This is a genomic window from Pseudomonas sp. lyk4-R2A-8, assembly GCF_030209095.1.
GTDB lineage: Bacteria > Pseudomonadota > Gammaproteobacteria > Pseudomonadales > Pseudomonadaceae > Aquipseudomonas > Aquipseudomonas quebecensis.
Map to the genome: position 1 here is coordinate 112,125 of NZ_JARVSS010000011.1, position 115,343 is coordinate 227,467.

Below are 115,343 nucleotides of genomic sequence, written 5' to 3' on the forward strand. Positions count from 1 at the left end.
CCACCCATGCGTGTCGCAATACTGGATGACGAACCCGCGGAATTACGCCGGGTGGAACAGACACTGCGACAAATCCCAGGTACTGCGGAACAGCCTTGGGCCCTGCATTGTTTCGAGCGTGGGGAAGACCTGCTGCGTCAACTGCGACGGGAAACCTTCGATCTGTTGATCCTGGACTGGCAACTGCCGGACATCACTGGTATCGCATTGCTGCGCTGGACGCGCGAACACATGGAATCGCCGCCTGCTGTGATCATGCTGACCAGCCGCGATGCCGAAAGCGATATCGTCACCGCGTTGAACAGCGGCGCTGACGACTATCTCAGCAAACCCTTTCGCCCTAATGAACTGAAAGCCCGCGTCAACGCAGTGCTCCGCCGTCACGGCCTGCAGAAATCCGCCACACAGGAAGTACAGAGTTTCAACGATCTGACCTTCGACGATGCAGAACTGACGGTTACACGCGCAGGTAAGCCGATCAACCTCACCGAACGAGAGTACCGCCTGGCCAGCTGTCTGTTCGCCAACCTGGCGAGGCCGTTGTCCCGCGAATACCTGTACGAACGCTTCTGGACCCATGAAGAAATGGTCTCATCCCGCCCGCTGGATACCCATATCTACCGGTTAAGAAACAAGCTCGGTCTGACGGCGGATCGGGGTTGGCAACTGCTGACCATCTACGGATATGGCTATCGTTTGGAGAGTGTGCCGGCCCCTTCCTCCAGCTAGGAATGACGATGTTCCACGTGGAGCAATTGAAAAACCAGATTCAGCTGGTGAAAAAAAAAGGCCAACGCTAAGAAGCGCTGGCCTTTTTACTTCGACGAAGGGTAAACCGGAATTAGAAGTCCAGGTTCGATACCGCCAAAGCGTTGCTTTCGATGAAGTCACGACGAGGTTCAACCGCATCACCCATCAGGGTGTTGAAGATCTGATCCGCGCCAATGGCGTCCTCGATGGTCACGCGCAGCATGCGACGCTGGCTTGGGTCCATGGTGGTTTCCCACAACTGGTCAGGGTTCATTTCGCCCAGACCTTTGTATCGTTGGATGGTGTGGCGCTTGGTGCTTTCTGCCATCAGCCAATCAAGGGCTTCCTTGAATTCCTTGACCTGCTTCTTGCGTTCGCCACGCTGAATGTAGGCGCCGTCGTCGAGCAGGGTGCTGAGTTGCGCACCCAACGTCACCACAGTCTTGTAATCATTGCTGCCGAAGAAGTCGCGGTTGAAGGTGACGTAGTTCGACAAGCCGTGGGAAATCAGCTCGACCTCTGGCAGCCACACGTTACGTTCACGGTCCTCACGCAGGCTGGCTTTGTAGACCAGCCCGGATTTCTCTACCGTGCGCAGACGCACTTCGTACTGGGCCAGCCAATCCTGCATCGCTGCGTGATCGCTCAGTTGCTCCAGGCTGACGGCCGGCAGATAGATGAAGTGCTCGGTCAGCTCCTGAGGGTACAGGCGCGACAGTCGCTTGAGGGTCTTCATCACCATGCGGAAATCGTTAACCAGACGCTCCAGCGCCTCGCCGGAGATCCCCGGGGCCTCGTCGTTCAAGTGCAGGCTTGCATCTTCCAGGGCCGACTGCGTCATGTACTCTTCCATGGCGTCGTCGTCTTTGATGTATTGCTCTTGCTTGCCCTTTTTGACTTTGTACAGCGGTGGCTGGGCGATATAGATGTAGCCGCGCTCGATCAGCTCCGGCAACTGACGGAAGAAGAAGGTCAGCAGCAGCGTACGAATGTGCGAACCGTCGACGTCAGCATCGGTCATGATGATGATGTTGTGGTAGCGCAGTTTTTCGATGTTGTACTCGTCGCGACCGATACCGCAGCCCAGGGCCGTGATCAAGGTGCCGACTTCCTGAGAGGAAATCATCTTGTCGAAACGCGCCTTCTCAACGTTGAGGATCTTACCCTTCAACGGCAGGATGGCCTGGGTGCGACGGTTACGACCCTGCTTGGCGGAACCGCCAGCAGAGTCACCTTCCACCAGGTACAGTTCGGAGAGGGCAGGGTCCTTCTCCTGGCAGTCAGCCAACTTGCCCGGCAGGCCGGCGATATCCAGCGCGCCTTTGCGTCGGGTCATTTCACGGGCTTTACGCGCCGCTTCACGGGCACGCGCGGCGTCGATCATCTTGCCGACAACCAGCTTGGCCTCGTTCGGGTTCTCCAGCAGGAAGTCGGAGAAGTATTTGCCCATCTCCTGTTCAACTGCGGTCTTCACTTCGGAGGACACCAGCTTGTCTTTGGTCTGCGAGCTGAACTTAGGATCCGGCACCTTCACCGAAATGATCGCTGTCAGGCCTTCGCGCGCATCGTCACCGGTGGTGGCGACCTTATGCTTCTTCGCCAGACCTTCAGCTTCAATGTAGGTGTTGAGGTTACGTGTCAGTGCGGAACGGAAACCCACGAGGTGAGTACCGCCGTCGCGTTGTGGAATGTTGTTGGTGAAACACAACAGGTTCTCGTTGAAGCTGTCGTTCCACTGCAGGGCAATTTCCACGCCGATGCCGTCTTCACGCTGGATGTTGAAGTGGAACACCTGGTTGACCGCAGTCTTATTGGTGTTCAGATATTCAACGAATGCACGCAAGCCGCCTTCATACTTGAACAGTTCTTCCTTGCCGCTGCGTTCGTCCTTGAGGACGATACCCACACCGGAGTTGAGGAATGACAGTTCACGAATTCGCTTGGCCAGAATGTCCCAGCTGAAGTGAATATTCTTGAAGGTTTCAGCCGAGGGCTTGAAATGGATCTGGGTGCCGGTGGTTTCACTGTCGCCAACAATCTTCATTGGCTCTTGTGGTACACCATGGACGTAAGTCTGTTCCCAGATTTTGCCGCTGCGGCGAACGGTCAGGATAAGCTCTTCAGACAGAGCGTTCACCACCGACACACCCACTCCGTGCAAACCACCGGAAACTTTATAGGAGTTGTCGTCGAACTTACCGCCGGCGTGGAGCACAGTCATGATGACCTCTGCCGCCGAAACGCCTTCTTCTTTATGCACATCTACCGGGATGCCGCGACCGTTGTCGCGCACGGTGATGGATTCGTCCGGGTGAATGATGATACTGATGTCGTCGCAGTGACCGGCCAAAGCTTCGTCGATGGAGTTGTCGACCACCTCGAACACCATGTGGTGCAGACCGCTACCGTCATCAGTGTCGCCAATGTACATACCGGGACGTTTGCGTACGGCATCCAAACCTTTCAGCACTTTAATGCTGGTCGAGTCGTACGTGTTTTCTTCGCTCATGCCTTCACTCCCGATGGTCGTGGGTCTGGGTGATACGGCCTTGTTCCACGTGGAACAAAGCGACTGGCGTTTCCGTCTGCCAGCCTTCCCTCAATAATTCGTGGTCTACACAGGTGATAAACACCTGGCAGCGTAAGTCTTCCAACAAGCGGCACAACGAGCGACGATGTTGCTCGTCCAGTTCGGACGGCAAATCATCCACCAGATAAATACATTGGCCTCGCCGAGCCTGGCTAACCAAGTGGCCCTGTGCGATACGCAATGCGCACACCACCAATTTCTGCTGGCCGCGAGACAAGATATCCGCAGCGTTATGAGTGCCTAATCTAAGGCGCAAATCAGCACGTTGGGGTCCAGCCTGCGTATGGCCCATTTGCTGATCCCGCAGCAAGGAGGTCGCGAGCACTGCGCTCAGCTCACGCTCTTTGTCCCAACCACGGTAATAACTCAGCGTCAGCCCTTCGAGATCCAGCAACTCACTCAAAGTCTGCTCAAAAACTGGTTTTAATGCCTTGATGTAGGCGCGGCGGTATTCATCTATTTCGTCGCTGGCCAGGCACAGTTCACGGTCCCAGGCCGCTTGCGAAGCGGCGTCAAGTGTACCATGCCGCAGCCATGAGTTCCGCTGCCGCAGGGCCTTCTGCAGGCGCTGCCAGGTCGCCATAAACCGTGGTTCCACGTGGAACACTCCCCAATCGAGGAACTGCCTGCGGATCTTTGGCGCGCCTTCCAACAGCCGAAAACTGTCGGGGTTAATCAATTGCAGCGGCAGGATCTCAGCCAACTGCGCGGCACTCCGAGCATTTTGCCCGTCTATGCGAATTTGAAACTCCCCACCACGATCACGAGATATGCCCAGGCTGCTATGACCGCCTTCTGCGAGCTCAACCTGCCCAAACACTGTGCACGCCAGCTGTTCGTATTGGATAACCGGCAACAAGCGAGCGCTGCGAAACGAACGCGCAAGGCCCAACAAGTGAATGGCTTCCAGCACACTGGTTTTACCACTGCCGTTGGCGCCGTGGAGAATATTGATTCGGGGGGAAGGGGAGAAGGTCACCGGGTGCAAATTGCGCACCGCGGTGACCGAGACGCGACTGAGGGACATCTAGCTTCTGCTGGGCATGGTTACAGGCGCATCGGCATGACAACGTAAGCCGAGTCGTCGTTGTCGGATTCCTGTACCAACGCGCTGCTGTTGGAGTCCGAAAGGATCAAGCGAACTTGTTCGGTGGTCATTACGCCCAGGACATCGAGCAGGTAGCTGACGTTAAAGCCGATTTCCAGCGAGCCACCGTTGTAGTCAACGCCCACTTCTTCTTCCGCTTCTTCCTGCTCCGGGTTATTGGCCTGGATTTTCAGCTGACCATTGGCCAGTTGCAGGCGGATACCACGGTACTTTTCGTTGGAGAGAATAGCCGTACGACTGAATGCTTCACGCAGTGCCTGACGATCGCCCACCACCAACTTGTCACCACCTTTGGGCAGCACGCGCTCGTAGTCCGGGAACTTGCCGTCAACCAGCTTGGAGGTAAAGGTGAATTCGCCGGTGGTGGCGCGAATGTGGTGCTGGCCCAGCACGATGCTGACGTTGCCGTCCGGCTCGGTGAGCAAACGCGCCAGCTCGAGAATACCTTTGCGGGGCACGATAACCTGGTGACGATCAGGCTGGCCGATGTCGGCGCGCATCGAGCACATCGCCAGGCGATGACCGTCGGTTGCGACAGCGCGGATAACGCCTTCGGAGACTTCAAGCAGCATGCCGTTGAGGTAGTAACGCACGTCCTGCTGAGCCATGGCGAAGCTGGTACGCTCGATCAAACGGCGCAGCTTGCTTTGCTCCAGGCTGCAGGTCAGCGAGCCCGGGCCTTCTTCAACAGTCGGGAAATCATTGGCTGGCAGCGTGGACAGGGTAAAGCGGCTACGACCGGCCTTGACCACCAACTTCTGCTCATCGACTTTGATGTCGATCAGCGCATCGTTCGGCAGGCTTTTGCAGATGTCCATCAGCTTGCGCGCCGGAACGGTGATTTCACCGGGTTCGGCAGGTTCTTCCAGCTGCACACGGCCCACCAGCTCGACTTCAAGGTCAGTACCGGTCAGGGACAATTGCTGGCCTTCGACCACCAGCAATACGTTAGAGAGCACCGGCAAGGTCTGGCGGCGCTCGACGACGCCTGCGACCAGTTGCAGGGGTTTCAACAGGGCTTCGCGTTGAATGGTGAAATGCATGGTCTAGTCCCTTGCCTTAATAAGCTGCGCTGGTGTCATCACGTAGTCAGTGTACGCAGCAGGTTCTTGTAGTCCTCGCGAATATCCGCGTCGGATTCCTTAAGTTCATTGATCTTGCGGCATGCGTGCAAAACCGTGGTGTGGTCGCGACCGCCAAATACATCCCCGATTTCCGGCAGACTGTGGTTGGTCAATTCCTTGGAAAGGGCCATTGCCACCTGGCGCGGACGCGCCACAGAGCGCGAGCGGCGCTTGGACAACAGATCGGATATCTTGATCTTGTAGTACTCGGCCACCGTGCGCTGGATGTTATCCACACTCACCAGTTTGTCCTGCAGGGCCAACAGGTCCTTCAAGGATTCGCGAATCAACTCGATGGTAATGTCGCGCCCCATGAAGTGCGAGTGGGCGATCACCCGCTTGAGCGCGCCTTCGAGTTCACGCACGTTGGAGCGAATGCGTTGAGCGATAAAGAACGCAGCGTCGTGAGGAAGATCCACCTTAGCCTGGTCGGCCTTTTTCATCAGGATCGCCACGCGGGTTTCCAGCTCCGGCGGCTCCACCGCAACGGTGAGCCCCCAGCCGAAGCGCGACTTCAAGCGTTCTTCCAGACCTTCGATTTCCTTCGGGTAACGATCACTGGTCAGAATGACCTGCTGGCCACCTTCGAGCAGGGCGTTGAAGGTATGGAAAAACTCCTCCTGCGAACGTTCTTTGCGTGCGAAAAATTGGATGTCATCGATCAGCAAGGCGTCAACGGAGCGATAGAAACGCTTGAACTCGTTGATCGCGTTGAGCTGCAAGGCCTTGACCATGTCGGCCACGAAGCGCTCCGAGTGCAGGTATACAACCTTGGCATTCGGGTTCTTCTTTAATAGATGATTGCCCACTGCATGCATCAAGTGGGTCTTACCCAAGCCAACGCCGCCATAAAGGAAGAGTGGGTTGTAGCCATGCTTGGGGTTATCGGCGACCTGCCAGGCAGCGGCTCGCGCCAACTGGTTGGATTTACCCTCGACGAAATTTTCGAAGGTGAACGTTCGGTTCAGGTAGCTGGTGTGCTTGAGTGCGCCTTCGACCTGCACGGTACGCTGTTCGGCGCGAACCGGAGCCTGCTGGGAACTGGCGCCCGCCATCGGGTCGAAGCTGTCACGCGAAGGCTCTTCTTGCTCTGGCGCATTTTTCTGCGCCGACGATCTGGAGGTTGCCGGCGCTGCTGCAGGAGCCGAGGTCACCGGGGCGGAGGCCGCCTGAGCCTGGGACGCGGCAGCGGCCAAAGGTGCATTGGGTGCCGCGCGAGGCGCAGAGCTGCGTTTGCTGCCTATTAATAAGGAGAGCGCGGGAGCGAGCCCGTTGCCGTGCTCGTCGAGCAATTCAAGAACGCGGCTCAAGTACTTCTCGTTGACCCAGTCCAGAACAAACCGGTTGGGCGCATAGACGCGCAACTCGTCGCCTTCGGCTTCGACCTGTAGCGGACGGATCCAGGTGTTGAATTGCTGGGCAGGCAGCTCATCGCGCAAAAGCTCTACGCACTGCTGCCAAAGTTCCACTGACACGGATATCCCCTAAGTTGAAAGCCGGTGAGGCAAAAACAGCCGCCATTGTAGCGGCCAGCCGCCCACTTATCCACATGTAGGTTGCCCACACACCGGCCAAAATCAATGCCTTAACCTTGAAAAAGCCGACCGGCGGTCTGTGCATAAGCTCTGTGGATAAGCGGCCCTGAGCTCGTTGCACAAGTGGGGTCGAAAGTCTGTGGGTAACCGCGCTGTGGATAACACCCGCTTTCACACACAGCTTATCCGACAGCGCAGCACAGGCAGAGCACCGTTTCTCCCCCGTGTTGTCATTCTCTGTACAGCACGTGAAATATGGGCTGCATCCAGTTATCCACAGATGATCGCCTACCTAGCTTTTATAAGCTTTACAGAAAAGCTTTAAATAACTTCCTTCTTTATTTTTATATCTAGGTCGGCACTGATGGAGGCGCGGGCCAAGCAAAGCACGCTCGCGCTCCTGAAGATCTAATTGAAGGAAAAGCTGGTTGGAAATTGACCTAGAGGCTTGCTTTCTCTAGAATCGCCGGTCTCTTAAAACGGGGGCCATTCCGGCCCGTTGTGGACGAACCAGGTAACAACGCCATGAAACGTACTTTCCAACCCAGCACCATCAAACGCGCCCGTACCCACGGCTTCCGTGCCCGCATGGCCACCAAGAACGGTCGTGCCGTCCTGTCGCGTCGTCGCGCCAAAGGTCGTGCGCGTCTGGCAGTTTGATAATCCGGCACTGGTGGTGAGTCAGGACTTCAGTCGGGAAAAGCGTCTGCTAACCCCCCGGCACTTCAAGGCAGTCTTTGACTCCCCCACCGGCAAGGTTCCGGGGAAAAATCTCCTGCTCCTTGCGCGTAACAACGATCTGGATCACCCCCGTCTCGGGTTGGTGATCGGCAAAAAGAGCGTAAAGCTCTCCGTTGAGCGCAATCGCCTCAAGCGTCTGATGCGCGAATCGTTTCGCCTCCACCAGGACACTCTGGTTGGTTGGGATATTGTTATCGTCGCGCGCAAAGGCTTGGGGGATGTAGAAAACCCCGAATTGATTCAGCATTTCGGCAAGCTCTGGAAACGTCTGGCGCGTACCCACAAGCCAGCACCTCCAGGTAGCCCCGAAACTGTAGGGGTAGACAGCAACGATGCGTAAACTGGCACTCGTTCCGATCCAGTTTTATCGCTATGCCATTAGTCCTCTGATGGCAAACCACTGTCGTTTCTACCCCAGTTGTTCCTGCTACGCGTTAGAAGCCATAGAAAATCATGGTCTTCTGCGCGGTGGCTGGCTGACCTTTCGTCGTTTAGGTCGCTGTCATCCGTGGAATCCCGGTGGTTATGACCCGGTTCCACCTGTCCCTACCTCCCGTTCTTCTTCGATGGCCGAGTAATCATGGATATTAAACGCACGATCCTGATCGTCGCCCTGGCAATCGTGTCCTACGTCATGGTTCTTAAGTGGAACCAGGACTATGGCCAGGCTGCCCTGCCGACTCAGAATGTTGCCGTCAACACTGCACCTGCGGGTCTTCCCGACGCTGCAAGTGGCACAAATGCTGCCGCCAGTGATGACATTCCACGCGCAGCAGGCGAAGCCAAAGCGCCCGCCGAAGTTCCAGTTGCAGCAAGCACCGACCTCATCCAGATCAAAACGGATGTGCTGGACCTGGCGGTCGACCCGCAAGGTGGTGACGTTGCCAAGTTGACGCTGCCGCTTTACCCACGCCGTCAAGACCATCCGGAAATTCCATTCCAGCTGTTCGATAACGGTGGCGAGCGTGTTTATCAGGCCCAAAGCGGTCTGATCGGCGCAAATGGACCTGATGCCAGCCAGTCCGGCCGCCCAGTGTTCTCCTCGGAGAAGAAAAGTTATCAACTGGCTGATGGTCAGGACCAATTGGTCGTAGACCTCAAGTTCAGCAAGGACGGCGTCAATTACATCAAGCGGTTCACGCTCAAGCGTGGCCTGTACGATATCGTCGTTACCTACCTGATCGACAACCAAAGCGCCCAGCCTTGGAATGGCGCGATGTTTGCGCAACTCAAGCGCGACGCCAGCTCCGATCCTTCGTCAAGCACCGCGACGGGTACTGCGACTTACCTGGGCGCCGCCCTGTGGACAAGTTCGGAACCCTACAAAAAAGTGTCCATGAAAGACATGGACAAGGTGAACGAAGACAAGACCAAGCCAGCCATCACGTATAACGTGAACGGCGGCTGGGTTGCCTGGTTGCAGCACTATTTCGTTACCGCGTGGATTCCACAACCAGGCCAGAACAACGTGGTTCTGGCCCGCAAGGACACCAAGGGTAACTACATTATTGGCTACACCGGCCCGTCGTTGACCGTCGCGCCAGGTGCCAAGGCTGAAACCAGCGCTACGTTGTATGCCGGTCCAAAAAGCCAAGCGGTGCTCAAAGAGTTGTCCCCAGGTCTGGAGCTGACTGTGGACTACGGCATTCTGTGGTTCATTGCCCAGCCGATTTTCTGGTTGCTGCAACATATCCACAGCATCGTCGGTAACTGGGGCTGGTCGATCATCTTCCTGACCATGCTGATCAAAGGGATCTTCTTCCCTCTGTCGGCCGCCAGCTACAAGTCGATGGCGCGCATGCGTGCGGTGGCGCCGAAGCTGGCTGCGCTGAAAGAGCAACATGGCGATGACCGGCAGAAAATGTCCCAGGCCATGATGGAGCTGTACAAGAAAGAGAAGATCAACCCGCTGGGTGGATGCTTGCCGATTCTGGTGCAGATGCCGGTGTTCCTGTCGCTGTACTGGGTACTCCTGGAAAGCGTGGAAATGCGTCAGGCACCGTTCATGCTGTGGATAACTGACCTGTCGATCAAAGACCCGTTCTTTATCCTGCCGATCATCATGGGCGCGACCATGTTTATCCAGCAGCGCCTGAACCCGACACCTCCGGATCCGATGCAGGCCAAGGTGATGAAAATGATGCCGATCATCTTCACCTTCTTCTTCCTGTGGTTCCCGGCTGGTCTGGTCCTGTACTGGGTGGTCAACAACGTGTTGTCGATTACTCAACAGTGGTACATCACACGTAAAATCGAAGCGGCTACCCAAAAAGCCGCGGCGTAATTACTCTGTGGATAACCACTCAAGACGCCCCCTAGTGGGGCGTTTTGCTTTCCGTCCCTTTTGTTCTGGAACCTGTTGATGAGCGCTCCTCGTGAAACCATCGCTGCTGTCGCTACCGCTCAAGGTCGCGGCGGCGTCGGTATCGTTCGAATTTCCGGGCCGCTTGCCGGCGTGGCTGCCAGCGCCATCAGCGGGCGAGATCTTAAGCCGCGATATGCCCATTACGGTCCATTCCTGGACGCCGATAACGAAGTATTGGACGAAGGGCTGGCGCTGTATTTTCCAGGCCCGAATTCGTTTACCGGTGAGGATGTGCTTGAACTGCAAGGCCATGGCGGCCCGGTGGTGCTCGATATGCTGTTGCAGCGTTGCCTGCAGTTGGGTTGCCGCCTTGCTCGACCGGGGGAATTCAGCGAGCGCGCGTTCTTGAATGACAAGCTCGACCTGGCCCAGGCCGAAGCCATTGCGGATTTGATCGAGGCCAGTTCCGCACAGGCGGCACGCAATGCGTTGCGTTCATTACAGGGCGCTTTTTCACAGCGTGTGCACAACCTCACAGAGCAACTTATCGGCTTGCGTATCTACGTCGAAGCGGCGATTGATTTCCCGGAAGAGGAAATCGATTTTCTTGCCGATGGGCACGTTTTGGCGATGCTGGACAAAGTTCGAGACGAGTTATCCACAGTCCTGCGTGAAGCGGGACAGGGCGCTTTGCTGCGTGATGGTATGACTGTGGTAATCGCAGGACGTCCCAATGCCGGCAAGTCCAGCCTATTGAACGCCCTCGCGGGGCGTGAAGCCGCCATCGTGACTGAAATCGCAGGGACCACGCGGGATATCCTGCGCGAACATATCCACATCGATGGCATGCCATTGCATGTGGTCGATACCGCTGGCTTGCGCGACACCGATGACCACGTTGAAAAAATTGGCGTTGAGCGAGCACTCAAGGCCATCGGTGAAGCGGACCGGGTGTTGTTGGTGGTGGATGCCACGGCGCCCGAGGCTGCCGATCCTTTCGCTTTATGGCCGGAGTTCCTCGAGCAAAGGCCAGATCCGGCCAATGTCACGTTGATCCGCAACAAGGCCGACCTCACAGGGGAGGCCGTAGCGTTGGAAACCAGTGAGGATGGCCATGTCACCATCAGTCTTAGCGCCAGGTCGGCGGGTGAGGGGCTGGAACTGCTGCGTGATCATCTCAAAGCTTGCATGGGCTACGAGCAGACCTCCGAAAGCAGCTTCAGCGCTCGCCGGCGGCACCTTGAGGCGTTGCGCCATGCCAGCGCGGCTCTTGAGCACGGGCGTGCGCAACTGACCCTGGCGGGGGCGGGAGAGCTGCTGGCCGAGGATCTGCGCCAGGCTCAGCAGCTGCTGGGAGAAATCACGGGCGCCTTCAGCTCGGATGATTTGCTGGGGCGGATTTTTTCAAGCTTCTGTATCGGTAAGTGAAATGTTATCCACAATTGCTCTACCAGTTGTAGGAGAGGGTACCAAGCAAGGTGCGACTTTCCCCCCAGTAGCAACGGCCCGCATCGTTGCAACCCGACACGTATTCTTTATCGAAGAGGTTCTTGGCGTTTAAATCCACGGACCAGTTCTTGTCGATCTGGTAACCGATGGCGGCATCCACCAACGTGACACTCCCTGCGTCCAGCTTGCCGTACAGCGTCGGTGCGGTGTAGGAAAAAGTACTGTCGAAATAGCGCACGCCACCGCCCAGGGATAAGCCTTTGAGACCTCCTTCAAGGAAGCGATATTTGCTCCAAACGGAAGCCTGGTTGCGCGGCACACCGGTCATCTGATGGCCTTCGACCAGTGATGCAGCCGAGTCTTTGGTAATACGCGCATCCGTATAGGTATAAGCCGCCGTCAGATTCAGATTTGGCGTGAGGTTGCTGTTGACCTCCACCTCCACACCCTTTGCACGGCTTTCGCCCACCTGCCGATAACTATTGGTGGTGGCGTCGAGGTAGGTGTCGTCCTGTTTACGCAGGTCATACACCGACAGTGTCATTGCCGTGTCCCAGCCGATCGGTTCGTATTTAACGCCCACTTCGTATTGGCTGCTGGTGATCGGCTTCAATGGCGAGCCGGCATTCGAGATCTGCTGGACCGGTACAAACGCGGTGGAGTAGCTGACATACGGCGTCAAACCGTTGTCGAACTGGTACATCACCCCGCCCTGATAGGTGAATTTTCGATCTTCTGAGCGAGTATCGCTGGCGGTATTCACCTTGTCGCGAAATTCGCTGTCGACCCAGTCCTGACGACCGCCGAGTAAGAACAGCCAATGGTCGTATTTGCTCTGGACCTGTGCATAAACCCCTTTCATCTGTTGTTCAAGCAAGGTGTTTTGTACGGCGACGGGTGTCAGCGGATCGCGCAGGTACACAGGGTTTAACACATTGATGGTTCCCGCGAAACCCGCATCCCAGTCCTGATTGAACGAGGTGCGGTCATAGCTGGCGCCCAACAGCACGGTATTTTCCAAGTTGCCCATCTGGAATTTGCCTTCCAGCTGGTTATCCAGGGAGTACACCATCGACTTGTTGTAACGGTCGTAGGCCGTCATGTTCAACTGAGTGCCGAAGCCGCGATTATTCAGGGCGCTGGGCCAGGTTTCATGGCGGTCGATGCGCGATTGCATATAGCGTGAGTTCTGGCGGAACTGCCAGTCATCATTAAAGCTGTGGCTGAACTCGTAGCCGGTGCTCCAGCTTTCACGCTCGAAGGTATTCCAGTCCGGATTACCGAGCATTGTGTGCTTGGAGAGCTTGCCGTTGGGGTTTGTGAGCAAGGTGCCTGCAGCCGGCAGGCCGAGTTCCAGGTTGGTGTGGTCCTTCTGGTAATTGGCCAACAGCGTCAGGCTGTTGTAATCGTCGAAGTTAAGCGTCAAGGAAGGCGCGATATAGAGGCGGTCGTCCGGTACATGGTCGGTTTGCGTATCGGACTTGCGGCCCAGCATCACCAGTCTGCCGAGGACGTTGTCGTTATCGCTGAGCGGACCCGAGATATCCACACCCAGTTGGCGACGATTATTGGAACCATACCCCAGTTGCACCTCGCCCTGGGGCGTGGCCGTTGGATGTTTGCTCACCAGGTTTACCAGGCCACCAGGAGCGTTCTCGCCATACAGCAGGGAGGAGGGGCCACGGAAAACCTCGACCCGCTCCAAGCCATAGGGTTCGCTGGTGGTGTCGTACCGGTTGCCCTGCACACGCAGGCCATCTCGCAGCAGACCGTAGCCATAATCAGTGGCATTGAAACCGCGGATAAAGAACAGATCGCCTGCCAGACTGTCGCCGGCGGCAAAGGGGGGCGCGAAGATGCCGGGAACATATCCCAGCACTTGCGTCAGACTTTGCGCCTTTTGGTCCTTAATGCGTTGGCCGGTGACCACCGACACCGAGCGCGGTGTTTCCGACAACGGGGTACTGGTCTTGGTGCCGATCCGACTGTTTTGCGCCTTATAGCCTACATCTGCAGCGATATCCTGGTTGAAACCAGTTTGTTGATAAGTACTCACCGTCGTCGCCGCAAGGGTGAGTTGGCCCGCAGGAGCTGCCTGCAATACGTAGCTGCCGGGGGCTTGAACGGAAGCCGTCAACCCTGAGTTTTGCAGCAACAATGCGAATCCCTGATCGATCGAGTAATCGCCTTCAATACCAGGGGTGGTTAGCCGTGCGGTTTGCTCCGGGGAGAAAGATAGGATCACGTTCGCGCTGGCGGCAAACTGGCTCAAAGCCCTGTCCAGCGGACCGGCCGCAATGGAGAAATGCCGCACCGCACTGGCGGCCAAGGCGCCGGTGGCAAATACGGTGCCGGCTGTGGCGGCGGTAGCAATCAGCAGACCGTAGGTCAAGCCGTGGCAGGAAAGTCGCTGGCGTAGCTGGGTGGGAAGGCGCATTGGTGGATAGACCCTGAAGGTATCGTCGTAATTACCTGTAGGGCCGTTCCAGCTAGGAAAAAGATAACCCCCCGTGTGATTTTTTAATCAAACCATCGGTGTTATCGAAACCCAGTAGCGTGTGAAGTATTTCACATGGATAGGCAAGGTTGCCTGCAGGTTGGCCAACACTGCATCAGTGGCGTCCAGGCGGAACGTACCGGAGACGCGCAGGCGCGCCGAGACCGTGTCGCACTGCAGGACACCGGACCTATAGCGCGCCAATTCGTCGATTACATCCCCAAGCGGTGCATCCAGCACGATTAATTGCCCGTCGACCCAGGCGGCCTGAACGGCAGCATAAGGACGGATCGGACTCACCTTGAGCCGATCAAAGTCGGCGCTTTGGCCCGCATTGAGCAGCAGGCCGGAGTCGGGTTTGTCGGCCGGGGACACCTGTACTCGATCTTCCAATACGCCTACCCGAGTGGAATCGGCCAGCTGGCGCACAGTAAACCGAGTGCCCAACGCCTGGACCCGCCCCTGGCGAGTCTCAACATAAAACGGTGCCTGTGCGCCCAACCTGCCGGTGTGGATAAGCACCTCACCCTCGCGTAGGCGAATCAAGCGTTGCCGTTCGTCGACTATCACGTCAATCGCCGAGCGGGTATTGAGTTCGATTCGGGTGCCGTCGGCCAATTGGATATGTTGCCGCCCTCCAACCGGTGTGCAGTAGTCGGCCCACACTGTTCCAACGCGGCTATGTTGTTGGATGTTCCAGCCGAGATAGCCACTACCGCCCAGAACCAGCAGCCATTTGAGTACTTGCCGACGTTGCTGGGTGGTTGATAGCGCACGGCGAGTGACGTCCTGGGGCAGCGCACCCAGGCTGCGTTGCAGCTGTTCCAGCTGATTCCATGCAGCCAGATGGGAAGGATCGCGGTTCAGCCATTGCTGCCAGGCATGACGTTCGGCGGGGGTGGGAGCCTGGGACTGAAATTGCACATACCAAGTGGCGGCGGCTTCAAAGGTTTCGCGATCGGGAGCGGCCATCAGCTGCTGGCCAGGATCAATGAACATTCGGTAAACGCCCGGATCATGTGTTTCTTCACCGTGGTCAGCGAAACCTGTAATTGATCGGCGATCTGTTGATAAGTCAGCCCCTCGAACTGAGACAGCATGAAGATCCTTCGCGCGCGCGCCCCGAGTCCATGCAGGGCTTTATCCACAGCCGTCAGGGTTTCGATGATGATCGCCCTGTCTTCTTCACTGACAACGGTGGGATCTGGGCGCTCGGCCAAAGCCTCCTTATAGGCCTGTTCGATGGTATGGCGGCGATAACGATCAATCACCAGACCCCTGGCGATCGTGGCCAGGTAATCCCGCGGTTCGAGGATCTGGGAGGCATGTCGCCCACCTAAAATACGCACGAACGTATCGTGGGCAACATCGGCTGCATCGCAGGCGTTATGCAATTTACCTTTGAGCCACCCCTGTAACCACGTGTGGTGTTCCTCGTAGATGTTCTGAACAGCTGCCGTATGAGTAGGAGGGGACATAGGGGCGCAGTGGGCAGGTTAATGATAATCGCTATTATTAACTGCGGCGAGGTTGTCCCACAATAGGTCTTTCATTGAAGTGGTCTGCGCCGGATCCGAAGGCAACGGAGGCTTTCTCGTGGGCTGAATTCAGGATGAATGAAGAAAAAAGCCGGGTTAAGCCCTGTGGGTAAGCTGCTCTGTACCCGGTTGATAACAGGGCTTAAAAAGTCATGACAAACCCATCTGTGGATAAGTGATGGTTTAATCCACAGGCTTAAAGCAGTTACCCACCGCGCTCATCGGCACATGACCACAGACTTTTGAAACGCTGTACACAACGTATTTAGAGGGTTTTAGCAATCTATCCACAGAAATGATGCTCAGTAAAAATAAACATAAAAACAAAGATTTAATAAATTTCTCTCTTTTAATTTCTATTGTCTGTGATTCATCCACAGCTGGTTAAATTTTGTGCAAAGGGTTCTTTAGGAAGGGCTAAGTCCCTATACTTGCCGCCAAAGCTGCAAAACTCTTTCAACAGACAATTCCTGATTACCTACATAAGCAGGCACGAGGTGCGTGGTGGATTTCCCTTCCCGTTTTGAAGTGATCGTCATCGGCGGCGGTCATGCCGGTACCGAGGCAGCACTGGCGTCAGCACGCATGGGCGTCAAAACCCTGTTGCTCACGCATAACGTGGAAACCCTCGGTGCGATGAGTTGCAACCCTGCCATCGGTGGCATCGGCAAAAGCCACCTGGTCAAGGAAATTGACGCCCTCGGCGGCGCGATGGCCATGGCCACCGATAAAGGGGGTATTCAATTTCGCGTGCTCAACAGCCGCAAAGGCCCGGCCGTGCGTGCGACTCGCGCACAGGCCGACCGCATCCTGTACAAGGCCGCAGTACGCGAAACCTTGGAAAACCAGCCGAACCTGTGGATATTTCAGCAGGCCGCAGATGACCTGATTGTCGAGCAGGACCAGGTTCGCGGTGTCGTCACCCAGATGGGGCTGCGTTTCTTCGCGCAATCCGTCGTGTTGACCACCGGTACGTTCCTCGGTGGACTTATCCACATCGGCATGCAGAACTATTCGGGGGGCCGCGCGGGTGATCCACCCTCGATTGCTCTGGCCAAACGCCTGCGTGAATTGCCGCTGCGTGTCGGCCGCTTGAAAACCGGAACGCCACCGCGTATCGACGGACGTTCCGTGGATTTCTCGGTGATGACCGAACAAGCGGGCGACACGCCGATTCCAGTGATGTCGTTCATGGGTTCCAAGGAGCAGCACCCGAAACAGGTCAGCTGCTGGATTACCCACACCAATGCCCGTACTCACGAGATCATCGCGGCGAATCTCGACCGTTCACCGATGTATTCCGGCGTGATCGAAGGCATTGGCCCACGCTACTGTCCGTCGATCGAAGACAAGATCCACCGTTTTGCCGACAAGGAAAGCCATCAGGTCTTTATCGAGCCCGAAGGCCTGACGACCCATGAGTTGTACCCGAACGGGATTTCCACCTCGCTGCCGTTCGATGTGCAAATTCAGATCGTGCAATCGATTCGCGGCATGGAAAACGCGCACATCGTGCGGCCGGGTTACGCCATCGAATATGACTACTTCGACCCGCGTGACTTGAAATACAGCCTCGAAACCAAAGTAATCGGCGGTTTGTTTTTCGCCGGGCAAATCAACGGCACCACCGGTTACGAAGAAGCCGGCGCCCAAGGTTTGCTGGCCGGGGCGAACGCGGCACTGCGTGCACAAGGCAAAGACAGCTGGTGCCCGCGTCGCGATGAGGCTTACATCGGTGTATTGGTCGACGACCTGATTACCCTGGGCACCCAGGAACCGTACCGGATGTTTACCTCCCGAGCGGAATACCGTTTGATCCTGCGCGAAGACAATGCCGATCTGCGCCTGACCGAAAAAGGTCGCGAGCTCGGCCTGGTCGATGATGCGCGCTGGGCCGCCTTCTGCAAAAAACGCGAAAGCATCGCGCTGGAAGAGCAGCGCCTGAAAAGTACCTGGGTTCGTCCGGGCACCGAGCAGGGCGACGCGATTGCGGAAAAATTCGGTACGCCGTTGACCCACGAGTACAACCTGCTGAACCTGCTGTCCCGCCCGGAAATCGACTACGCTGGCCTGGTCGAAGTGACAGGCCATGGTGCAGAAGATCCACAGGTCGCCGAGCAGGTCGAAATCAAGACCAAGTACGCCGGCTACATTGATCGCCAGCAGGACGAAATCGCTCGCCTGCGCGCCAGTGAAGACACCAGGCTGCCTGTGGATATCGATTACACCGGCATCTCCGGGCTGTCGAAAGAAATTCAAAGCAAGCTGGGGATAACTCGCCCCGAGACCCTGGGCCAGGCTTCACGCATCCCCGGTGTCACCCCGGCAGCGATCTCGCTGTTGATGATTCATTTGAAAAAACGCGGCGCGGGCCGTCAGTTGGAGCAAAGCGCTTGAGTTCGTTGGTTACCTTGCAACACGCCGAAGAGTTATCCACAGGAGCGCGCCAATTGGGCGTGGACTTGACCGAAGCCCAGCACGAGTTGCTGCTGGGTTATCTGGCCCTGTTGATCAAATGGAACAAGGCTTACAACCTCACCGCAGTCCGCGATCCCGACGAAATGGTCTCGCGTCATTTGCTCGACAGCTTGAGTGTCATGCCGTTTATAAAAAACGGTCGCTGGCTCGACGTGGGCAGTGGCGGCGGCATGCCGGGCATTCCCTTGGCCATCCTGTTTCCGGATTCACAGGTCACGTGCCTGGACAGTAACGGCAAGAAGACGCGCTTTCTGACCCAGGTCAAACTCGAACTCAAGCTGGAAAACCTGCAGGTTATCCACAGCCGCGTTGAAGCCTTCACGCCAGAGCTGCCCTTCAACGGAATTGTCTCCCGGGCGTTCAGTAGCATGGAGAACTTCAGTAACTGGACCCGCCACCTGGGCGACCACGACACCCGCTGGCTGGCAATGAAGGGCGTCCATCCAAGCGATGAGCTGTTAGCATTGCCGGCAGACTTCCACCTCGATAGCGAACACGCCTTGGCCGTACCCGGTTGCCAAGGCCAACGCCATCTGCTGATACTGCGCCGCACGGCATGATTGGGAACACAAGCAAGAATGGCTAAGGTATTCGCGATAGCGAACCAGAAAGGTGGCGTGGGCAAAACCACCACCTGCATCAACCTCGCAGCATCCCTGGTGGCCACCAAGCGCCGGGTGCTGTTGATCGATCTTGATCCACAGGGCAACGCCACCATGGGCAGCGGTGTGGATAAACACGGCCTGGAAAACTCGGTCTATGACTTGCTGATCGGTGAGTGCGACCTGGCCCAGGCCATGCACTACTCCGAACACGGCGGTTATCAACTGCTGCCGGCCAACCGCGACCTGACCGCGGCGGAAGTGGTGCTGCTGGAAATGCAGATGAAAGAAAGCCGTCTGCGCAGCGCCCTGGCACCGATCCGCGAGAATTACGATTACATTCTGATCGACTGCCCGCCCTCGCTGTCGATGCTGACGCTCAACGCCCTGGTCGCCGCCGACGGGGTCATTATTCCCATGCAGTGCGAATATTTTGCATTGGAAGGTTTGAGCGATCTTGTGGATAACATCAAGCGGATTGCCGAGTTGCTCAACCCGAACCTGCAAGTCGAGGGTCTGCTGCGAACCATGTACGATCCGCGCCTGAGCCTGATGAACGATGTTTCGGCCCAGCTCAAGGAACATTTCGGCGATCAGCTTTACGACACGGTGATCCCGCGCAACATCCGCTTGGCCGAAGCACCGAGCTACGGCATGCCGGCCCTGGCTTACGACAAATCGTCGCGTGGTGCCATTGCTTACCTGGCACTGGCCGGCGAGATGGTCCGTCGCCAACGCCGCAATTCACGCACCGCTGCTGCCCAGCCAACTTAAGGAATCCCCATGGCCGTCAAGAAACGAGGTCTAGGACGTGGACTGGATGCACTGTTGAGTGGTCCGACCGTCACGTCGCTTGAAGAACAGGCGGTGCAGGCCGACGAGCGCGAGTTGCAGCACCTGCCCCTGGACCTGATCCAGCGCGGTAAATACCAGCCGCGCCGGGACATGGATCCCCAGGCGCTGGAAGAACTGGCCAATTCGATCAAGGCCCAGGGCGTGATGCAGCCCATCGTGGTCCGCCCGATCGGTGGTGGGCGCTTTGAAATCATCGCCGGCGAGCGCCGCTGGCGTGCAAGCCAACAGGCGGGCAAGGAAACCATCCCGGCAATGGTCCGCGATGTGCCCGACGAAACCGCGATCGCCATGGCCTTGATCGAGAATATCCAGCGTGAAGACCTCAACCCCATCGAAGAAGCGATTGCGTTGCAGCGTTTGCAGCAGGAATTCCAGCTGACCCAGCAACAGGTGGCCGAGGCGGTAGGTAAATCCCGCGTAACCGTGTCCAACCTGCTGCGCCTGATCGCGCTGCCGGAAGTCATCAAGACCATGTTGTCCCATGGCGACCTGGAAATGGGCCATGCCCGTGCATTGCTAGGTTTGCCGGAAAATCAACAGGTTGAAGGGGCGCGACACGTTGTCGCACGGGGGCTCACCGTTCGTCAGACCGAGGCCTTGGTTCGGCAGTGGCTCAGCGGTAAACCTGCACCGGTTGAAACGGCCAAACCTGATCCGGATATCGCGCGTCTCGAGCAGCGCCTGGCCGAGCGCCTGGGCTCTGCGGTGCAAATTCGCCACGGTAAGAAGGGCAAAGGCCAACTGGTCATCGGATATAACTCCCTCGATGAGCTTCAAGGCGTCCTTGCCCACATTCGCTGAAACATTTGCTTATGTAGCGCGTGATCGGAAATCACTACCCGACAGTTGAATAGGGGCTGAACCGCCCCTATACTCTGCGCGCATTTTGTCGGCACAAATTATGCCAAGTTATTGATTTCCGGCAGCCGACCATTGAGGAGCAAGAGTGATGGAAACCCGCACGCCAAACACGTTGCCGTTCCATCGCTTGGCCGTTTTCCCGGTTTTATTGGCTCAATTTGTCATCCTGCTGATCGCCGCATTGGCGCTTTGGTATTGGCATGGAGTCGTAGCCGGATATTCAGGACTCTGCGGAGGCCTGATAGCCTTGCTGCCCAATATGTATTTTGCTCACAGGGCCTTTCGGTTTTCCGGCGCCCGAGCAGCCCAGGCCATCGTCCGGTCTTTTTATGCCGGCGAGGCGGGGAAACTGATTTTGACGGCAGTGCTGTTTGCACTGACCTTTGCAGGTGTGAAGCCATTGGCGCCGCTGGCTGTATTCGGTGTCTTCGTGTTGACCCAACTGGTCAGCTGGTTCGCTCCCCTGCTAATGAAAACAAGACTTTCGAAACCTTAGGGCGTTTGAGGCAACCATGGCAGAAACAACCGCTTCGGGCTATATCCAGCACCACTTGCAGAACCTGACCTTCGGTCAGCTTCCCAACGGCGGCTGGGGCTTCGCCCACACCGCAGCAGAAGCCAAAGAAATGGGCTTCTGGGCTTTCCACCTGGATACTCTGGGCTGGTCGGTCGCATTGGGTCTGATCTTCGTCCTCATTTTCCGCATGGCGGCGAAGAAGGCGACTTCCGGTCAACCGGGTGCTCTGCAGAACTTCGTTGAAGTATTGGTCGAATTCGTCGATGGCAGCGTGAAAGACAGCTTCCATGGCCGTAGCCCGGTGATCGCACCGCTGGCGCTGACCATCTTCGTCTGGGTGTTCCTGATGAACGCCGTCGACCTGATCCCGGTCGACTGGATTCCTCAACTGGCCATCCTGATCTCCGGCGATCACCACATTCCATTCCGTGCGGTCTCCACCACGGACCCTAACGCCACCCTGGGCATGGCCCTGTCGGTGTTCGCGTTGATCATTTTCTACAGCATCAAGGTCAAGGGCATCGGCGGTTTCATCGGCGAACTGACCCTGCACCCATTCGGCAGCAAGAACATTTTCGTTCAGGCCCTGCTGATTCCGGTGAACTTCCTGCTGGAATTCGTCACCCTGGTCGCCAAGCCTATTTCCCTGGCCCTGCGACTGTTCGGCAACATGTATGCCGGCGAACTGGTGTTCATCCTGATCGCTGTGATGTTCGGCAGCGGCCTGCTCTGGCTTAGCGGCCTGGGCGTTGTTCTGCAGTGGGCGTGGGCTGTGTTCCACATCCTGATCATTACCCTGCAGGCCTTCATCTTCATGATGCTGACCATCGTCTACCTGTCGATGGCGCACGAAGAGAACCATTAAGACCGGTCTCGACCAGTCTGATGTCCTTCCCGGTGAAACGGGAAGGTGGCCCACCAGGGCTGATGAAACGATTTGTTTTACCGCTTTAAAATCTAAAAAACCTAAACCATACGACGTAAAAGTCGGGAGGAAAGATGGAAACTGTAGTTGGTCTAACCGCTATCGCTGTTGCACTGTTGATCGGCCTGGGCGCCCTGGGTACTGCCATTGGTTTCGGCCTGCTGGGCGGCAAGTTCCTGGAAGGCGCAGCGCGTCAGCCAGAAATGGTTCCAATGCTGCAAGTTAAAATGTTCATCGTCGCCGGCCTGCTCGACGCCGTGACCATGATCGGCGTTGGTATCGCTCTGTTCTTCACCTTCGCGAACCCCTTCGTTGGTCAACTCGCTGGCTGATCACTCGATTTCGAGTGATTGGGGTGTTGGACAACGAATGAGCGAGGTGTTGGCGTGAACATTAATGCAACCCTGATTGGCCAATCCGTTGCGTTCTTCATTTTTGTAGTGTTTTGCATGAAGTTCGTGTGGCCTCCGGTCATCGCGGCTTTGCACGAACGTCAGAAGAAGATCGCGGACGGCTTGGACGCTGCCAGCCGTGCAGCTCGCGACCTGGAGTTGGCCCAAGAGAAAGTGGGTCATCAACTGCGCGAAGCTAAAGCACAGGCAGCTGAGATCATTGAGCAAGCCAAGAAACGCGGTAACCAGATCGTCGAAGAGGCTGTTGAAAAAGCCCGCGTCGAAGCTGACCGTGTGAAGGCTTCGGCTCATGCCGAGATCGAACAGGAACTGAACGGCGTCAAAGACGCGCTGCGTGCCCAACTGGGTGCTCTGGCGGTCGGCGGTGCTGAGAAGATCCTTGGTGCCACAATCGATCAAAACGCGCACGCGGAGCTGGTTAACAAACTGGCTGCTGAAATTTAAGCGAGGGCGATCATGGCAGAACTGACCACGTTGGCCCGACCTTACGCTAAGGCAGCCTTCGAGCACGCCCAGGCCCACCAGCAGCTGGCCTCTTGGTCAGCCATGCTCGGCCTGGCTGCAGCCGTGTCGCAGGACGACACCATGCAGCGCGTGCTCAAGGCCCCGCGCCTGACGAGCGCAGACAAGGCCGCCACTTTTATTGAAGTGTGCGGCGACAAGTTCGATGTGAAAGTGCAGAACTTCATCAATGTCGTTGCCGAAAACGACCGACTCCCGCTTCTGCCGGAGATCGCCGCACTGTTCGACCTGTACAAGGCCGACGCAGAGAAATCGGTAGACGTTGAAGTGACCAGTGCTTTCGCATTGAACCAAGAACAGCAAGACAAACTCGCCAAGGTTCTCAGTGCACGACTCAATCGGGAAGTGCGCCTGCAAGCTTCGGAGGACGCATCCCTGATTGGTGGTGTTGTTATCCGTGCCGGCGACCTGGTTATCGATGGCTCGATTCGCGGCAAAATCGCGAAACTTGCCGAAGCATTGAAATCTTGAGTTTGAAGGGGCAGCAGAGCAATGCAGCAACTCAATCCTTCCGAAATAAGTGAAATTATCAAGGGCCGCATCGACAAGCTCGATGTGACCTCCCAAGCCCGTAACGAAGGCACTGTCGTCAGCGTATCTGACGGCATCGTGCGGATTCACGGTCTGGCCGACGTTATGTACGGCGAGATGATCGAGTTTCCGGGCGGCGTCTACGGTATGGCCCTCAACCTGGAGCAAGACTCCGTAGGTGCCGTTGTATTGGGCGCGTACACCAGTCTGGCTGAAGGCATGAGCGCCAAGTGCACTGGCCGCATCCTGGAGGTTCCGGTTGGTAAGGAACTGCTGGGCCGCGTAGTCGACGCACTGGGTAACCCTGTTGACGGCAAAGGTCCACTGGGCAACACCGAGACCGACGCGGTCGAGAAAGTTGCTCCGGGCGTGATCTGGCGTAAGTCGGTAGACCAGCCTGTACAGACTGGCTACAAGGCTGTCGATGCCATGATTCCTGTCGGCCGTGGCCAGCGTGAGCTGATCATCGGTGACCGTCAGATCGGTAAAACCGCTCTGGCCATCGACGCAATCATCAACCAGAAGAACAGCGGAATTTTCTGCGTCTACGTAGCCATCGGTCAGAAGCAATCGACCATCGCCAACGTGGTTCGCAAGCTGGAAGAAAACGGCGCCCTGGCCAACACGATCATCGTGGCTGCCAGTGCTTCGGAATCTCCTGCGCTGCAATTCCTGGCACCGTACTCCGGTTGCACCATGGGTGAATTCTTCCGCGACCGCGGTGAAGACGCGCTGATCGTTTACGACGATCTGTCCAAGCAGGCCGTGGCTTACCGCCAGATCTCCCTGCTGCTGCGCCGTCCACCAGGCCGTGAAGCTTACCCAGGCGACGTGTTCTATCTTCACTCCCGTCTGCTGGAGCGCGCATCCCGCGTTTCGGAAGAGTACGTAGAGAAGTTCACCAACGGCGCAGTGACCGGCAAAACCGGTTCCCTGACCGCACTGCCGATCATCGAAACCCAGGCTGGCGACGTTTCCGCGTTCGTTCCGACCAACGTGATTTCCATCACCGACGGTCAGATCTTCCTGGAATCGGCCATGTTCAACTCAGGCATCCGCCCTGCAGTGAACGCCGGTGTTTCGGTATCCCGTGTGGGTGGTGCCGCTCAGACCAAGATCATCAAGAAGCTCTCCGGCGGTATCCGTACCGCTCTGGCTCAGTACCGTGAACTGGCGGCATTCGCCCAGTTCGCTTCTGACCTGGACGAAGCGACCCGTAAGCAACTTGAGCATGGTCAGCGCGTTACCGAGCTGATGAAGCAGAAGCAATACGCCCCAATGTCGATCGCTGACATGGCGTTGTCGCTGTATGCCGCTGAGCGTGGGTTCCTGACCGACGTTGAAATCGCCAAGGTCGGCAGCTTTGAACAAGCGCTGATTGCTTACTTCAACCGCGATCACGCCGATTTGATGGCGAAGATCAACGTGAAGGGTGACTTCAATGACGATATCGACGCTGGCATGAAAGCCGGTATCGAGAAGTTCAAGGCCACCCAAACCTGGTAAGCCGCAGCGGGAGCCGCAAGGCTCCCGCTTGCTAACCTGATAGGTGTTACATGGCAGGCGCAAAAGAGATTCGCAGTAAGATTGCGAGCATCAAAAGCACGCAAAAAATTACCAGCGCCATGGAAAAAGTGGCGGTCAGCAAAATGCGCAAGGCACAAATGCGCATGGCTGCTAGCCGTCCTTATGCGGAGCGTATCCGCCAGGTAATTGGGCATCTGGCCAACGCCAACCCGGAATACCGCCACCCCTTCATGATCGAACGCGCCGTTAAGCGTGTGGGTTATGTGGTTGTGAGCAGTGACCGTGGTTTGTGCGGTGGTTTGAATACCAACCTGTTCAAGGCCCTGGTCAAGGACATGGCGGTAAACCGCGAAAACGGCGTCGAGATCGATCTGTGTGTTGTTGGTAGCAAGGGTGCGGCCTTTTTCCGCAACTTCGGCGGTAACGTCGTTGCAGCTATCAGCCACCTGGGTGAAGAGCCGTCGATCAATGATTTGATCGGCAGTGTGAAGGTGATGCTGGATGCGTACCTGGAAGGCCGGATTGACCGCCTGTCCGTGGTATCCAACAAGTTCATCAACACCATGACCCAGCAGCCGACCGTGGAGCAATTGATTCCACTGGTGGCGACCCCGGATCAGGAACTCAAGCACCACTGGGACTACCTCTACGAACCAGACGCCAAAGAGTTGCTTGATGGCTTGATGGTGCGCTACGTGGAGTCGCAGGTGTACCAGGCGGTGGTCGAGAACAACGCAGCTGAACAAGCGGCGCGGATGATCGCGATGAAAAACGCTACCGATAACGCCGGTGATCTGATCAGCGATTTGCAGCTGATCTACAACAAGGCGCGTCAGGCTGCGATCACCCAAGAGATCTCGGAAATCGTCGGCGGCGCTGCCGCGGTTTAACGGTTCAAATATTCAGAGGATCCAGCTATGAGTAGCGGACGTATCGTTCAAATCATCGGCGCCGTTATCGACGTGGAATTCCCACGCGACAGCGTACCGAGCATCTACAACGCGCTGAAAGTACAAGGCGCGGACACTACCCTGGAAGTTCAGCAGCAGCTGGGCGACGGCGTGGTTCGTACCATTGCGATGGGTTCCACCGAAGGCTTGAAGCGCGGTCTGGACGTTATCGACTCCGGCGCTGCCATCTCCGTACCGGTCGGTAAAGCGACCCTGGGCCGGATCATGGACGTGCTGGGCAACCCGATCGACGAAGCTGGCCCGATCGACACCGAAGAGCGTTGGGGTATCCACCGCGCTGCGCCGTCGTTCGCAGAGCAGGCAGGCGGCAACGACCTGCTGGAAACCGGCATCAAGGTTATCGACCTGGTTTGCCCGTTCGCCAAAGGCGGTAAAGTCGGTCTGTTCGGTGGTGCCGGTGTAGGCAAGACCGTAAACATGATGGAACTGATCCGTAACATCGCCATCGAGCACAGCGGTTATTCCGTGTTCGCCGGTGTGGGTGAGCGTACTCGTGAGGGTAACGACTTCTACCACGAGATGAAGGACTCCAACGTTCTGGACAAAGTGGCGCTGGTTTACGGTCAGATGAACGAGCCGCCGGGAAACCGTCTGCGCGTGGCACTGACCGGCCTGACCATGGCCGAGAAGTTCCGTGACGAAGGTAACGACGTTCTGCTGTTCGTCGACAACATCTACCGTTACACCCTCGCCGGTACTGAAGTATCCGCACTGCTGGGCCGTATGCCTTCGGCAGTAGGTTACCAGCCGACCCTGGCTGAAGAGATGGGCGTTCTGCAGGAACGTATCACTTCGACCAAGGAAGGTTCGATCACTTCGATCCAAGCGGTATACGTACCTGCGGACGACTTGACCGACCCGTCGCCAGCGACCACCTTCGCCCACTTGGACGCCACCGTCGTACTGTCCCGTGACATCGCTTCCCTGGGTATCTACCCAGCGGTCGATCCACTGGACTCGACTTCGCGCCAGCTGGACCCGAACGTGATCGGCCAGGAGCACTACGACACCGCTCGCGGCGTTCAGTACGTGCTGCAGCGTTACAAAGAACTGAAGGACATCATTGCGATCCTGGGTATGGACGAGCTGTCGGAAGCCGACAAGCAGTTGGTAAACCGTGCTCGTAAGATCCAGCGCTTCTTGTCGCAGCCGTTCTTCGTGGCTGAAGTCTTCACCGGTGCTTCGGGTAAATACGTTTCCCTGAAAGACACCATTGCTGGCTTCAAAGGCATCCTCAACGGTGACTACGACCACCTGCCAGAACAAGCGTTCTACATGGTCGGCGGCATCGAAGAAGCGATCGAGAAAGCCAAGAAACTGTAATCCAGGCGCCCGGAAACGGGCGCTCATCAGGTTGAGGCAATCAGATGGCTATGACAGTCCATTGCGATATCGTCAGTGCGGAAGGGGAAATCTTCTCCGGTCTGGTAGAAATGGTGATTGCACACGGCGAACTCGGTGACCTGGGTATTGCCATGGGTCACGCGCCATTGATCACCAGCTTGAAGCCAGGTCCGATCACTCTGACCAAGCAAGGCGGGGAAAAGGAGGTGTTTTACATCTCCGGTGGTTTCCTTGAGGTTCAGCCGAACATGGTCAAGGTACTTGCCGACACCGTGCAACGTGCTGGCGACCTGGATGAAGCCTCCGCTCAGGAAGCCGTCAAGGCTGCCGAGAAGGCCCTGAACGAAAAAGGCGCAGACTTCGACTACAGCGCTGCTGCAGTCCGTCTGGCCGAGGCCGCAGCTCAGCTGCGTACTCTCCAGCAGATCCGCAAAAAGTAAGCGGCCACGCCGTCATGCTTCATGCGCGATTGATTAAAAAGGGTAGCCTCGGCTACCCTTTTTCTTTTTTGCAAAACACTTCTTTGGTCTGAACCCGGACCGCCCAGGATTGGTAGCCATTCATGTCTCTTGAAATCGTCATTCTCGCCGCAGGCCAGGGCACCCGTATGCGTTCGGCCCTGCCTAAGGTGCTGCACCCGGTCGCGGGTAATTCCATGCTTGGGCATGTTATCCACAGCGCTCGTCAGTTGGACCCGCAACGTATCCACGTGGTGATCGGCCACGGTGCTGATGTGGTGCGCGAGCGCCTGGCGGCGGATGACCTGAATTTCGTCTTGCAGGACAAACAACTGGGCACCGGCCACGCCACCGCGCAGGCTGTGCCGTTCATCACCGCCGACACGGTGCTGATCCTCTACGGCGACGTGCCGCTGATCGAAGTGCAAACCCTGCAACGCCTGCTAAAACATGTGGTACCCGGCCAGATGGGCCTGCTCACCGTTGAGCTGGATGACCCTACCGGCTACGGGCGTATCGTGCGCAACGCCGATGGCAAGGTTGCCGCCATCGTTGAACACAAGGACGCCAGCGAAGCCCAGCGCGCGATCACCGAAGGCAATACCGGTATCCTCGCCGTTCCGGCCAACAAGCTTGCCGACTGGATGAGCCGCCTGTCCAACAACAACGCCCAGGGCGAGTACTACCTCACCGACGTCATCGAGATGGCCGTGAATGATGGCCTGGTAGTCGCCACCGAACAGCCACACGACCCGATGGAAGTGCAGGGCGCCAACGACCGCAAGCAACTCGCCGAGCTGGAGCGTCACTACCAACTGCGCGAAGGCCGTCGCCTGATGGCCCAGGGCGTAACCCTGCGCGACCCTGCGCGTTTTGATGTGCGCGGTGAGGTCACCGTGGGCCGTGACGTGCTGATCGATATCAACGTGATCCTCGAAGGCCGCGTGATCATTGAAGACGACGTGGTGATTGGCCCGAACTGCGTGATCAAGGACAGCACCCTGCGCAAAGGCGTGGTGGTAAAAGCCAACAGCCATATCGACGGTGCCGTGATGGGCGAGGGCAGCGATGCCGGGCCGTTTGCGCGGTTGCGTCCTGGCACTGTGATGGATGCCAAGGCCCATGTGGGTAACTTCGTTGAATTGAAGAATGCCCATTTGGGAGAAGGCGCCAAGGCCGGTCACCTGACTTACCTGGGTGACGCGGTAATCGGTGCGCGCACCAATATCGGCGCTGGCACCATCACTTGCAATTATGATGGCGCCAACAAGCACCAGACCGTATTGGGCGAAGACGTGTTTATCGGCTCCAACAACTCGCTGGTCGCCCCGGTCAGGCTGGGTGATGGCGCCACGACCGCCGCCGGCTCCACCATCAATCAGGATGTGGATAACTTGCAGCTGGCCGTCGCCCGAGCCCGCCAGCGCAACATCGACGGCTGGAAACGCCCGGTCAAAATCAAAAAGACCTGAGTTATTCACAATATATAAGCAGCATAGCCTCAAAGTGGGAGGGGGCTTGCCCCCGATGGCGGTGGGTCAGTGGCAGATGAGCTGACTGACCCAGCGCTACCGGGGGCAAGCCCCCTCTCACATGTTCATATGTGTCGTTTAAAAAATCTGTTCCCGACGCTTGACGATACCCTCCCAATAGGTTTTGATTGCCTTCGTTATCTTTCGAAACGAAACTTATCACTACCATGTCGAAACGTAATACACCTCAACGACGCCACAACATCCTCGCCCTGCTCAACGAACAGGGCGAAGTCAGTGTGGATGAATTGGCCAAGCGTTTCGAAACTTCCGAAGTCACCATCCGCAAGGACCTGGCTGCCTTGGAAAGCAACGGTTTATTGCTGCGGCGCTACGGTGGCGCAATCACCATGCCTCAGGAATTGGTCGGCGATCCTGCCCAACCCGTTTCTGCGTACAAGCGCGCCATTGCTCGTGCTGCAGTCAAGCGCCTGCGCGAACACGCCCGCATCATCATCGACAGCGGCAGCACCACCGCCGCCATGATCCCCGAGCTGGGCCACCAGCCTGGTCTGGTGGTGATGACCAACTCCCTGCATGTGGCCAGCGCTCTGAGCGAATTGGAACACGAGCCGGTGCTGTTGATGACCGGCGGCACCTGGGACCCGCATTCGGACTCGTTCCAAGGCCAGGTCGCTGAGCAAGTGCTGCGGTCCTACGATTTTGATCAACTGTTCATCGGTGCCGATGGCATCGATCTGGAGCGTGGCACCACCACTTTCAACGAATTGCTGGGCCTGAGCCGCGTGATGGCCGAAGTCGCCCGTGAAGTGGTGGTGATGGTCGAATCCGACAAGATCGGCCGCAAGATTCCCAACCTGGAACTGCCTTGGGGCAGCGTCCATACCCTGATCACCGATGATCGCCTGCCGCTTGAGGCCCGCGACCAGATCCAAGCCCGCGGCATCACGTTGATATGCGCGGCAATCATCTAGGAGAAACACCATGTGTGGCATTGTTGGCGCAGTCGCTGAACGTAACATTACGCCCATCCTGATCGAAGGCCTCAAGCGCCTGGAATACCGTGGCTATGACAGCGCCGGTGTGGCCGTTTTCACCAACGGCGGCAAGCTTGAGCGCATGCGTCGCCCGGGCAAAGTCAGCGAACTGGACCAGGCCCTGGCCGGCGAGCCGCTGGTCGGTCGCCTGGGCATTGCCCACACCCGCTGGGCCACCCACGGTGCACCGTGCGAGCGCAATGCCCACCCTCATTTCTCCGGTGACTTGGCGGTGGTGCACAACGGCATCATCGAAAACCACGAAGTGCTGCGCGAACAGCTCAAGGGCCTGGGCTACGTGTTCACCTCGGACACCGACACCGAAGTCATCGCCCACCTGCTTAACCATAAGCTCAAGGACCACAACGACCTCACCAACGCCCTCAAGGCCACGGTCAAGGAACTGCACGGTGCCTACGGCCTGGCGGTGATCAGTGCCAGCCAGCCCGACCGCGTCGTGGCCGCCCGCAGTGGCAGCCCGCTGGTGATCGGCCTGGGCCTGGGTGAGAACTTCCTGGCCTCCGACCAACTGGCCCTGCGCCAGGTGACTGACCGCTTCATGTACCTGGAAGAAGGCGATATTGCCGACATCCGTCGCGAAAGCGTGGCGATCTGGGACATTAACGGCAATTCCGTCGAGCGCGAAGCCGTGCAATACCGCGACGGCGCCGAAGCCGCCGACAAGGGCGAGTTCCGGCACTTCATGCTCAAGGAAATCCATGAGCAACCGTCCGTGGTGCAACGCACGCTGGAAGGTCGCTTGAGCCAGAACCAAGTACTGGTCAACGCCTTCGGCCCACAGGCCGCCGAGCTGTTCGCCAAGGTCCGCAATGTGCAGATCGTCGCCTGCGGCACCAGCTATCACGCCGGCATGGTCGCGCGTTATTGGTTGGAAGAATTGGCTGGCATCCCGTGCCAGGTCGAAGTGGCCAGCGAGTTCCGCTACCGCAAGGTGGTGGTACAGCCCGATACGCTGTTCGTAACCATCTCCCAGTCCGGTGAAACCGCCGACACCCTGGCCGCCCTGCGCAACGCCAAGGAGCTGGGTTTCCTGGCCAGCCTGGCGATCTGCAACGTCAGCATCAGCTCCCTGGTGCGTGAGTCCGACCTGACCTTGCTCACCCAGGCCGGTCGCGAAATCGGCGTGGCCTCCACCAAGGCATTCACCACCCAGTTGGTCGGCCTGTTGCTGCTGACCCTGTCCCTGGGCCAAGTGCGTGGCACTCTCGCCGCTGGCGTGGAAGCCACCCTGGTCGAAGAACTGCGTCGCCTGCCGACCCGCCTGGGCGAAGCCCTGGCCATGGACAGCACCGTGGAAAAAGTCGCCGAACTGTTCGCCGACAAGAACCACACCCTGTTCCTCGGCCGTGGCGCGCAATACCCCGTGGCGATGGAAGGCTCGCTCAAACTCAAGGAAATCTCGTACATCCACGCCGAAGCCTACCCGGCGGGCGAACTCAAACACGGCCCGCTGGCCCTGGTGGATGACGACATGCCAGTGGTCACCGTGGCGCCGAACAATGAACTGTTGGAAAAGCTCAAGTCCAACCTGCAGGAAGTGCGTGCCCGAGGCGGCCAGCTGATCGTGTTCGCCGACGAAAAGGCCGGCATGACCAATGGCGAAGGCACCCACGTCATCAACATGCCGCACATCCACGACACCTTGTCGCCGATCCTCTACACCATCCCGCTGCAACTGCTGTCGTACTACGTGGCCGTGCTCAAGGGCACAGACGTTGACCAGCCGCGTAACTTGGCGAAGTCGGTGACGGTGGAGTAATCCGCCGCTTCCCGGAGACCCGCCCGTTCGGGTCTCCACTGCCAACCCTCCCTAAGGCACAAACTCCACCCGCAACCCCCGACTCGCACTGCGCCCCTGATCGTCGCTGACCCGCAACCGGTACTCCCCCGACTTCCCCGGTCGCCAATTCAGCGTGGCCTGTGGCGAGCCCTGGCCGATCAAGGTTTGGTCAGCAAACCAGTACAGGGTCACCGCATCGCTGGCCGCGTTCGCGTTCAGCGGGATGCTTTCCTGGGGCTGGGACAGGCGCAGTTGGTAGCTTACTTGGGTCAACGGCGAACGAATCTGCGGCGCTTCGCTCTGGTCGCTGATGCGGTTGGGCTGGCAGTTTTTCATCACATTGGGCGGTGTACGGCGCGGCAGGCCGGCGGCGCGGTACAGGCGTTGTACGTCGCTGGGCCAGAACTCGAAGACTTCCTCGCGGGTGTATTGCGGATCGAACGGTGGGCAGGCCGCTTTGCCGGTGCGGGTGTCGATCAGCACCGGGCGGTGCAGGTTGGACACGCGAATCGGTGAGACGCCAGGGATGTACCAGGTCCTGCGGGTTTGCGGGCACCAGCGGTTGGGCAGGTCGCCGGAGGCGGCGCAGACGTCGATGCGCACCAGTCCGGCAGGTGGCTTGTCGGCCTTGATGACGACGTTCGGCAAAGCCAATGGCAGGGCGTCGGCGATACGGAAGAACAGCGGCGCGGCGGTCTTGGCACCGATAAATGCAGGGTTGGGGCGCCCGTCGAAGTTACCCACCCACACCACCAGCACATACGGGCCCACCAGGCCGGCGCTCCATGCATCATGAAAGCCCCAGGACGTGCCGGTTTTCCACGCGGTGCGCCAATGGTGCGCGGGCAGGCCATCCGGACGCGGGTTGCGGCGCAGCATGTCGCGCACCATGAAAGCGGCCTGAGGGGTGAGCAATTGCACGCCTATGGATGGCGGTTGTTCCTGCACATAGCGCAACGGTCGCAGATGCCCGTCGCCCGCCAGCATTACGTATAGCCGCGCCAGCTCCTCCGGGGTCATCTCACCGCCGCCAAGGGCCAGGGCCAGGCCATAGTGGCTCTCATCGCGCAGGCCCTTGATGCCGGCGCGTTGCAACAAACCATACAACGACGGCGACTTGACCTGGCTGGCCAGCCACACCGCCGGGATATTGCGACTACGGATCAAAGCGTCCCGCGCCGTCAGCGGGCCGACAAAACTGCCGTCGAAATTTTCCGGCTGGAAGTAGCCGAAGTTACTGGGCAAATCCTTGAGGATACTCATGGGATGGATAATCCCCTGGTCCAGCGCCAGCCCGTACAGAAAGGGCTTGAGCGTCGACCCCGGCGAGCGTCGGGACAACACGCCATTGACCTGGCCGTGGATGCCTGTGGATAAGTAATCCGCCGAGCCCACCAACGCCTTGACGCTCTGGTCGCGGCTGTCGATCAGGATGGCCGTTGCGTTTTCCACACCCGTGCTGCGGCGCTCGGCGATAAAACCGCTGATCAAACGTTCAAGCAATTGCTGAAGCGGCAGGTTGAGAGTGCTGTTGATTTGCGTGCCGGTCTGGGAGGCCAGCAGCTGTTCGCTCAGGTGCGGCGCCAGAAACGGGATCTGCTGGCGGTTGCGTGCTTCAAGGGGCAGGTCGAGCAGACTGTCATTGCGCGGGTCTTGTGGATAAGTGTTGCGCCAGTCGGCCATCAAGCGCAGCCGGGCGTTCTGCAGCGACGGCCCGAAACGCGCCCGTCGCCCGGGTTGCTGGGGGATGACCGCCAGGGCCAGTGCTTCTGACAATGACAGCGTTGCCGCAGCCTTGCCGAAGTAGATGCGGCTCGCCGCTTCGGCGCCTTCGATATTGCCGCCCATGGGCGCCAGGTTGAGGTAAGCCTCAAGAATCTCGTGCTTGCTGTAGCGCGCCTCCAGCCAAAGCGCCAAGGCTATTTGCTGCACTTTGCCCGGCACCTGGCGGGTGTTCAGATCCCACAGGCGCCGCGCCAGTTGCATGCTCAAGGTCGATCCGCCCTGACGCTGGCCGCCGCTGTAGGTGGCCATGGCCGCACGCAGCAATGCCGCCGGATTGACCCCCGGATGCCAGTAGAAATTGCGGTCTTCCTTGAGCAACAAGGCGTCGATCAGTGACGGCGACATGCGCTCCAGCGGCAGCCACAGGCGATATTGGCCGTCATCCGCCAGGGTCATGCGCAGCAACGAGCCGTCATCGGCCAGCACCACCCGTGATGAGGTGACGGCCTGTTCCAACGAAGCATGGGGCCACAGCCGCAGCCCCGCCAGGAGCGCCGCCGCTGCCAGCAGCGGCGCCAGGCGTTTAAGGCTGGGTGATTTCAAGCTGGCCTACTTTGCCGCGTCCTTGCAGGGTGGTTTCGTACATGCCTTCGGCGTAGGCCGGTGGCGTGTTGAAGGTGCCCGCGTTGGTGGCGCGCACGCGGTACACGAAGGTGCCTGCGTCACGCAGCGCAGTGCCGTACAACACCACCCGATCATCACGCACATCCACGTAATCCGGCTGCCAGTTGCTCAGCTCGGTTTCACCGATGGGCGCCTGCCAGGTGTCGGCCTCTTGGCTGTCTTCACTGGACTCCACGTACTCGGCGTCGTCGCCTTCGCTTTCACTGTCCTCGGTGCTCGCCGCTTCCGGCTCCGGCGCCACGTTATACACAGGCTCGACACCGCCGGGCAGCAGGTCGACCACCGCCACCTGCTGCACCTGGTCGCGGTCGGTGGCGCGCAGACGCAGGCGCACCAGGAACTCTTCGCCCACCGCCACTGTGCTCAGCGGCTCGCCTTTGAGGTCGAGGTACTCGTGGATGATTTCCAGGCCATTGTTGATTGGCTTGAGCTTGGCACCCTCGTCGAAACCGGCTTCGCTGAGCATATAGAACGCCGCCGGGCCGTCGGACTTCTCCATCACCAGCTTCTTAGTGGCGGCCGGTACGGCAGCACGCGGCGGCTGGCCGGCCATGTCCAGCAGTTGTTGCTGCTTGTCGCTCAGCCACGCGGTGGCCTTGAGAGTCATGTCGCTTTGGGCGCGCTGGCCGTAGTTGTCCAAGGCGCGCAGCAGCAGGGCCGCCGACAGCGAGTTATAGCGCTGCTCATTGAGCCGCTTGCCGAGCTTATCCAGCAGTGCCGTGGGCACATCGTCCATCAGTTCAGGGAAGTGGCGCGCCAGCAGGTGCAAGTGTTCGGCATCGTGCACCAGCGGGTCGTAGTACAGGCCGTCGCTGTCCCACTTATCCACAAGGGTGCGCCATGGGATCTTGCGGAACAAGGCATCGGCCTGCCGATCCTGTTTGAGCAACTTGTAGCTGGCGGCCAGGTAAGCTGCGCCCAGGTCGTTCTGCCAGGTGTCCTTGAAGTAGCTTTCGTAACGTTCGCGGATATCGCTCAAGGCGCCGCTGACCAGAATCCCCTGACGGCTCAACAGGTAACTGGCGTAGGCGCGATTGCGCAATTCCGAAAGGCCTTCGCTAGGACCGTTGGCCAGGTCTGTCAGATAAGCATTCGAGCGTACCAACAGGTCTTCCGGTACCGGCAGCCCGTGCTCTTTGGCTTCGATCAGGAAGTCGGTGGCGTATAGGCTGGCGTACGGCGCCACGTCGGGGTTGGCAGCCCACAAGCCGAAGCCTCCGGCCTGGTTCTGGCGCTGGCGCAGCATGCGTACCGCACTGCCGAAGGCTTGCTCGGCCTCCGGTGCCGTGCCCCCCCAAATCAACGCCGGCATGGCCTTGGACACCAATTGTTCGGTGCAGGCATAGCCGTAGTCATCCAAGTAATGCTTGAGGCCGTTGGCCCATACCAGCGGCGAAGCAGCCACGCCCAGTTGCACGTCGCGCAGTTGGCCGAACAGTTCGCGGGTCGGTTTCAGTTCTTTGCTGGCGCTGTCGAAACGGCCCAGGCTCAGGGCCACGCGATGCTCGCTCAGAGGACGGATCGACGTGGTCTCGGCCACTTGAATACGTTTGCCGTCCGGCAGCACCGCGACAAAGCGCAGGTCTGCCGAACCCAGGGTTTCGCCCACTTTGATCCTGAACTGCGCAGTGCCTTCTTTGCGCGGTTGCAGGGCCAGCGTGCTGGCCTTGTCGCCCTGTACCACCAGACCGGTGCTGGTCTGCAGTTCAAACTTCACGTCCGCCGCCGCCTCCAGGTTACTGAAGACCCCGGCACTCACGTTGAACACATCGCCCGGTGCCACAAAGGCCGGTACGTTCGGTGTGATGACCAGCGGCCCGCGCACGTCGGTGTTGGTCTCGCTCACGCCGACGCTGTCGCTGTCCACCGACACCGCAAACAGGTGCAGTTTGCCGTTGAAGCTGTCCGGCACTTGATAGTGCAGCACGGTTTCGCCGGCAGGCAGGTCCACCAGACCCGACCACCAGGCCACCGGTGGCTGATGTTTGCGCTTGAACGGGTTGAGATGGTTCGCCAGGGCGCCTTCGGTATCGCCGCCGGGCGCGGCCCCACTGAGCAGACGGCTGAATTCCGGCAGGATCAGGTCAAGGATCTGACTGGTGCCGACCTCCAACGCGCGCTTCTGGAAGAAGAAACCCAATGGGTCCGGCGTCTGATAACGCGCCACCTGCAGGATGCCTTCGTCCACCGCGTACACCACCGCACGGCCCGGACGGTCGGCGGTGACCTTGATATCCAGGGTCTGCCCCGGCTCGATCTTCGCCGGGCCTTCCACCTTCAGCGCCATGCGTCGTGCATCCAAGTTGATGCTGAACGGCACCACACCGTAGGACAGCGGGCTCATGTACACCTCCGGCGAGCCCATATCGCGTACGAATTGCACGTTAACGTAGGCATTGCCCTCAAGCCCTGCCGGTACGCGGATATGTTGCACGCTGGTGGTGCTGTCGGCCTTGAACCACTGCTGGGTGTAGACCTTGTCGCGTTCGATGGTGATCAGGCCCGCGCCGGTATACGGCGCCCGCAGGCTGATGGCGATCTCGTCACCGGTGGCGTAGCTGGATTTATCCAGGCGCAATTGCAGCTCGGCGTTGCGCTCCAGGGAGCGCGAGGTATTGCCGTGCCCGGCCACGCTGTAGTCGATCTGGTTGAGCAGGTTACCGTTGGCATCCTTGACCTGCAGGGTGAAATCTCCCGGCGTCGCGGTGTTCAGTGTCTGCCTGGCGCCGTCCTTGGTCATCGCCAGCGGTGAGGCCGGTTGGCTGATGTTCTTGATGCGCGACTCGTACTTGTAGGTGCCGTTGGACTGTTTCACCAGCACCGAGACATAGCGGTGTTCCACCACTTCACTGGTCAGGCCATCTACCGCCAGCGGCGTGAGGTCCGGTGCCACGGCCAGCCATTGCACCTGGCGTGGCGCATCCTTGGCGACGTACGACAGCGAATCCTGACTTTTCACACCCACCAGGTAGGGCGCGGACGACACCAGCAAAGCACTTTGCGCGGCCACGTTACGGCCGCCCTCGGCTTCATACACCTGGGTCATCACTTGCAGGCGGTAAGTGCTGTTGGCGAAGCGTTGCAGGTTAAGGTCGAGCACGGCCTGGCCGTTATCGTCGAGGGTGCTTTCGGCCAGGTCTTCGGTGCTCGCATCTTGCAGGGCATCGTTGAGGCGGAAGCGATAATCGGGGTAGCGGTCGAAGGCCGCAAGGGTCGGGCTCAGGGACATCTTGCCGGTGACGCGACGGTCCGCCGCCGGCGCGCCGAACAGGTGCATGGCGGTGACCTTGGCCACCACTTGGTCAGGCGCGATCCAACCCGCCACCGGGGTGTCGTGCAGGCTCAGGCTGACCTTCATGCGGTCCGGTTCGAAGTCACGCACCTTGAAGCTGACACTGCCCAGGTCGGTGCGCGTCTGTTTCTGGCCGATCAGCTGCAAGGTCGCGGTGTAATCCCCGGCGGGCGCGACTTCGCTGCTGGGGAAATCAAAACTCTCAAAACCGCTGGCGGACAGTTTCAGCGGCTGGCGAATCACTTCCAGGCCGCGTGGGTCGGTGATTTGCAGTTCCACCGGCAGGCCTTGCAGTGCGCCCTTCCAGTTGCCGCTGCGCACGATCATGCCCAAATGCGCGGTTTCGCCGGGCCGGTACAGGCCACGGTCAGTGAACAGGTAGGCGCTGAGACGATCAATCGCGCCGTCTTCCTCCAAACCGCCTACGTCGAAGCGCGACAAATCCAGTTGCTGGGACTGACGGGCAATGGGCAGAAACGACTGGTCATTACCGCGAGTGACCACATACATGAGCGGCGTTTTCTCACGGCGCAGTTCATCGAGCTTGGCGAAATGCGCGTGGCCTTCGGCATCCGAGTGGCCACTGGCGACCGGCAGACCGTTGCGGCCGATGATGTCGACCTGCGCGTCAGCCACCGGTGAACCGTTGCCGATGGACTGCACATAGACATCATGGCTGCCATCGCTGGAACGCTTGGCGATGATGCCCAGGTCGGTCACCACGATAAACCGCAGGTCGCTGGTGCCGCTGCGGTCGTAGTCGAAGGTGCGTTCGGCCTGTTCGTCCTGGGGGCTGAGCTTGAGCACAAAAATACCGCGGCGGCCGCCATTGGCGGTGAGGTAGTGGCTCAGGTCCACATTGTCGTAGACGGTTTTCGCCGGGTCGTTGGACGACAGCGCAATGTCCAGTGACTGACGCTCGACCATACGATCGAAGTATTCGTTACCAAAGTTGGGGCGGGCGAAGCTGCCGCTGCTCTGGTCCACCAGATGCTGCAACTGATTAGGCAGCAGGCGCGCAATTTCCACATGCGCGCCAGGCACGCCACGGGCCATGAAGCCCAGGCGTTTTTCGCCATTGAGGCTGAGCAATGCGCCATCAGACAAGAACTGCAATGTGCGTGGATACGCCGGCATGCTCACCAGCGACGCCGTAGGATTCTTCGCCAGATAGCCGCCGATGGCTTCCAGGTTGGCGGGTACGCGCACATACAGCGCGCGGCCGGCCGGGGCCTTGAACTTGAAGGCGTGCAGGGTATTCAGCGGTTCGACGCTGGGCACGTGGGTCAGCGTGACCTTGGTGCTGCGGGCCAACAAGGCGTCATCGATCTCGTTAGTGTTATAGGGACGGGTGTCGTCCTCGGCTTTTTCGGGCAACAGCCAGGCCTGCACCTTACCGGCGATGGTGTCATCGGCTACGGCGCTGGAGCTGCTGAACATCAGCACCGGCTCGGGCTCGCCGCGTGCGTTATCCACAAAGCTCACTTCGGCGCCGGTGAACGTCAGGCGATAACGCCCGGGCACGGTCACTTCCGCTACCAGCGTTGCAGTGCTGGCGTTGCCACCGTCGCGGGCCTTGATGCCTTCATCCAACTTGGCGCTGACGGGCGTACTTTCCAGCGGCGTGGCCAGGGCGGCGGAGCGCACGTAGGCGTTGAGTTTATGCTCGTCGAAGGTGATTTCCGGGCGGTTGGGCAACTGCGCATCACGGTACGTCAGGCCTTTGCCGAGAATGACCGACACACGCTTGCGCAGGCTGTCTTCATCCACTGGGTGGGAAAAGTGGAAGGTGGCTACCAGCTGTTTCAGCGTCGGGTTGGACGGGTCTTGATACAACTCGTTTTGTCCCAGGGTGACGCGCAATGGCTGGGTGGAAAATTGCGCGCTGTATTGGTCGAGCAATACACCGTCGGCCAGCAGGTTTTTCTTTGCCAGGTCCAGGGTGTAATGGGCGTCGATGGGCCAGTCTTTTTCCGGTACGAATACCAGGGTGCGGTCATCCGCCCAGCGCCAGCTGCCGGCAACCTCGGGTTTAAGAGTAATGCCCTCGGTCACCGGTTTGCCGATCGCCGACAGCGGCGCCACGGATTCGCCGAAACGCACCTGCAAGTTATCCACAACCGGTGTTTGCTGGGTGTAGTCGGTCAGGTTCGGTTTGTGCAGCGAATAACTCGCGGTGTGCGGCTGCGGCAGGTGGGAATACCAGTGCCAGCCGTAGAACCCGGCAGCGGCGAGCAGCACAAGGCCGAGCACACCGGCAGCGGTCTGGCGTGGGTACGCGCGCGCTTTGCCCCCCAGGTTCGTCACGCCACGGCCGACGGCATGCAGCCACAGCGGCGGCTGCCAGCGACCGAAAACGGCCCCCACCACGGTCAGAAACACACCGACAACACGACGGCTGATGGCTTTGAGCGAATCGAACATGATGGGCATCCCTGGCTAAGTGCGGCGTATCTTACACGCGTCTTTGATACAAAAGATGTCGCCGATACGCCGCACGCGAGGATGTTTACGGGGTTAGTGAACGCTTATGCATTCCAGCGAGCGGTCGACCTGATCGTCCCCACGCTCTGAGTGGGAGTGCCGCCTGGGACGCTCCGCGTGCCGCCAAGCGCTGCAAGTTCTGACTATTGCGCACAGGTGACGCAGAGCGTCACGGGCTGCATTCCCACGCAGAGCGTGGGAACGATCTTTGAAGGGGCCGCTTCGCAGCCCAGGGCAGGCCTGCTCACCACAGCGAGCCCCCTCCCACAATTTGATCTTCGTTCGGCTTGCGGGGGTCAGGTCCACCAGTAGCGTACGAGGTGGAAGAAAATGGGGGCCGCGAAACACACCGAATCCAGCCGATCCAGCATGCCGCCGTGCCCTTCGATCATATGTCCCCAGTCCTTCACGCCCCGGTCACGCTTGATCGCCGACATGACGATGCCGCCAGCGAAGCCGAGCAGGTTGATCAGCAGCGCAATCAAAAACGACTGCCACGGATTGAACGGCGTGGTCCACCACAACGCCGCGCCGATCAGGGATGACAGCAGAATCCCGCCGACGAAGCCTTCCACGGTTTTGGACGGCGACAGGTTCGGCGCGATCTTATGTTTGCCGAACAGCTTGCCGCACACGTATTGCAGCACGTCCGACAACTGCACCACGATCACCAGGTAGGCGATCAGCAGCAGGTTGCGGCCTTCGTAGCCGGGAATGTCCAGTGTCAGCAGTGCGGGTACGAACGACACGCAGAACACCGCGATCATCAGGCCCCACTGCACCTTCGACGCGCGCTCCAGAAAATGCGTGCTGTCGCCGCCTAACGACGCGAGGATCGGCAGCAGCAGGAACACGTACACCGGGATAAAAATCGAGAACAACCCGTACCAGTCCGAGTAAATCAGCAGGTATTGCAGCGGCAGGGCCAGGTAGAACGCGGCCACCAGGGCCGGGTAGTCGCTGCGGCGGGTGGGGGTGAGGGTAAGGAATTCGCGCAAGGCGTAGAACGACACCGCATAAAACAGCAGGATTACCGCGCCGGTGCCGAGCCAGAAGGCGATACCGATCACCACCACCATGACCCACCAGGCGTTGATGCGCGCGTTGAGGTTGTCGATCACCGCGTTTGGCGTGCCACGGGTGCGCAGTTTGAGAATCAGGCCGATCAGCGAGGCCAGGACCAGGATCGCGCCGATCCCGCCGAACAACATCAGGGTTTGGCTATCCATCTCAGCAGTGCTCCGGGGCAAGGGCGAGCAGGGCATCGCGGGTGCGGGCGAGGAACAGCGCCTTGTCTTCGCCGTCTTGCAGTTGCAGGGGGGCACCGAAGCTGGTGGTGCACAGCAGGGGCAGCGGCAGGACGCGGCCCTTGGGCATGACCCGATTGAGGTTGGCGATCCACACCGGGATCAGCTCGGCCTGTGGGTAACTTTTCGCCAGGTGATACAAACCGCTTTTGAACGGTAGCAAGCCGTCCTCCAGATTGCGCGTGCCTTCCGGGAAGATGATCAGCGAGTCGCCACCTTCCAGCGCCGCCAGCATCGGTTGCAGAGGGTTATCCACAGGCTCTTTGCGCTCACGATCAATCAGCACACCGTTGAACACGCGGTTGATGATGTAGCGGCGCAGGGCGCTTTTATTCCAGTAATCGCTGCCGGCCACCGGGCGCGTGAACTTGCGCAGGTTCTGCGGCAGCGAGGCCCACAGGAGCACGAAGTCGCCGTGGCTGCTGTGGTTGGCGAAATAGATGCGCTGCACCGGCACCGGCGCGCAACCCAGCCACAGGCTGCGAGCGCCCGTGACAGTGCGGGCCATGGATGTAATCAGCGTGGCGACCACAGGTTCGAACATGGGGGTTCCTTATCCGGCGAAAGGCAGCCAAGGGCTGGTGAGGATCACGGCCAGGGTCAGCAGGGTTTGAGCGCCCAGCAGCCAGGCTTGTTTGCGCAGCAGTTTGAGGGCGCCGCGACGCCGTTCGGTCCAGGGCCGGCCGGCACGCTTGGGCGATTGCAGGCCCAGAGTCTGCAGAGCCTGGTCGAGGTCGACGGTACGCTCGGTGTCGCGGGCCAGGAGGTCGAACAGGTCGGCGTCGAAGGCCACCCGCAGCGCCCAGTACTTCTGCAGCAGCCCGAGCAGAATCATCCACAGGCTGAGCAGCAGGCAGATGGGTGAAACGCTGACCATCAACAGCTGCGCCAGGCCGAATAACACCCCGACCAGCGTCAGGCCTGTGGATAACTGGTCCAAGGAGCGGCCGCGGCGCAGCAGGCTGGCGACGACCTGAAGTTCCATATCAGCGGGCATGGGCCAAACCCTCAAGGGCTGAACGATGAGCGGGGTGCAGGACCACCTCGGTCCGCGCTGTACCAATCATAGCCAGTGCTTTATCTACTGTGGCGGCGCGGCCGCTGTGCAGCAGCCAGGCCGCAACAGCGGTGGCACTGCGCGAATAACCCAGGGCACAGCACACCAGCAGCGGACCTTCGATGCGCAGGCGCTCAATGGCCTGGGCCGCCTGCAGGCATTCGGCGGGTGTGGGCGCAGTCAGGTCCAGGACGGCGATGCATTGATAAGCCCGGCCCTGTGGATAAATCGGTAACTCAGCGCAGAGGTCGACGATGGCCTTGAAAGACGTTTGCTCGCTCGTCGTGGGTATTCGCCCGAGCCAGACGTTATCCACAATAAGATCCGGCTGTGGATGCTTGCGTGTCCATAGCCGTGAATTTATCCACGCCGCCGCCAGATAAGGCGCATACAGCCAGCGCGCGGCTGGCGTCAGTCGGCCATCGCTGCGCTTCTGAAACCCCACAGCGCCCAGCACGGCGTAATTGGCACTGACCAACCCCAGCGACACGGCTGGCCACAGCAGCCATAACCAGCCGCCACCCAGCTTCAAGGCCGCTGTCGCCAGGGCCAAGGCTCCCAGGCCGTAGCGCAACCCCAGCCGCCAACGTTTCGGGTTGCGAGCCAAACGTGCATTCAACAGCGGGCTGGGATGTTCCACCGGCCACAGCCATACGCACAGCCAGCCGGCGAGGGCGCCTGTGGGTAAGTCAATAAAGTGATGTTGATAAGTGGTCAGTACCGAAATACCGATCAAGGCGAACCAGCCATGTACCACCCAGCGCCACGCCCCTTGGGTGTGGCGCTGGTACATCACCCACAGGATCACCAGCAGTGCGATATGCAGCGAAGGCGCTTGGTTGAACGGCTTGTCGAAGCCAGCCAGCACGGCAAACAGCCAGCCGAATACGCCGTCCAGTTCCGGCCGCTCGAACGTGAAGCGCAGCGGCCAGATCAAAAAGCAGCTCACGGCGATGATCTGGGCGGACAGCAGGCGCAGGGCATGTTGTTTGAGTTCATGGCGGCTGTTGGGCAGCAGCAGGGAGAAGCCATACAGCAGGTCAATGGACCAGTAGGGCACGATGGTCCAGGCCCAGAACGGCATATGGCTTTCCCAGTCGAATACCAGCGTACCCACATCGCTGCGCTGGCTGGTGACCCAGGTGGCAAAGCCGTAGGTGCTGAAAAACAGCGGCGCCAGCAGCAGCAGCCACAGGACCGCAGGCTTTAACAGGCCGGGTTCGCGCATGGTCAGATCTTCTGTGCCAGGGACACGGTGAAAATGCCCCATTCATCCACGCGCTGGGTGATCTTGCGGAACCCGGCGGCTTCCACCAACTGGTCCATTTCCGCCTGGCTGCGACGGCGCATCACCCACGCCTGACCCTGGCGATGGCTGGTCAGCGCACGGGCGATCAGCTCCAGCTGCGGGTGCCATGGCTGGCCGGTGTAGACCAGATAACCGCCAGGCTCCACTGCCTCGGCCAGACCGGCCAGCGAGCCACCGACCATACCGTTGTCGGCGAACAATTCGTACAACCCGGACACCACCGCCAGGGTCGGTTCAGGGGTCAGCGCCGCCAAATCCAGGCGGTCGAACGCGTCGCCTTTCACGAATTGCGCGATATCCCCCAGGCCTTTTTCTCGGATCAATGCGCCACCGTCGCGCACGTTGATGTCGCTGTAGTCGCGCAGCAGGATCGATTCCGGCAGCGGCGATACACCCTGCAAAGCCTCCAGAATGTAACGGCCATGGCCGGCGGCGATGTCAACGATGCGCACCTCGCGCTGTTCATCGCGCAACCGGGCCATGGCCAGGCGCAGCAGTTCTTCGACGTTCAACTTGCGCTGGCGAATGCCGCGCCAGCCGATGGAATTGAGGTAGTTGGCGTCGATCATGCGCCCCAGGGCGCCTTTGCCCGTGGGAGTGTTGCGGTACACATAATCCAGGGTGCTGCCGGAGTCGAAACCGGTATCGAAACCCAGTTTGACGCCTTCGGACAGGTTCTTGCCCAGACCCATGCTCGCACGGGTCATGCGCCAGTACAGGTCGCGTGGGGAATTGTGCGGCAGCGGCGCGGCCAGGGATTCGGACTCGGCGCACGTGGCGCCCAGTTTGTCGGCGTCCAGCAGCGAGGCGCGGTCCAGCGGGTGCTCGAAATTCTTTAGGATAAAGCGCCGGGCGCTGCTTACCGCCACCGCACGGTCGCGTTCGCCGAGGGTGTCATGGAAGAACCCGGGCAGGATGTGCAGTTCTTTTTTCAGGCTGCCCAGGCGGTCGAAAAACTGCTGTTGCGGTTTGCGATGCACCACGAAGTCAGCGCCGGACACCAGCAGCTGGGTCGGCACCTGGATCGCCTGGGCGTCTGCGACCACCCGGTCGGCGGCTTCGTACAGGCCCAGCAGCACATTCACCGAAATCGCCTTGGTGATCAGCGGATCGCTGTCGTAGGACGCCACGCGCTCCGGGTCGTGGCTGAGGAACTTGGCCTTGACGTAGCTGTTGACGAAAAAGTTGCCGCGAAACTTGCGCATCAAGGCCAGGCCAGTTCGTGCGAACGGCACATACAGCTTGACCTTGAACGCCGGGGAAGCGAGCACCAGCGCGCGGATTTTCGGCGCGTAATCGTGTACCCAGGTGGCGGCGATCACCGCGCCGACACTTTGAGCAACCACGGCGAAGTTCTCTTGCTCAATGCCATAGGCGCCGCCGATGTGGTCGCAAAAGGTCTGCACGTCGCGCGCGCTGGTGGCGAAGCTGGGGCTGTCACCGCGGTCACCGGGCGACTGGCCATGGCCACGGGCGTCCCAGGCGAAGAAGTCGAATTGCGGCAGGTCGAGTTCATCGACCAGGTGCGCGATACGCCCCGAGTGCTCATGCCCGCGATGGAACAACACGATTGCCTTACGCGGCTCACCCCCCGCTGGGGCGGTGGCCGGCCAGTGCCGGTAGAAAAGCTCGACGCCATCATGGGTACTGAAGGTGTGCTGTTGCTGTTCGCGCATCGCAGAATCCTTTATGCAGAAGGGGAGGTGGTTTGAGCTTCTTTGAGGCCTTGGCGCACGCGGTTGACCAGGGTGTAGGCCAGCAGTGCGGCGACCAGCCACATCAGTGTGTCGACCCAACCGCTGCCCAGCCAGCCGAGCGCCACGCCGGTGGCCAGCACGCCGAGTACGAAGGCCCGGTCGCTTTTACCCATCGGCCCATCGTAACGGCGCGATGCACCGACCATCGGCCCGAGCACGCCAGCGTATTCGCTGAACACCGCCAGTAACGCCACCAGCAGCACCGCCGCCAGGCTGACGCCGGGGATCAGCGCAAATGGCAGGATCAGGGCGCTGTCGGCGATGACGTCGCACAGCTCATTCAGGTACGCACCCAGGCGCGATTGCTGGCCGAATTCGCGCGCGAGCATGCCGTCGATGGCATTGAGCGCCATGCGCAGGATCATCCACACCGGGATCAGCGCAAACAGCCACAGGTGTTGGGCAAAGCCGGCAATCAACAGGCCGACGAGCAGCGAAATAATGCCGGCCAGCACGGTGATCTGGTTGGCGGTGGTGCCGTTGTCGTAGAGGCGCTGCACGAGGGGACGCAGCAGGTTTTGAAACCGCGGTTTGAGCTGATAGATCGAAATCATGGGGGATGACGCTTCCTTGTCCGTGAGCCCGCTGGAGTGTGCCGATTATTCCGGGCCTGCACCAGCGATAGCGTGTGTTTATGGGGGGTTAATCACGCTCCTGACGGCAATGAAGGTCAAGGGTGGGCAATGTTTGAAGCAGGGGTTACCGAACAAAAATTTCACGCTGTGTGTTATATCGTAACGAATTGTGTACGAGCGGGCGTGTTGGGATGCAAGTGGATCTAGAAGCTGACGGCGCTTCGGTAGAGGGCCTGCCGCGTTTTCAGCAGGGGCTGTTCCATGCCCGGCGGTTGCGTCAGGCCGGTATCAGCCTGACGGTGCTGGCGGTGATCGGCTGGGTGCTGGCGTTGTTTGTCGCGCTGTTTGCGCCGCTGTCGATCTGGCCGGTGGTGCTGATCAATTGCGCCTCGGCGTTGCTGGTGCTGGTGGCGGGGTTGCAATCAGCGTGGTGGGTGGCGGATTGGCGCGCGCAGGCGCTGGAGCCGACCGTTGAGTCGGTCGAACCCGGCGGGGCGGCCAGCGGCTGGTCTGCACGGTTGCTGGAGCGTTTCGGCACTGGGCTGCTGGCCCAGGTCGGTACGCCGGTGTTGTGGCTGTGCGGCTGGTCGCTGCTGGCGCTGATCAGCGTCGCGGAGTTTTGGAACCTGGCGTTACCGGCCGCCCAAGTCGGCCAGTCCGCCAGCATCGGCGCCGCGTTGGCATTGGCCCTGGCGTTTGGCGTGCTGGTGTTCGAGCGTCGGCTGGCCCAGGAAACCGCCGCGCAATGGCCCGAAGCCGCGCAGTTGGCACAGTTGAGCCGGGTGGCGATCAGTTGCCTGGTGGTCAGCGCGGTTTGCCTGTTGTTCGCCGGTGAGGCATCGGTATGGCCGCTGCGTCTGGCGACCCTCGTGGGGTTGTTGCCGGCGCTGGTGGCGCTGGAGTTCTTGTTCAGGGCCGTGCTGTCGCTGTTCAGCCCGCGCCAGCCACGGCGGGAGCCGCGCCTGATGGCGCAGAGCTTTATCGCCAGCCTGCTGCGTTGGCCGCCGCGCCCGTTGCTGGCGTTGCAGCATGAATTGCACAATCGCTTCGGTATCGATCTGCGCCAGATCTGGGCGTTTACCTACATGCGCCGGGCGTTTTTGCCGGTGCTGGTGGTGGTTCTGGCGATCGGCTGGGCGCTGACCGGCGTGCATGAAGTCCCGCTGCAAGGCCGTGGGATTTATGAGCGCTTCGGTAAACCGGTCGAGGTGTTCGGCCCCGGGCTGCACACCGGGTTGCCGTGGCCATTAGGGCGTGTGTTGCCAGTGGAAAACGGCGTGGTGCATGAGCTGGCGACCAGTGCCAGCGACGCTGCGGCCCCGGCGCCGGCGCCCGCCGAAGGCCCGCCGCCGCTGATCGCCAATCGCCTGTGGGACGCCAGCCATGTGAACGACAAATCCCAAGTCATCGCCAGCCGCCGTGGCGACACTCAGGGCTTCCAAATCGTCAATATGGACGTGCGTTTCGTCTACCGCATCGGCCTCAGCGATCAGGCCGCGCTCGCCGCCACCTACAACAGCGCGGACGTGCCGATGCTGATCCGCAGCACCGCCAGCCGTATCCTCGTGCACGATTTTGCCTCGCGCACCCTCGACGAATTGCTCGGTGAGCAGCGCACCCGCCTGGCGGATGAAATTGGCCGTGCCGTGCAGGCAGATTTGCAGCGCCTGGACAGCGGAGTAGAAATTCTCGCCACGGTGGTGGAAGCCATCCACCCACCGGCCGGCGCCGCCAATGCTTACCACGCCGTGCAAGCCGCACAGATCGGCGCCCAGGCCCTGATCGCCCGCGAACGCGGCGCCGCCAGCGAGCAGACCAACCAGGCCCTGCTGCGCGCCAGCAGCGCTCGCGACCAGGCCCAGGCCAGCGCCCGTGAAGTGAATGCCGGGGCACAGGCTGCCGACCTGCGTTTCACGGCCGAACAAAAGGCTTACGCCACGGCGGGCCGGGCATTTGTGCTGGAGCAGTATTTCAGCCAGCTCAGTCAGGGCCTGGCCCACGCCAAGTTGCTCATTTTGGATCACCGTCTGGGCGCCGATGGCGCGCCGACCATCGATCTGCGTTCTTTCACTTTGCCGGCCGACCCCATTGCGCCGCGTAAAGCCGTGCAATAAGGAGTCTGTCTGTTGAGCGCTCATTCTCACGATCACGGTCATCACCACGGCCATCATCACCACCATCATCATGACGAGGAGCACGCCGGCGGCCCGTTCCCTTGGCGGCGTATGGGCTGGGCCGTGTTGCTGGTGCTGTTTGCGCTGGCGGCGGCGAGCCTGGTGCAGGTGCGTTCCGGCGAGGCCACGGTGATCACCCGGTTCGGCAACCCGTCGCGGGTGTTGCTGGAACCGGGCCTGGGCTGGCGCTGGCCGGCGCCGTTCGAAGCAGCGATCCCGGTAGACCTGCGCCTGCGCACCACTTCCAGCGGTTTGCAGGATGTGGGCACGCGCGACGGCCTGCGCATCATCGTGCAGGCCTACGTGGCCTGGCAGGTGCAGGGCGACGCCGAGCATGTGCAGCGCTTTATGCGCGCGGTGCAGAACCAGCCGGATGAGGCGGCGCGGCAGATTCGTACGTTTGTCGGCTCGGCGCTGGAAACCACCGCCGCCAGCTTCGACCTGTCCAGCCTGGTCAATACCGACGCCGGCCAGGTGCGTATCGCCGACTTCGAGGCGCAGTTGCGTCAGCAGATCGATCAACAATTGCTCGCCACTTACGGCGTGCGCGTCGCGCAGGTCGGGGTCGAACGGCTGACCTTGCCGTCGGTGACCCTTACCGCCACCGTCGACCGCATGCGCGCCGAGCGGGAAACCATCGCCACCGAACGCACCGCCGTGGGCAAGCGCGAAGCGGCGCAGATCCGTTCGGCCGCCGAGCGTGACGCGCGGATCGTGCAGGCGGACGCCACGGTCAAGGCCGCCGATATCGAAGCGCAGTCGCGGGTCGAGGCGGCGCAGATTTACGGACGCGCCTACGCCAGCAATCCGCAGCTGTATAACCTGCTGCGCTCGCTCGACACCCTGGGCACGGTAGTCACGCCAGGCACCAAGATCATCCTGCGCACCGATGCCGCGCCGTTTCGCGCGCTGGTGGACGGGCCCAAGGATGTTCAACCATGACCGAGCGTGACAGCCCGGACAGCCCCTGGATCCAGGCCGGGCGCTTGACCTTCATGGCGCTGTACGCGGTGACGGTGCTGGCGGCGTTGGCGTGGGCGTTTTCCAATGTGCGCCAGATCGACCCGCAGAACCGCGCCGTGGTATTGCACTTCGGCGGGCTGGACCGCGTCCAGAATGCCGGGCTGTTGCTGGCCTGGCCGCAGCCGTTCGAGCAGGTGGTGTTGCTGCCGGCGGCGGACCGTGTGCTCGAGCGCCGGGTGGAAGGCCTGCTGCGCTCGGACGCGGCGATCCAGGCCGACCGGGTGGCCAGTTTCGCCACGCCGCTCAGCGACGCCCTGGCCGGTTCCGGGTACCTGCTGACCGGTGATGCCGGCGTGGTGCAACTGGATGTGCGGGTGTTCTACAAAGTCACCGAGCCCTATGCCTTTGTGCTGCACGGCGACCATGTGCTGCCGGCGCTGGATCGCCTGGTGACCCGCAGCGCGGTGGCACTGACGGCGGCGCGAGACCTGGACACGATCCTGGTGGCCCGCCCGGAACTGATCGGCAGCGACAACGGCGCCGCCGAACGCCGCGAGCGCCTGCGCGGCGACTTGGTGCAAGGCATCAATAAACGCTTGGCCGAGTTGACCGCCAGCGGGCTGGGCCTGGGCATCGAAGCCACCCGTGTGGATGTGCAATCGAGCCTGCCGGGGCCGGCGGTGAATGCGTTCAATGCGGTGCTCACTGCCAGTCAGCAGGCTGATAAAGCCGTGGCCAATGCGCGAACCGAGGCTGAAAAACTCACCCAGGCCGCCACCCAGCAGGCCGACCGGCTGGTGCAAGTGGCGCACGCCCAAGCCAGCGAACGACTGGCCAATGCCCAGGCGCAGACCGCCACGGTGACCAGCCTGGCGCAGGTGAAAGACCCGGGCCTGCTGTTGCGCCTGTACCGCGAGCGTTTGCCGAAGATGCTCGGCCAGGCCGGGTCCGTGACCACGGTGGACCCCAAAGACGACGCCCGCTTGATCATTCAGGGAGCCGAACAATGAGCGCAGCGATGCTGACCTCCGCCGAGCAGCGCAGCGCAGCCCGGCAGTTGACCCTGGCGATGCTGGCCCTGGGCTTGTTGGTACTGGGGCTGGTGTGGCGCTGGCTGGCGCCGGACCAGAGTGGTGTGAGCCAACTGCTGCTGGGCGTCGCCTCGCTGCTGGTGGCGGTGCCGGTGATGCGTTCGGCCTGGTACAGCCTGCGTTTTCCCAGCCTGCATGGCATCACCGACCAACTGATCGCCCTGGCCATGCTCGGCGCCTGGGCCACCGGCGACCTGCTGACCGCTGCGTTGCTGCCGATCATCATGATCTTCGGCCATGTGCTGGAGGAGCGCAGTGTGATCGGCTCTCAGGAAGCGATCCATGCCCTGGGCAAACTGACCCGCAGCCACGCGCGCCTTGTGCAGGCTGACGGCAGCGTTCAGGAAGTGGACAACGGCACACTGAACACCGGCGATATCGTCGAAGTGCGCGCCGGTGACCGGGTACCGGCCGATGGCGTGGTGCTGTCGGGCCAGGCCAGCCTGGACACGGCGCCGATCACTGGTGAATCGGTGCCACTGGAGGTCAGCGCCGGTGTGCAGGTGTTCGGCGGGGCGATCAATCTAGATGGCTTGTTGCGTCTTGAAGTGACGCGTACCGGTCATGAGTCGACCTTGGGCAAAGTCATTGCATTGATGCAGAACGCGGAACGCTCCAAGCCGCCGATCACGCGGCTGCTGGAGCGCTATGCGGGCAGTTACATGGTGCTGGTGCTGCTGTTGGCGGCCGTTACCTGGTTTGTGACCAACGACGCCCAGGCGATGCTCGCCGTGCTGGTGGCGGCGTGCCCGTGCGCGTTGGTGTTGTCGGCGCCGGCCACGGCGATTGCCGGGATTGCCGTGGCGGCGCGCCATGGGATTTTGATTCGCAGCTCGGCATTTCTAGAGGAGTTGGCGGACCTGACGTCCCTGGTGGTCGACAAGACCGGCACCCTGACCTTTGGCACCCTGCGCCTGCAATCCATCGAAACCACTGCGCCTGATCGGCAAGTGTTGCTGAATTTGGCAGCCAGCCTGGGCTCGGCCAGCAGCCACCCGGTCAGCCGGGCGTTGGCGGGGTTGGCGACGCAGGAACAGATGCGGGTGTTGACCGACATCCGCGAACGCCAGGGCCTTGGGGTAGTGGCACAGACCGAGGAGGGCGAAGCGGCCTTGGGGCGCCCTGAGTTGTTCGAGCAATTGGGCATCGTGACCAGTGCCGTGCCGACCCATGACGGGCCGATCGCCGGGCTGGCGCTGAACGGGCAATTCCTCGCCTGGCTGCTGCTGGCCGACAGCATCAAACCGGAGGCCCGCCAGGCCCTGCAAGAGCTGCGCGAGCTGGGCCTTGGGCGTCAATTGCTGCTCACCGGCGACCGCCAGAGTGTCGCTGACAGCCTGGCGCTGGATGTGGGCATCAGCGATGTCGCCGCCCAGGCGCTGCCGGAGGACAAGCTCAACCGCGTGCTGGCCGAGATCGATAGCGGCTTCCGGCCGATGGTGGTGGGTGATGGCATCAACGACAGCCTGGCACTCAAGGCCGGCGTGGTCGGCGTGGCCATGGGCGCGGGCGGGGCGGATATCGCACTGGCCTCGGCGGACGTGGTACTGATCGGCAGCGATCTGCGTCGCTTGGGCACCTGTGTGCGCTTGAGTCGCCAGTGCCGGCAGACGCTGCAGGTCAATGTGATCATCGGCCTGGGCTGGACGCTGGCCATCGTCGTGTTCGCGGCCTTCGGCTGGTTGGGCGCAGCGGGGGCAATGATTGCGGCGCTGTTGCATAACCTCAGCACGTTATTGGTACTGGGCAATGCCGGGCGCTTGCTGCGGTTTCAGGAGCCGTTGCTGAAACCGGAAGAATAAATTTTCAGGAAAAGATGCGAGTGGCTGTAACGCCGATGGGGGGCCTCACTCTAGTGGCGTGTCAGGACCGAGCACTCTGCCCGGCCGACGCCACGACTGAACAATGAGGATGACCCCATGAATATCAAACAAGCCGTTTCCGGCGCTGCCCTGGCTATCGCTGCCGCTTCCCTGTTTGCCGGTGTTGCCACCCAGGCACAAGCGGCTGACGCGCCGGTTCATTGCTACGGCGTCACTGCCTGCAAAGGCATGAACGACTGCAAGACTGCGGAAAACGCCTGCAAGGGCCAGGCTGTCTGCAAGGGCCACGGTTTCAAGACCATGACCAAGGCTGAATGCGATAAGGCTGGCGGCAAAGTCGGCGAATAAGCGCAAGCCGGGTGTTACCGCAGCGTGTTTTGCGACCGCTGCGGACACTTTTCCTGGAGTCCACGATGGCCACCTCGCTTCCTTTCCTGGGCTACGGCCTGGGGTTACGCAACGAATATTACGAACAGATCCTTGAGCAATCGCCTGCGGTGGATTGGTTCGAAGTGATTTCCGAAAATTACCTGGTCCAGGGCGGCAAAGCCTTGTATTACCTGGACGCGATTGCCGAGCGCTACCCAGTGGTGATGCACGGCGTATCGCTGTCGATCGGCGGGCCTCATGCCCTCGATCTCGATTACCTGAAGCAGATTAAACAGCTCGCCGAGCGCATCCAGCCGGCGTGGGTGTCCGATCACCTGTGCTGGAGCCGCGGCAACGCGCACCATTTGCATGACCTGCTGCCTTTACCCTACACCGAAGAAAGCCTTTACCACGTGGCTGGCCGCGTTCGTCAGGTGCAGGACATTCTGCAACGGCCGCTGGTGCTGGAAAATGTCTCCAGTTACGTGCGCGCCCGATCGGACGAGTTCACCGAGTGGGAATTCCTCAACGCCCTGGCCCATTTGTCGGGGTGCCAGTTATTGCTGGACGTGAACAACGTTTACGTCAGTGCGCGTAATCATGGTTTCGACGCCTGGACCTTCATCCGCAACCTGCCGCCGCAGAGCATTCGCCAACTGCATTTGGCCGGGCACCTGGACTATGGCGACTATGTGGTCGATACCCATGATCATCCGGTGTGCGACCCCGTGTGGGCGCTGTATCAACAGACGCTGGAACACATCGGGCCGGTATCGACGTTACTGGAACGCGATGACCGTTTCCCACCCTTTCATGAGTTGCTCGACGAGTTGGATAAGGCCCGTGAGCTGGGAGCATCGGCCCTGGCCAGGAGAGCCCTATGCGCCTGATCGATTGGCAGTTGGCGTTCGAGCAGCACCTGCTGGCTGATAACTCGGCGCTTGAGCCTGGGTTTGCCGCCACGTTGCGCGGCGGGCCGACCCTGGATGTGGATACGGGCCTGGCGATTTATCACAACGCCTACCGTGCTCGGTTGCAGGAAGTGCTGCGGCATGACTTCAGCGCCATTCGTTACTGGCTGGGGGATGACGAATTCGCCGCACTGGCCGACGCCTATGTGCGCCGCTACCCGTCCGCGCATTACAGCCTGCGTTGGCTCGGCGCGCGGTTCGCCGCGTTTATCCTGGAGCACCTGGTGCCGCAGCACAGCGCGCCACTGGCCGAACTGGCGCGGTTGGAGTGGGCCTTTACCCTGGCGTTCGATGCGCCTGAGGGCGAACCGCTGAGCCTCGCGGAGTTGGCCGGGCTGGCGCCTGAGGCTTGGCCTGGCTTGCGCGTGGCGCTGGTTCCGTCTGTGCAACAGCTGTTGTGTCATTTCAACTCGGTGGCAATCTGGCGCGCCAGCAAGGACGAGACGACTTTCCCCGGCAGCCAGGCCATGGACCCTGCGCAGATTTGCCTGGTCTGGCGCCACGAACAGGTATGCCGCTATCGCAGCCTGGATGTTGCGCAAGCCTGCGCCCTGGCCGGCATGGTGACGACCGGTTGGTGCTTTGGCGAACTGTGCGCCGAACTGGAAGTCACTTATGCAGAGGGTGCCCCGCTGCAGGCTGTTACGTGGCTGAAACAGTGGGTCCAGGAAGGGTTGCTGCAGCGTCGAGACCCATAGTCGTGCTCGATGGAATCGATAGCCTCCTACTCGTCTTGGGATGGTCTACCCTCACAGCAGACGTCTGAAACAAGGGGGGACTACTCATGCTCGCGCAACTTCCACCGGCCTTACAGAATCTTCAGCTGCCGCTGCGTCTTCGACTCTGGGATGGCCATGAATTCAACTTGGGCCCCGAGCCCAGCGTCACCATCGTGGTCAAGGACCCCACGGTCGTGCCTCAGCTTTCCCATCCCACGCTCGATACCTTGGGCGAAGCCTTTGTGGTGGGCAAATTGGAGCTTGAGGGCTCCATCACCGAAGTGATCCGGGTGTGCGACGAGTTAAGTCACGCGCTGGTGGATGACGACGAAGGCAGTCGTCCGGTGCGCTCGATTCACGACAAGGCCACGGACGCGGCGGCCATTTCCTACCATTACGACCTGTCCAATGCCTTCTACCAGCTGTGGCTGGATCAGGACATGGCGTACTCCTGCGGTTATTTCGAAACCGGCAGCGAATCCATCGACCAGGCCCAGCAGGACAAATTCCGCCACCTGTGCCGCAAGCTGCGGTTACAGCCGGGCGAGTACCTGCTGGATGTCGGTTGCGGCTGGGGCGGACTGGCGCGTTACGCGGTGCGGGAGTTCGGGGTCAAGGTGTTCGGCATTACCTTGAGCAAGGAGCAACTGCAACTGGCCAGGGAGCGGGTCGAGGCCGAGGGCCTGCAGGATCAGATCGACCTGCAACTGCTCGACTACCGCGACCTGCCCCAGGATGGCCGCTTCGACAAAGTGGTCAGCGTAGGCATGTTCGAACACGTCGGCCACGCCAACCTGGCGCAGTACTGCAAGACCTTGTTCGGCGCTGTGCGCGAAGGTGGCCTGGTGATGAACCACGGCATCACGGCCAAACATACCGACGGCCGCCCGGTTGGGCGTGGTGCGGGTGAGTTTATCGAGCGCTACGTGTTTCCCAATGGCGAACTGCCGCACCTGGCAATGATGACCGCCGAGCTCAGTGAAGTGGGGCTGGAGGTGGTCGACGTCGAAAGCCTGCGCCTGCATTACGCGCGCACGCTGGACCACTGGAGCGAGCGCCTTGAAGACAACCTGGATGCGGCGTCCAGGATGGTGCCGGAGCAGGCATTGCGCATCTGGCGGCTGTACCTGGCGGGCTGTGCCTATGCGTTCGCGCGGGGCTGGATCAACCTGCACCAGATCCTGGCGGTCAAACCTCATGCCGACGGCAGCCATGAACTGCCGTGGACGCGGGAAGATATCTACCGCTGAACCAGGGGGGCAGATGTGGGAGGGGGCAAGCCCCTCCCACAGTTTTTCTACCGTGTTGGCTGTTAGAGAATCGGTGAGATCAAGCGCGCAATGCGCATCCCCAGGTGTTGCAACCGGCGGGTTTCGAGGCTTTCTTCCTGGCTGACCTCATGGGCTTGGGCAAAGTCGTTGAGCAACATGTGCTCCACCTGCTGGGCGAAGGCTTCGTCGACCGTCAGCAGCATCACTTCAAAATTCAGGCGGAACGAACGGTTGTCCATGTTCGCACTGCCGATGGCGCTGATTTCGCCGTCCACCAGCACCACTTTCTGATGCAGAAAGCCGGGGGTGTAGCGGAACACTCGCACGCCGGCGCGCACGGCTTCGATGGCGTACAGGCTGGAGGCGGCGTAGACGATGCGATGGTCGGGGCGCGATGGCAGCAGCAGGCGCACATCGACGCCGCGCAACACCGCCAGACGCAGGGCAGCGAACACCGCTTCATCGGGAATGAAATACGGGCTGGTGATCCACACGCGTTCGGCGGCGGCGTGAATCGCTTCGACGAAGAACAGCGAGCAGGTTTCATACGCGTCGGCCGGGCCGCTGGCCAGCAGCTGACAAAGCACGCCGTCTTCGGGGTAGGCGTCCGGCAGGATCAGCGGCGGCAGTTCCCGTGCAGCCCAGAACCAGTCTTCGGCAAATGACTCCTGCAGGCACGCCACCACCGGACCGGTCACTTGCACATGGGTGTCGCGCCACGGTGCCAGCGGCGGCTTCTTGCCCAGGTATTCGTCCCCCACGTTGTGCCCACCGACAAACCCCGTGATGCCGTCCACCACCACGATCTTGCGATGGTTACGGAAGTTGACCTGGAAGCGGTTGAGCCAACCGCTGCGGGTGGCGAAGGCTTTGATCTGTACACCCGCGTCACGCAGTGATTGCACATAGTGATGGGGCAGGGCGTGACTACCGATGCGGTCGTACAGCACGTGAATGGCCACGCCCTGTGCGGCTTTCTCCTTCAATAGCGCGTGTAATTGCCGGCCGAGTTCGTCGTCATGAATGATGAAAAACTGGAACAGCACGGCCGTTCTGGCGTTGCGAATGGCTTCGAAGATCGCGCTGAAGGTGGCCTCGCCATTGACCAGCAACTGCACTTGGTTGTTGGCCAGGCACGGCATGCGGCCCAGCTTGGGCATGGCGCGCAACGAGGCGTAGGCACTGGAGTGGCGTGCGGCCAGGGCCTCTTCGACCCACGGGCGCCAATTGAGCGCGGCGATGGCGCTGTGCATTTCCTGGTTGGCCTGGCGGCGCGCGTGGATATACGCATCGAAGGTGCTGCGGCCGAAAATCAGGTAAGGGATCAGGGTCAGGTACGGCATAAACATCAGTGACAAGGCCCAGGCGATGGAGCCTTGGGCGGTCCGCACGGTCAGCACCGCATGGATCGCGGCGAGGGTGCCGAAGAAGTGCAGGGTGGCGATAAAGTACGCCAGCAGGTGCGGGCCAAAAAAATCCATGGACGACGTTACTCCAGGCAATCCAGTGCCTAACAGACCATGTTCGGTCACGAATGTCGCTATTTTATTTGCCGTGCAACACTGGCTGTTTTGCGGCGTCTAACGCTCCACCTTTACCCAGGAGTTACCCGATGAATGCTCGTCTGCTGTGTATGACCATGGTTGTTGGTTTGTCGTTGCCCCTGGCGGCGCAGGCCCAGATGCTGGCGCCGGGCTTGTGGGAAGTGACCACCAGCAATATGAAAGTCGATAACCAGGAGTTGCCGGACCTGTCGCTGATCCTCGGCCAGCTCAAGCAACAGATGACCCCTGAACAGCGCGCCATGCTGGAAAAACAGGGCATTACCATGGCCGGTAAAGGCGTGCAGGTATGCCTGACCCCGGCGCAGGTGGCGTCCGATTCGATCCCCTTGACCGACCCGCAGTCGGGCTGCCGCCAGGAAGTGACCGACAAGACCGGCAACCAGTGGAAATTCCGCTTCAGTTGCCCGAAGGCCCAGGGCACGGGCGTGGCGACTTTCCAGAGCCAGAAAGAATTCACCACCACCGTCAACGGCACCTTCAACGCCACGGGCGTGCAGCAGAAGGGCAGTCTGGACAGTCATGCTCAGTGGCTGGGCAACAACTGCGGTACCGTCAAGCCGCGCGCCTGAAGGGGCTTGCGGATCATGGCTTGCCCAACGTGTTGCACAGGGTGTTGAGGTTGTATTCGAACAGACCGATAAAGGTGCTGGCCGGGCCTTCGGCGGCGAGGGCGTCGGAGTACAGCGTCCCGCCGATCTGCGCGCCGCTTTCGTCGGCGATCTGCTTGAGCAGACGCGCGTCCTTGATGTTCTCCATAAACACCGCTTTGACCTTGTCCTTGCGAATCTGCGTAATCAGCGCGGCGACTTCGGCTGCCGAAGGCTCCCGCTCGGTGGACAAACCTTGGGGGGCGAGGAACTGAATGCCATAGGCCTGGCCCAGGTAACCGAAGGCATCATGGGAGGTGACGATGCGGCGATTGCCCGGCGGCAGGGCGCCGAACCTGGTTTTGGCGTCGGCCAGCAGGCGGTAGATTTGTTTCAGATAGGCTTGGCTGTTGCGCTGGTAATCGGCTTGGTTTGCCGGGTCGGCCGCTATCAGGGCCTTGGTGATGTTGTTCACATAGATTTCGGCGTTGGCCAGGTTGTGCCAGGCGTGCGGGTCGGGGATGGTTTCGCCGTCCTCTTCCATGGTGTGAGAGATCACGCCTTTGCTGGCGGTGACCACGGTGGCCCGGGTTTCGGTACTCGCCACCAGGCGGTCCAGCCACGGCTCGAAGCCCAGGCCGTTCTTGATGATCAGCCTGGCTTTAAGCAGCGCCTTGGCATCGTCCGGGGTGGGCTCGTAGGTATGGGCATCGGCATCGGGGCCGACCATGTTGCTGATCTGGATGTGGTCGCCACCGATCTGGTGGGTGATGTCATCGAGAATACTGAAACTGGTGACGACTTGGAGTTTGTCGGCGGCCTGGGCCATCGACAGCGGTAGCAACAAACTGAACAGCACGAGTAGAGCGCGCATCGGCAAACACCTCATTGGGATGACAGCAAGGGCGGGCGGCGCAGCAAACCGTGCACCGGACCGAAGACCACAGACAACAAGTACCCGGCACCCGCCACCAGCACAATTGCAGGGCCGCTGGGCAGCGAGTAGTAGAACGACAGCAATAAGCCAAGCCACACCGACAGGCATCCCAGCACTGCCGATACCGCGATCAACACCGGCAGGCGTCGGCTCCAGAACCGTGACGCGATGGCCGGCAGCATCATCAACCCCACCACCATCAGCGCGCCGATGGCTTGGAAACCGATCACCAGGTTCAGCACCACCAGGGTCAAAAACAGCCCATGAGCCAAGGGACCGAGGCGGCTGACGGTTTGCAGGAACAATGGGTCGAGGGTGTCCAGCAGCAGCGGTTTGTAGATCAGCGCCAGGGCGATCAGGCTGAACCCGGACACCCACAACATACCGGTGAGGGTGGTTTCATCCACGGCCAGGGCGGAGCCGAACAGCAGGTGCAACAGGTCCAGGCGTTTACCGGCGATGCCGAGGATCAGCACCCCGGCGGCGAGGGAAATGGGGTAGATGGCGGCGAGGCTGGCGTCCTCGCGCAGGCCAGTGCGGCGGGTGATCCACGCCGACAGCCCGGCCATGCCCAGGCCGGCACCGAGCCCGCCGAGGGTCAGCGCCGGCAGGCTCAAACCGGCGAACCAGAACCCCAGGGCGGCGCCGGGCAGGATGCCGTGGGCCACGGCGTCGCCGATCAGGCTCATGCGCCGCAGAATCAGGAATACGCCCAGCGGCGCGGTGCTGCACGCCAGCACCAGCCCGCCAATCAGTGCGCGGCGCATAAACACGAAGTCGAGGAAGGGCATCCACAAGTGGGCGGCGAAGTGCATCAAGCCACCTGCATCTGGGGCTGGGGTCGGATGAGCTCTTTGCTCGGGCCCAACAAGCAGCCGGTGCTTTTGATCTGCAACACGTTTTGAGTGTGATGGCGCACGGATGCCAGGTCATGGCAGACCACCACCAAGGTGCGGCCCGACGCGTGCCAGGCGTGGATGTGTTTCCAGCACAGCGCCTGGCCCTCTTCATCAAGAGCGGCGTGGGGTTCGTCGAGCAGCAGCACCGGCGACTCCGACAAGCTCATGCGGGCCAACAACGCGCGCTGCAACTGGCCGCCGGACAAGGCCATTAACGGGCGCTGTTCCAGGCCGCTGAGGCACCAGTCTTCAAGCACGGCTTGCAGGCGCTGGCTGCGCCGTTGCGGGCTGAGTTGCACGCCCCAGAAACCGGCGGCGACCAGTTCCTGCAGGCTGATGGGAAACTGGCGGTCCAAGTGCTGTTGCTGCGGCAGGAACGCCAGGCCGCCACGTCGCGGCACGTTCACGCTGACCTTACCGGCCAGCGGCCTTTGCAGGCCGGCAATCACCTTGAGCAGGCTGCTTTTGCCGGTGCCATTGGCGCCGATCACGCCGGTGAGGCTGCCTTTTTCCAGGTTGAAATCTACAGGTGGCGTCAGCGGTTGGCCGGGAGCGCCCCAGCGTAAAGCGGTGCAGGTGATCATGCAGAGTGTCTCGTCCAGCGGCTTTCAGCCACGGCATCGTGCGCGTGCAGGCTTTCGGCGTGGATCACTTTGAGGTGAAAGGCGTTGATTGCGTCCGAGCGTTTCAAGGCGAGGTTTACGCGGCGAGCGGCGTCTTCGCAGAACATCAGGTTCTGACCGTTGGCGAGGGCGAAGGCTTGCTCGTCGGCGCGTTTCACTGCGGTTTGCACGGCAGTGCCGAGGGCGGCTTCAACCGTATTGATCAGCTCCAGCAGCGGCAGCTTTTCACCTTGCAGGTGCACGTGTAACTGCGCGCTACTGCGCTGGCTATGGGGCGTGGCGACAATGCCGTTGGCGCTGCCTAGCCATGTCAGCACCTCTGCATGCTGCAAGGACCTGTTGGCGAAGTCATCTACAAATTGCTGTTGAATCAACTGCCTGGCGAGCGCAGCCGAGCAAGGGCAGGTTGAGGAGTACGTCACGTCAATTTTTAGTTCCACGTGGAACATCTGGTTTTTCAGCTGCGCTTCAATGCTGACGGGATAGCTCTTCCAACCCGCCAATGGGCTGACCAACGCCGGGCGTTTGAGCAGCAGATCGGCGTTGAGGCGCAGATAAGCGTTCTTAGATAAACCTTCATGACTGTCGAGAAAACGCTGCAGTACAGTGCGCAGAAGTGCAGGCGTGAGCGGCTGCTGGTCAAGCATCTCCAAAGCCAAATACAAACGGGACATATGGATGCCGCGTGCGGTGCCATCGTCCAGGCTGACGCCGGCGTCGGCTGTGGCGCTCAGGCGCTGGTTATCAAGAAGGATGGGCAGGGCAATGCCGCACATGCCGACCCAGTCGAGTGGCAAGGCTTGGCGTGAAGCCTGCGCGGCAATGTCCGGCAGAGTCAGCGCGTTCATAAGCGGGTCCATCGTTGGAAATAATTAGACATGTTATAGTATAACAATCTCATCGACGATGAAATTTGTACGCCAGCCTTTGTTCAGCCATGTCGAGCAGGGACGCTCCTCTATTCGCGGTACTTGTCATGCACAGACGTCAGCTTCTCAACCTGCTCCTGGCCAGCCCACTTTTCGTCCTGCCGTTCACGGTCCACGCCACGCAGATCCGCAACGCGCGCTTGTGGCGTTCAGACGACAAGCTACGGCTGGTGTTCGACCTCAGCGGCCCGGTGCAGTACAAGACCTTCTCGCTGACCGCGCCGGAGCGTTTGATCATCGACCTGAGCGGCGCCGGGCTCAGTGGGGACTTCTCGCAGTTGGCGCTGCAAAACAGCGGCATCACCTCGATTCGCTCAGGGCATTTCGGCCGGAACGACACACGCATCGTGCTGGACCTGGCGGCGCCCATGCAGCTCAACAGTTTTGTACTGCCGCCCCAGGACGGCCAAGGGCACCGTCTGGTGCTGGACCTGACCCGCGCCACCCAGGCGCCCCGTCAAATCGCGGTTGAACCGGTGCCCTGGGTGGCGCCGGTGGACAAAGCCCATCCCAAGCGCGACATCATCGTAGTGGTCGACCCCGGCCACGGCGGCAAGGACCCCGGCGCCATCGGCTCCAAGGGTCAGCGCGAAAAAGACGTGGTGTTGTCCATCGCCCAACAGCTGGCCAAGCGCTTGAAGCGCGAAAAGGGCTTTGACGTGAAGCTGGTGCGCAACGACGACTTCTTCGTGCCGCTGCGCAAGCGCGTGGATATCGCCCGTCGACACAAAGCGGATATGTTCATCTCGGTGCATGCCGATGCTGCGCCACGGCTGACTGCGTCAGGCGCTTCGGTGTACGCGTTGTCCGAAGGCGGCGCCACCTCCGCCACGGCGCGGTTTATGGCCCAGCGTGAAAACGGCGCGGACCTGCTGGGCGCCACCACGCTGCTCAATCTCAAGGACAAAGACCCGATGCTGGCCGGGGTGATTCTCGATATGTCGATGAACGCCACCATCGCTTCCAGCCTGCAATTGGGCAGTTCGGTACTGGGCAGCCTGCAGAGCATCACGTCGCTGCATCAGAAACGCGTGGAACAGGCTGGGTTCGCAGTGCTCAAGTCTCCAGACGTACCGTCGATCCTGGTAGAGACCGGTTTTATTTCCAACGCTCAGGACGCGCAACGATTGGTGAACGCACGTCATCAGCAGGCTGTGGCTGACGGGCTATTCGAGGGCCTGAAAAATTACTTCCAGAAGAACCCGCCGATAAACAGTTATATGGCCTGGATGCAGGAACAGAAAAACGCCCGCGTCTAGCAACCCGTGAGGCGGCTGCAGGTAAAAGTAGCGCGGGCGCCGCCGGAGCTGGAAAACCGATTGACCGTCGTCCAACCCACCCGGCGTGTGTAACCGACCCACGCCTCACCGTCCGACGCCAGCCCGGTAAAGAACGTCAGTTGCCCGTAGCGGCTGTTGGTCTGCGCCCAGTAGCGCTTCCCGATCACCTCGAAGCCGCGCAGATATGTGGTACTGCCGGCCGTTGCCACGCTGTAGGCGTTGCCCAACGGGTCTACGCAGGCGAGCAGGTTGGCGCTGCGTGTGCAATTGGCCAGCAAGGTCGGCGCTTGGGCATTGGCCTGGCTCGCGAAGATCAGCAGGAGGCCGCAGAGCAAGTAGTTCATAAGGAATCTCGATATCGGCAGACGCCAGCATTGCTGTCTTCATCAGGACGAGCAAGAGGGTTGGCTTATTTGTGTTGTTATACTATAACATTAACAACAGCCCGATTCGAACGGGCGGCCTGATGAGAATGACCTGATGCCCAATCGTCTCCCCGTTACCGTGCTTTCCGGCTTTCTCGGCGCCGGTAAAAGTACGCTGCTTAACTACGTCCTGCGCAATCGCGACAACTTGCGTGTGGCAGTGATCGTCAACGACATGAGCGAAATCAACATCGACGGCAGCGAAGTGCAGCGCGACGTCACGCTCAACCGCGCCGAAGAAAAACTGGTGGAGATGAGCAACGGCTGCATTTGTTGCACCTTGCGTGAAGACTTGCTCGAGGAGGTGACCAAACTCGCCAGGGACGGGCGCTTCGATTACCTGCTGATCGAATCCACGGGTATTTCCGAGCCGCTGCCGGTGGCCGAAACCTTCATTTTTCGCGATGAAAACCAGCAAAGCCTGGCCGATATCGCGCGGCTGGACACCATGGTCACCGTCGTCGACGGCATCAACTTCCTGCTCGACTACCAGGCCGCCGAAAGCCTGGCCTCGCGCGGTGAGACGCTGGGTGACGAGGACGAACGTTCGATCACCGACCTGCTGATTGAGCAGGTCGAATTCGCCGACGTGATCCTGATCAGCAAGATCGACCTGATCAGCCGGCACGAGCGCGAGGAACTGATGGCGATCCTTGAACGCCTCAACGCTCAGGCCCGGATCATCCCGATGGTGATGGGTGAGGTGCCGCTGGAGCAGATCCTCAATACCGGGCGCTTCGACTTCGAACGCGCCGCCCAGGCACCCGGCTGGTTGCAGCAATTGCGCGGCGAGCATGTACCGGAAACCCAAGAGTACGGCATCGCGTCCACCGCTTATCGTGCGCGGCGCCCGTTTCATCCGCAGCGTTTCTACGACTTTATCGATCGCCCGTGGGTCAACGGGAAATTGCTGCGTTCCAAGGGCTTTTTCTGGCTGGCCAGCAAACACCAGGATGCAGGCAGCTGGTCCCAGGCCGGTGGCTTGATGCGCCATGGCTTCGCCGGGCGCTGGTGGCGTTTCGTGCCGAAAAATCAATGGCCGCAGGACGAGGAAAGCGTTGCGGCAATCATGGGCAATTGGCAGCCGGGCAGCGGCGATTGCCGTCAGGAACTGGTGTTTATCGGACAGCACATCGACTTTGCCCGACTGCGCGCCGAGTTGGATGCGTGCTTGCTCACCGATGATGAAATGGCCCTGGGTGTCGAGGGATGGCGCTTGCTGGCCGACCCTTTTGGCCCCTGGTATGAGGAGGTCGCCGCCTGATGCTGTCTGCATTGACGCCCTTGCGCCCATTGATTCGCCAGACTCGCGGCGAAACCCCGTTGGCACTGTCCGACATCCTTGAAGACGGGGTGAACCTGGCCCTGTGGCAGCGCCAATTGCCGCTGCATATCGCCGAATTCGGCGCCTTGCTGGTGGCGCTCAACGAGCCCGTGGCCGATTCGTGGGTGGTGGAACTCGGCAGTGAGGAGGCGGTGCCGAACTTGCAGGGGCTGGCGGCCAATTGCCGTGATCTTGAAGGCTACGAAGGGTTCATCGCCGATGTGTCATGGCTGGTCAGCGCCTTTGCCTGCCTGCTCGGTGCCCACCGCATCGGGGTGCGCCTGCGGTTGTTGGATAAAGCCATGTGCCCAAGGTTTCACGTCGACCATGTACCGGTGCGGCTGATCACTACCTATGCGGGGATTGGCAGCCAATGGTTGCGTGAAGGCATCATGGACCGCCGCCGATTGGGTCAACCCGCCGCCGAGCCCACCGCGCGCATTGAGCAGATCCACTGCGGCGAGGTGGCCCTGCTCAAAGGCAGCAAGTGGCACGGTAACGAAGGTCACGGCCTGATTCATCGCTCGCCCGCATTGAAGGCCGGTGAGCGCCGCTTGATTCTGACGCTGGATTGGCTGGCATAAGCGCGTAGGATCAAGCGCTCTCCATGGCCTGAATGAAGCCTTCCATGCTGCAGAACATTCCCACTCATGTGATAGCCGGGCCATTGGGCGCCGGCAAGACCAGCCTGATCAAGCACCTGCTTGCCCAACGCCCGCCAGGCGAGCGCTGGGCTGTGTTGATCAACGAATTCGGCCAGATCGGTCTGGACGCCGCGTTGCTGAGCCAGGATGACGACGGCATTGCCCTGGGCGAGGTCGCCGGTGGTTGTTTGTGCTGTGTGAACGGTGCGCCGTTCCAGGTAGGCCTGGGCCGTCTGTTACGTAAGGCCCAGCCGCATCGTTTGTTTATCGAACCTTCGGGGCTGGGCCATCCGGCGCAGGTGCTCAAGCAGTTGCGTGAGGCACCTTGGCAGGGCGTGCTGACGGTGCAACCCTGCGTGTTGGTCCTGGATGCCCAGGCTTTGGCGGCGGGCAGACCCCTGCCCGCGGCGCAACAGGAAGCGCTGGCCGGTGCCGGGCTGCTGGTGTTGAACAAGGATGAAGGTCTGGACGCGGCGCAGCGCCAGGCGGTTGAAGCGCGGCTACCCGATTGCCCGCGTTACTGGACCCACCAGGCGCGTCTGCCATTGGCTCGGCTACCGGGGTTGGATCAGCACGCGGGTGTGGCTGTGGATAACGTTGACCAACCCCAGGGCTTGGCCCAACGGCCGGCGATCTGGCGCGATCCCACCGTGCCGATCTGTTTGAGCCAGGCCCAGGAGGGCAACTGGAGTGTGGGATGGCGTTGGCATCCGAGCCAGCAATTCGACACTCAACGCGTGGCGGCGTGGCTGGCAGATCTCGCCTGGCGGCGCGCCAAGCTGGTTATCCACAGCCGTGACGGTTGGGTCAGCGCCAATGCGTTGGATAACAGCGCGCTTGCGTGGCAGGCCAGTGAATGGCGCCGTGATTCTCGTCTGGAATTGATCTTCAGCACGCCACAGGACGTGGCGGCATTGCAGGCCGGATTGGCGGCCTGCCGTTACTGACGGTTCTTGGTGCTGTGGTCCTGGCGCCACTGGCTCAGCTCAATGATCTCGGCGCTGGGCAAGGGGGTCTTGATCTCGAACGGGTAGGGCGCCAGTTCGATCTGCGCGCTATGGGCGCCGAACTGGGTGATGGTGCCGGGGTGGCGGGTCTCGCCGGTCACGGTGAACTCGAAATTGTAGACCCGCGCCAAGCGCCGCCGCCCATTGGCATCCTTTACAAAACCGATACGTTTGAGCGCCACCGCGCCGTCCAGCAGCTCGACGTCGAGCTTGGCGCAATGCTGCTTGACCCGCTCCAGCGCGCGCTCGCGCAAGCCGTGGTTGTGCCACACCCAGGCGGCACCGGTCGCCAGCAGCATCAACACGAACATGTTTCCCAGGGTCAGCATGCGATGAACTCCAACAAAGTGAGAGCAGCTTAACTGCGTCGCCGGTCTGTCGTACAGGCTGCGTTTAGTCGCATACTGCGCGGCCAGAATCCAAATGGCTTTACGGAAACCCCCTGCATGAAACGCACCCCTCATCTGCTTGCGATCCAGTCTCATGTGGTCTTTGGCCACGCCGGAAACAGCGCCGCCGTGTTCCCCATGCAGCGGGTCGGGGTGAACGTCTGGCCGCTCAACACGGTGCAGTTCTCCAACCACACCCAGTATGGACAGTGGACGGGAGAAGTGTTGGCGCCGCAGCAAATTCCTGCGTTGGTGGAAGGCATTGCGGCCATCGGTGAACTGGGTAACTGTGATGCCATTTTGTCCGGTTACCTGGGCAGCGCGGACCAGGGGCGGGCGATTCTCAGCGGCGTGGCGCGCATCAAGGCGATCAACCCCAAGGCTCTTTACCTGTGCGACCCGGTGATGGGGCACCCGGAAAAAGGCTGCATCGTGCCTCAGGAAGTCAGCGATTTTCTGCTCGACGAAGCTGCTGCGATGGCCGACTTCCTGTGCCCCAACCAATTGGAACTGGACAGCTTCGCCGGTCGTAAGCCGCGCTCGCTGTTCGATTGCCTCGCCATGGCCAAGGCGTTGCTGGCGCGTGGGCCCAAGGCCGTATTGGTCAAGCATTTGGATTACCCCGGCAAGCTGCCGGATGGTTTCGAGATGCTGTTGGTGACCGCCGACGCCAGTTGGCACCTGCGCCGGCCGTTGCTGGCCTTCCCTCGTCAGCCGGTGGGGGTGGGCGACCTGACGTCGGGACTGTTCCTGGCGCGTGTGCTGTTGGGTGACAGCTTGCTGGCGGCTTTTGAATTCACCGCCGCCGCGGTGCACGAAGTGCTGCTCGAGACCCAGGCCTGCGCCAGCTATGAACTGGAACTGGTGCGCGCCCAGGACCGCATTGCCCATCCTCGCGTTCGCTTCGAAGCGACACCCATCACTCTGTAAGCACACCGGGCCCACTGTGGGAGCAAGCCCACTCCCACAGGGTGAATGGGTTTACGGCCTCGGACTTACGGTGCGTCGGCCTTGATTTCCTGATAGCGCTTTTCCAGCTCCTGGCGGATCTGCCGACGTTGCTGGGCCTGCACGAAGCGGCGCTTGCCTTCGCTGTTATGTGGTTGCAACGGCGGGACGGCAGCCGGTTTGCGCTGGTCGTCCACCGCCACCATGGTAAAGAAGCAACTGTTGGTATGCCGCACCGAGCGCTCGCGAATGTTCTCGGTCACCACTTTGATGCCCACTTCCATCGAGGTATTGCCGGTGTAGTTGACCGACGCGAGAAAGGTCACCAGCTCGCCGACATGGATCGGCTCGCGAAAAATCACCTGGTCCACCGACAACGTCACTACATAGCGCCCGGCATAACGGCTCGCGCAGGCGTAGGCCACTTCGTCGAGGTACTTGAGCAAGGTGCCGCCGTGGACATTGCCTGAGAAGTTGGCCATATCAGGGGTCATCAAGACCGTCATCGACAGCTGGGCGTTTCCGGGTTCCATAGCTTACTCACGGGTTATAGGCATTGGTGGGGAAAGCACCTCTGCGGGTGCTGAACTCTTTACTGCGCTAGCCCTAACGGGACGCCGGTGGGCGGCTTGCCGTCACGCGTGGGCCGATCTGTTTCCATATATTGCACCGGCTTTTCGCCGGAAGTCGCGGTGTTAACCTTCAAAAGCCTTTCTAAGGGCATTTCTTACGTTTTAGGTAGATTTTTCCTTCAGCCTTTAAGGGTACGAGCTGAAGTGGGAAAACTGCCGGTACCCTCAAGGAGCCCCTCGCCATGCACGCCATCAGCTTCATTCAGGACTTGGCTGTGATCATGTTGGTGGCAGGGGTGGTGACCGTCCTGTTTCATCGGCTCAAGCAGCCGGTGGTGCTGGGGTATATCGTCGCCGGGTTTATTATTGGCCCGCACACGCCGCCCTTCGGGCTGATCCACGACGAAGACACCATCAAGACCCTGGCCGAGCTGGGGGTGATTTTCCTGATGTTCTGCCTGGGCCTGGAGTTCAGCCTGCGCAAGCTGTTCAAGGTTGGCGCCACGGCGTTTATCGCGGCGTTCCTGGAAATCATCCTGATGATCTGGATCGGCTACGAAATCGGGCGCTGGTTCGACTGGAGCACCATGGACTCGCTGTTCCTCGGCGCGATCCTGGCCATTTCTTCCACAACCATCATCGTCAAGGCTCTTAATGACCTGAAGATGAAAGACCAGCGTTTCGCCCAGCTTATTTTCGGCGTATTGATCGTGGAAGACATCCTCGGGATCGGCATTATCGCGCTGCTGTCGAGCATTGCCGTGAGCGGCACGGTCAGCTCCGGCGAGGTGTTTTCCACGGTCGGCAAGCTCTCGCTGTTCATGATTGTGGCGCTGGTGATCGGCATTCTGCTGGTGCCGCGGCTGTTGGCCTACGTGGCCAGATTTGAAAGCAACGAGATGTTGTTGATTACCGTATTGGGCCTGTGCTTCGGTTTTTGCCTGCTGGTGGTCAAGCTGGAATACAGCATGGTGTTGGGCGCGTTCCTGATCGGAGCGATCATGGCCGAGTCGCGGCAGTTGATTAAGATCGAGCGCCTGATCGAGCCGGTTCGCGACATGTTTAGTGCGATTTTCTTTGTCGCCATCGGCCTGATGATCGACCCCCAGATCCTGCTGCAATACGCCTGGCCGATCGCGGTGATCACGGTGGCCGTGGTGCTGGGCAAAATGCTCTCCTGTGGCCTGGGGGCATTTATCGCAGGCAACGATGGGCGCACTTCGCTGCGGGTGGGGATGGGACTGTCACAGATTGGCGAGTTCTCCTTCATCATTGCCGCGCTTGGGATGACGTTGCAGGTGACCAGTGACTTTCTGTATCCGGTGGCGGTGGCGGTTTCGGCGATTACAACCTTGCTTACGCCCTATCTGATTCGCGGTGCCGATCCGTTGTCATTGAAGATGGCGGCAGTGATGCCTCAGCGCATGAGCCGGGTGTTCGGTCTGTATGGCGAGTGGCTGCGCAGCATTCAGCCTCAGGGAGAGGGTGCGATGCTGGCGGCGATGATCCGCAAGATCGTCCTGCAGGTTGGGGTGAACCTGGCGCTGGTAGTGGCAATCTTCCTGGCCGGCAGCTATTTCGCCGCCCGTATCGGTGGCTATCTGGAGGGTTGGGTCAGCGATCCCAGCTGGCAGAAGGCGTTGATCTGGGGCGGCGCAGTGCTGTTGTCGCTGCCGTTCCTGATCGCGGCGTACCGCAAGCTCAAAGCGCTGTCGATGCTGCTGGCGGAGATGAGCGTGACACCGGAAATGGCTGGACGGCATACCCAGCGTGTGCGGCGTGTAATCGCCGAGCTGATTCCGATTCTGTCGCTGCTGGTGATCTTTCTGCTACTGGCCGCGTTGTCGGCCAGTATTCTGCCGACCAACAAGTTGTTGGTGTTGATCGCGGTGGTCACGGCAGCGGTGGCGGCGGTGCTCTGGCGCTGGTTCATCCGCGTGCATACGCGCATGCAGGTCGCGTTGTTGGAGACGCTGGATAACCATAAGGATACGCCGGAGCACTGAAGGGCCTGTGGACTCAGCTTTCCAGCCAGACGTCCCGCGCCCAGTGCCAGACCGATTCCCAGGTTTCTTCCTGGATGAGTTCTTCTTCAGCGGACCACAGCACCACGGTGCCGTCTTCCTCGACGCAGTAGTAGTCGTCGCCGTCCTGGCAGATCGGAATCAAACTGCGATCGACACCGGCATCCCATGCATTGGCGGCCACATCCGGCAGGTAGGTGTGGGATTGTGGGTCGGTGACGGTCACCGGCTCCAGGCTGCCGTAGACCACGTCGCTGACGGTCAGCAGGAACTCGCGGAAGACAAAGGGGATGTCGATGAACAGCTGTTCTTCGATTTCCACCAGCAGGTCTTCGTCAGGCAGTTCCAGCGGAACCGGGACCGGTTCGTTGGCTTCACGCAGTTGTTCGATGATTTCTTCCACGGCCGGGATCCTCTTGCTGATGGCGCGGGTTAATAGGGGCGTTTTATACAGTAGCTCGCTATAAGTGCAACCGTGAAATAGAAAACCCCGGACAGGTCCGGGGTTTCGGTGTTGCTGGCTCAAGCGAGTACGGATCAGCCGTTCTGGCGGATACCGGCGACCAGCCATGGCTGGTTGTCGCCCTGGGCACGTTCCATGTTCCAGCTTTCGCTGAACGCTTCGCCCTGGTCGAAACGCGAGGTTTTCGACACACCGCTGAAGGTCAGGGTGGCGATGGTCTTGTCGGCGCGGTCATCCACACCGTCAAGCTGAACGCGCAGGTCGTCGATGTAGGTCGACTGGAAACCGTCGCCCAGGTCGGCGCGTTCGCGCTTGAGGAACTCCAGCAGTTGCGGGGTCACGAACTCGGCGATCTTGTCCATTTCATTGGCGTCCCAGTGTTGCTGCAGGGACTGGAAGTGGCTGCGGGCCGCTTCGATGAAACGTTCTTCGTTGAACCAGGCCGGTGCATTGATCACCGGACGGGCGGCAGGTGCGGCCGAACCACCGAAGATCGAACCCATGGCCGGCTTCTGCTCGAACACTTCACGCTGCATTGGCGCGCCGGCCGGAGCCAGGTGCTCCTGTTGCTTGCGGCGACGAGCGGCGATGAAGCGGAAGATCACGAACGCGATGACCGCCAGGATCAGGATGTCGAAGATCTGCATGCCCTGGAAGCCGCCACCCATAAACATGGAGGCGAGCAGGCCACCGGCGGCGATACCTGCCAGTGGGCCCAACCAGCGCGAAGCGCCGCCGGCCTTGGCCGCAGCGCCAGCCGCACCGGCTGCGCCCGCAGTGGCTGCTGCACCGCCGGCACCGGCGGATGGGGCCATTTGGCTGGTCTGGTGAGTGGGCGCTGCGCCCGAGCTTTTGCCACCACCGAAGCGTTTGGCGTTGGCGTCGAGGCTCATCGTCAGGCCGATGCACAACGCCATGGCGATGCTAAGAAAACGTTTCATAAAGGGAATTCCCATTTGTGGATTGCACGCGCGCCATGTTGCACAGGTGTAATGACAGTGGCTAGCGACATAATGTTTCGGGCTTTTGCGTAGGACGAAATCCGAAGGGTCTGTAGGACTAATTACAGATATCGGCCCACCCACCACAAACCGCGCCTTGCCTGGTCCAGGTCAAATCGCTTCGAGCTTGGCGTAGCCCATCATCAGCCACTTGCTGCCCTCGGCGAAGTTCACCTGCACGCGGGCCTGGGCACCGGCGCCTTCGAAGTTGAGGATCACGCCTTCACCGAAGATCGCATGTTTGACCTGCTGGCCCAGGCTGAACGGCGTTTCCGGAATCTCGGAACCGGCGAACATGTTGCTGGAATTCTGCTGCTGGCCACCGCCGAACGGGCGACTGACGCTGTTGGACAAGCGCACTTCCTGAATCAGCCCTTTCGGCACTTCGCGTACGAAGCGCGATACCTTGTTGTAGGTCTCGCTGCCGTAGAGTCGTCGGGTCTCAGCGTAAGTCATCACCAGGTTCTGCATCGCCCGAGTGATACCGACATAGGCCAGGCGGCGCTCTTCCTCAAGGCGGCCAGGTTCTTCCAGGCTCATCTTGTGCGGGAACAGGCCTTCTTCCATGCCCACCAGGAACACGTAGGGGAATTCCAGGCCCTTGGCGCTGTGCAGGGTCATCAGCTGGATGCTGTCTTCGTGCTCGTCGGCCTGAGTATCGCCGGCTTCCAGCGACGCGTGGCCGAGGAACGCGGCGAGCGGGGTCAGCTCTTCGTCTTCTTCGGTGGTCTCGAAGGCGCGGGCCGCGCTCACCAGTTCCTCAAGGTTTTCCACCCGGGCCTGGCCTTTCTCGCCTTTTTCCGCCTCGTGGTAGGCAATCAGCCCGGATTGTTCGATCACGGTCTGGGTCATCAAGTGCAGGGGCATCTGCTCGCACTTGGCCGCAAGGTTCTCGATCAGTTCGACAAACACGCCCAGCGCCCCGGCCGCTCGACCGGTCAGGCCCTTGTTGGCGATCAGCAGGCGCATGGCCTCCCACATCGACACATCGGCGTGACGCGCGTGCTCGCGGATCGCTTCAACGGTTTTCTCACCGATGCCACGAGCCGGAATATTGATCACCCGTTCCAGCGCCGCATCGTTGCCCCGGCCTTCCAGCAAGCGCAGGTAGGCCATGGCGTTCTTGATTTCCGCGCGTTCGAAGAAGCGCTGGCCGCCATAGATGCGATACGGGATGCGCTCGCGCAACAAGGCTTCTTCCAGTACCCGCGATTGGGCGTTGGAGCGGTACAGGATGGCGATGTCGCTGCGCGCCAGGCCGGTTTTCAGGGCGCTTTCGATGGTTTCCACCACATAGCGCGCCTCGTCGTGTTCGTTGAAGGCGGCGTACAGATTGATCGCTTCGCCTTCGCCGCCGTCGGTCCACAACTCTTTGCCCAGGCGCCCGGTATTGTTGGCGATCAAGGCGTTGGCGGCTTTGAGAATGCCGGCAGTGGAGCGGTAGTTCTGCTCCAGGCGAATCGTCACCGCGTCCGGGAAATCCTCGGAATACTGGTAAATGTTCTCGATTTTCGCGCCGCGCCAGCCGTAGATCGACTGGTCGTCATCGCCCACTACCATCAGGCTGTCGCCGCCCTTGGCCAACAGGCGCAACCAGGCGTATTGCACGGCGTTGGTGTCCTGGAACTCGTCCACCAGGATGTGGCGGAAGCGCTTTTGATAATGGGCCAGCAAGCCCGGGTTATCGCGCCACAGGTCGAGGGCGCGCAACAGCAGTTCGGAGAAGTCGATCACGCCGGCGCGCACGCAGGCGGCTTCGTACGCCTCATAAATGCTGCGCATGGTGGCCAGGAACAAGTCGCCGCTGGCCTGGATATGTTGCGGGCGCAGGCCTTCGTCTTTCTGGCCGTTGATGAACCACTGGGCCTGACGCGCGGGCCAACGCTGTTCGTCCAGGCCCAACTCGCGAATGACGCGCTTGACCAGGCGTTGCTGGTCGTCACTGTCGAGGATCTGGAACGTCTGGCTCAGGCCCGCTTCCTGCCAGTGCGCACGCAACAGGCGGTGTGCCAGGCCGTGGAACGTACCGACCCACATGCCGGCCGGGCTGATACCCATCAGCTGTTCGATGCGGTGGCGCATCTCGGCGGCCGCCTTGTTGGTGAAGGTCACCGACAGGATGGAATGCGGGGACGCGTTTTCGACCTGGATCAACCAGGCGATACGGTGCACCAGCACTCGGGTTTTACCGGAGCCAGCACCGGCCAGGACCAACTGACGGCCAACGGGGGCGGCTACGGCCTGGCGTTGGGCATCGTTGAGGGAATTAAGCAAAAGAGAGAGATCATCGCGCATCGGCGCATTCTATGGCTCCCAGCAGAGTGGGGCAAATGCCAATGCCGGGCGGTCAACGCAAAACGTTCGGCGCACGCCGTGCACGGGTGCGGCGGATGACCGGTAAGTCAGGCAGTGCAGCCCGCGCGGTGTCTCGCTCAAGCCGTCTGGCCCACAGGTTTGCGTGGCGCGGCCGTGAGGTTTTTATGACGTGGAGCAGTTTGGCCGCAGCGCTTGCTTGTGTATGCTCCGTCGACGTTTCGGGCTCACCATTATAAGAACACTGCCTATGACCCTCAGCACCGATCTGCCCGGCCCTTCGGCGATGCCCGCGCAGGTTATCCACAAACAGTACGCCACCGAGCTGGCAGTCGAGCGCACGCGTCTGCTGTATCAGGGCTCGTTGCTGCCGACTCTGCTGATGTTGGTCAACGGGATGGTCTGCGCCTGGTTGCTGTGGACCCCTGCGCAATATTTGCTCGACAGCATCTGGCTGGTCTGGCTGCTGGCGCTGGTGGCACTGCGCGTGATCCAAGTGGCGGCGTTCGATTCGGCCATGCCCAGCCGCCAGGCCCAGCCGGTGTGGCGGCGCATGTTCATGCTCGGTTCGGCGGTCAGTGGCCTGACATTGGCGACTGCCGCCATCGCCCTGGCGCCGGTCAACAGCTTCATGCAACAGGCCTGGGTGTTTGGGCTGATCGGCGCGGCCACCTTGTCGGCCAGCGTGGCGTATGCCGTGAGTTTTCCCGCATTTCTGTCATTTGCCTTGCCCTGCCTGGTGCCTTCCATCGTCTATCTGTTCTGGAATGGCGAGCCGCAGCAACAAGGTTGGGGGGTGTTGGGCCTGATTCTGCTGGCGTCCTTGAGCCTGGTGGCGTGGCAGGTCAATCGCCTGATCCAGCGCGGGTTATTGCGCCGTTTTCAGAATCAGGCGCTGATCGAGCATCTGCAGCGGGCGCAGCAGCGCAGTGAGCAGTTGAATCATGAGCTGGTGCGTGAAGTCGAGCAACGGCGCCAGGTCGAGCAGGAGCTGCGCGATGTGCAGGTCGGCCTGCAGGATCGCGTGGCGCAACGCAGCCAGGAGCTGGACCTCGCCAGCCAGGCCCTGAATAAAAGCGAAGCCCGCCTGGCCATGGCGCTGCAGGCCAGTGAGTTGGGGTTGTGGGACTGGAACCTGCAAACCGACGAGGTGCACCACACTCAAATCAAAGAGCTGTTCGGCCTGGAGCCTGAATGCGTCACCGCTATGCTCAGCCACCTCAAGCCGCGCCTGCATCCCGACGACTTGCCGCTGCTCAAGCGCGCGCTGGTGGAGCATCTCAAAGGACGCAGCGAGGACTACCAGGTGGAATACCGGGTGCGGCACGGCGACGGTCACTGGGTCTGGATCGAAGACCGTGGCCGCGCGGTTGAACACGGGCGCGGTGGGCGTGTGACCCGTATGCTCGGCACACGCCGCGATATCAGCGCCGGCAAAGCCCTGGAAGAGCAGCAGCGCCTGGCGTCGACCGTCTTCGAGGCTGCCAGCGAAGGCATCGTGATTCTCGATCCGGACTATAAGCTGATTGCGGTCAACCAGGCCTTCAGCCGCGTCACCGGTTTCGAGCGCGACGACATGCTGGGTCGTAATGTCGTGGAGTTGCCCAGCAGCCGCGATGCGCGGCGTCATTTTCCGATGATCCGCCAGGCGCTGCTCAATCATGGCACCTGGCAGGGCGAGCTGGTTGAAACGCGCAAGAATGGCGAACTCTACCCGCAGTGGCTGCAATTGAACGTTGTGCGTGATGTGCGAGGAAATGTCAGCCACATTGTGGGGTTCTTCGCTGATCTGTCGGCGCGGCGCGAGTCCGAAGAGCGTATGCGCTACCTCACCCATTACGATGAGTTGACCGGCCTGGCCAACCGTTCGCTGTTCCGCGAGCGCCTGCGCGAGGCCCATCAGCGCGTGCGCCAGGGGGGCCGCAGCCTGGCGCTGCTGCACATCAACCTGGATCGCTTCAAACTGCTCAATGACAGCCTGGGGCATGAAGTGGCTGACCAGTTGCTGCAGAAGATGGCCCGGCGCTTGATCAATGCACTGCCCGAAGCCGACACCATTGCGCGGTTGTCCGGGGATGAATTTGCGGTGTTGTTCGATGCCTACGGCAGTTTGTCGAGCCTGGCGCGGGTGGCCACGCGATTGCTGGCCAAGCTGCGTGTGCCGGTCACGGTGGACGGGCATGAACTGGTGGTCAGTGCGTCGATGGGTGTCAGCCTGTTGCCGGACAATGCGCGGGAAATTTCCGCGCTGGTCAGTCAATCCAACATGGCCATGCAGCATGCCAAGCACTTGGGCGGCAATAACTTCCAGTTCTATACCGACAGCCTGCAAGCCAGCACGCTGGAGCGCCTGCAGCTGGAAAACCATCTGCGCAAGGCCATCGACGAACACCAGCTCAGCGTGTTCTACCAGCCCAAGTTATGCCTGGCCACCGGCAAGCTTAATGCTGCGGAGGCGCTGATCCGTTGGGAGCATCCGCAGTGGGGCATGGTGCCACCCAGCGAATTTATCGGCCTGGCCGAAGAGACCGGCCTGATCGTGCCGCTGGGCGAGTTCGTGTTGCGCCAAGCCTGCCGGCAGGCCTGCGAATGGCAACGCCAGGGGCTGGCGCCGATCCGAGTGTCGGTGAACCTGTCGGTGCATCAATTGCGTCAGGGCAAGCTGGTCAGCCTGGTGCGTCAGGTCTTGGAGGAGACCGGCCTGGACCCGCAATACCTGGAGCTGGAACTGACCGAAAGCCAACTGCTCGACAGCGTCGAACCGATCATCGCGACCTTCCAGCAACTGCGAGACCTGGGGGTGAAGCTGGCGATCGACGATTTCGGCACCGGGTATTCGTCCCTCAGTTATCTCAAGCGTATCCCGGTGGATTACGTGAAGATCGATCAAACATTCATTCGCGGGCTGGGCCAAGGTCGTGAAGACGCGGCCATTACCCGAGCGATCATCGCCATGGCGCACGGGTTGGCGCTCAAGGTGGTGGCCGAAGGTGTGGAAGATCAACAACAGCTGGATTTTCTGCGCGCCGAGCAATGTGACGAGGTGCAGGGCTACCTGATCAGCCGGCCGATGCCAGCCGACGGGCTCGCGGATTTGTTGCGGGGAAATGCGGATTTATCTTAGCGACGCCGACCGCGCCCGTGTGGCTACAAAGTGTGTGCCCTTTGAATCACAGGGCAGCAGGGCGATTTAGTGATGCGTTGGACGGGCAAAACGGCAATTCTTGTAGTATAACTACAAGCTTGCTACATCCCCTGGCCCTGCCAATAACAAGAGTCCTGCCCTTTGAACCTGTTGCAACATATCGCCCAGTCGCGCCACCTGTTACGCAAATCGGAACTCAAGGTTGCCGATCACGTGCTGCTTGACCCTGCGGCCGTGATGCACAGTTCCATGGCCGACCTGGCCCACAGCGTGGGCATCAGCGAGCCGACCATCGTGCGTTTTTGCCGCGCCATCGGTTGCTCCGGGTTCCAGGATCTGAAACTCAAGCTGGCCCAGAGCCTGGCCGCCGGCGCCAGTTTTGGCCAGTTCGCGATCCACGAAGACGATTCCGTCGCCGACTACAGCCTCAAAATCTTCGACACCACCTTGCACACCCTGATGGAAGTGCGCGAAAAGCTTGATCCGGTGGAACTGCAGAAAGCCGTGACAGCCATGTCCCAGGCCCAGCGTGTGGAATTCTATGGTTTCGGCGCCTCCGGTGCGGTAGCGGCCGATGCCCAGCACAAATTCTTCCGTCTGCTGCTCACGGCGGCGGCCTACAGCGATCCGCATATGCAAGCGATGTCGGCCGTGACCTTGAAGCCAACCGACGTGGCGATCTGCATTTCCCAGTCGGGCCGCTCCAAGGACTTGCTGATCACCGCCAACCTGGTGCGTGAAAGTGGCGCATCGTTGATCACCCTGTGCCCGAGCCAGACGCCATTGGCGGAGTTGTCCACGGTCAACCTGGCTATCGACGTGCACGAAGACACCGAGATCTACACCCCGTTGACCTCGCGGATCGCCCATCTGGTGGTGATCGATGTGCTGGCGATGGGCGTAGCCATGGCCCGTGGCCCGAGCCTGGTCAATCACCTCAAGAGCGTGAAGCGCAGCTTGCGCAGCCTGCGTCTGTCACCCAAGTCCGTCAAAGCCCTCGACGACTGAACACTGTACATACATCCCAATGTGGGAGGGGCAAGCTTCCTCCCACATTGGGATGCTCCTGTATGTCCAGAATCTTCATCAGGTTGTCATCGCCCCGTCATCCCTCGCGCCCATTCTGAGCTCCCCGCACTTGCATTGGGAGATTCCAAATGGCACGTCCCTACGAAGACAGCAACAGCGCCGTAAAGACCCGTCGTCAGCAGGAAGACCAGCGCCGCATGGCGTTCCGTCGCGCAATCGAAGACCGTTGTGAGGAGCGCCAGTTGCTCCAGAGCATCAGTGACTATCCGGAGCTTCATTGGCAGGCACCCGCGGCCGCCCAGCGAAGCGCTCAGCCAGGGCGCTGATCTGCTGTCGTTCGCTGCGGATAAAGCCCAGAAACGCATGGGCCACCGGTGACAGGCGCTTGGCCTTGGCCTGCACCAGGCACCAGCTGCGCAACAGCGGCAGTTCTTCCACCGGCAGCTCCTTGAGCCCGCCGGTGGCCAGTTCCAGGTTCAAGGCGTGGCGCGTCAACAGGGCGATGCCCAGGCCGGCCGCGACGCATTCACGCTGGGCTTCGGCCGACGCCACTTCCACCGTCTGGGTGAAGTGCACGCGTTTTTCCTTGAAATACTCTTCGCACGCCAGCCGCGTACCCGAACCGGGTTCGCGCAGCAGCAACGTGTAGGGCTCCAGGTCCTGCAGGCGCAGCGGCCCTTGCAGGCTCAACGGATGGTCCGGCAGCGCCACCGCGACGATGGGGTTGTTGAGGAAGGGCAGGAACTCCAGGCCCATGTCCTGAGGCACCATGGACATGATCACCAGGTCGTCCCGGTTGTCCGAGAGGCGGCGGATCACCTGGGCGCGGTTGACCACGGTCAATTGCAGTTGCACCTCCGGGTGCTGGCGCTTGAAGGCGGCGAACAGGTGCGGCACGAAGTACTTGGCGCTGGACTCCACCGCCAGCTTCAACTGGCCTTGCAGCGAGCCTTGCATGTCCGACAGCTGCATATCGAGGTTTTCCAGGCGCCCGAAGATATCGCGACTGGCCCGTTGCAGGGCTTCGGCGGCCTCGGTCATGTAGAGTTTTTTGCCGACATACTCGAACAGCGGCTGGCCGATCAGCTCTTCGAGCTGGCGGATTTGCAGGCTGACAGCCGGTTGCGTGAGTGACATTTCCTCGGCCGCGCGGCTGTAAGAGCGCAAATCGCACACCTCGTGGAATATCTGCAGCTGACGTAATGTCAGTCGCATCAATGACTTACGCATAATTTTGTCTCCACCTCCGAGGCCGTCCGGCCAACTATAAGTCTTTACTTATGCACGACCCAATAATTATTGATTTTTGTTAATCCCTTGCGCAGCTTAGTGTGTGTCTCGCGACTGGCCTGAAACATTTGGTCACGCGCCGACCCGGCTCCAGCGGGTCGAAGAACGCAGCAATCGGCTCAAGGGAATTTCCAAGTGATAAAAAAGATCCTGATCGCCAACCGCGGTGAAATTGCCGTCCGCATCGTGCGTGCGTGCGCCGAGATGGGTATCCGTTCGGTCGCGGTCTATTCCGATGCCGACCGCCACGCGTTGCACGTCAAACGGGCCGACGAAGCCCACAGCATCGGCGCCGAGCCCCTGGCCGGCTATCTCAACCCGCGCAAGCTGGTGAACCTGGCGGTGGAAACCGGTTGCGATGCGCTGCACCCCGGCTACGGCTTCCTGTCGGAAAATGCCGAATTGGCGGACATCTGCGCCGAACGTGGGATCAAGTTCATCGGTCCCGCCGCTGAAGTGATCCGCCGCATGGGCGACAAGACCGAAGCGCGCCGCAGCATGATCAAAGCCGGCGTGCCGGTCACCCCCGGCACCGAAGGCAACGTGGCCGACATCCACGAAGCGCTCACCGAAGGCGACCGCATCGGTTACCCGGTGATGCTCAAGGCCACGTCCGGTGGCGGCGGTCGCGGTATCCGCCGCTGCAACAGCCGCGAAGAACTCGAACAAGCCTTCCCCCGCGTGATCTCCGAAGCCACCAAGGCCTTTGGTTCGGCGGAAGTGTTTCTGGAAAAATGCATCGTCAACCCCAAACACATCGAGGCGCAGATCCTCGGTGACAGCTTTGGCAACGTAGTGCATTTGTTCGAGCGCGATTGCTCGATTCAGCGTCGCAACCAAAAGCTGATCGAGATTGCCCCCAGCCCACAGCTGACCCCCGAACAGCGCGCTTACATCGGCGACCTGTCGGTGCGCGCGGCCAAGGCCGTGGGCTACGAGAATGCCGGCACCGTGGAGTTCCTGCTCGCCGAGGGCGAGGTGTACTTCATGGAGATGAACACCCGGGTGCAGGTGGAACACACCATCACCGAAGAAATCACCGGGATCGACATCGTCCGTGAGCAGATCCGCATCGCCTCGGGCCTGCCGCTGTCGGTGAAGCAGGAAGACATCCAGCACCGTGGCTTTGCGTTGCAGTTTCGCATCAACGCCGAAGACCCGAAGAACAACTTCCTCCCAAGCTTCGGCAAGATCACCCGTTACTACGCGCCCGGCGGCCCCGGCGTGCGCACCGACACGGCGATCTACACCGGTTACACGATCCCGCCGTTCTACGACTCCATGTGCTTGAAACTGGTGGTCTGGGCGTTGACCTGGGAAGAAGCCATGGACCGCGGCCTGCGTGCCCTGGACGACATGCGCCTGCAAGGCGTGAAGACCACCGCCGCCTACTACCAGGAAATCCTGCGCAACCCGGAATTCCGCAGCGGCCAGTTCAACACCAGTTTTGTGGAAAGCCACCCTGAGCTGACCAACTACTCGATCAAGCGCAAACCCGAAGAGCTGGCCCTTGCCATCGCCGCCGCCATCGCCGCGCATGCGGGTTTATGAATAAACAGCGGCAAGTTGCAAGCGGCAAGCTGCAAGTAAAGGCAGATTGGCTTTTTCTTGCGGCTTGTAGCTTGAAACTTGCCGCTATGAGGAGATACCAATGACTAAAAAGATCTTCGTTACCGACACCATCCTGCGCGACGCTCACCAATCGTTGCTCGCCACCCGCATGCGCACCGACGACATGCTGCCGATCTGCGACAAGCTCGACAAAGTCGGCTACTGGTCCCTGGAAGTCTGGGGCGGCGCGACCTTCGACGCCTGCGTGCGCTTCCTCAAGGAAGACCCGTGGGAGCGCCTGCGTAAACTGCGCGCCGCGTTGCCCAACACCCGTCTGCAAATGCTGCTGCGCGGCCAGAACCTGCTGGGCTACCGCCACTACAGCGATGACGTGGTCAAAGCCTTCGTGGCCAAGGCCGCAGTGAATGGCATCGATGTGTTCCGCATTTTCGATGCGATGAACGACGTGCGTAACCTGCGCGTGGCCATCGAAGCAGTAAAAGCCGCCGGCAAGCATGCCCAGGGCACCATCGCTTACACCACCAGCCCGGTGCACACCATCGACGCATTTGTGGCCCAGGCCAAGCAAATGGAGTCCATGGGCTGCGATTCGATCGCGATCAAGGACATGGCCGGCCTGCTGACGCCGTACGCCACCGGTGAACTGGTCAAGGCGCTGAAAGCAGAGCAAGGCCTGCCGATTTTCATCCACTCCCACGACACCGCCGGCCTGGCCGCGATGTGCCAACTCAAGGCCATCGAAAACGGTGCCGACCATATCGACACCGCGATCTCCAGCTTTGCCTGGGGCACCAGCCACCCAGGTACCGAGTCGATGGTCGCCGCGCTCAAAGGCAGCGAATTCGACACTGGCCTCGACCTGGAGCTGCTGCAGGAAATCGGTCTGTACTTCTACGCTGTGCGCAAGAAGTACCACCAGTTCGAAAGTGAATTCACCGCCGTCGATACTCGCGTGCAGGTCAATCAGGTACCGGGCGGGATGATTTCCAACCTGGCCAACCAGCTCAAGGAGCAGGGCGCGCTCAATCGCATGGGCGAAGTGCTGGCGGAAATCCCGCGCGTGCGGGAAGACCTCGGCTTCCCGCCACTGGTCACCCCGACCTCGCAGATTGTCGGCACCCAGGCGTTCTTCAACGTGCTGGCCGGTGAGCGCTACAAGACCATCACCAACGAAGTGAAACTCTACCTGCAGGGCGGCTATGGCAAGGCGCCGGGCGTGGTGAATGAAAAGCTGCGGCGTCAGGCCATCGGCAGCGAGGACGTTATCGATGTACGCCCGGCCGACCTGCTCAAGCCGGAAATGACCAAGCTGCGCGGTGAAATCGGAACACTGGCCAAATCCGAAGAGGACGTACTGACCTACGCGATGTTCCCGGACATCGGGCGCAAGTTCCTCGAGGAGCGCGACGCAGGCACCCTGGCCCCTGAAGTGCTGTTGCCGATTCCCGAGGCGGGCAGCGTAGCCCGCGCCGGTGGCGAAGGCGTGCCGACCGAATTCGTCATCGACGTGCACGGCGAAAGCTACCGGGTCGACATCACCGGCGTCGGCGTGAAGGCCGAAGGCAAGCGCCACTTCTACCTGTCCATCGACGGCATGCCCGAAGAAGTGGTGTTCGAGCCGCTCAACGAATTCGTCAGCAGTGGCGGCAGCCAGCGCAAGCACGCAACAGCGCCGGGCCATGTGAGCACCGCGATGCCGGGCAATATCGTCGACGTGCTGGTCAAGGAAGGCGATGTGGTCAAGGCCGGCCAGGCCGTACTGATCACCGAAGCCATGAAGATGGAGACCGAGGTGCAGGCCGCGATTGCCGGCAAAGTGACCGCCGTGCATGTGGCCAAGGGCGACCGGGTCAACCCTGGCGAGATCCTGATCGAAATCGAAGGCTGATCCAGCCTTCGACACAACCGTTTAATCCTCGGGGGAGCAGGTGCTCCCCTTTTTTTTGCATTGGATTCAGCGGTTTAGAACGCCATCGTCCATTGCCCCGCCAGTCCCTGGTTGCGGCTGTGGCTGCCACGTTCGGCGGTATAGGTCAGGCCCACACTGTGTTCAGCCGACAGCGCCACGTCCAGGCCGGTGCGCACGGCCAGGCTGTCTCGCGCCAGTGAGGTACCGCTGATGGAGAACTCGCTGTTGACGTGTTCAGGTTCTCTCCAGGCCGAGGATTGTTTCACGCGGCTTTCGACGTTGCCGTACAGGTGCGTCCAACTGGCGCTCAAATGCGGCTTGAGGGCCATCTGGTTATCCAGCCTGAAGTCCCTGGCAAGGCGCAGGCCGAAGGTGGTGTTGAGGTTTTGCTGGGTCTGCGCCCGCACATCCAGCGCGCTGTAGCCGCCCTTTTCGCGAAAGCCCTGGCGGTGATAGCGCTGCAGACCCAGTCCGGCAAAGGGTTCGGCGCGCAGGTCAGCGATGACCAGCGGATAACCCAGTTCAGCGAATACATTCTGACTTTGAGCTTTGTAGTGGCCGGTGAGGCGTTCGCGATGATTGATGAAGTCGACATCCACGTAGCGTTTGTTCTGCCCTGCGTGACTGCTGTAAAGCGCGCCCAGGCGCAGCGCGAACGGGCCGTCCTGGCGTGCCGCATAGGTGCCCAGGTGCCAACTGTCCAGGTCACCCTTGAAGCGTTTGGCACTGAGGTCACTGTCGGATTTGCCGCCCACCACGCCGATCCGCCAGGCGTTGGCCAACGACCAGTCGGCGCCCAGCAACAGCCCTTGGCTACGCCGTTTGAGGCCGGCGCTGCCGTGCTGTGCGTCGAGTTTGCCGCCGCTGCCCACGCCTTGCACCCACACACGGCTTGCTTCTTCAGAGGTGTCCAATTGACGAATCGCCGCGAGCAGGCTGGCGTTCAATTGTTTCATGCTGGCCTGGGTGGCCGTGCCCAGGTTGGCGTTCTGGCTGCCCGCCAATTGTTCAAGCAATGCGCCGACGCGGCCCGGCTCCAGACCCGCCAGGTAATGCACGTATTGCCGCAGTTGGTGTTTGTCCCAATAGTCGAGCTGGTCCGAAGCCAGCAGTTGGCTGACTGCAGAGTCCAGCATACGGGCGACGTTCAGGCCATTACGGCTGGTGGCGCGGTTGGCGAAGCTGGCGTCCCGAGGCTTGGCAATGACCAGCCCTGAATGACCTGCCGCTCCGTTGCCGCTGAGCGGTTGCAACCACTCGCTGTCCGGCTCCATGTCGCCGCGAGTGTGTGCGTATGAAGCCCCGACTGTGCCCAGCGCCAGGATGATGGCGACTGCCAATTGCTTGTGTATGAACGGCATGCAAACCCACCTCGTGATGTATGAGGCGGGGAATTTAGCGAGGTGACAGAGGGATAACTGTCAGGCCGGGTGCTGCGGGTTTGCGGGAGATGTCTCTAGTGCGTTGCGATAAAACAATTCGTTAAATCTGCACAGCATTGAGTGCACGCCTGAATCAGGCGCGATCGACGCTCCTTCACCCCCGCCCCGCATAGCCCTTGCCGTAGTGCCGCTCCATGCGTGCCTGGATCAGCTCCAGTCCCAAGGACAATACCCAGTAGATGATCGCGGCGGTGGTGAGCATCTCGATGTAGCGGTAGCTCGAACGGCCGTAGGACTGCGCCAGGAACATCACCTCCCATACGCCCATCACCGAAATCAGTGACGAGTCCTTGAGCATCGAGATGAACTGGTTGGTGGCCGGCGGGATGATGGTGCGCATGGCCTGGGGCAGGGTGACGTGCCAGAAGATCTCCCGGTCGCGCATGCCCAGGGCCAGGGCGGCCTCCCGCTGGCCCTGGGGCACACCGAGGATGCCGGCGCGGAAGATCTCGCTGAGGTAGGCGCCATAGTTCAGCGACAGCGCAATGATGCCGGCGACGATTGCGCCCGGCACCACGCCCAGTTGCGGCAGGCCGAGGTAGATCAGCAGTATCTGGATCAGCAGCGGCGTGCCGCGAAAAAACGACGCATAGAAACTGGCGATGCCAAATGCCACGGCGCTTTTCGACAAGCGTGCGAGGGCGGTGACAAAGCCCAGCACCGACGATGCCGCCATCGAGCACAGACACAGGAACAGCGTCAGCGCCGCGCCTTGCAGGAAACCGTTGGGCGCCAGGTGCACGCCGATCAGGTTGGGCAGCTTGTCGAGGATGATCGAGAACTTCAGGTCAAAGCTCAGGAAGAAGCTGGCGAACAGGGCGAACAACGCCGCCCAGGTCAGGTACAGGCGTGCGCGAAAGCCGAGCAGCGCGCGCGCAGGTTTTGGCAGATGACTCATTGGCTGATGTCGGCACCGATCCATTTTTTCGACAGCGTGCTCAACGTGCCGTCCTGTTTCAACTGCGCAAAGACGTCACGCACTTTGCTGTCCCACTGCGGGTCGCCTTTTTCGATGGCCACCGAGTTGGGCTCTGCGTACAGCGGCTCGCCGGCCAGCTTGAAGCGCTTGTCCTGGTTCAGGCGCGGCTGGGCGGTGACCAGGTTGGTGAGGATCGCATCCAGGCGCACGCCGGCACCCAGGCCGAGGTCCTGGAACGCTACATTGTCGGTGTCGTATGGAGCGATCTGCACGTCCTCGAACGGGTACTGCAACTGCGTATCTTCGGCGCCTTCGATCAGCAGATTTTTATTCAGGTAGCTTTCATAGCTGGAGGCGCTGGTCAGGCCGACTTTCTTGCCGCTCAGGTCCTTGGCGCCGTGGATGCGGTCGTCCTTGGCGTTGACCACAATGACCGCAGGGGACGCGTAGTACTCCACCGGGAAGTCGAACACCTCGGCGCGGGCCTTGCTCGGGGTCATGGAACAGATGCAAATGTCATAGCGTCCGCTCCAGCGGCCGGCGGCGATCACATCCCAGGACGGCGTTTCCAGACGCAGCTTAACGCCCAGTTTCTGTGCCACGGCCTTGGCCACGTCGACGTCGAAGCCGTCGAGCTGGTTCTGATCGTTGAGAAAAGAGAACGGTGGGTAGCTTTCCATCAGCACGCCCACCAGTTCTTTTTTCTGTTCGATGCGGTCCAGGGTGGCGCCGCCAAAGGCTTGGGTTGAAGCAGCCAGCATCGTCAGGCCCAAGGCCCATAGCGGTTTGAATTTCAAAATGAACACCTGAATAAAAAAGAGGTTGTTATTAACCGAATGGTACGCATTAAATAGTTATAAGAACGACTCTCATAGTGAGTTATTTTCATAAGCATATGAGTAAAAGCTATATGGGCGCTGAAATCACAGTAATTCTCGACGGCGGCATGGGCCGTGAACTGCAACGCCGTGGCGCGCCTTTCCGGCAGCCGGAGTGGTCGGCACTGGCCCTGAGCGAAGCCCCGCAGGCGGTGGAGGCGGTGCATGCGGCCTATATCGACAGCGGTGCCGACGTCATTACCAGCAACAGTTATGCGGTGGTGCCGTTTCACATCGGTGAAGCGCGTTTTGCTGCCGAGGGCCAGGCCCTGGCGGCGCTGGCGGGGGAGTTGGCGCGCCGAGCAGTAGAGGCTTCGGGCAAACCCGTGCGCGTGGCCGGTTCGTTGCCGCCGTTATTCGGCTCCTACCGGCCCGACCTGTTCGAGCCGGCGCGGGTGTCCGAGCTGCTGACGCCCCTGGTGCAGGGCCTGGCGCCCCATGTCGACCTGTGGCTGGCGGAAACCCAGAGCTCCATCGCTGAGGCGCGAGCGATCCACGCTGGTTTGCCGAAGGACGGCAAGCCGTTCTGGCTGTCGTTTACCTTGAAAGACGAAGACACCGATGAAGTGCCGCGACTGCGTTCCGGCGAGCCGGTGGCGGACGCCGCCGAAGCGGCGGCGCAATGGGGTGTACAGGTGCTGCTGTTCAACTGCAGCCAGCCTGAAGTGATTGGCGCGGCGATCGATGCGGCTCGCCAGACCTTCGAACGCCTGGGCGTGCAGATCCAGATCGGCGCCTATGCCAATGCCTTCCCGCCGCAACCCAAGGAAGCCACGGCCAACGACGGCCTGGACCCGCTGCGCGACGACCTCGACCCGCCGGGCTACCTGCAGTGGGCGGCCGACTGGCAAGCGCGTGGCGCCAGCCATCTGGGCGGCTGCTGCGGGATCGGGCCGGAGCATATTGCGGTGCTGGCGCAGAAGCTGAACTGACGCTTAAAGCGCCTGGCGGCACTCCGCCAGGCCCTTGAGCTGCCCGGAAGCCGTCTGATTCGCCTGGGATAACCATTGCTCAAAAGCCGCCCCCACCACCGGCCATTCCCCGTCCAAAATCGAATACCACGCCGTATCCCGGTTCTGCCCCTTGACCACCATATGCTGGCGGAACACCCCTTCAAAACTGAACCCCAGGCGCTCGGCCGCGTATTTGGAACGGGCATTGCCGTTGTTGCACTTCCATTCCAGGCGGCGATAACCCTGCTCGAACGCGTATTTGGCCAGCAGGTACACCGCCTCGGTGCTTTTCGGCGAACGCTGCATCGGTGCGCCGAAGGTGACGTGGCCGATTTCGATGCGGCCCTGGGCCGGCACGATCGACATCAGGCTGAGGATGCCTTGTACATCGCCGCTGACACGGTCGATCACGCTGAAAAAATACGGGTCGCTGTTGGCCGCATGATTGTTCAGCCAGGCATCGAAGGCCGCGCGCTCGGCAAACGGACCATAGGGCAAGTAATCCCACAGCTTGGGGTCGGCGCCGGGGCCTTCCAGCGCTTGCCAGAGTTGATCGGCGTGGCGTGCGGGATCGAGTTTTTCCAGGCGGATAAAGCGCCCTTCGAGCAGTTGAGCCGAGGGCGCCGGAGCACCTTTCCAGTCGGCGAGGGAAGTGGACATGCTGCGCTCCTTAAAGACCTTTGCGAAATTGAATGAAACCCGGGCGCTCGGCGATCCGCTCATACAGCTGGATCGCGGTGGAGTTGGTCTCGTGGGTCAGCCAGTGCACCTTGCAGCAACCGTCGGCCTTGGCGGTGGCGTAGACGAATTCGATCAGTTTGCGACCGACACCGGTGCCGCGCTGGGACGGGTCCACCAACAGGTCCTGCAGGTAGCAGGAGTTCTCGATGCTCCAGTTGGAGCGGTGGTAGATGAAGTTGACCATACCCACCGCCTTGCCGTCCTGCCAGGCCAGCGCCGAATGAGTCGGTTCGCTGGGGTCGATCAAACGCTGCCAGGTACTGTGGCTCACCGCGTCCGGCAGTTCGGTGTTGTAGAACTGCAAATACGCCTGCCACAACGGCAACCACGCCGCGTGGTCGGCGGCGGTGACGGGGCGGATATCGATAGGACTCATTCTGTGGCTCCTTTGGGAATAAATCGGGCGAGGGTCTGGTCGCGCACGTCGCTGCTGGCGGCCAGGCCGTCGCGCACACCGGCGATATCCGCCGAGCTGCGGTTCTGGCTGAGTTTGCGTTTGCCGATCAGGCGCTCGATGGGCAGCGAGAAACCGACGATGGCCTTGAGCATGCCGTCGATGTAGTCGGCCGGGGCATCGCTGACGGCCCATGGTTGGGCGCGACGGCTTTCGTGGCGGTCAGTCAACGCACTGACCACCGCCAGCAAGCGCTCGGCATCGGTGAACACCTCGGCCTTGCCGTAGGCATGTACCGCCAGGTAATTCCAGGTGGGCACCACTTTGCCGTGCTCGGCCTTGGTCGGGTAGAACGATGGACTGATGTAGGCGTCGGCGCCGGCAAAAATCACCAGGGCTTCGCTGCCGTTTTGCAGGTCGCGCCACTGTGGGTTGGCCTTGGCCATGTGCCCGTACAACGTGCCGTTCGAGCCTTCATCAGGGTTGAGCAGCAGCGGCAGGTGGCTGGCTTGCAGGCCGTCGTCGCCCAGGGTCACCAGTTGCGCCAGGCGCGTGTGCTGGATCAGTTGCTGGATTTCGGGCAAGTCATCGAGGGCAAAGGCGCGCGGTGTGTACATGATTATTTTCCTTGGCGAATGGCGCCATCCTAGGCAGGCTAATGGTCTGTGGTAAGAGCCATCCAGGGTCAATTTCATAGGTCCAATATGCCGCCTGCGTCGCCGCCGTTGTCCTTCAACCCCGCCGGTATTGAGTTGGACCCTCGCCAGGGCCTGACACGCCAGCTCTACGACGCCCTGCGCCAACGTGTGCTGGACGGACGCCTGGTGAGTGGCACGCGCCTGCCCGCCAGCCGCGACCTGGCGGCGGCCTTGTCGATTTCCCGCAACAGCGTGGTGCGGGCCTACGATCAGTTGTACGCCGAAGGCTTTATCGAAGCGCGCGTCGGAGACGGCACCTATGTCGCCCAATTACCGACGGCGAAAAAACTATCCACAAAACCATCCACAGGGTTATCACCAGGCTTATCCCCAGCTTTATCCACAAATTGCGGAAATTCATCGGTTAATTCGAGCCTGAAAGTTATCCACAGCGCGGCGCTGGAGCGTCTGGAAACCCACCATTTGTCTCAACCGCCGGTGGGGCCGCCCAAGGCCTTTCGTGTCGGCGTGCCGGCCTTTGATCTGTTTCCGTTTGAGGTTTGGGCCAAGCTCAACGGGGCTTTCTGGCGCAGGCCTAACCTGGAGCAGCTGTGCTACGGCGACCCTGCCGGAGACGCTCGCCTGCGTGGGTTGATCGCCGCCTATCTGCGCAGTTCACGCGGCATGCAATGCACCGCTGAACAAATTGTGATCACCAGCGGCGCGCAACAGGCAATCAGCCTTTGTGCACAGTTGCTGGTGGCGCCCGGCGACGGCGTGGCGGTGGAAAACCCGGGCTACCGCGCCGCCGGGCATGCGTTCGCCCTGGCCGGTGCGTGCCTGCATGGCGTCCCGGTTGATGAGGAGGGGATCGACTGTGGCGTGCTCAACACCCTGGCCGATTGCCGCTTGGCCTACGTTACGCCGTCGCACCAATACCCGTTGGGCGTGGTGATGAGCCTGGCGCGCCGCCTGGAGCTGCTGGCCTGGGCCGAACGCACCGGCGGCTGGATCATCGAAGACGACTACGATGGCGAGTACCGCTACAGCGGCGCACCGCTGTCGCCCCTGGCCGCGCTGGACCGCAGCGGGCGCGTGTTGTACGTGGGCACCTTCGGTAAAGTGGCGTTCCCGGCGCTGCGCCTGGGCTACCTGGTGCTGCCGCCAGGCCTGGTAGAGGCCTTTTCCCGGCGTCGCGCCGTGGACATGCGCCACTCGGAAGTCAGCACGCAGGCGGTGATGGCCGAGTTCATGGCGGCCGGGCACTTCCAGCGCCATATTCGACGTATGCGGCGTGCGGCATTGAGTCGGCGCAATGCGTTGCTCGCCGGTTGGCCGCGCGGGTTGCCCGGCGTCGGCCAATTGCCCGGCGTCGCCGCAGGGCTGCACATCACCGTGCGTGTCGACAACCTTGCCCGCGAGCAGCAATTGCTTGCACAGGCCCATGCCGTGGGCGTTGAGATCAATGGCTTGAGCAATTACTGGCTGGCGCCCTCCACGCTGGCGCCGGACCAGGGCGCCGGCCTGGTGCTGGGCTTTGCCGCAGTGCCAGAGCCCGCTATCGCGCAGGCGCTGGAACGTTTACGCGAGGCCTGGCGGTGTTGATCGGCACCTACGATTTTGATGCGCCAGGCGCAGCCGCCGGCTTCAACTGGGGAAAAAACAGCGAACCGGCCAGCGCCGGGCTGATCTCGCTGCGATAAATCGCGATCTGGTCGCGGGCACTGACGTCCTTGCGTTCTACGGCGCCGCCAAGCTTCTGCTGTTCGCGGGTTTTGAGGTGCGCGGCGCCGAACGCTTCATCGGCGGCCTGGGGCGATGGGTAGTGAAAGTGCGCGTACCACAGCACGGCATTGTCCTTGGTGCCGCGAATCTCGTACTCGTCCAGGTAGTCCTTGCCGGGGCCTTTGAGGCGTCGCCGGGTGACGGTTTTTCTGATTGCCACTTGCCCCTCGTGATGCAGCCATTCCAGGCGGGCCGCGGTGGGCGGTTGCTGCTTGGTCATGTTGATTCGGGTGTCGGTACCTAACGCGAAGAGCCGCGTCGCATGATCGGCCAGGGCTTTTCTGAGGATGACCGCGGACGGGCGATCGCTCTCGATCAGATTGCGTTGGGTCAGCGCTTCCTCGATCTGATCGGCGGCCATTTCCAGGCGCATCGCGTATTGGTGGAACATCTCTTCTATTTCCACCGGAATGCACCCGGCCTTGCGCGAATGGTTGAGGATGCGCCGGGATTCGGCAGGCTCCGCATCCAGCAGGTCTTGTGCGCTGTTGAGGCTGGTGTCCAGGTCGATCGACTCGGGTTTCGGGGGGCGCGAGGCCGACGGTTCATGTTCCAGCCAGACGCCTGGGGTTTTCTCGTGGAAGGTGGCGATGACCTTGCCGGTCAGCGGTGCCTTGATGTCCACCAGATGGCTGTCGGCTTCGCGCGGTTCGCCCACGATCACGCCTTTGTAGCGGGTCTTGATGACTTTGCGTTGGGGCGTCGTCGGTGATCTGGATGGCCCGGGCTTGGGCTCCATGGCGCGGCGTTCGCGCAGCAGCCTGACCAAGTCCTGCGTGGCCTGTTGCTGAAAGTCATTGATGTAGCCGCGCAGCGTCTCCAAGGGCTCGCGCAGCAGGTGTTGCGGTGCGTCGGCATGCAGGTCGAGCAGGCGCTGGTCGCCGAGGGCGAATTGCTCAACCATGCTGTTGAGCACTTCGATGCGTTGATCCAGGGGCACGCCGCCGACTTTGCCGAGCAGCTCGATGAAGCTTTGGATGCTGATATCCAGGTCATCGATGATGCGGTTGAGCCGCTGCCGCGTTTCGGTTGTGTCCTCGGTAAGAGCGACGCACAGGAAACGCGCGACGGTGATTTGCAGCGCCTTGAGGTCGATCACCTGGATGTTGGGCACGCGTTGCCGGGTGCGCTGGATGACGTCGGCACCCGCTACACCCAGTTCTCCCAACTCCCGATAGCGCGAGTCGACGTATTCCATGCGCCGGATCATGTCCACATTTACGCTCGACATCGCCTGCGCCTGGTCCACCTGCTGCTGCGTTGTGACAGTCGCCGAAGGGTCGAGCACGTTCATGGTGGTTTCCATCGTGTCGCGAAAAGGGCCGACACGCTCTTCGATCACCGAGCGCGTGAGGATCAGCTGTTTGTTCAAGTAGCCGCTCATCAGGCTCTGGTAATTGGGCACGGTGTCGATGATGCTCAAGGCCCTGAGCTGACGGATGGGGGTGTCGTAGGCACCTACCCGCTCATCCGCCTGGCTGATGAACGCCTCGCGACGCTGGGCCGTGGACGGCCCCGGCTCCGAGCCGATGGCCACCTGCGCTTCGTACAGTTGCGATTGGGTGCGTTCATCATTTTCGCTAAAGGCAATGAGGTCCTTGCGCAGGCTCTCGATGCGCGAGGGCTTCTGCTCCTGAGCGGTCCGGCGACGGTTTCTGAAGCCACCGCCACGCAGGCGCAGGCGAGAATCGATGAACCACTGCCCGGCGCGGTTATTCACCAGCAGCGGGCCGGTGCGGGTTGGCTCCCTGGGATCGACGACCATCACGTTGTCATTGGCATCCAGCGTGACTTCGAACCAGCGCTGGGCCACCGGCGCATACCATTTTTCACTCAATGGGTAGAGGTACAGGTGGGTGCCGGCGCTGGTGTTTTGCTCGCCCAGCCCCTCGGGTTTGGGCACGGCGAAGCTGCTCAGCAGTGTGGCCAGGCGTGTCGGCGTACTGTGCAGCGGGCCGCTGACATTCAGAGGGCCTTGATGCGAGGGTGGCAATTGGCTGTCGGGAACGTCCGACTGGCGCTTCACAGGGACCTTTGCCGGTGCCTTTACCGGGGGCTTTTCGGTCTCCTCCAGCACCTCCATGCGCTCTGCGGCCAGAGGCTTGAGGGGTTCGTCCAGTGCCTGGGAGGGAGGATGGCGCAGCGTGATATGCAGCGTCAGCGCCATCCCCACATTGAGCAACATGTCCACCAGCGCGGTCCACGGGGCCTGCGCCTGCGGCGTGTCGACGACCCGTTCGGCCTGCTCCAGGTCGTCCATGATTTGCCAGATCCAGGCGGCGATGCCGAGGGTACGACCCAGGAACGGCAAGACGGCGGTCAACAGCTGCCAACCCGTGCGGCGAAACGTGTCCCAGCGTTTCTTCACATTGGATACCGATTGCCGAGTCGCCAGCTCAACCATCGCCTTGGCATTGGCGCTGAACAGCGTGTCCAGCGCGTCATCGCCCAGGGTTGCGTTGCTCAAGTCGATCGGGCCGCTCATCTGCAGCACGGTTGCCGGCTCGACCAGCAGGCGCGCGGCCGTCCAGGGTGACGGCAGAGTGTCGGGAAATACGTATTGCGTGTAGTTGAAATGCACCTCCTCAGGCAACCAGGCCAGCACCGACTCACGCAGCGCCGGGTCTTGCTTGATGGCGTACAGGAGGTTCTGGCGCGAGGGAAACTGCAGCAGCATCGGCTCCAGCAATGGGCGATACAGGATACACGGGCCGGCGCCAGGGTCCTTCGGCTCGATCACGTACATGTTGGCGACGATGTCGTGACCGTTGCCAGGGCGCAGCCTGGGAGCAAAGGCCAGGCGACGAATCACAGCCGGCTGCGCATCTACGTTGCGTTCGTGCGCCTCGGTTTGCATCACGGCGGCAACGTAGCGGAAGCCACGTTCATCCAAGCCATTTCGCCGCTGCAATTTCAACTGCAGGGCCAGCAACGGTAGTTGTACGCGTAAATGCGCGGTGTAGAGGCGTGAGCGTTGCGCCGATTGCTGCGGGTCATCGAGCAGTTTTTGCTTGATCAGCGCCGGGTAGGTCGCGCCGATATCAAGCCCCTCGATCACCTCCTTGAGGTAGTCATAGGACAGCCATTGCGGGGCGTCGCCGCCGTTGTAGGTCACGCTGACGACACCGATGGGCAGGCCGGTGAGGTTCTCCAGCGCCAGGTCGATCAGGTTACGCCGAGTGATGTCTTGCGCGCCGGGGATCGGGAAGGAACCCCAGATCACCGGCGAGCGGATTTCAATCTGCACCTTGTCCAGGTTCAGGGGCGCGTCCTGAGCACGGGCGTTGATGCGGCTCTGCAACTGTTCGCGGGCATAGTCGCGGATCGGCGCGATACCGTCGTTGAAGGCGCGTCCGTGCCAGTGGGCGTTGAGCTCGGCGAGGTCGATCATCAAGCGGCTGTAGGCTGCCATGTCCGCGTCCGAGGCGGCCGTCAGCCAGTCGGGTAAATGCTGGTGGATGTCGAAGATCCGCGAGAGATGCTCATCGCTCAGATCCTCAAGGCTGGGCATGATTCGGGAGACGGCCGAATGGCGCAGTGGCAACTCGGTTTGGTCCTGCGCAACGTTATCGCCCATCAGGCCGATGGCCTCGACCTGCAGGCCGATCAGTGTGCAGGCCAGGCTTTCGAAATAGTTGCCGTGGGGTTCATACAATCGCCACTGGATCTCGGCACCGGCGTACCGAGGGTCGAGCGTGCCCGGTAATATCTTCCCCAACTCGTCCAGTGAGTCATAGCGGCTGTAACCGTCCGTGAGCGAGAACGTGAGGATGGCCTGGCGCTCCTGGAGTGTGCCGATCAGCACGGCAATACCCAACAACCCCACGTGCGCGTGGCAGTCGGGCAACACTACATCGACGTCGATCAGGCACGCGCGAAGGTTGTAGGGGTCATGGGAGGCTCGGTTGGCACGGTCGGGTGCGTGGTACAGCAGGCGGGCCATCTTGCATTCGTCCTCATCCCAACCTTCAGCGGTGGTGACATTCCATGCTTTGCCCAGGGCGTTAGCGAATACTTTCCAGCGCACCCCTGCGCTGTTGTAGGACGTATTCCAGTAATTCAACTGCTGCTCCTGGAACGCGACGTACAGCAGCGTCGACAGCTCGTTCATCAGGCGCGCGATGGCGTCGATGGCAACCGGCAAATGCACCGGCGACCGCACGTTGGGTTGCAGGGTCAGGTAATGCTCGCCCTCGATGTAGACCAGCGGCTTGGGCATGAGCGCCTGGCGCGCGAGGATACTGGTGAGGGATTCGACCTGCGGCTCGCCGCGTTCAAGCGCCTGCTCTGTCACTTGCCAGCGCGGAGTGACCAGCATGCAGAAATCCGGATTGAGATTGAGCTTGGGGTACAGTTCTGCGAGGGCTTCGCGCAGCAGGTTGGAAGCCACTTCCCGGCTGGAGGGGCCGGTGGTCAGCTGGGTGAGCAGCCCGTAGCCTGAGGCGGTTGGCGTGGGGGTGGATTGAGTAGAGTCGTTGGGCATGTCAGCTCCTTGGTGATCACAGGCAGTGGACCTGCAAACTAACCACTCAAGGAACGCCGCAGAGGTAGATAAGTAGGCGGCCCGGCTTCCACTCGGGATTGCTGAACCGCCCTGGCCGTTCGATCAGAGATTGAAAAACAACCGGCGGGCCTGTTCCAGGTTGATTTCGCTGCGGTAGTAGTCAAGCCGTTGCTGCTGGTTGAACCCATTGACGGTATCGGCGGCTGCGCCCATCCGATGCTCGGCCGGGGTTTTCAGGCGTGCCGAGATAAACGTCCTGGGCGGCGTCCACGACGCCGAGTAATGGAAATGGGCATACCAGAGCACGTTATGCCGCGAGCGGTCGACGATGGTGTATTCATCCAGGTAGTCCTCCTGGACACCTTTGATCCGACGCCGGCTGATGGTCTTTTTAAGGGTGACTTCTTTGCGCTGCAGGAGCCATTCCACGCCCTCGACAGTGGGCGGTCGCTCTATGATCATGCGTCGCACCTGCTGGTTGGCTTCCAGGTAGAGGTCTGCCGTGGCCTCCTTGAGTTTCTGACTGGCGAGGGTGGCGGAGCGCAGTTCATTCTTCACTACGCCGGGCGATGACAAGGCGTGGTCGATGGCATGCTGGGTTTCCTCCAGCCGCAGGGCGTGCTGGTGATACAGGTATTCGATACCGACCGCAGTACGTGCCGGCTTGGCCGCTTGCTCGTGGGCGCGAGCCTTGAACGCGCTCAATCCGTCCAGAAAAGCCTGGGCCTGATCGAGGGATGCCGTAAGGTCCGGCGCCACAGGCGCAGGGGCAGCGGGTGCGGTGATGCGTCTGACCCACTGGGCCTGATCCTTTTTGTGGTAGGTGGCGATGATGTGTTGAGTGATGGGCGATTTGATGTCCACGAGGTCGGGCTCATGCCCGAACTGCGTCGAGCGCGGCTCGCCAATCAACAAGCCGTTATAGCGGGTGCGGATGAACATTTTACGTTGAGCCGGCGGCGTCGGCGGCGGGGTGGGGCGATGCCTGAGATTGTCACGTTCCAGGTGCAGCCGTGCCAGGTGCAACTGGGTGTCCTGGGAGTATCGGTGTATCTGCGCGCGCAGGCGTTGCAACTGTTCGGGAATGATTTCGGCGGAAAATTCCTGCGACAGGTCTTCCAGGCGCTCATCTACGACCGCAAACTGCTCAGTCAGGCTGCCGAGCGCTTCGATACGCTCGTCCAGGCGTGCTTCGCTTCGCTCGAAAAGCGTATCGTGCAGGGTCTGGGCTGCAACGTCGGCGGTGTTGACGATGTCATCCAGGGTCGACCACGCCTGCGGAGTGCTATTGAGCGACGAATCGCTCAGGCACAGGTTGCGTGACGTAGTTAATTGCAGGGCCTTAAGGTTTGAGCTGGTGTAACTGGGCAACAGTCCTTTGTGTTGGCTGATCTCACGGTAGCCTTGCTGGCCCAGTTCGCGCAGCTCTTCGAAACGCGACTCGACGTAATCAAGGCGTTCGATCATGTCCTGGTTTATCTGGCCGAAATGCTGCGCGTCCTCGATGTGCCGCTCTCCAGGCGACTCGGCCTGGTGTGTGACCTGATCCATTATTGTTCTAAGGCCTGGGGTGAATGTCTGCTGGGTTTCGCGGATACCGAACTCGGTTAACTCCAGCTGTGCCCTCAGGTAGCTCAGCGCTTTGGGCGGATAGTCGGCAAGGGGTTCGAAGACATTCAGTTTCTTGAGGTCCTGCAGGGCCGTTTCATAGTCAGAGCGTTGGCTGTCGAGTGCTTGCAGATAGCCTTCGCGCCTGGCAGCGGCCGACGTACCGGGTGCTTCTGTCATTGCTGTGCGGGCTTGCTCCAATTCAAGTGATGCGGCCTTTTTGCCTGTTTCGAATGTCTGCAGTTTGTCGCGCAGCTGCTTGGCTTTTTCCGTGGCCAGCAGACTCGCCCGCCGGCTTGCATGCTTGGGGCCGCCGCCACGCAATCGCAGGCGCGTGTCGATGAACCATTGGCCGGCTGCATTGTGTATCAGCGCCGGGCCGCTGCGCTCCGGTTGGTTGGGATCGATGATCACCACGGGCTCGTCCGCCTGCGCCGATACCTCGAACCAGCGTTGCCCCAGGGATACGTAATATTTCCGGCCTGATCGATAGAGGTGCTGGTAGGTGCCCGCTTCGGTAATGGGCTGGCCCAGGTTCTTGGGTTTTACCACATGGAAGCTGTCCAGCACGGTCGCCAACGGGCCGGGCAAGCGGTTGAGGGCACCGCTGGTACTGAGCGGGCCTGCTCGTTCAGTCGGCCGCGCGGATGCGGTCTGGAGGGGCAATCGTTTGATCAGCGGCGGTTTGACCGGCGTGCCGGGTTCGTGGGTAAGCGACTTGCCGATGCTCTGCCGCCGCGTGACGGTGTGCAAGGTGATCGCCATGCCAATGTTGAGCAAAACGTCAGTGAGGGCAGCCCATTGCGCAGGTTTGTCCTGCTGTTCGCTCGCTTCGACGAGCGCTTGCACTTGATCGAAAATCTGCCAGATCCAGGCGGCGGTGCCCAGGGTCGGGTTTAGGAAGGGCAGCACGGCATTGAGCAACACCCAGCCGATCTGCTTGAGCGTCGCCCAGCGGTTCTCCGCGTTGGAAACCGATTGTCGATCGGCCAGGCTGAACAGCGCCTGGGCGTTGGCATTAAACAGTGCACCCAGCATGTCGCTGCCGACGACGGGATTGGCCAGTGCCACAGGACCGCTCAAAATCAACACTCTGAGCGGATCTACCAGGTAGTTGAAGACCTCCCAGGGGGAGGGTACGTCGCCTGGAAAGACGAGGTTTGCGTAGTCGTCGCGCACGTCATCGGGCAGCCAGGGCAGTATCGAGCTGCGCAATGTGGACGACTGCATGACGTCATAGATCAGGTTGGCGGAGGAGGCGTATTGAATCAGTGGCGGGTTGAATAACGGGCGATAGAGCAGGCAGGGCCCGCCGCTCAGATTGCGCAGGCCGATCACGTACATGTTCGCCACGATGTCGTAGCTCTGGTCCGCGCGGCGAGTGGGGTAGAAAGCCAATTGGTGAAGGACGATATCCTGGCCATCGACCTTGCGGTCGTGTTCCTCGGCCTGCATCAGCGCGACGAGGTAACGGTAACCCTGCTCATCGATCCCGTCTTGCCGTCGCAGCTTGCTCTGCAAAGCCATCAACGGTAGCTGGATACGCAGCTGTTCGCTGTAGAGCTTTTTGCGACGGGCCGACTCATGGCGCAGCTCCAGCAAATTCTGTTTGATCAGGGCTGGGTAGGTTTGACCGACGTCGACCCGTTGAATGATGTCTTCGACATAATCGACCGTCAGCCAGTCGGGCAAGTTGGCACCGTTGCGCAGCTCTATGGTTTTGTTGCCCAGGGGCAGTGCGATGAGGTTCTGCAGGGCCAGCTCAACGAGGGTAAAGGAGGTGGTTTCAACACTCCCGGGCACGACGAACAATCCCCAGACCACCACGCTTTGCACCTTGAAGACGATTTTTTCCAACGGCACGTGCAGGGCGTCCGGATGATCCAGCAGGACCTGTTGCCTGATCTGCTCAAGCGCGTACTGCTCAATGCCGGGGATACCGTCCAGGTAGGAGGCGCCCATATTCAGGCTGTTGAGGGCCGCGAGATCTTTGAGGTGCTGAGCGAAGTTATTCTGGTCGCCGACCGAGGCGTTTTTCAGCCAGTCGGGAAGCGCATGGTGATACCAGTCGAGGTTGGGACCTTGGTGCGCTGGCGTGTAAATGGCACCCGGACCTGCATTCAATGCCTGATTAACTTGGGCCGAATTGCTCTGGAGCAAGTTCGAAAAATCCAGCGCGCCCACGGCTTCGACCTGTGCACTGATAAACACGCAGGCCAACTGATCGAAGAAGTTGCCCTGGGGCTCGGATAAACGCCATTGCAGCGATGTGCGATGCGTCTGCGACCCGGCATGCGTAGGCAGCGACTCGCCCAACTGGTCCAGAGAGTCGAATTTTTCGTAGCCGTTGCGCGGCGAGTAAGTGAGGATGATTGCGCGGCCCAGGTGCTCGCCCAGCAGCACCGCCAGCATCAGTGGGCTGAAGCGCGTGGCAGCGCCGTCCTCGACCTGTTCGATCTCGACAATGCAGGCTTTGCTCGCATAGGGGTCATCGATTTGCCGGGTGGCGCGGTCGGGGAAGCGATACAGTCGATGTGCCATGGCGCGATCGGTCTCATCCCATTCGTCCACCCGCGCAGTGCCCCAGCCGCTGCGCAGGGTGCTGGACAATTCCTGCCAGCGCGGGCCCTTGGCGTTGCTCTCGTTCCAGAAATCCACCAGGTACGCCTGAAACGCGCTGAGCATCACCGGTGCCTGGGTGTTGATGATCCTGGCGATGTCGGTCATGCGTACGGGCAGGTGCTCAGGTGGCGCGGTGACCGGCTGCCGCGTCAGGAAGTGCTCGCCCTCGATGCACAGCACCGGTATTTGGAGGACGGCTTGGCGCGCCAGCAGGTCGCTGAGCGCGCGATAGGTGGTCGGTCCGGCGACCGGTTGGCCCTCGATGAGTGTCCAGGTCGGCGAACCCATCAGGGTGCTGTCCGGGTCGATGTTCAGGTCCGGGTAGAGTTCGTTCAGCGCCTGGCGCAACAGTTGGGTGGCGGTGGCCCTGAAGGAGGGCCCGGCGTGGAATTGGGCGATCAGTTCCAAGGTCAGGTCACTGCGCCTGGGCTGCGGCTGGGAAGCGGAAGTTGAAGAGGTCATGGGGCGTTCCTGTGGTGCCGTTGCATGAAAAAACCCGAGTCAAAGGCTCGGGTTTTCCATGCTAGGCAGCGCCAGGTCAGCGGCGGGAGTGACTATGTATGGTGGAACGACAGTCAGCTCAGCTCGGCGCACAGGTCCAGTTCGACCAAGCGGCGGATCTCGGCATTAGGCAGACCCGCGCCGATCAGGGCATTGAGCTTGCCGAACGCCGCTTCACGGGTCATGCCGCCACCCGACAGCACGCCAACCCCGCGCAGGCGGCTGCCAGCTTCATACACGTCCAGCGCTACGCCACCTTCATGGCATTGGGTGATGGCGACCACCACCACGCCCCGGTCCTGTGCGCGCTGCAGGCTGGCGAGGAATGCCGGGTTGTCGCTGGGCCCGGTGCCGCTGCCGTAGCATTCCAGGATCAGTGCTTGAATGCCGCTGTCGATCAGGCTGTCGAGCAGCACCGCTGAAAGGCCGGGCACCAGCGGCAGCACGCCGACGTTCGCCAACGCTTTCTGCTGGCGATAGTCCAAAGCATCCGGAATCGCATCGGCCTTGGCTGCGCCGCCCTGGCGCTGCAGCGCCGCGAACGGATGACGGCCGAAGCTGCGGATCTTCGCGCAACGGGTCGGCGCCATCAGCGCACCGTGGAAGTACAACTGCACCCCCGGCGCCAGGCCTGCGCCCAACGCCGTCAGGGCGCCGCTGACGTTTTCCCAGGCATCGCTGTCGGGCACGCCCGCCGGCAGCATGGAGCCGGTGAACAGCACCGGCGCCGGCAGCCCCAGCAGTTGAAAACTCATGGCGGCCGCGCTGTAGGCCAGGGTGTCGGTGCCGTGCAGGATCAGCACCGCGTCGCAGCCTTCGTCCACCGCCCCGACCACCGCTGTGCGCAGGCGCTGCCAGTAGGCCGGGGTCATATTGGCGCTGTCGATCAGCGGGGACATTTCGCGCAGGCGCCAGGAGGGCAGCTTCGCCCCGGCAAAGTGCTCGCGCATGCGCGCTTCGAAACCCGAAGCGGGCGCCAGGCCATTGGCGCTGGCCTGCATGCCGATGGTGCCGCCGGTGTAGAGCACCATGATGTTATTGGCTGGGGACATCGAGAATTCTCCTGAACGAAAAACGCCGCCGGGCCCCGAGCATGCCCAAGGCCGGGCGGCGTGTCATCTATCTACGCTCAGCGTTGCGCTTGAGCGTTCAGTTCACCCGACACCTTTGCCGCCGGCTCGGACTTGACCGGGTTGGCCGGCCAGGCCTTGCGGTCCAGGTCCAGATCCGGGAACTGGCTGGAATCGAACACCGGGGTCTTGATGCCCGCTGCGCGCTGGTCGTCGTAGTCCTTGAGAATGCGCATGGCGATCTTGAACAGGAACGCCAGGGCAAACAGGTTAACGAACGCCAGCATGGTCATGGTGATGTCGGCGAAGGCGAATACGGTGCTCAGGTTCTCGATCGAACCCCAGAAGATCAGCACCAGCACCAGCGTGCGGTAGCCCATCAGCACCTTGCGGTTGTTGCCCACCAGGAAGCGCAGGTTGCTCTCGCCGAGGTAGTAGTTGTACATGATCGAGGTGAACACGAATAACGCCAGGGCCACCGAGATAAACATGCGGCCCCAGTCGCCGACCACCGCCGCCAGGGAGTTCTGGGTCAGGGCAATGCCGTCGCCTTCAAAGCCTGGGGTGTAGAAACCGGAGAGCAGGATCAGCAGCGCGGTGCAGGTGCAGATCACGAAGGTGTCGAGGAATACGCTGAACGCCTGAACCACGCCTTGGGCGATCGGATGCTCAACCGAAGCGACTGCCGCCACATTGGGCGCACTGCCCAGGCCGGCTTCGTTGGCGAACACGCCGCGCTTCACGCCCATGATGATCGCACTGCCTACCAGGCCGCCGAAGGCTTGGTCGAGGCCGAAGGCGCTCTTGACGATGGTCGCGAGCATGGCCGGCACGTGGTCGAATTGCAGCACGATCACGTACAGGGTCACGGCGATGTAGACCAGGGTCTTGACCGGCACCAGCAGGTCGGCGATCGAGGCGATGCGCTTGATCCCGCCGATGAACACCAGGCCCAGCAAGACCGCGAGGGCCAGGCCGGTGTAGGTGGTGTCCAGGCCGAACGCGTTATTCAGCGAGTGCGTCACGGCATGGGCCTGCAGGCCGTTGAAGGCAAAGCCGAAGGTCACCAGCAGCAGGAACGCCATGACCATGCCCAGCCAGCGCTTGTGCAGGCCGTGCTGGATGTAATAAGCCGGGCCGCCACGGTAGGTGCCTTCGGCGTCGGTGCGCTTGTACAACTGGCCGAGGGAGCATTCGATAAAGCTCGAGGACATGCCCACCAGTGCGGTGACCCACATCCAGAACACGGCGCCCGGGCCGCCGAGGGTCACGGCAATGCCGACACCGGCGATGTTACCGGCGCCTACGCGGCCGGCCAGGCTGAGCATCAGCGCCTGGAACGAACTGAGCTGGCCGGAGCTGCTCTTGAGGCTGTCGCGAAACACCGAAAACATGTGGAAAAAGTGGCGCAGCTGTACGAAACGCGAGCGGATCGTGAAATAACCGCCGAGCCCGACAATGAGCACGATCAGTACTTTCCCTGAGAGGAAGTCGTTGATGACTTCGAGCATGGAGTGTTCCTCGCTGATTTTTCTAATGGCAAACGCAGGACGGTTCAAAAACGTCGCATCGCACCAGGCAGTGCGCGACGGTTCGACCCCATTCCTTTTGCGGGTTGTTATTCATGCGGTTTCGCGGGTTATCCCGGCTTCGTTACCGACAGCCGCAGACGCGAAGAGGGGCGGCACTATACCTAGGCGAACGTGATCCGTCTGCCCGGGCCGATTAAAGGTTTCAGCCAGGCGGTTACAGGGGCGGTGGGTAAGCGGTGCGATATTGGATTTTTTATGGGCGTCATTTCACAACCTCGAAGCAAAAAAAAGGGCCTGAAGAACGAGCCTTCAGGCCCTCAAAAGGTGAGAGGTGTCTAGTCCCTCAACCTGGTGAGCGGTGCAACAAACGCTTAGGCCTTCAATGGGACCAAACGTGGAGCGATCATGTTTTCGGGGCGCAGGATGTCGTCGAGCATGGCGTCGTCGAGCAAGCCTTCTTCGCGCACCAGTTCCAGTACCCCGCGGCCGCTTTCAAGGGCGATGCGCGCGATACGGGTGGCGTTTTCATAGCCGATATAAGGGTTCAGCGCGGTCACCAGGCCGATGGAGTGCTCCACCAGTTCGCGGCAGCGGGCTTCGTTGGCGGTGATGCCGACGATGCAGTGCTCGCGCAGCATGTCCATGGCGCGTTGCAGCAGGCGGATCGAGTCGAAGATCTTGAAGGCGATCAGCGGCTCCATCACGTTCAGTTGCAGTTGGCCGCCTTCGGCCGCCATGGTCAGGGCCAGGTCGTTACCGATGACCTGGAACGCCACTTGGTTGACCGCTTCCGGGATCACCGGGTTGACCTTGCCGGGCATGATCGAGCTGCCTGGCTGGCGCGCCGGCAGGTTGATCTCGTTGATCCCGGTGCGTGGGCCGCTGGAGAGCAGGCGCAGGTCGTTGCAGATCTTCGACAGCTTCACTGCCGTACGCTTGAGCATGCCGGAGAACAGCACGAAGGCACCCATGTCGGAGGTGGCTTCGATCAGGTCGGCCGCCGGAACCACGGGCTGGCCGCTGATGACGGCCAGGCGCTGTACGGCCAGGGCCTGGTAGCGCGGGTCGGCGTTGATGCCGGTGCCGATGGCGGTGCCGCCCAGGTTCACTTCGGTCAACAGTTCCGGCGCCAGGGTTTTCAGGCGGGCCAGGTCTTCACCGAGGGTGGTGGCGAAAGCGCGGAATTCCTGGCCGAGGGTCATCGGCACGGCGTCCTGCAATTGGGTGCGGCCCATTTTCAGCACGTGGCTGAACTCTTCGCCCTTGGCGGCGAACGCCTGAATCAGGCTGTCGAGGCTGGCCAGCAGCGCGTCGTGGCCCAGCAGCAGACCCAGGCGGATCGCGGTGGGGTAGGCGTCGTTGGTCGACTGCGCCATGTTCACGTCGTTGTTGGGATGCAGGTACTGGTATTCGCCTTTCTGGTGGCCCATGGCTTCCAGCGCGATGTTGGCGATGACTTCGTTGGCATTCATGTTGGTTGAAGTGCCGGCGCCGCCTTGAATCATGTCCACCACGAACTCTTCGTGGAAATCGCCGCGGATCAGACGGGCACAGGCTTCGCTGATGGCGGCGTGCTTGGCTTCGCTGAGCTGGCCCAACTCGCGGTTGGCATCAGCGGCGGCTTGCTTGACCATTGCCAGGCCGACCACCAATTTCGGGTAATGCGAAATCGGAACGCCCGAGAGGCGGAAGTTGTTCACCGCTCGCAGGGTCTGGATGCCGTAATACGCTTGAGCAGGTACTTCAAGTACGCCAAGCAGGTCTTTTTCTGTGCGGAATGATGCAGCGGAGGACATGACGGAAATCATCTCGATATGGACCCGGAACTGGCCGGAACGCTGCGAATGCTAGGCTTGTACGAATTTTTGGGCCAATGCTGTTAAACACTGGCCTATGCATAAACGGCATAATGTCAGTGTGACCCGGCTATCATGGCGGGCGTGTGTGCCAAAATGGTGCGTTCCCGTGGGAGGCAGTGATGAACCTTGAGAGCAAGTGGCTGGAAGACTTCAGCGCCCTGGCCGCGACCCGTAGCTTTTCCCAGGCCGCGGAGCGGCGTTTTGTCACCCAGCCGGCGTTCAGCCGACGCATCCGCAGCCTGGAAGCGGCGTTGGGCCTGACCCTGGTCAACCGCTCGCGTACGCCGGTCGAGCTGACGGCGGCGGGGCAGTTGTTCCTGGTCACCGCACGCACCGTGGTCGAACAGTTGGGTGAAGTCCTGCGTCATTTGCATCACCTGGAAGGCGGGCAGGGCGAAGTCATGCAAGTGGCCGCCGCACACTCCCTGGCGCTGGGTTTCTTCCCGCGCTGGATCGCACAACTGCGCAACGAAGGCCTGAACATCGCCACGCGGCTGGTCGCCACCAACGTCGGCGATGCGGTGCACGCCCTGCGTGAAGGCGGCTGCGATTTGATGCTGGCGTTCTACGACCCCGATGCCGCCATGCAGATGGACGCCGAGATCTTCCCGTCCCTGCACCTGGGCAACACCGAAATGCTCCCGGTGTGCGCCGCCGACGCCGACGGCAAGCCGTTGTTCGACCTGGAAGGCGAGGGCAGCGTACCGTTGCTGGCCTACAGCGCCGGCGCTTTCCTCGGCCGTTCGGTGCACCTGTTGCTGCGCCAGCGCGCCCTGCGCTTTACCACCGTGTACGAAACCGCCATGGCCGACAGCCTCAAAAGCATGGCCCTGGAAGGCCTGGGCATCGCTTGGGTGCCGCAGTTGAGCGTGCGTGCCGAACTGGCGCGCGGCGAGCTGGTGGTCTGCGGCGGGCCGCAATGGCATGTACCGCTGGAAATTCGCTTGTACCGCTGTGCGTTGGTGCGCAAGGCCAATGTGCGGTTGTTGTGGCGCAAGTTGGAAGGTGGTGCGGCGCAGAACACCTGAGCCCAATCTCAAGCCGAATGCAGGGCAAATGTGGGAAGGCGCTTTGTGGTGGTTTGGCTGACTTGAAAGTCAATAAAACCGCCGCTTTCACCACTGGACAGATGGTCGTTCCAGGGGCTGTTTATCTTAATTATTACGGTATACTGCGCGGCCTTCGGCCGGTCCAACCGGCCAACATTCGTACAACAAGCCACGCCGGATTTCCCGCGTGGCTTGTTGTTTTTTGACGCGCCTGCGGGCGCCCAGAGAGAAGAGGCACGACGATGAGTGCATTGGTTGGCGTGATCATGGGCTCCAAGTCCGATTGGTCCACCCTTAGCCACACCGCCGATATGCTGGAAAAACTCGGCATTCCGTACGAAGTGAAGGTGGTTTCCGCCCACCGTACCCCGGACTTGCTGTTCCAGTATGCCGATGAAGCAGAATCCCGTGGCATCGAGGTGATCATCGCCGGCGCCGGTGGCGCAGCGCACCTGCCAGGCATGTGTGCGGCCAAGACCCACCTGCCGGTGCTCGGTGTGCCGGTGCAATCGTCGATGCTCTCGGGCGTGGATTCGCTGTTGTCGATCGTGCAGATGCCGGCCGGCATCCCGGTGGCGACCCTGGCGATCGGCAAGGCCGGCGCGATCAACGCCGCGTTGCTGTCCGCCAGTATCCTGGGCGCCAAGCACCCACAGTTCCACGCGGTGCTGAAAAAATTCCGTGCTGAACAGACAGACAGCGTGCTGGACAATCCAGACCCACGCATCGCCTGAGGTTGTAGACCATGAAGATCGGTGTAATCGGTGGCGGCCAGCTGGGCCGCATGCTCGCCCTGGCGGGCACCCCGCTGGGGATGAATTTCGCTTTCCTGGACCCGGCGCCGGACGCCTGTGCGGCGGCTCTGGGTGAACACCTGCGCGCTGACTACAGTGACCCGGACCACCTGCGCCAACTGGCCGACGAAGTGGACCTGGTGACTTTCGAGTTCGAAAGCGTTCCGGCGGAAACCGTGGCCTTCCTGTCGCAGTTCGTGCCGGTGTACCCCAGTGCCGAGGCCCTGCGCATCGCTCGCGATCGCTGGTTCGAAAAGAGCATGTTCAAGGACCTGGGCATCCCGACGCCGGACTTCGCCGATATCCAGTCCCAGGCGGACCTGGACGCCGCGGTCGCTCGCATCGGCCTGCCGGCCGTGCTGAAAACCCGCACCCTGGGTTACGACGGCAAGGGTCAGAAAGTGCTGCGCAGCGAAGCGGATGTGGTCGGTACTTTCGCCGAACTGGGCAGCGTCGCCTGCCTGCTGGAAGGTTTCGTGCCGTTCACCGGTGAGGTCTCGCTGATCGCCGTGCGCGCCCGTGATGGCGAAACGCGCTTCTACCCGCTGGTGCACAATACTCACGTCAACGGCATCCTCAAACTGTCGGTGGCCAGCACCGACCATCCATTGCAGGCCTTGGCCGAAGACTATTCCAGCCGTGTGCTCAAGCAGCTGGATTACGTCGGCGTGATGGCGTTCGAGTTCTTTGAAGTCGACGGCGGCCTCAAGGCCAACGAGATCGCCCCGCGTGTACACAACTCCGGGCACTGGACCACCGAAGGCGCCGAGTGCAGCCAGTTCGAGAACCACCTGCGGGCGGTGGCGGGCTTGCCGCTGGGTTCCACGGCCAAGGTGGGCGAGAGTGCGATGCTCAATTTCATTGGCGTGGTCCCGCCGGTGGAGCGCGTGATCGCGATCGACGACTGCCACCTGCATCACTACGGCAAGGCCTTCAAGGCCGGGCGCAAAGTCGGTCACGCCAACCTGCGTTGCCAGGACCGTGCGACGCTGCAGGCGCAGATCCTCAAGGTCGAAGCGCTGATCGCCGAGCAATAAGCCTCGGCGCGGCGGGAACCATTGGGCCCCGCCGTCTCTCTGATTGCAGGATGGTAAAGCCTGGCTAGGCTTTGCCGTGACACACATTCATTCAGAGGGAAATGCCATGGGTATCATCGGAACCATCTTTATCGGCCTGATCGTCGGTCTGCTCGCGCGTTTCCTCAAGCCAGGCGACGACAGCATGGGCTGGATCATGACTATTCTGTTGGGCATCGCCGGCTCCCTGGCCGCGACCTACGGTGGCCAGGCGCTGGGTATCTACCAGGCGGGTCAAGGTGCCGGCTTCATCGGTGCGCTGGTCGGCGCGATCATCCTGTTGGTGATCTACGGCCTGATCAGAAAGAAGTAATCAGCCGACAAAGTCCTCTGCGCTGCGCAGGCGCAGAGGGCTAGAATGCTCGCCACTTGTACTTGCCGAGCCTCTCCATGCGCCGTTTTCTATTGATTTTCCTCGTGCTGGGCACTGGCCTGGCGCACGCCGGCGAACTGCCGGAAACCGACTGGCTCGACCTGATGCCGCTGTCGGACCAGAAGGCCCTTGAGGCCATGCCCGAGATCGACCACAACTCCCCTGAAGCCCAGGGCACCTTTACCGACAAAGGCGGCTTGAAGCAGAGCAAAGGCCTGCCGGCGGTGATGTATTCCACCAAAACCGTGGCCGCCATGAACGGCAAGAATATCCGCATCGGCGGTTATCCGGTTCCGCTGGAGACCGACGCCAAGGGCCGCAGCACACTGTTCTTCCTGGTGCCGTACCCAGGCGCCTGTATCCACGTGCCGCCACCGCCGCCAAACCAGCTGGTGCTGGTGCGTTATCCCAAGGGGTTGAAGCTGGACGATATCTACACGCCGCTGTGGGTTACCGGCACGTTGAAGGTGGAGACGGTGAATAACGATTTGGCGGATGCGGCCTATGCGCTGGACGCGGGCAAGGTGCGAGTAGTCAAGGAAGCCGATCTCTAAGCCTCAACACAAATCAATGTGGGAGAGGGCTTGCCCCCGATAGCAGGGTGCCAGTCACCCTCGAGCTGGCTGACTCACCGCTATCGGGGGCAAGCCCCCTCCCACAATGGGACTTTTTGTCTACAGGGCGATGCCGGCGATGCTGACGCCCAGGGTATGGCGTTCGTTGGGCGCCAATGTCACCACATCATCCAGCACATTCGCCGTCTCGATGCACAGCATGTTTTGCCAGCCGTCGTCGGCCATATCGTCGAAGGCCTTGGCCCGCTCGGTCCAGGGGTTCCAGATCACTGTCGATGTAGAGCCCTGGGCCGTGAGTTGGATGCGGCGCTGCCAGTCTTTGTCGACGATGCTCACCTGCGTCGGCGTGTCGAGGTAGATGCGGTCGGTCTCGGCGCTGAAGTGCAGCGGGCCGGACTGGGTCTTCGTGGTCCAGCCGTCGGCGGTGTCGATATACGTCGTGCCGTCCAACCCTTCGACCTGCACGTGGCGCACATCGCTGACGGCGAAGTAGGTATGCAGCGCCTGGCTGAGAGTCACGGTGTCGGTGCCACGGTTGTGGCTGGTCAGGCGGATGTGCAGTTGCTCGTCCAGCAGCAGACTCAGGGTAAGTTCGACCTGATGGGGCCAGCCGGGGAAGCCGCCCGCAGGTACCGGCAGCGCCAGGTCGATGCGCAAGGCGTCGCCCTCAAGCTCGGTTCCGGCCAATTCCCAGCGTGCGGTGCGCGCAAACCCGTGGGCGCCGGCTGGTTGGTCGCTCCGGCGCATCGCTTTGACGCTGTCCGGGTTGCGGTCGAACACGCCAAACCACGGCCAGCACACGGGCACGCCGGTGCGGATGCCTTTGCCTTGCTTGAACACGGCGGCGGGGTTCGGCCAGATCAGCGGCTGTTCGCCCTCGCGCTGGTAACTGAAGATATGCGCACCCTGCCGGGCCACCATCAGCTCGGCGCCGTTGTGGCGGATGCGCCAGCAGTCCAGCTCGTCGATTGTCACGGTTTCAACGTGTGGCGTAGGCATACGAAGCACTCTCAATGGCAGGCAATGGGGCAATTGACCGTCAAAATCCGATGAGGTTTAACGCGCGCGCGACGGTACCGAACGGGTGCGGCCGCTGCCGTCGATGGCGACGAACACAAACACCGCCTCGGTCACTTTGCGCCATTCGCTGGACAGCGGATCGTCGCTCCACACTTCGACCATCATCTGGATCGAGCTGCGGCCGATTTCCAGGGCCTGGGTATAAAAGGACAATTGCGCGCCCACCGCGACCGGCACCAGGAACGCCATGCGATCGATGGCCACGGTAGCCACGCGCCCACCGGCGACCTTGCTGGCCATGGCGGTGCCGGCCAGGTCCATCTGCGCGACCAGCCAGCCGCCGAAGATGTCGCCAAAACCGTTGGTTTCACGCGGCAGAGCCGTGATTTGCAGGGCGAGATCGCCTTGCGGGATAGGATCTTCTTGTTCGAGTTCGATCATGCCGAGGGTGCCTCTGACCCGTGACGCTTCATGGGTATTTCAAGTGGATAGCCGTCTTTGGGAAAAACGTTTCAGCACCATACCCCGCCTGATGCGTTTCTCGTAAGGCGTACTAAAGGGAAACTCTGCCAAAACGGCTGGGTGGCGCCAACGTCGTTTTGGCACAGCAGCCCTCAAGACTGCGGGTCTGGCGCGTGCAAGGGGCGAGTATATCGACACCCATGCGCTGCGACGACCTCCCGTCGCTCATTTGGTCGGCATTTAGCCGCTGTAATGGAGCTTTTTCCGGCAACTGTGCTTCTGGTGTGCTTTTCCAGGCGATTTGCTATCTTGCCGAACCCGTCCTGGCGCAGCCAGCACCCCGGATCTGCCGTTCTGACTAATAAGAGAAGCCTTGCCATGTCCTCCGTGCCTGCAAGCAGTGCGCAACCTTCGCGCCCGCTGACCCGCAACGACTATAAAACCCTGTCGCTGTCCGCCTTGGGCGGGGCGCTGGAGTTCTACGACTTCATTATTTTCGTGTTTTTCGCCACCGTGGTCGGGAAGCTGTTCTTCCCCGTCGATATGCCCGAGTGGCTGCGCATGATGCAGACCTTCGGCATCTTTGCCGCCGGCTACCTGGCGCGTCCTCTGGGCGGCATCATCATGGCGCACTTCGGCGACCTGCTGGGGCGCAAGAAGATGTTCACCTTGAGCATCTTCATGATGGCCGTGCCGACCTTGATCATGGGCTTGCTGCCGACTTATGCGCAGATCGGCCTCTGGGCGCCGCTGCTGTTGCTGCTGATGCGCGTCATCCAGGGCGCGGCGATCGGCGGCGAGGTGCCGGGGGCGTGGGTATTTGTGTCCGAACACGTGCCGCCACGGCATATCGGCTACGCCTGCGGCACCCTGACCAGCGGCCTGACCGCCGGTATTCTGCTCGGATCGCTGGTCGCCACCGCCATCAACACCCTGTATAGCCCGGAACAGGTGTCGGACTACGCCTGGCGTATCCCGTTCCTGCTCGGTGGCGTGTTTGGCCTGTTGTCGGTGTACCTGCGTCGCTGGCTGCATGAGACGCCGATTTTCGCCGAGATGCAGCAACGCAAGACCCTGGCCGCCGAGCTGCCGCTGCGCGCGGTGCTGCGTGACCACCGTGGCGCCATCGTGCTGTCGATGCTGTTGACCTGGCTGCTGTCGGCCGGCGTGGTGGTGGTCATCCTGATGACCCCGACCGTGCTGCAGACCATCTATCACTTCAGCCCCACCGTTGCGCTGCAAGCCAACAGCCTGGCCATCGTGACCCTGAGCCTGGGCTGCATCGGCTCCGGCGCCCTGGCCGACCGCTTCGGCGCCGGGCGCGTGCTGACCGCCGGGTGTGCGTTGCTGCTGGCGACCTCCTGGACGCTCTACCACAGTCTCATCACTCATCCCGACTGGCTGTTCCCGCTCTACGCCCTGACCGGTCTGTTCGTCGGCACCATCGGCGTGGTGCCTTACGTGATGGTCAAGGCCTTCCCACCGGTGGTGCGCTTCAGCGGACTGTCGTTCTCCTACAACGTGGCCTACGCAGTGTTCGGCGGGCTGACGCCGTTGGTGGTGTCACTGCTGATGAAGGAAAGCCCGATGGGCCCGGCTTACTACGTGGCCGTGCTGTGTGTGATGGGGATGTTGGTGGGTGGGTATCTGTGGAGGCGTGGGCGCTGAACCCTGCTGACACGCAACGATAATCTGTGGCGAGTGGGCAAGCTCGCCACAGAGGTTGCTTGCTACAACAATTACAGGGTATTTCAAAAACTGCCGCGCGCTACCTCCTCGCCTCACATTCTCCCGTATTCAGGGCACTGCACCCCGCCCTCGGTCTTTGCTCCCCATACTGGCCTTTCATCTAATTGTCACATTCCAGACATAGAGTGTTCACACGGCCTACCGATACTTGGCCCCGATCCAACTATCCCTATCTGCTAGGAGCAAGGCATGAAACTGAAACGTTTGATGGCGGCAATGACGTTTGTCGCTGCTGGCGTTGCGACCGCCAACGCGGTGGCCGCTGGTGTTGACCCGGCGATTCCGGCGTATGTGAAGACCACGGGTGTGTCGGGCAACTTGTCCAGCGTCGGTTCCGACACCCTGGCCAACCTGATGACCCTGTGGGCTGAGGGTTACAAAAAGGAATACCCGAACGTCAACATCCAGATTCAAGCTGCCGGTTCCGCCACTGCGCCACCTGCGCTGACTGAAGGCACCTCCAACCTGGGCCCGATGAGCCGCAAGATGAAGGACACCGAACTGGCGGCCTTCGAGCAGAAGTACGGCTACAAGCCAACCGCTATCCCGGTGGCCGTGGACGCCCTGGCGGTGTTCGTGCACAAGGACAACCCGATCCAGCACCTGACCATGGAGCAGGTCGACGCGATCTTCTCCTCGACCCGCCTGTGCGGTGGCAAAGCTGACGTGAAAACCTGGGGCGACCTGGGCGTGACCGGTGACCTGGCCAACAAGCCGGTGCAACTGTTCGGTCGTAACTCGGTATCCGGTACCTACGGCTACTTCAAGGAAGAAGCCCTGTGCAAAGGCGACTACAAGCCTAACGTGAACGAGCAACCAGGCTCGGCGTCGGTCGTGCAGTCGATCAGTTCCTCGCTCAACGGCATCGGCTACTCGGGCATCGGCTACAAGACTGCCAGCGTGAAGACCGTGGCCCTGGCCAAAAAAGGCAGCACCGACTTCATCGAAGACAGTGAAGAAAACGCCCTGAACGGCAAATATCCGCTGTCGCGCTTCCTCTACGTCTACGTCAACAAAGCCCCGAACAAGCCGCTGGCTCCGCTGGAAGCTGAGTTCGTGAAGCTGGTTCTGTCGAAACAGGGCCAGGAAGTTGTGGTGAAAGACGGCTACATCCCACTGCCAGCCAAAGTTGCCGCCAAGGCACTGGCTGACCTGGGTCTGCAGGAAGGCGGCAAGTAAGCCACCGGTAAAATCGCCTTGAGCCCGCCGCTTGGCTGGGTTCAAGGCCGGGCAGGTCCGAAGGAGCTGGACCTTGCCTCCTAATTTCTAGTCCGCTGCCAGCCCTGCTACGCGGCGGATTTCCTGCGTCACTGCATTGTCATCTTTCTGTCATACAGGATCGCTAGGGTGTGCGCATGAATGATCTGGCCAATTCCACCATGACGACGACTTCTCCTCCCAAGCGCATTGATTTCAATACGCCTGAGCTGCAACGCAAGCGCCGCATCCGCGCGCTCAAGGATCGCTTCACTCGCTGGTATGTGCTGGTCGGCGGCCTTGCCGTGCTGGCCGCCATCACCCTGATCTTTTTCTTCCTGGCCTACGTGGTGGCGCCGTTGTTCCAAGGTGCTTCGTTGACCAAGGAAGACGCTCTCACGCCCGCGTGGATGCAAGACGCCGGCAAGCCGTTGCTGATCTCCCTGGAAGAACAGAACCAGGTCGCCATGCGGGTTTCCGACAAAGGCCAGGCACTGTTCTTTGAAGTGGACACGGGGGCCGAGCTCAAGCGCGTCGACCTGCCATTGCCGGTCGGCGCGAGCGTAGCGTCCATTGGTGAAGACCAGCCGGGCAGCCCGCTGGTGATTCTCGGTTTGTCCAATGGCCAGGCCATGGTGTTCCGCCACACCTATAAGGTTTCCTACCCGGACGGCAAGAAGACCATCACTCCCGCCATCGAATACCCCTACGGTGAAACGCCGATCGTACTGGACGATGCCGGTCGCCCGCTGGAGCACGTAGCGCTCAACGCCACCGATTCCTCGCTGGTAGCCGCAGGCTCGGCCGGTTCGCACCTGAACGTGCTGACCCTGAGCCGCGAAGAAAACATGATGACCGGTGAAGTCACCAGCGAGCAGAAGCGTATCGAGCTGCCGCAGATGACCGAGCCGGTGAAGGCGATCTTCATCGACCCGCGCCAGCAATGGCTATACGTGATCAACGGCCGCGCCCTGGCCGACGTATTCAGCCTGCGCGACAAGAGTCTCAACGGTCGATACAAATTGTTGGAAGATGGCAACGCTGAAATTACCGCCAGTACGCAACTGGTGGGCGGCATTTCGCTGATCGTCGGTAACTCCAAGGGCGGCCTGGCCCAGTGGTTCATGGCCCGCGACCCGGACGGCGAACAGCGCCTCAAGCAGATCCGCACCTTCCAGATGGGCACCGCGCCGATTGTGGAAATTACCGCCGAGGAACGTCGCAAAGGCTTCACCGCCCTGGATGCCGCCGGCAAGTTCGGTGTGTTCCACAGCACCGCGCACCGCACCCTGCTGGTGGACCCGGTGGTCGACGGCCAGGGCGTGTTCGGCCTGTCGCCACGAGCCAACCGCGTCATCGTGGAAGCTGGCGGCAAACTGCAGCCGTTGGTGCTGGACAACCCGCACCCGGAAGTCTCCTGGAGCGCGCTGTGGAGCAAGGTTTGGTACGAGAACTACGACGAGCCTAAATACGTCTGGCAATCAACCGCCGCCAACACCGACTTCGAACCCAAGATGAGCCTGGCGCCGCTGACATTCGGCACGCTCAAAGCTGCGTTCTACGCCATGCTGCTGGCCGCGCCGCTGGCCGTTGCCGCCGCGATCTACACCGCATACTTCATGGCCCCGAGCCTGCGTCGCAAGGTCAAGCCGGTGATCGAGCTGATGGAAGCGATGCCGACGGTGATCCTGGGCTTCTTCGCCGGGCTGTTCCTGGCGCCGTATGTCGAGGGGCATCTACCGGGGATTTTCAGCCTGCTGATGCTGTTGCCGATTGGCATCCTGGTGGCCGGTTTTATCTTCAGCCGCCTGCCTGAATCCCTGCGCCTGCGTGTGCCCGATGGCTGGGAAAGCGCGATCCTGATCCCGGTGATCCTGTTCGTGGGCTGGCTGTCGCTGTACATGAGCCCGTACCTGGAAACCTGGTTCTTCGGCGGCGACATGCGCATGTGGATCTCCCACGACCTGGGCATCACCTACGACCAGCGCAATGCTCTGGTGGTGGGCCTGGCCATGGGTTTTGCGGTAATCCCGAACATCTATTCCATTGCCGAAGACGCCGTGTTCAGTGTGCCGCGCGGCCTGACCCTGGGCTCCCTGGCCCTGGGCGCCACGCCGTGGCAGACCATGACCCGCGTGGTGATCCTGACCGCCAGCCCGGGCATCTTCTCGGCGCTGATGATCGGCATGGGCCGCGCCGTGGGCGAGACCATGATCGTGCTGATGGCCACCGGCAACACCCCGGTGATGGAGATGAACCTGTTCGAAGGCTTGCGCACCCTGGCGGCTAACGTTGCGGTGGAAATGCCCGAGTCGGAAGTGGGCGGCAGTCACTACCGCGTGCTGTTCCTCTCGGCGCTGGTGCTGCTGCTGTTCACCTTCATCATGAACACCCTCGCCGAGCTGATTCGTCAGCGTCTGCGCAAGAAATACTCGTCGCTTTAAGAAAGGTAGAAGTCTGTGAAACAGAACTCCCTGAATGGATGGTTCAAGAGCGGCGCCCCCGGCGTCTGGATCAGTGGTGGCGCGGTATCCATCGCGGTCATCATGACCATTGGCCTGCTGGCTGTGATCGCGGTGCGTGGTCTGGGCCACTTCTGGCCGGCCGACCTGATCCAGGCCAATTACAACGTGCCGGGCCAGGCCAACCACATCGTTATCGGCGAAGTGGTGCAGAAAGAAGAAGTGCCGCGCGAACGGCTTAAAAGCGCAGGCCTGCCGGTGCCCGACGAGGGCCCGGAGTTCATGACCCGCGAGCTGATCAAGGTCGGTAACAGGGACTTGAACGGCAACGACTTCACCTGGATCGTCGGCGAGTGGTTGCAGGACCAGACCAAGCCGAAAGAGCTGATGACGATCGAGCGTCGTGAGTGGGGCAACTTCTACGGCACCCTGGTCAACGTCAAGCAGGACGGCAAGGTCATCGCTGAAGGCGAGGCCGCGTGGCCGGAGCTGCAGGCGCGGGTCGAGCGCGTCAACAAGCTGGCCGCTCAGCTCAAGAGCCTGGAAAAAACCGATATCGGCGCGATCAACGCCGGCCTGGAACGCATCCGCCTGCACGGCCGCAAGCTGGAGCTGGAAGGCAAGCTCGACGCCGCCGCCCAGGCCGATATGGACGCCGACCGCGCCGAGCTGAATGCACGCTACCAGGACATCGAAGCACGCCTGGCCGACCTGCACGCGCA

General features: G+C 61.0%; 93 protein-coding genes (1 of these 93 only partly in view). 53 read left to right on the top strand and 40 right to left on the bottom strand.

Going from position 1 to position 115,343, the window contains the following annotated elements; all coding sequences use genetic code 11:
• Positions 1-6 precede the first annotated feature (6 nt).
• Positions 7-729 carry a response regulator transcription factor gene (locus tag QRN10_RS11505; protein WP_181077508.1) on the top strand — a complete coding sequence of 241 codons (723 nt, stop codon included), beginning with the start codon at positions 7-9 and terminating at the stop codon, positions 727-729.
• 112 nt (positions 730-841) lie between these two features.
• Here the strand turns inward: QRN10_RS11505 and gyrB are convergent, their stop codons facing one another.
• From gyrB to dnaA, 4 genes are read right to left on the bottom strand one after another with little or no spacing between them, the layout of a single operon-like run.
• Complete coding sequence (gyrB, locus tag QRN10_RS11510) at positions 842-3,259, bottom strand: DNA topoisomerase (ATP-hydrolyzing) subunit B (protein ID WP_181077543.1); 2,418 nt, start codon at positions 3,257-3,259, stop codon at positions 842-844.
• Between the two features lie 4 nt (positions 3,260-3,263).
• A complete protein-coding gene (gene recF / locus QRN10_RS11515) occupies positions 3,264-4,367 on the bottom strand; it encodes a DNA replication/repair protein RecF (RefSeq protein WP_285428430.1) in 1,104 nt (367 codons plus the stop codon).
• A gap of 20 nt (positions 4,368-4,387) precedes the next feature.
• Positions 4,388-5,491: a DNA polymerase III subunit beta gene (gene dnaN / locus QRN10_RS11520; RefSeq protein ID WP_266245197.1), complete on the bottom strand. Its 1,104-nt coding sequence runs from the start codon at positions 5,489-5,491 to the stop codon at positions 4,388-4,390.
• A gap of 38 nt (positions 5,492-5,529) precedes the next feature.
• Complete coding sequence (dnaA, locus tag QRN10_RS11525) at positions 5,530-7,047, bottom strand: chromosomal replication initiator protein DnaA (protein ID WP_181077548.1); 1,518 nt, start codon at positions 7,045-7,047, stop codon at positions 5,530-5,532.
• 585 nt (positions 7,048-7,632) lie between these two features.
• Here dnaA and rpmH point away from each other — a divergent pair.
• The 5 genes from rpmH (at position 7,633) to mnmE (ending at position 11,581) form a co-directional block, all read left to right on the top strand.
• Positions 7,633-7,767: a 50S ribosomal protein L34 gene (rpmH, locus tag QRN10_RS11530; RefSeq protein ID WP_003213577.1), complete on the top strand. Its 135-nt coding sequence runs from the start codon at positions 7,633-7,635 to the stop codon at positions 7,765-7,767.
• A 16-nt stretch (positions 7,768-7,783) separates the two neighbouring features.
• Positions 7,784-8,188: a ribonuclease P protein component gene (gene rnpA, locus QRN10_RS11535; protein WP_253511954.1), complete on the top strand. Its 405-nt coding sequence runs from the start codon at positions 7,784-7,786 to the stop codon at positions 8,186-8,188.
• Positions 8,181-8,426, top strand: a complete 246-nt coding sequence (gene yidD, locus QRN10_RS11540; RefSeq protein ID WP_080758814.1) for a membrane protein insertion efficiency factor YidD — start codon at positions 8,181-8,183, stop codon at positions 8,424-8,426. Before rnpA ends, yidD begins: the two co-directional genes overlap by 8 nt.
• Positions 8,427-8,428: 2 nt before the next feature.
• Positions 8,429-10,132, top strand: coding sequence for a membrane protein insertase YidC (gene yidC / locus QRN10_RS11545; RefSeq protein WP_181077551.1), 1,704 nt, complete (start codon positions 8,429-8,431; stop codon positions 10,130-10,132).
• 78 nt (positions 10,133-10,210) lie between these two features.
• Positions 10,211-11,581 carry a tRNA uridine-5-carboxymethylaminomethyl(34) synthesis GTPase MnmE gene (gene mnmE / locus QRN10_RS11550; RefSeq protein WP_253509845.1) on the top strand — a complete coding sequence of 457 codons (1,371 nt, stop codon included), beginning with the start codon at positions 10,211-10,213 and terminating at the stop codon, positions 11,579-11,581.
• A gap of 19 nt (positions 11,582-11,600) precedes the next feature.
• Here mnmE and QRN10_RS11555 read toward each other — a convergent pair whose 3' ends face one another.
• The 3 genes from QRN10_RS11555 to QRN10_RS11565 all read right to left on the bottom strand — a co-directional run bounded on the left by QRN10_RS11555 (position 11,601) and on the right by QRN10_RS11565 (position 15,577).
• Positions 11,601-14,039 carry a TonB-dependent siderophore receptor gene (locus QRN10_RS11555; RefSeq protein WP_285428431.1) on the bottom strand — a complete coding sequence of 813 codons (2,439 nt, stop codon included), beginning with the start codon at positions 14,037-14,039 and terminating at the stop codon, positions 11,601-11,603.
• Between the two features lie 87 nt (positions 14,040-14,126).
• Positions 14,127-15,071, bottom strand: a complete 945-nt coding sequence (locus QRN10_RS11560; protein ID WP_285428541.1) for a FecR domain-containing protein — start codon at positions 15,069-15,071, stop codon at positions 14,127-14,129.
• Positions 15,071-15,577, bottom strand: a complete 507-nt coding sequence (locus tag QRN10_RS11565; protein ID WP_285428432.1) for a sigma-70 family RNA polymerase sigma factor — start codon at positions 15,575-15,577, stop codon at positions 15,071-15,073. The genes QRN10_RS11560 and QRN10_RS11565 overlap by 1 nt, the downstream gene beginning before the upstream one ends.
• Positions 15,578-16,141: 564 nt before the next feature.
• Here QRN10_RS11565 and mnmG point away from each other — a divergent pair.
• The 16 genes from mnmG (at position 16,142) to glmS (ending at position 31,951) form a co-directional block, all read left to right on the top strand.
• Positions 16,142-18,034, top strand: a complete 1,893-nt coding sequence (gene mnmG, locus QRN10_RS11570; RefSeq protein ID WP_181077558.1) for a tRNA uridine-5-carboxymethylaminomethyl(34) synthesis enzyme MnmG — start codon at positions 16,142-16,144, stop codon at positions 18,032-18,034.
• The gene (gene rsmG, locus QRN10_RS11575; protein WP_181077559.1) at positions 18,031-18,675 is read left to right on the top strand and encodes a 16S rRNA (guanine(527)-N(7))-methyltransferase RsmG; all 645 of its coding nucleotides are present in this window, start codon (positions 18,031-18,033) and stop codon (positions 18,673-18,675) included. Before mnmG ends, rsmG begins: the two co-directional genes overlap by 4 nt.
• 18 nt (positions 18,676-18,693) lie before the next feature.
• Entirely contained in the window at positions 18,694-19,491 is a 798-nt protein-coding gene (locus QRN10_RS11580) for a ParA family protein (protein ID WP_181077561.1), read from the top strand.
• Positions 19,492-19,500: 9 nt separating this feature from the next.
• Positions 19,501-20,373 carry a ParB/RepB/Spo0J family partition protein gene (locus tag QRN10_RS11585; protein WP_016970690.1) on the top strand — a complete coding sequence of 291 codons (873 nt, stop codon included), beginning with the start codon at positions 19,501-19,503 and terminating at the stop codon, positions 20,371-20,373.
• 148 nt (positions 20,374-20,521) lie between these two features.
• Positions 20,522-20,929 carry a F0F1 ATP synthase subunit I gene (locus QRN10_RS11590; RefSeq protein ID WP_010565865.1) on the top strand — a complete coding sequence of 136 codons (408 nt, stop codon included), beginning with the start codon at positions 20,522-20,524 and terminating at the stop codon, positions 20,927-20,929.
• 16 nt (positions 20,930-20,945) lie between these two features.
• Entirely contained in the window at positions 20,946-21,815 is an 870-nt protein-coding gene (gene atpB, locus QRN10_RS11595; protein ID WP_034101609.1) for a F0F1 ATP synthase subunit A, read from the top strand.
• Positions 21,816-21,949: 134 nt separating this feature from the next.
• On the top strand, positions 21,950-22,207 hold the full coding sequence (gene atpE / locus QRN10_RS11600) for a F0F1 ATP synthase subunit C (protein WP_002555987.1): 258 nt from the start codon (positions 21,950-21,952) through the stop codon (positions 22,205-22,207).
• A gap of 54 nt (positions 22,208-22,261) precedes the next feature.
• Positions 22,262-22,732, top strand: a complete 471-nt coding sequence (locus QRN10_RS11605) for a F0F1 ATP synthase subunit B (protein ID WP_003177066.1) — start codon at positions 22,262-22,264, stop codon at positions 22,730-22,732.
• 12 nt (positions 22,733-22,744) lie between these two features.
• Positions 22,745-23,281, top strand: a complete 537-nt coding sequence (locus QRN10_RS11610) for a F0F1 ATP synthase subunit delta (protein ID WP_253509841.1) — start codon at positions 22,745-22,747, stop codon at positions 23,279-23,281.
• A 21-nt stretch (positions 23,282-23,302) separates the two neighbouring features.
• Positions 23,303-24,847 carry a F0F1 ATP synthase subunit alpha gene (atpA, locus tag QRN10_RS11615; RefSeq protein WP_034101605.1) on the top strand — a complete coding sequence of 515 codons (1,545 nt, stop codon included), beginning with the start codon at positions 23,303-23,305 and terminating at the stop codon, positions 24,845-24,847.
• Positions 24,848-24,897: 50 nt separating this feature from the next.
• Positions 24,898-25,758: a F0F1 ATP synthase subunit gamma gene (gene atpG, locus QRN10_RS11620; protein ID WP_003195829.1), complete on the top strand. Its 861-nt coding sequence runs from the start codon at positions 24,898-24,900 to the stop codon at positions 25,756-25,758.
• Positions 25,759-25,785: 27 nt separating this feature from the next.
• Positions 25,786-27,162: a F0F1 ATP synthase subunit beta gene (gene atpD / locus QRN10_RS11625; protein ID WP_065953331.1), complete on the top strand. Its 1,377-nt coding sequence runs from the start codon at positions 25,786-25,788 to the stop codon at positions 27,160-27,162.
• A 44-nt stretch (positions 27,163-27,206) separates the two neighbouring features.
• Positions 27,207-27,623, top strand: coding sequence for a F0F1 ATP synthase subunit epsilon (locus tag QRN10_RS11630; protein WP_003177061.1), 417 nt, complete (start codon positions 27,207-27,209; stop codon positions 27,621-27,623).
• A gap of 122 nt (positions 27,624-27,745) precedes the next feature.
• Positions 27,746-29,113 carry a bifunctional UDP-N-acetylglucosamine diphosphorylase/glucosamine-1-phosphate N-acetyltransferase GlmU gene (gene glmU, locus QRN10_RS11635; protein WP_181077566.1) on the top strand — a complete coding sequence of 456 codons (1,368 nt, stop codon included), beginning with the start codon at positions 27,746-27,748 and terminating at the stop codon, positions 29,111-29,113.
• Between the two features lie 227 nt (positions 29,114-29,340).
• Positions 29,341-30,108 carry a DeoR/GlpR family DNA-binding transcription regulator gene (locus tag QRN10_RS11640; RefSeq protein WP_181077567.1) on the top strand — a complete coding sequence of 256 codons (768 nt, stop codon included), beginning with the start codon at positions 29,341-29,343 and terminating at the stop codon, positions 30,106-30,108.
• A 10-nt stretch (positions 30,109-30,118) separates the two neighbouring features.
• On the top strand, positions 30,119-31,951 hold the full coding sequence (gene glmS, locus QRN10_RS11645; RefSeq protein ID WP_285428433.1) for a glutamine--fructose-6-phosphate transaminase (isomerizing): 1,833 nt from the start codon (positions 30,119-30,121) through the stop codon (positions 31,949-31,951).
• A 51-nt stretch (positions 31,952-32,002) separates the two neighbouring features.
• Here glmS and pbpC read toward each other — a convergent pair whose 3' ends face one another.
• The 8 genes from pbpC to QRN10_RS11685 form a co-directional block, all read right to left on the bottom strand.
• Entirely contained in the window at positions 32,003-34,300 is a 2,298-nt protein-coding gene (pbpC, locus tag QRN10_RS11650; protein WP_285428434.1) for a penicillin-binding protein 1C, read from the bottom strand.
• Complete coding sequence (locus tag QRN10_RS11655; protein WP_285428435.1) at positions 34,281-40,097, bottom strand: alpha-2-macroglobulin; 5,817 nt, start codon at positions 40,095-40,097, stop codon at positions 34,281-34,283. Before QRN10_RS11655 ends, pbpC begins: the two co-directional genes overlap by 20 nt.
• Positions 40,098-40,453: 356 nt before the next feature.
• Positions 40,454-41,386, bottom strand: coding sequence for a phosphatidate cytidylyltransferase (locus QRN10_RS11660; protein ID WP_017528659.1), 933 nt, complete (start codon positions 41,384-41,386; stop codon positions 40,454-40,456).
• A 1-nt stretch (position 41,387) separates the two neighbouring features.
• Positions 41,388-42,008, bottom strand: a complete 621-nt coding sequence (locus tag QRN10_RS11665) for a lysophospholipid acyltransferase family protein (protein WP_253509836.1) — start codon at positions 42,006-42,008, stop codon at positions 41,388-41,390.
• A gap of 9 nt (positions 42,009-42,017) precedes the next feature.
• Positions 42,018-42,461, bottom strand: coding sequence for a hypothetical protein (locus QRN10_RS11670; protein WP_253509835.1), 444 nt, complete (start codon positions 42,459-42,461; stop codon positions 42,018-42,020).
• Positions 42,451-43,749 (bottom strand): phosphatase PAP2/dual specificity phosphatase family protein, encoded by a 1,299-nt coding sequence (locus tag QRN10_RS11675; protein ID WP_253509834.1) that lies wholly within the window; start codon positions 43,747-43,749, stop codon positions 42,451-42,453. Before QRN10_RS11675 ends, QRN10_RS11670 begins: the two co-directional genes overlap by 11 nt.
• A gap of 2 nt (positions 43,750-43,751) precedes the next feature.
• Positions 43,752-45,506 carry a bifunctional alpha/beta hydrolase/class I SAM-dependent methyltransferase gene (locus QRN10_RS11680; RefSeq protein ID WP_253509833.1) on the bottom strand — a complete coding sequence of 585 codons (1,755 nt, stop codon included), beginning with the start codon at positions 45,504-45,506 and terminating at the stop codon, positions 43,752-43,754.
• Positions 45,507-45,517: 11 nt separating this feature from the next.
• Positions 45,518-46,141 carry a CDP-alcohol phosphatidyltransferase family protein gene (locus QRN10_RS11685; RefSeq protein ID WP_181077586.1) on the bottom strand — a complete coding sequence of 208 codons (624 nt, stop codon included), beginning with the start codon at positions 46,139-46,141 and terminating at the stop codon, positions 45,518-45,520.
• Positions 46,142-46,353: 212 nt separating this feature from the next.
• On the opposite strand from QRN10_RS11685, the gene hflK (QRN10_RS11690) reads away from it, so the two are divergent.
• The 8 genes from hflK (QRN10_RS11690) to cfaB all read left to right on the top strand — a co-directional run bounded on the left by hflK (QRN10_RS11690) (position 46,354) and on the right by cfaB (position 55,522).
• On the top strand, positions 46,354-48,276 hold the full coding sequence (gene hflK, locus QRN10_RS11690) for a protease modulator HflK (RefSeq protein ID WP_285428436.1): 1,923 nt from the start codon (positions 46,354-46,356) through the stop codon (positions 48,274-48,276).
• Between the two features lie 9 nt (positions 48,277-48,285).
• Positions 48,286-49,278, top strand: a complete 993-nt coding sequence (gene hflC, locus QRN10_RS11695) for a protease modulator HflC (protein ID WP_181077641.1) — start codon at positions 48,286-48,288, stop codon at positions 49,276-49,278.
• Complete coding sequence (hflK, locus tag QRN10_RS11700; RefSeq protein WP_285428437.1) at positions 49,275-50,309, top strand: protease modulator HflK; 1,035 nt, start codon at positions 49,275-49,277, stop codon at positions 50,307-50,309. Before hflC ends, hflK (QRN10_RS11700) begins: the two co-directional genes overlap by 4 nt.
• Positions 50,306-52,192, top strand: coding sequence for a cation-translocating P-type ATPase (locus QRN10_RS11705; protein WP_285428438.1), 1,887 nt, complete (start codon positions 50,306-50,308; stop codon positions 52,190-52,192). The genes hflK (QRN10_RS11700) and QRN10_RS11705 overlap by 4 nt, the downstream gene beginning before the upstream one ends.
• A 117-nt stretch (positions 52,193-52,309) precedes the next feature.
• Positions 52,310-52,561, top strand: coding sequence for a BufA2 family periplasmic bufferin-type metallophore (gene bufA2, locus QRN10_RS11710; RefSeq protein WP_181077593.1), 252 nt, complete (start codon positions 52,310-52,312; stop codon positions 52,559-52,561).
• A 65-nt stretch (positions 52,562-52,626) separates the two neighbouring features.
• Entirely contained in the window at positions 52,627-53,472 is an 846-nt protein-coding gene (gene bufB / locus QRN10_RS11715; RefSeq protein ID WP_285428439.1) for an MNIO family bufferin maturase, read from the top strand.
• Positions 53,463-54,251, top strand: a complete 789-nt coding sequence (locus QRN10_RS11720) for an HvfC/BufC N-terminal domain-containing protein (RefSeq protein WP_266245173.1) — start codon at positions 53,463-53,465, stop codon at positions 54,249-54,251. Before bufB ends, QRN10_RS11720 begins: the two co-directional genes overlap by 10 nt.
• A gap of 86 nt (positions 54,252-54,337) precedes the next feature.
• The gene (gene cfaB, locus QRN10_RS11725; RefSeq protein ID WP_285428441.1) at positions 54,338-55,522 is read left to right on the top strand and encodes a C17 cyclopropane fatty acid synthase CfaB; all 1,185 of its coding nucleotides are present in this window, start codon (positions 54,338-54,340) and stop codon (positions 55,520-55,522) included.
• A 62-nt stretch (positions 55,523-55,584) separates the two neighbouring features.
• Here cfaB and cls read toward each other — a convergent pair whose 3' ends face one another.
• Positions 55,585-57,024, bottom strand: a complete 1,440-nt coding sequence (cls, locus tag QRN10_RS11730) for a cardiolipin synthase (RefSeq protein WP_181077600.1) — start codon at positions 57,022-57,024, stop codon at positions 55,585-55,587.
• A 131-nt stretch (positions 57,025-57,155) separates the two neighbouring features.
• Here cls and QRN10_RS11735 point away from each other — a divergent pair, with 131 nt between their 5' ends.
• Positions 57,156-57,677, top strand: coding sequence for a DUF3617 domain-containing protein (locus QRN10_RS11735; protein WP_181077602.1), 522 nt, complete (start codon positions 57,156-57,158; stop codon positions 57,675-57,677).
• A 13-nt stretch (positions 57,678-57,690) separates the two neighbouring features.
• Here QRN10_RS11735 and QRN10_RS11740 read toward each other — a convergent pair whose 3' ends face one another.
• From QRN10_RS11740 to folE2, 4 genes are read right to left on the bottom strand one after another with little or no spacing between them, the layout of a single operon-like run.
• Positions 57,691-58,569, bottom strand: a complete 879-nt coding sequence (locus QRN10_RS11740; RefSeq protein WP_253509827.1) for a metal ABC transporter substrate-binding protein — start codon at positions 58,567-58,569, stop codon at positions 57,691-57,693.
• 11 nt (positions 58,570-58,580) lie between these two features.
• A complete protein-coding gene (locus QRN10_RS11745; RefSeq protein WP_285428442.1) occupies positions 58,581-59,447 on the bottom strand; it encodes a metal ABC transporter permease in 867 nt (288 codons plus the stop codon).
• Complete coding sequence (locus QRN10_RS11750; RefSeq protein WP_253509825.1) at positions 59,447-60,115, bottom strand: metal ABC transporter ATP-binding protein; 669 nt, start codon at positions 60,113-60,115, stop codon at positions 59,447-59,449. The genes QRN10_RS11745 and QRN10_RS11750 overlap by 1 nt, the downstream gene beginning before the upstream one ends.
• The gene (gene folE2 / locus QRN10_RS11755; RefSeq protein ID WP_285428443.1) at positions 60,112-61,002 is read right to left on the bottom strand and encodes a GTP cyclohydrolase FolE2; all 891 of its coding nucleotides are present in this window, start codon (positions 61,000-61,002) and stop codon (positions 60,112-60,114) included. Before folE2 ends, QRN10_RS11750 begins: the two co-directional genes overlap by 4 nt.
• A gap of 128 nt (positions 61,003-61,130) precedes the next feature.
• Between folE2 and QRN10_RS11760 the strand changes: the two genes are divergently transcribed.
• Positions 61,131-62,342 (top strand): N-acetylmuramoyl-L-alanine amidase, encoded by a 1,212-nt coding sequence (locus tag QRN10_RS11760; protein WP_285428444.1) that lies wholly within the window; start codon positions 61,131-61,133, stop codon positions 62,340-62,342.
• On the opposite strand, the gene QRN10_RS11765 is transcribed toward QRN10_RS11760, so the two are convergent.
• Positions 62,339-62,707 carry a glutamine synthetase gene (locus QRN10_RS11765; protein ID WP_253509822.1) on the bottom strand — a complete coding sequence of 123 codons (369 nt, stop codon included), beginning with the start codon at positions 62,705-62,707 and terminating at the stop codon, positions 62,339-62,341. The two genes, QRN10_RS11760 and QRN10_RS11765, sit on opposite strands and share 4 nt — an antisense overlap.
• A gap of 136 nt (positions 62,708-62,843) precedes the next feature.
• Between QRN10_RS11765 and zigA the strand changes: the two genes are divergently transcribed.
• From zigA to QRN10_RS11780, 3 genes are read left to right on the top strand one after another with little or no spacing between them, the layout of a single operon-like run.
• Positions 62,844-64,052 carry a zinc metallochaperone GTPase ZigA gene (gene zigA / locus QRN10_RS11770; RefSeq protein WP_285428445.1) on the top strand — a complete coding sequence of 403 codons (1,209 nt, stop codon included), beginning with the start codon at positions 62,844-62,846 and terminating at the stop codon, positions 64,050-64,052.
• Positions 64,052-64,696 (top strand): DUF1826 domain-containing protein, encoded by a 645-nt coding sequence (locus tag QRN10_RS11775; protein ID WP_285428446.1) that lies wholly within the window; start codon positions 64,052-64,054, stop codon positions 64,694-64,696. Before zigA ends, QRN10_RS11775 begins: the two co-directional genes overlap by 1 nt.
• A gap of 44 nt (positions 64,697-64,740) precedes the next feature.
• Entirely contained in the window at positions 64,741-65,703 is a 963-nt protein-coding gene (locus QRN10_RS11780; protein WP_285428448.1) for a CobW family GTP-binding protein, read from the top strand.
• Here the strand turns inward: QRN10_RS11780 and QRN10_RS11785 are convergent.
• The gene (locus QRN10_RS11785; protein ID WP_181077619.1) at positions 65,697-66,092 is read right to left on the bottom strand and encodes a DUF3301 domain-containing protein; all 396 of its coding nucleotides are present in this window, start codon (positions 66,090-66,092) and stop codon (positions 65,697-65,699) included. The genes QRN10_RS11780 and QRN10_RS11785 overlap by 7 nt on opposite strands.
• 117 nt (positions 66,093-66,209) lie before the next feature.
• Here QRN10_RS11785 and pdxY point away from each other — a divergent pair, with 117 nt between their 5' ends.
• Positions 66,210-67,082, top strand: coding sequence for a pyridoxal kinase PdxY (gene pdxY, locus QRN10_RS11790; protein ID WP_181077620.1), 873 nt, complete (start codon positions 66,210-66,212; stop codon positions 67,080-67,082).
• Positions 67,083-67,147: 65 nt separating this feature from the next.
• On the opposite strand, the gene QRN10_RS11795 is transcribed toward pdxY, so the two are convergent.
• The gene (locus QRN10_RS11795; RefSeq protein WP_181077622.1) at positions 67,148-67,633 is read right to left on the bottom strand and encodes an acyl-CoA thioesterase; all 486 of its coding nucleotides are present in this window, start codon (positions 67,631-67,633) and stop codon (positions 67,148-67,150) included.
• Between the two features lie 281 nt (positions 67,634-67,914).
• Here QRN10_RS11795 and QRN10_RS11800 point away from each other — a divergent pair, with 281 nt between their 5' ends.
• The gene (locus QRN10_RS11800) at positions 67,915-69,678 is read left to right on the top strand and encodes a cation:proton antiporter (protein ID WP_285428449.1); all 1,764 of its coding nucleotides are present in this window, start codon (positions 67,915-67,917) and stop codon (positions 69,676-69,678) included.
• Between the two features lie 13 nt (positions 69,679-69,691).
• Here the strand turns inward: QRN10_RS11800 and QRN10_RS11805 are convergent, their stop codons facing one another.
• The 3 genes from QRN10_RS11805 to uvrD all read right to left on the bottom strand — a co-directional run bounded on the left by QRN10_RS11805 (position 69,692) and on the right by uvrD (position 73,455).
• The gene (locus QRN10_RS11805) at positions 69,692-70,099 is read right to left on the bottom strand and encodes an SMI1/KNR4 family protein (protein WP_181077625.1); all 408 of its coding nucleotides are present in this window, start codon (positions 70,097-70,099) and stop codon (positions 69,692-69,694) included.
• A gap of 134 nt (positions 70,100-70,233) precedes the next feature.
• A complete protein-coding gene (locus QRN10_RS11810; RefSeq protein WP_034101550.1) occupies positions 70,234-71,100 on the bottom strand; it encodes a Tim44 domain-containing protein in 867 nt (288 codons plus the stop codon).
• A 171-nt stretch (positions 71,101-71,271) separates the two neighbouring features.
• On the bottom strand, positions 71,272-73,455 hold the full coding sequence (uvrD, locus tag QRN10_RS11815; RefSeq protein ID WP_181077627.1) for a DNA helicase II: 2,184 nt from the start codon (positions 73,453-73,455) through the stop codon (positions 71,272-71,274).
• A 268-nt stretch (positions 73,456-73,723) separates the two neighbouring features.
• On the opposite strand from uvrD, the gene QRN10_RS11820 reads away from it, so the two are divergent.
• The 3 genes from QRN10_RS11820 (at position 73,724) to QRN10_RS11830 (ending at position 77,973) form a co-directional block, all read left to right on the top strand.
• Positions 73,724-76,597 (top strand): EAL domain-containing protein, encoded by a 2,874-nt coding sequence (locus tag QRN10_RS11820; protein WP_181077628.1) that lies wholly within the window; start codon positions 73,724-73,726, stop codon positions 76,595-76,597.
• Positions 76,598-76,759: 162 nt separating this feature from the next.
• A complete protein-coding gene (gene hexR, locus QRN10_RS11825; protein ID WP_003177007.1) occupies positions 76,760-77,626 on the top strand; it encodes a transcriptional regulator HexR in 867 nt (288 codons plus the stop codon).
• A 149-nt stretch (positions 77,627-77,775) separates the two neighbouring features.
• Positions 77,776-77,973: a PA3496 family putative envelope integrity protein gene (locus QRN10_RS11830; RefSeq protein ID WP_253509817.1), complete on the top strand. Its 198-nt coding sequence runs from the start codon at positions 77,776-77,778 to the stop codon at positions 77,971-77,973.
• On the opposite strand, the gene QRN10_RS11835 is transcribed toward QRN10_RS11830, so the two are convergent.
• Positions 77,903-78,877, bottom strand: coding sequence for a LysR family transcriptional regulator (locus tag QRN10_RS11835; protein WP_181077630.1), 975 nt, complete (start codon positions 78,875-78,877; stop codon positions 77,903-77,905). The genes QRN10_RS11830 and QRN10_RS11835 overlap by 71 nt on opposite strands.
• A 195-nt stretch (positions 78,878-79,072) precedes the next feature.
• Between QRN10_RS11835 and QRN10_RS11840 the strand changes: the two genes are divergently transcribed.
• Positions 79,073-80,488, top strand: coding sequence for an acetyl-CoA carboxylase biotin carboxylase subunit (locus QRN10_RS11840; RefSeq protein ID WP_034101546.1), 1,416 nt, complete (start codon positions 79,073-79,075; stop codon positions 80,486-80,488).
• Between the two features lie 100 nt (positions 80,489-80,588).
• Positions 80,589-82,397 carry a sodium-extruding oxaloacetate decarboxylase subunit alpha gene (gene oadA, locus QRN10_RS11845; protein WP_253509816.1) on the top strand — a complete coding sequence of 603 codons (1,809 nt, stop codon included), beginning with the start codon at positions 80,589-80,591 and terminating at the stop codon, positions 82,395-82,397.
• Between the two features lie 74 nt (positions 82,398-82,471).
• Here oadA and QRN10_RS11850 read toward each other — a convergent pair whose 3' ends face one another.
• From QRN10_RS11850 to QRN10_RS11860, 3 genes are all read right to left on the bottom strand, one after another.
• The gene (locus tag QRN10_RS11850; RefSeq protein ID WP_285428450.1) at positions 82,472-83,779 is read right to left on the bottom strand and encodes an autotransporter outer membrane beta-barrel domain-containing protein; all 1,308 of its coding nucleotides are present in this window, start codon (positions 83,777-83,779) and stop codon (positions 82,472-82,474) included.
• 175 nt (positions 83,780-83,954) lie between these two features.
• Positions 83,955-84,758, bottom strand: coding sequence for an amino acid ABC transporter permease (locus QRN10_RS11855; protein ID WP_181076185.1), 804 nt, complete (start codon positions 84,756-84,758; stop codon positions 83,955-83,957).
• Entirely contained in the window at positions 84,755-85,576 is an 822-nt protein-coding gene (locus tag QRN10_RS11860; protein WP_253509814.1) for an ABC transporter substrate-binding protein, read from the bottom strand. The genes QRN10_RS11855 and QRN10_RS11860 overlap by 4 nt, the downstream gene beginning before the upstream one ends.
• Positions 85,577-85,689: 113 nt before the next feature.
• Here QRN10_RS11860 and QRN10_RS11865 point away from each other — a divergent pair, with 113 nt between their 5' ends.
• Positions 85,690-86,589, top strand: a complete 900-nt coding sequence (locus tag QRN10_RS11865; RefSeq protein ID WP_253509813.1) for a homocysteine S-methyltransferase family protein — start codon at positions 85,690-85,692, stop codon at positions 86,587-86,589.
• Positions 86,590-86,592: 3 nt separating this feature from the next.
• Here the strand turns inward: QRN10_RS11865 and QRN10_RS11870 are convergent, their stop codons facing one another.
• From QRN10_RS11870 to QRN10_RS11880, 3 genes are read right to left on the bottom strand one after another with little or no spacing between them, the layout of a single operon-like run.
• Positions 86,593-87,270, bottom strand: a complete 678-nt coding sequence (locus QRN10_RS11870) for a GNAT family N-acetyltransferase (protein ID WP_266245149.1) — start codon at positions 87,268-87,270, stop codon at positions 86,593-86,595.
• 10 nt (positions 87,271-87,280) lie between these two features.
• Positions 87,281-87,727 carry a GNAT family N-acetyltransferase gene (locus QRN10_RS11875; RefSeq protein ID WP_181076192.1) on the bottom strand — a complete coding sequence of 149 codons (447 nt, stop codon included), beginning with the start codon at positions 87,725-87,727 and terminating at the stop codon, positions 87,281-87,283.
• Complete coding sequence (locus QRN10_RS11880) at positions 87,724-88,362, bottom strand: FMN-binding negative transcriptional regulator (protein ID WP_181076193.1); 639 nt, start codon at positions 88,360-88,362, stop codon at positions 87,724-87,726. The genes QRN10_RS11875 and QRN10_RS11880 overlap by 4 nt, the downstream gene beginning before the upstream one ends.
• An 87-nt stretch (positions 88,363-88,449) precedes the next feature.
• Here QRN10_RS11880 and pdxR point away from each other — a divergent pair, with 87 nt between their 5' ends.
• Positions 88,450-89,988 carry a MocR-like pyridoxine biosynthesis transcription factor PdxR gene (gene pdxR / locus QRN10_RS11885; RefSeq protein ID WP_181076195.1) on the top strand — a complete coding sequence of 513 codons (1,539 nt, stop codon included), beginning with the start codon at positions 88,450-88,452 and terminating at the stop codon, positions 89,986-89,988.
• Positions 89,989-89,995: 7 nt separating this feature from the next.
• Here the strand turns inward: pdxR and QRN10_RS11890 are convergent, their stop codons facing one another.
• From QRN10_RS11890 to aspA, 5 genes are all read right to left on the bottom strand, one after another.
• Complete coding sequence (locus QRN10_RS11890) at positions 89,996-94,651, bottom strand: dermonecrotic toxin domain-containing protein (protein ID WP_285428452.1); 4,656 nt, start codon at positions 94,649-94,651, stop codon at positions 89,996-89,998.
• 123 nt (positions 94,652-94,774) lie between these two features.
• On the bottom strand, positions 94,775-99,364 hold the full coding sequence (locus QRN10_RS11895; RefSeq protein ID WP_253509810.1) for a hypothetical protein: 4,590 nt from the start codon (positions 99,362-99,364) through the stop codon (positions 94,775-94,777).
• A 113-nt stretch (positions 99,365-99,477) separates the two neighbouring features.
• Positions 99,478-100,455 (bottom strand): asparaginase, encoded by a 978-nt coding sequence (locus tag QRN10_RS11900; RefSeq protein WP_266245136.1) that lies wholly within the window; start codon positions 100,453-100,455, stop codon positions 99,478-99,480.
• A gap of 77 nt (positions 100,456-100,532) precedes the next feature.
• Positions 100,533-101,984 (bottom strand): alanine/glycine:cation symporter family protein, encoded by a 1,452-nt coding sequence (locus QRN10_RS11905; protein ID WP_285428453.1) that lies wholly within the window; start codon positions 101,982-101,984, stop codon positions 100,533-100,535.
• Between the two features lie 392 nt (positions 101,985-102,376).
• A complete protein-coding gene (aspA, locus tag QRN10_RS11910; protein ID WP_034101530.1) occupies positions 102,377-103,801 on the bottom strand; it encodes an aspartate ammonia-lyase in 1,425 nt (474 codons plus the stop codon).
• Between the two features lie 182 nt (positions 103,802-103,983).
• Between aspA and QRN10_RS11915 the strand changes: the two genes are divergently transcribed.
• From QRN10_RS11915 to QRN10_RS11935, 5 genes are all read left to right on the top strand, one after another.
• Complete coding sequence (locus QRN10_RS11915; RefSeq protein ID WP_010566930.1) at positions 103,984-104,892, top strand: LysR substrate-binding domain-containing protein; 909 nt, start codon at positions 103,984-103,986, stop codon at positions 104,890-104,892.
• A 263-nt stretch (positions 104,893-105,155) separates the two neighbouring features.
• Complete coding sequence (purE, locus tag QRN10_RS11920) at positions 105,156-105,647, top strand: 5-(carboxyamino)imidazole ribonucleotide mutase (protein WP_003195648.1); 492 nt, start codon at positions 105,156-105,158, stop codon at positions 105,645-105,647.
• Positions 105,648-105,658: 11 nt separating this feature from the next.
• Complete coding sequence (locus QRN10_RS11925; RefSeq protein WP_181076203.1) at positions 105,659-106,744, top strand: 5-(carboxyamino)imidazole ribonucleotide synthase; 1,086 nt, start codon at positions 105,659-105,661, stop codon at positions 106,742-106,744.
• Positions 106,745-106,850: 106 nt separating this feature from the next.
• Positions 106,851-107,096 carry a GlsB/YeaQ/YmgE family stress response membrane protein gene (locus tag QRN10_RS11930; RefSeq protein ID WP_181076205.1) on the top strand — a complete coding sequence of 82 codons (246 nt, stop codon included), beginning with the start codon at positions 106,851-106,853 and terminating at the stop codon, positions 107,094-107,096.
• Between the two features lie 77 nt (positions 107,097-107,173).
• A complete protein-coding gene (locus QRN10_RS11935) occupies positions 107,174-107,710 on the top strand; it encodes a DUF3299 domain-containing protein (RefSeq protein ID WP_181076206.1) in 537 nt (178 codons plus the stop codon).
• 120 nt (positions 107,711-107,830) lie between these two features.
• Here the strand turns inward: QRN10_RS11935 and QRN10_RS11940 are convergent, their stop codons facing one another.
• Together QRN10_RS11940 and QRN10_RS11945 are read right to left on the bottom strand one after the other, a co-directional pair.
• Positions 107,831-108,730, bottom strand: coding sequence for a D-hexose-6-phosphate mutarotase (locus QRN10_RS11940; protein WP_285428454.1), 900 nt, complete (start codon positions 108,728-108,730; stop codon positions 107,831-107,833).
• Positions 108,731-108,787: 57 nt separating this feature from the next.
• Positions 108,788-109,192 carry an acyl-CoA thioesterase gene (locus QRN10_RS11945; protein ID WP_003176975.1) on the bottom strand — a complete coding sequence of 135 codons (405 nt, stop codon included), beginning with the start codon at positions 109,190-109,192 and terminating at the stop codon, positions 108,788-108,790.
• Between the two features lie 399 nt (positions 109,193-109,591).
• Between QRN10_RS11945 and QRN10_RS11950 the strand changes: the two genes are divergently transcribed.
• The 4 genes from QRN10_RS11950 to pstA form a co-directional block, all read left to right on the top strand.
• Positions 109,592-110,881, top strand: a complete 1,290-nt coding sequence (locus QRN10_RS11950) for an MFS transporter (protein WP_266245127.1) — start codon at positions 109,592-109,594, stop codon at positions 110,879-110,881.
• A gap of 270 nt (positions 110,882-111,151) precedes the next feature.
• Positions 111,152-112,141, top strand: a complete 990-nt coding sequence (locus QRN10_RS11955) for a phosphate ABC transporter substrate-binding protein PstS (RefSeq protein WP_181076211.1) — start codon at positions 111,152-111,154, stop codon at positions 112,139-112,141.
• A gap of 428 nt (positions 112,142-112,569) precedes the next feature.
• On the top strand, positions 112,570-114,603 hold the full coding sequence (locus QRN10_RS11960; protein WP_181076573.1) for an ABC transporter permease subunit: 2,034 nt from the start codon (positions 112,570-112,572) through the stop codon (positions 114,601-114,603).
• 15 nt (positions 114,604-114,618) lie between these two features.
• Positions 114,619-115,343 carry the start of a phosphate ABC transporter permease PstA gene (gene pstA, locus QRN10_RS11965; RefSeq protein WP_253509805.1) on the top strand. It continues 946 nt past the right edge of the window, so 725 of the gene's 1,671 nt are visible here — the first part of the coding sequence; its start codon is at positions 114,619-114,621; its stop codon lies beyond the right edge, outside the window.

What these genes read in the sequence shown, in the direction of transcription:
- QRN10_RS11590 (WP_010565865.1), top strand. Translation starts at nt 20,522, where the DNA reads ATGGAAACCCGCACGCCAAACACGTTGCCGTTCCATCGCTTGGCCGTT.
- QRN10_RS11610 (WP_253509841.1), top strand. Translation starts at nt 22,745, where the DNA reads ATGGCAGAACTGACCACGTTGGCCCGACCTTACGCTAAGGCAGCCTTC.
- QRN10_RS11930 (WP_181076205.1), top strand. Translation starts at nt 106,851, where the DNA reads ATGGGTATCATCGGAACCATCTTTATCGGCCTGATCGTCGGTCTGCTC.
- QRN10_RS11890 (WP_285428452.1), bottom strand. Translation starts at nt 94,651, where the DNA reads ATGCCCAACGACTCTACTCAATCCACCCCCACGCCAACCGCCTCAGGC.
- folE2 (WP_285428443.1), bottom strand. Translation starts at nt 61,002, where the DNA reads ATGAACGCGCTGACTCTGCCGGACATTGCCGCGCAGGCTTCACGCCAA.
- QRN10_RS11880 (WP_181076193.1), bottom strand. Translation starts at nt 88,362, where the DNA reads ATGTACACACCGCGCGCCTTTGCCCTCGATGACTTGCCCGAAATCCAG.
- QRN10_RS11775 (WP_285428446.1), top strand. Translation starts at nt 64,052, where the DNA reads ATGCTGTCTGCATTGACGCCCTTGCGCCCATTGATTCGCCAGACTCGC.
- QRN10_RS11955 (WP_181076211.1), top strand. Translation starts at nt 111,152, where the DNA reads ATGAAACTGAAACGTTTGATGGCGGCAATGACGTTTGTCGCTGCTGGC.
- QRN10_RS11780 (WP_285428448.1), top strand. Translation starts at nt 64,741, where the DNA reads ATGCTGCAGAACATTCCCACTCATGTGATAGCCGGGCCATTGGGCGCC.
- QRN10_RS11560 (WP_285428541.1), bottom strand. Translation starts at nt 15,071, where the DNA reads ATGGCCGCTCCCGATCGCGAAACCTTTGAAGCCGCCGCCACTTGGTAT.
- QRN10_RS11655 (WP_285428435.1), bottom strand. Translation starts at nt 40,097, where the DNA reads ATGTTCGATTCGCTCAAAGCCATCAGCCGTCGTGTTGTCGGTGTGTTT.
- bufA2 (WP_181077593.1), top strand. Translation starts at nt 52,310, where the DNA reads ATGAATATCAAACAAGCCGTTTCCGGCGCTGCCCTGGCTATCGCTGCC.
- glmS (WP_285428433.1), top strand. Translation starts at nt 30,119, where the DNA reads ATGTGTGGCATTGTTGGCGCAGTCGCTGAACGTAACATTACGCCCATC.
- QRN10_RS11505 (WP_181077508.1), top strand. Translation starts at nt 7, where the DNA reads ATGCGTGTCGCAATACTGGATGACGAACCCGCGGAATTACGCCGGGTG.
- gyrB (WP_181077543.1), bottom strand. Translation starts at nt 3,259, where the DNA reads ATGAGCGAAGAAAACACGTACGACTCGACCAGCATTAAAGTGCTGAAA.
- oadA (WP_253509816.1), top strand. Translation starts at nt 80,589, where the DNA reads ATGACTAAAAAGATCTTCGTTACCGACACCATCCTGCGCGACGCTCAC.
- aspA (WP_034101530.1), bottom strand. Translation starts at nt 103,801, where the DNA reads ATGTCCTCCGCTGCATCATTCCGCACAGAAAAAGACCTGCTTGGCGTA.
- QRN10_RS11740 (WP_253509827.1), bottom strand. Translation starts at nt 58,569, where the DNA reads ATGCGCGCTCTACTCGTGCTGTTCAGTTTGTTGCTACCGCTGTCGATG.
- zigA (WP_285428445.1), top strand. Translation starts at nt 62,844, where the DNA reads ATGCCCAATCGTCTCCCCGTTACCGTGCTTTCCGGCTTTCTCGGCGCC.
- pdxR (WP_181076195.1), top strand. Translation starts at nt 88,450, where the DNA reads ATGCCGCCTGCGTCGCCGCCGTTGTCCTTCAACCCCGCCGGTATTGAG.
- QRN10_RS11855 (WP_181076185.1), bottom strand. Translation starts at nt 84,758, where the DNA reads ATGAGTCATCTGCCAAAACCTGCGCGCGCGCTGCTCGGCTTTCGCGCA.
- pdxY (WP_181077620.1), top strand. Translation starts at nt 66,210, where the DNA reads ATGAAACGCACCCCTCATCTGCTTGCGATCCAGTCTCATGTGGTCTTT.
- QRN10_RS11565 (WP_285428432.1), bottom strand. Translation starts at nt 15,577, where the DNA reads ATGTCCCCTCCTACTCATACGGCAGCTGTTCAGAACATCTACGAGGAA.
- QRN10_RS11580 (WP_181077561.1), top strand. Translation starts at nt 18,694, where the DNA reads ATGGCTAAGGTATTCGCGATAGCGAACCAGAAAGGTGGCGTGGGCAAA.
- QRN10_RS11680 (WP_253509833.1), bottom strand. Translation starts at nt 45,506, where the DNA reads ATGCGCGAACAGCAACAGCACACCTTCAGTACCCATGATGGCGTCGAG.
- QRN10_RS11945 (WP_003176975.1), bottom strand. Translation starts at nt 109,192, where the DNA reads ATGATCGAACTCGAACAAGAAGATCCTATCCCGCAAGGCGATCTCGCC.
- QRN10_RS11670 (WP_253509835.1), bottom strand. Translation starts at nt 42,461, where the DNA reads ATGCCCGCTGATATGGAACTTCAGGTCGTCGCCAGCCTGCTGCGCCGC.
- QRN10_RS11940 (WP_285428454.1), bottom strand. Translation starts at nt 108,730, where the DNA reads ATGCCTACGCCACACGTTGAAACCGTGACAATCGACGAGCTGGACTGC.
- QRN10_RS11745 (WP_285428442.1), bottom strand. Translation starts at nt 59,447, where the DNA reads ATGCACTTCGCCGCCCACTTGTGGATGCCCTTCCTCGACTTCGTGTTT.
- cls (WP_181077600.1), bottom strand. Translation starts at nt 57,024, where the DNA reads ATGGATTTTTTTGGCCCGCACCTGCTGGCGTACTTTATCGCCACCCTG.
- QRN10_RS11555 (WP_285428431.1), bottom strand. Translation starts at nt 14,039, where the DNA reads ATGCGCCTTCCCACCCAGCTACGCCAGCGACTTTCCTGCCACGGCTTG.
- QRN10_RS11800 (WP_285428449.1), top strand. Translation starts at nt 67,915, where the DNA reads ATGCACGCCATCAGCTTCATTCAGGACTTGGCTGTGATCATGTTGGTG.
- glmU (WP_181077566.1), top strand. Translation starts at nt 27,746, where the DNA reads ATGTCTCTTGAAATCGTCATTCTCGCCGCAGGCCAGGGCACCCGTATG.
- yidC (WP_181077551.1), top strand. Translation starts at nt 8,429, where the DNA reads ATGGATATTAAACGCACGATCCTGATCGTCGCCCTGGCAATCGTGTCC.
- QRN10_RS11660 (WP_017528659.1), bottom strand. Translation starts at nt 41,386, where the DNA reads ATGGATAGCCAAACCCTGATGTTGTTCGGCGGGATCGGCGCGATCCTG.
- yidD (WP_080758814.1), top strand. Translation starts at nt 8,181, where the DNA reads ATGCGTAAACTGGCACTCGTTCCGATCCAGTTTTATCGCTATGCCATT.
- QRN10_RS11785 (WP_181077619.1), bottom strand. Translation starts at nt 66,092, where the DNA reads ATGCTGACCCTGGGAAACATGTTCGTGTTGATGCTGCTGGCGACCGGT.
- QRN10_RS11665 (WP_253509836.1), bottom strand. Translation starts at nt 42,008, where the DNA reads ATGTTCGAACCTGTGGTCGCCACGCTGATTACATCCATGGCCCGCACT.
- hflK (WP_285428437.1), top strand. Translation starts at nt 49,275, where the DNA reads ATGACCGAGCGTGACAGCCCGGACAGCCCCTGGATCCAGGCCGGGCGC.
- purE (WP_003195648.1), top strand. Translation starts at nt 105,156, where the DNA reads ATGAGTGCATTGGTTGGCGTGATCATGGGCTCCAAGTCCGATTGGTCC.
- QRN10_RS11720 (WP_266245173.1), top strand. Translation starts at nt 53,463, where the DNA reads ATGCGCCTGATCGATTGGCAGTTGGCGTTCGAGCAGCACCTGCTGGCT.
- recF (WP_285428430.1), bottom strand. Translation starts at nt 4,367, where the DNA reads ATGTCCCTCAGTCGCGTCTCGGTCACCGCGGTGCGCAATTTGCACCCG.
- QRN10_RS11795 (WP_181077622.1), bottom strand. Translation starts at nt 67,633, where the DNA reads ATGGAACCCGGAAACGCCCAGCTGTCGATGACGGTCTTGATGACCCCT.
- QRN10_RS11810 (WP_034101550.1), bottom strand. Translation starts at nt 71,100, where the DNA reads ATGAAACGTTTTCTTAGCATCGCCATGGCGTTGTGCATCGGCCTGACG.
- QRN10_RS11830 (WP_253509817.1), top strand. Translation starts at nt 77,776, where the DNA reads ATGGCACGTCCCTACGAAGACAGCAACAGCGCCGTAAAGACCCGTCGT.
- QRN10_RS11915 (WP_010566930.1), top strand. Translation starts at nt 103,984, where the DNA reads ATGAACCTTGAGAGCAAGTGGCTGGAAGACTTCAGCGCCCTGGCCGCG.
- atpE (WP_002555987.1), top strand. Translation starts at nt 21,950, where the DNA reads ATGGAAACTGTAGTTGGTCTAACCGCTATCGCTGTTGCACTGTTGATC.
- QRN10_RS11875 (WP_181076192.1), bottom strand. Translation starts at nt 87,727, where the DNA reads ATGAGTCCTATCGATATCCGCCCCGTCACCGCCGCCGACCACGCGGCG.
- QRN10_RS11950 (WP_266245127.1), top strand. Translation starts at nt 109,592, where the DNA reads ATGTCCTCCGTGCCTGCAAGCAGTGCGCAACCTTCGCGCCCGCTGACC.
- QRN10_RS11585 (WP_016970690.1), top strand. Translation starts at nt 19,501, where the DNA reads ATGGCCGTCAAGAAACGAGGTCTAGGACGTGGACTGGATGCACTGTTG.
- rpmH (WP_003213577.1), top strand. Translation starts at nt 7,633, where the DNA reads ATGAAACGTACTTTCCAACCCAGCACCATCAAACGCGCCCGTACCCAC.
- QRN10_RS11750 (WP_253509825.1), bottom strand. Translation starts at nt 60,115, where the DNA reads ATGATCACCTGCACCGCTTTACGCTGGGGCGCTCCCGGCCAACCGCTG.
- uvrD (WP_181077627.1), bottom strand. Translation starts at nt 73,455, where the DNA reads ATGCGCGATGATCTCTCTCTTTTGCTTAATTCCCTCAACGATGCCCAA.
- QRN10_RS11820 (WP_181077628.1), top strand. Translation starts at nt 73,724, where the DNA reads ATGACCCTCAGCACCGATCTGCCCGGCCCTTCGGCGATGCCCGCGCAG.
- atpA (WP_034101605.1), top strand. Translation starts at nt 23,303, where the DNA reads ATGCAGCAACTCAATCCTTCCGAAATAAGTGAAATTATCAAGGGCCGC.
- QRN10_RS11850 (WP_285428450.1), bottom strand. Translation starts at nt 83,779, where the DNA reads ATGCCGTTCATACACAAGCAATTGGCAGTCGCCATCATCCTGGCGCTG.
- QRN10_RS11900 (WP_266245136.1), bottom strand. Translation starts at nt 100,455, where the DNA reads ATGTCCCCAGCCAATAACATCATGGTGCTCTACACCGGCGGCACCATC.
- QRN10_RS11765 (WP_253509822.1), bottom strand. Translation starts at nt 62,707, where the DNA reads ATGAACTACTTGCTCTGCGGCCTCCTGCTGATCTTCGCGAGCCAGGCC.
- QRN10_RS11675 (WP_253509834.1), bottom strand. Translation starts at nt 43,749, where the DNA reads ATGCGCGAACCCGGCCTGTTAAAGCCTGCGGTCCTGTGGCTGCTGCTG.
- QRN10_RS11935 (WP_181076206.1), top strand. Translation starts at nt 107,174, where the DNA reads ATGCGCCGTTTTCTATTGATTTTCCTCGTGCTGGGCACTGGCCTGGCG.
- QRN10_RS11870 (WP_266245149.1), bottom strand. Translation starts at nt 87,270, where the DNA reads ATGTCCACTTCCCTCGCCGACTGGAAAGGTGCTCCGGCGCCCTCGGCT.
- QRN10_RS11705 (WP_285428438.1), top strand. Translation starts at nt 50,306, where the DNA reads ATGAGCGCAGCGATGCTGACCTCCGCCGAGCAGCGCAGCGCAGCCCGG.
- atpD (WP_065953331.1), top strand. Translation starts at nt 25,786, where the DNA reads ATGAGTAGCGGACGTATCGTTCAAATCATCGGCGCCGTTATCGACGTG.
- QRN10_RS11925 (WP_181076203.1), top strand. Translation starts at nt 105,659, where the DNA reads ATGAAGATCGGTGTAATCGGTGGCGGCCAGCTGGGCCGCATGCTCGCC.
- bufB (WP_285428439.1), top strand. Translation starts at nt 52,627, where the DNA reads ATGGCCACCTCGCTTCCTTTCCTGGGCTACGGCCTGGGGTTACGCAAC.
- QRN10_RS11685 (WP_181077586.1), bottom strand. Translation starts at nt 46,141, where the DNA reads ATGATTTCGATCTATCAGCTCAAACCGCGGTTTCAAAACCTGCTGCGT.
- hflK (WP_285428436.1), top strand. Translation starts at nt 46,354, where the DNA reads ATGCAAGTGGATCTAGAAGCTGACGGCGCTTCGGTAGAGGGCCTGCCG.
- QRN10_RS11865 (WP_253509813.1), top strand. Translation starts at nt 85,690, where the DNA reads ATGGGCGCTGAAATCACAGTAATTCTCGACGGCGGCATGGGCCGTGAA.
- QRN10_RS11630 (WP_003177061.1), top strand. Translation starts at nt 27,207, where the DNA reads ATGGCTATGACAGTCCATTGCGATATCGTCAGTGCGGAAGGGGAAATC.
- atpB (WP_034101609.1), top strand. Translation starts at nt 20,946, where the DNA reads ATGGCAGAAACAACCGCTTCGGGCTATATCCAGCACCACTTGCAGAAC.
- cfaB (WP_285428441.1), top strand. Translation starts at nt 54,338, where the DNA reads ATGCTCGCGCAACTTCCACCGGCCTTACAGAATCTTCAGCTGCCGCTG.
- dnaN (WP_266245197.1), bottom strand. Translation starts at nt 5,491, where the DNA reads ATGCATTTCACCATTCAACGCGAAGCCCTGTTGAAACCCCTGCAACTG.
- QRN10_RS11960 (WP_181076573.1), top strand. Translation starts at nt 112,570, where the DNA reads ATGCAAGACGCCGGCAAGCCGTTGCTGATCTCCCTGGAAGAACAGAAC.
- atpG (WP_003195829.1), top strand. Translation starts at nt 24,898, where the DNA reads ATGGCAGGCGCAAAAGAGATTCGCAGTAAGATTGCGAGCATCAAAAGC.
- QRN10_RS11735 (WP_181077602.1), top strand. Translation starts at nt 57,156, where the DNA reads ATGAATGCTCGTCTGCTGTGTATGACCATGGTTGTTGGTTTGTCGTTG.
- mnmE (WP_253509845.1), top strand. Translation starts at nt 10,211, where the DNA reads ATGAGCGCTCCTCGTGAAACCATCGCTGCTGTCGCTACCGCTCAAGGT.
- QRN10_RS11640 (WP_181077567.1), top strand. Translation starts at nt 29,341, where the DNA reads ATGTCGAAACGTAATACACCTCAACGACGCCACAACATCCTCGCCCTG.
- QRN10_RS11905 (WP_285428453.1), bottom strand. Translation starts at nt 101,984, where the DNA reads ATGCTCGAAGTCATCAACGACTTCCTCTCAGGGAAAGTACTGATCGTG.
- QRN10_RS11835 (WP_181077630.1), bottom strand. Translation starts at nt 78,877, where the DNA reads ATGCGTAAGTCATTGATGCGACTGACATTACGTCAGCTGCAGATATTC.
- QRN10_RS11760 (WP_285428444.1), top strand. Translation starts at nt 61,131, where the DNA reads ATGCACAGACGTCAGCTTCTCAACCTGCTCCTGGCCAGCCCACTTTTC.
- QRN10_RS11895 (WP_253509810.1), bottom strand. Translation starts at nt 99,364, where the DNA reads ATGACCTCTTCAACTTCCGCTTCCCAGCCGCAGCCCAGGCGCAGTGAC.